The following is a 93,139-nucleotide window of genomic DNA, read 5'->3' as shown; positions in this document are numbered from 1 at the left end:
AGCTCGCCGCCTGGCAACACGCCACCAACGAAAACCAGCGGCAAGTCGACTGGCAGTTCACAACAGCCGACGCCCGCGTGAAACTCCGCCACCTATACCCATGCGTTTAGATGCGACGAGCTACTAGTGTCACTTGGGGGTGGGGACGGTAGGGCGGCGCGTCACGCGTCCTTCTGCAACTGCATCAGCAGTTGCGGAGCGCGACGATCGAGGATGCCTCCACCCAGCCGCACCCCGATCGCCAGACTGATCGGACCGAGCACGACGCCGGCCACGAGAGCGATCCACCCCCACAGCAGTTGCCCGGTCACCACGTCCACCACGAGCAGCACGATCTCCGGTGCCGTGACCACGGCGAGCACGCCCCAGGTGAGGAACGTGGACCCGAGCAGCGCCGTGTTCGCGCCGGGCCGCGTCTTGAAGGGGTTGTCCCCTGGGGCCGGCGCCGGATACACCAGCACCGCCGAGGTCACCGAGCACACGGCCAAGCCGCCGAGTAGCAGACCGAAGGCGAGTCCGAGCAGGCCGGGCACGAGCATCCACTCCTGGCTGATGCCTGCGGTGATGAGGGTCACGGCGACCGCGGCGGGAAGGCCGAAGGTGAGCACGGCGGATGCCCGCCCCCAGCGGTCCGCGCGCCCGGGCACCCCCTTGCTGACGTGCAGCACGAACGCGGTGGAGTCGTACGACACGTCCGCGATCAGGGTGACGCCGAGGAGGAACGCGACCATCGGCCCCGACCACAGCAGGAGCGCGTGGAAGTGGGTCAGCGACGAGTAGAACCAGAACAGGATCGGTATCACCGGGATGATCACGAGCTGGCGAACATAGCGCGGGTCCCGGAACCAGTAGTTGAGGCAACGCGCGGCGATCGCTCCGGCCGGCGTGGCCGGCAGCAGCCCGAAGAGGCCGAGCTTGCCCTGCGCGCGCACCCTCGATGCGGCGTGCACCGGCGTGACGAGCGAGCGGGAGAGCCCCCAACGCCACACCAGGAACACGACCGCGATCGTGGCCGCACCGATGAGGGCGCGCAGCACGGCGCCGAGCGGGTCGCCGAGCGCGACCTGCGACGGGATGGCCCAGATCGCCCCGAGCGGGGTCCACGACATGGCATCGCCGAGGCTCGGCAGGGCGTCGGCCGAGTGCCGCAGAGACGACGTGACGCCGACGATGATCGGCCCAAGCAGCACGAGCGGGATGAAGATGAGGATGCCCGCCGCCTCGCGGAACCTGCGGCCGGATGCCAGCCCCGCCGCCGCGGACGTGACGGCGCGGGACAGCATGACGCAGAGCAGCGCGCCGGCGATCCCGCAGAGCAGTGCGAGCACGGCGATTCCAGGCATCCGGAGCCACGATCCGAACGTGAAGACCGATGCGACCATCGTGATGGCGCCGGGGATGGCGACCACACCCGAGATGAGCAGGCCGGTCAGCAGCTTGTTCAGCGGGATCGGGTAGACGGCGAGGTGCGGAGGATCCAGAGTCTGTTCGACCGAGAAGAACAGGGGAAGGATCGCCCAGCCGAGCGTGAGCACGGAGCCGGCGAGCACGACGACGGTGCGCACGATCTCCACCGGCGCCAGGTTGAGCGCGAACAGTCCGACGATGACCATTCCGAGCACGAACAGGCCGTAGAGGCCGCCGATGATGACGGCGATGAGCTGACCGATGCTGCGCTTGAGACTGTTGCGCAGAACGAGCAGGCGAAGCCTTACGAGTGCTGCAACCACTCCGGCCCCTCCTGCACGCGACGGCCGCCGACGAGCTGAACGAAGCGGTCCTCGAGGTCGGCGCCGCCGCGCACCTCGTCGACCGTTCCGGATGCCACGACATGCCCGTTCGTGATGACGGCGACGTGGTCGCACATGCGTTGCACGAGGTCCATGACGTGCGAGGAGACGATGACGGTGCCGCCTCCGCGCACGAATCCGCCGAGGATGTCGCGGATGTTCGCCGCCGAGATCGGGTCTACCGACTCGAACGGCTCATCGAGCACGAGCAGCCGCGGGGCATGCACCATCGCGCACGCCAGCGCGATCTTCTTCGTCATGCCGGCCGAGTAGTCGACGACGAGCGTGCCCGCCGCGTCCTGCAGGTCGAGGAGCTGCAGCAGATCCTTCGTGCGCGAGACCGCGGTCGGACGGTCCATGCCGCTGAGCAGACCCGCGTACACCACGAGCTGCTCGCCGGTGAGGCGGTCGAACAGCCGGGCGCCATCGGAGAGCACGCCGATCTGCGCCTTCGCTTCCAGGGGCCGCGCCCACACGTCGATGCCGTGCACGGCGACGGCGCCGGCATCCGGCTTGAGCAGCCCGGTCGCCATGCTCAGTGTGGTGGTCTTGCCTGCACCGTTCGGTCCGACCAGGCCGTAGAAGCTGCCGATCGGCACGTCGAGACTGATTCCGTCGACCGCTCGTTTCTGGCCGAAGGACTTGTAGAGCCCGCGGATCGACAGCGCGGCCGCCGGGTCGGGTGCGGGCGGCGCGTACTGCGCCGGCGGGTTGACGGCATCGGTCATGGCAACCCAGCCTATTGCGGGCATCCGACCCTGTCGTCCCGCGATCGGATGACATCCGATGCGCCGATCACCAGCCGATCGCGCGCCACGCGGAGATGAAGCCGACCATCCAGCACGCCACGCACAGCACGAACGCCCCGAGCGTGATCCACCAGCTCGACGCGCGACGCAGCATGCGCACCAGCCCACCGACGAACCCGGCGAGCGCGACGACGACGGATGCCGCGCCCGCCGCGAACAGGCACGCCACCGCCGCTTCGGAGCTGCAGGATTGCGGAGGGCAGTAGTCGAGGAACGCGAGCCCGAAGATCGCCGCGAATGACGCGATGCTGATGAACGCCCCGGTGACCAGCCACACGACGACCGAGATGATGATGTCCCAGACGAGGTAGGGCGGCTTCACCTCCTGGACGGTCATGGTGCGAGTCTACGAACCGTGTATGGGCATCCGCCCGACGAGCTATGACCGCGCGATGAGAGCCGGGGCAGCGCGGACGGGTTCGGTCAGCGAGATGCTCGGCCCGGGCCCTGGCATGCCGAGCGGATGCAGTCAAGTCCTCGACAACGCTCGGGCAGAGCGGTGAATCTTGCAGACTCCGAGGAAATGAGGAATCGCATGCGCAAGTTCTTCACCGTGCTCACGATCGGCGTGGTCGCACTCATCGCGTACACCTATGGGGCGAAGGCCGGTCGCGGCAGATACCGCGAGATCCGCGCGGGCATCGACGCGATGTGGAACGACCCGCGCGTGAAGAAGGCCCGCAAGCGGGCCATGAAGCGCGCGGAGAAGGCTGCGAAATCGCTGTAGCCGCAAGCAGGACGAACAGGATCGGAACGTCAGGAGAAGAGACATGGCCGAGATGAACGAGGCACTGGGGGACGGCGTGGATGACGCCGCAGACAAGGCGAAGGGTGCGGTCGACGAGGCGGCCGGCGCGGTTTCGGAACGCATGAACGAGGCATCCGAAGCGGGGTCGCGAGGGGTCGACCGAGCCGTCGACACCGCACACGACGTCATCGACGACACCAAGAAGAAGGCGTCGCGCGGGATCGACCAGGCGGGCGGCTCGTTCGATGACATGCGCGACAGCGCACTGGACACCACCAGCGAGAACCCGCTCAAGGTCATTCTCGTGGTCGCGGCCATCGCCGCCGTGGTCGGCTTCGTCGTGGGGATGGCCTCCTCCAGGAGGTCTTAGCGCCGGATGCCGGGCCCGCGGACTCGAGCCCGGCATCCGCACGCCGCTCCTGCTGGGTGCGCCGATCCACTTTTGAACAGGTCTGTCTGATAGGATGCGCACATGGCAGCACGCGACAAGGGATCGTCGCCACGGGAGCGTCTGCTCGCCGCCGCCGACGAGCTGTTCTACGACGAGGGCATCCACACCGTCGGCATCGACCGCATCATCGAGAAGGCCGGCGTTGCCAAGGGCTCGCTCTACTACAACTTTGACGGCAAAGACGATCTGGTGCGCGAGTACCTGCTCGGCCGCCACGCCAGCATGGCCGCACGAATCGAGGGCGCTATCGGCGCTGTCGACGACCCGCGCGCGAAGCTGCTCGCGATCTTCGACGAGCTCGGGACCGTCATCCGCGATCCCGGCTACCGGGGATGCGCGTTCTCCCGTGCCCTGGCCGAGGCCCAGCCCGGCAGCGCCGAGGTCGAGGAGGCGGCCAGCTATCGCGGCTGGATGCACGGCCTGTTCGGCCGGCTCGCCAACGCGCTCGACGTGACGGATGCCCCCACACTCGCCGAGCGGCTGCTCGTGGTCTACGACGGCGCGCGCATGGGATTCCAGATGGACGGCGATCCGCGAGTGGCGGAGACGGCGCGCGCACTGGCCGAGCAGCTCATCGACGCTGCAGTGCCGGCATCCGCCGACCACTGATCGCCGGCTTCGCCCGCTGAGCGACCGGCCCGCAGCGCGACCACCGCCACACAGCCCGTTTATCACCGCACGATCGGCCGGAAATCGAACGAGGCTCCGTACACACAGCGCTCATTCATCCGGCCGATCTGACTATTTCCGCCCGACCGTTCGTGGGCACTGGAGGCTGGCTGCCGGTGCTGGTCGCGCAGGAGGGGCGGGTGGACGCCTCAGACGGTCGCCGTGCAGCCGGTGGTCGGGCATCCTGCCGCGCGCTCGGCCTTCGCGAGGGCGGTTGCCGCCCTGCGCTGCCGGGTGATGAGGCGCTGCTGGGCCAGGAGGCCGACGACCGCGGCGAGCGCGATCACGATGCCGTAGAGCACGACCGTCGAGGTCAGGCCGAGCGGCGCGATGAGCAGTCCCCCGGCGATGGCCGGCAGGCCGAAGGCCAGGTACGCGACGGTGTAGACCGCGGCGAAGACGCCTGCTCGCTCGTGCGGCTGGGCGATGCCCGTGAGCACACGAAGTGCTCCCGACAGCGAGGCGCCGAAGCCGGATCCGCCGATCACTCCGCCGACGATGAAGAGCGTCAGCGACCCGCCGTCGACGGATGCCACGATGAGGGCACCCCCGATGAACACCGCGACGACGGCGAAGAGCAACACGCGGCGCACCGCGATGCGACCGAGCACGAAGCCGACGACAGCAGCGGCCGCCGGCGCCGCGAACGCCGTGATGCCGTCCACGGCTCCGCTGTCGATGTGGAACACGCGCAGCACGATGGTCGGGCCCAGGCCGAGGAACAGGGCGCCGAGCGTCCAGGTCGCGATGATGCCCGGTACCGCGGCAACGAACTCGGCCCGGGCGGCACGGGGAACCGCGATGCGCGGAATCAGGCTTCGTGCGGCGCCGCTCCGCCGGGTCGAGGTCTCGGGGGCGAGTACCGCCACCAGCAGCCCGAGTACGGCAACGACGGCGAGCACCGCGAACACGACGGCTTCGGCCGACGTGGTGAACTGCGTCGCAAGGCCGGCGAACAGCGCGCCGAGCGCTAGGCCGGCGGGCGGCACCGCGCCGCCCATGATCGATCCGAGTCGCTTGAACCGCTCAGGTGCGAGCTCGACCATGGACGCCGTGAACGCACTGGTCGCCGCACCCGTCGCGATGCCCTGCAGCGTGCGAGCCGCTGTCACCCACCAGATGTCCGATGCCACGACGAAGCCGAGCATCGCCACCGCCTGCACCGCAAGCGCCACGATCAGCACGGGACGTCGCCCGATGTGGTCCGACAGCTTGCCGGTGACGAGCAGCGCGGCGATCAGGCCGAACGAATACGCCGCGAACGCCAGCGTGAGCGCCCACGACCGAAAGCCCCATTCCTGCTGGAGCAGCAGGAGGATCGGCGTCGGTGCACCGGATGCCAGGTACAGCCCGACCGCGGCGAGCGCGGTTCCGATGAACGCAGCTCCCTTCGGAAGGGTCAGGCGCCGTCGCACGGTCGCCAGGGACGCCGTCGTGTCCGCCGCGCGTGGCGATACCTGTGAAGTCATGCTGGCCTTCTCTCTTTGAACAGACTTGTTCAAACCGATCTGTCCAAGACATTAGACCGATCTGTTCAAGAAGGCAAACGCGGCGAGGCGTCGTCAGACGCTGTTGGGATCGAGATTCAGGGTCGTCCCCGAATAGAGGTACTGCTGGTCACCGAAGACCTGCAGGTTCGCGTTGAGCCAGATGAGATCCGTGACCGAGATGCCGAACCGAGCCGCCACCACCGAGGTGATGTCGCCGGGAGCGATCAGGTAGCTCTTCGGGGCACCGCTGGCCGTGGTCGCCGTGACGGTGCCCGTTGCATAGGTGCGCGCACCACCATCTGCCGGGTGCACGTTGGACTGCCGCACCGGAACGTTCCAGCTCACCGTGTTCACCGCCAGCACCTTGTTGGGCCCGAGTTCCACCGGCACGCCGTCGGCGGAGGCCACCGACGAGTAGGTGACCAGCGCGACGAGGTACGAAGGCTGATCCTCGGAGCCGAGCGACCCAGATGAGCTCTGCGGCGACGTCGTGGGGCCGCCGAACAGGTGGTCGCCGACCCCGTGCCAGGTGAGGCCGTCGCCCACCTTCGGCGGAATGTCGAGCAGCGTGACCGACACCGGGATCGGCACCGTCGACGTGAACCCGGAGTACTGCGCCGTGAACGTGTTGTCGCCGTTCGCGACCACTCTGTAGTGGTAGTGGATGCTTCCCTTCGGCGACGCGACATCCCCTTGCGCGACGACCGTGCCGGCCGGCACCGGGATGAGAGTGGGAGCCGGTTCCGACGCCTCGCTCGGGGCAGGCGTTGCCGGATGCGATATCGCCGGATCGGCGGCAGCGGCGGAAGCCGTCGGCGACGGCGTGCGCGTGTGCGGCGCTTTGCTGTGGGTGGCGTGCGTCTTGGCTGTCGCGGCGGCCACGCTGCATCCGCTGAGCGCCGCCGCGAGCACCATGGAGGCCCCGATCGCAGCGAGCCAGCGCGCCTTCGCGCGTCCGGTTCTCGCTCGGTTCTTGCCGTCGACCTCGTTGCCGCCCCTGATCATCCGCACAGCCGAATACTAACCGTGCGTCTATCACGGCTTCGCCGCTCAGAGACTCAATCGGCTCGCCGCCTGTCACCTCAATCGCCTCTAGGCGATGCGATGACTCGAGCCGAACCCGCCTCTGCTGCGACGCCTAGCGCTTGCTCTTGTGGTGCAAGGTCTTTTCGTCGACGGGAGCGTCTCCGGATGCCCTCAGCACGCGGTAATACTCTCTCGCCTCGTTCTGACGCTCGGCTTCGGCACCACTGGCGATCTTCGCGCGCAGGTGCTCCTGCTCGAAGCCGAAGGCATCCACCAGGGACTGCGCGTGCGGTCGCAGCCGCGCGACGAGCCGGTCGATGTACGCGGTCACAGCCTGCGCCCGCTGCGGGGAGAGCCGACCGTGGATGATGTGCCAGGCGACGTGCTTCTCGATGAGTCCGAGGCCGAACAGGTCGCGCAGCCAGGTGAGCACCTGCTTGGTGCCGGCATCGTTCACCGTGTCGAGCGCCTCAGTGAACGCCTCCCACTGCAGCAGCTCGCCGTGCGCGCGTGCGGCCTCGATGAGCTCGTTCTGCTGGGAGTTGAACAGCGCGGCGGCCTTGTCCTTGGGCAGCTTGTTCGCGTTCCGCAGGCGTGTGGCGACCTCGGCGATCATGGTCTCGACGCGATCGGTGAGCAGTTCGCGCTGGGTCTCCGGGTCGCGTAGCTGGCCGACCGAACGCGCAGTCGAGCCGAAGTCGGCGACCGTCTGCGCGAGCCGGCGCAAGCCGGAGCCATGGTACGCACGGTCGGCGGCCTGCGCTACGACGTAGCGGGCGAGGGCACCGGCATCCGCCTTCGCGAACTTCTTCGAGTAGTCCGTCAAGAGGCGCTTGGCCACCAGCTGCAGCAGCACGTTGTTGTCGCCCTCGAACGTGACGTAGACGTCGAGGTCGGCGCGCAGGCTGACGAGACGGTTCTCGGTGAGGAAGCCCGCTCCGCCGCACGCCTCGCGCGCCTCCTGGAGTGTGTCGAGCGCGTGCCAGGTGGAGAGCGGCTTCAGAGCGGCGGCGAGGGTCTCGAGGTCTTGACGGTCGTCATCCGTGTCGGCCTTGCCGCTGAACACCTCGTCGAACTTCAGCAGCAGCTTGTCGTGCGCGAAGTACTGCGCAAACGTCGTGGCGAGCCGCGGGATGAGACGCCGCTGGTGCCGCTGGTAGTCGAGCAGCACCTCCTCGTCGGTGTCGCTGCCCGCCGTGAACTGGCGGCGCTGATTGCCGTAGGTGACGGCGATGGTCAGGCCCATTGCGGCAGCGATGGTGGATGCGCCGTCGAGCGACACGCGGCCCTGCACGAGCGTGCCGAGCATGGTGAAGAAGCGGCGTCCCGGGCTCGAGATCGGGCTGGTGTACGTGCCGTCCTCTGCGACGTCGCCGTAGCGGTTCAGCAGGTTGTCGCGCGGGATGCGCACGTTCGTGAAGTGCAGGCGTCCGTTGTCGATGCCGTTGAGGCCCCCTTTGAGGCCGTCGTCCTCTCCGCCGATGCCGGGCAGGAACTCGCCGGTCGCGGCGTCGCGGATCGGCACGTAGAAGCAGTGCACGCCGTGGTTGACGCCGTTCGTGATGAGCTGCGCGAAGAGGGTGCAGGCCAGGCCGTCCTTCGCGGCGTTGCCGAGGTAGTCCTTCCACGCGCCGCGGAACGGCGTGTCGATCACGAACTCCTGCGTCTCGGGATCGTAGGTGGCGGTCGTGGCGATGGAGGCGACATCCGATCCGTGCCCGGTCTCGGTCATCGCGAACGCGCCGGGAACCTCGAGGCTCATGATGCCCGGCAGGTACTTCTCGTGGTGCTTCTGCGTGCCGAGGTGCAAGACCGCAGCACCGAAGAGCCCCCACTGCACACCGCCCTTGATCTGCAGCGAAGGGTCGGCCGTGACGAGCTCCTCGAACGCCGCGATGTTGCCGCCGTGGTCGTTGCCGCCGCCGACGGATGCCGGGAAAGCGCGGTGCACCTGCCCGTTCTCCACCAGCAGCTTCAGCTGCTCGAACACGCGCTTGCGGTGCTCGTCGAGACTCAGACCCTCGACCCGCTGCAGCGCGGGGTTCTTCGCGAACTCCAGGGATGCGAGGCGCACGTCGGCCCATGAGCCCAGCAGCTTGCGGCCCAGCTCGGCCACGCTCACCTCGGCGGGCGGGGCGTCCACGTCGACGGGACCGGTCTGCAGCGTGTAGGAGGACCGGTCCGGCCGTGTGATGTGCTCGGTGACGGGCTTCGAGGCGGTGTCGACCATCGCAAGACCTTTCTCAGGTGGGGATTCCTACCACGGTAGGCAGGCATCCTTTTAGCGGCCAGTTCGCCGTGCGGATGCCACAAACGGCCTTCGGACGCCGGCAGGGATGCCTGTGGCTTTGCGCAAGGCGCTCGCCGGAAGCGAACCGGGCTAGCTCGTCGTGGACCTTTCGGTACCTCGACGGGCTCAGCGCGGTGCTTGCTTCGCTCGCTCCGGCACCTCGTGGGACCAACGCGCCCAGGCAGCCACATAGACGGCCAGGCCGACGACGAGCCCGGCTACGACCCAGAGCACGACCGTGAAGTCGATCCAGGAGCCGATCGGGGGCGAGCCGGGCAGGAACGTGCGCAGCGGAATGGTCGCGAACAGCATGGCACCCATCCACCCCATGAAGGATGGTTCGAGTTTGCGTTTGCCTCGGAATGCGGTGATCGCCACGAACAGCACGAGACAGGGCATCACGACGAGCAGCGCCAGGAGCACGAACGCGAACGCCACGGTGCTGCCGGAGCGCGCGGAGGTCACGTCGATGTGCGGCCATACCGCGAGTGCTTCGTTGAGGGTGGCGGGGAGCTCCTTGGGAGCCTCGCCGATCTGCGTGACGTTCACACGCCATCCCGGCACATCGCCGCTGAACCAGACGTGCGTGGGGATCGGGCGGCTCACTCCGCCGCTCGTCACATAGGCGAGCACGACGAGCTCGTCAGCGCGGTAGCCGTCGAACGGCCAGTTGCCGATCTCCCCGTTGGCCAGCACGCGCACCGGCTTGGTGGCGATGGCCGAATCCGCCGGGAAGACGAGCGACTGATTGCCCTCCACGGGTGCCACGATCACGTGGATGTCTTCGGCGAGAGCGAGGCCGTTGCCGGTGAAGAGTGTCTCCGAAGGGTCGATGTGTACGCTCATGTCGATGCGCTGGTGGGCGGCATCCACTCCCTCTACGGTCAGAACGACCGTGACGCCGCCCTTCTCGGGCTCGGGCTGGGACTCTCCGAGCGAAGTGACGCTCCCGCTCACGGCATACAGCGTGACGACGAGGGCGTACACAAGGGCGAGCACGACGGCGACGGCGACGACGCGCACGACCGTGCGACGGTTCGGCGCGCGGCGTTCTTCCCCCACGGGCGAGAGCTTAGGGCGGCGACGGATGCCCGCTCGCGCGCCCCGCGGATGCCGTGCGAACCATCGCACCCGCACACCGCCGAATGCTCCACCGGAGATCGTGCCATCGGCCGGATAGAGCCCGCTCGTCTACGCGGTGCACGGCGTCATCTCCGGCGCATCGTGTGCTGGCGAGATCGTCGTGGTGTGTCGCCGGCTCCTGGCATGCTGGTCGGCATGACGCGGTACATCGCGCTGCTGCGCGGCATCAACGTAGGCGGACGCACCATCAAGTCGGCCGAACTCGCCGAGGCGTTCCGTTCGCTCGGATACGACAGCGTGAAGACGGTGCTCGCGAGCGGCAACGTGGTGTTCGAGGCGGAGGGCGAGGCATCCGCTCGGCGTGCTGAAGCTCTCAGATCGGACATCGAGATGGCGCTCAGCGACGCGTTCGGCTACGACGCGAAGGTGCACGTGCTCGATACGGATGCTCTCGCTGCGATCGTCGACGCGTACCCGTTCCCGGGGCGCGACGGCTGGCACCGTTACGTCGTCTTCCTCATCGGCGCCACCGGGGCGCCCGGCTCGACTGACCGTCCCGCCGACCTGGATGCCGTCGCCCGGCATGCCCTGGAGCTCGACGTCGACCCCGAGCTCGAGCAGCTCGCCGACGGCGGTCCGGTTCTCTTCTGGACGGTCGAGCGCGGGCACACCTTGGACAGCGTCGTCGGCAAGGGCATCGGGGCAGGTCGCGGCAAACTGCTCACCACGAACCGCAACCTCAACACGCTGCAGAAGCTGCTGCGATGAGCGTCGAACGACCGATCCTGCGGCTGCCCAACGCAGGCGCCTGGCGGGAGTGGCTCGAGCGGAATCACGCCGTGGATGACGGTGTGCAGCTCGCGCTCGCCAAGGGCGGTGCGCCCGGGGTCACCTACGCCGAGGCTCTCGACGAGGCGCTCTGCTTCGGCTGGATCGACGGACCCAAGCAGGGCCTCAGCGACACCGAATGGCTGCAGACCTCACCCGCAATTGAGGCGAGAGCAGTAGGAGCTCGCTCCTACTGCCGAGCCGATTGCAGCGGGTTGAGCGGCGAAGCCGCGAACACACCGAGGCGAGCGCGGAGCATCTGGTCGAAGCGGAACCGCGAGCACGTCGCGCGACTCGAGCGCGAGGGCCGCATGACCGACGCCGGGCGCGCCGAGGTCGCACGTGCGAAGTCGGATGGACGGTGGGATGCCGCCTACGCCGGATCCCGGGACATCGAAGTGCCCGACGATCTGGCGGAGGCGCTGGCGGCGAACTCGCAGGCATCCGCGATGTTCCAGGCGCTCACGAGCCAGAACCGGTTCGCCATCCTGTTCCGCATCGGCAACGTGAAACGGGCCGAGACGCGAGCACGCAAGATCGCGGAGTACGTCGCCATGCTCGAACGCGGCGAGACGATTCATGAGCAGAAACACCCTGACAAGGAGGCCCGAGCATGACCCTTTGGATCTGCGCGACGTGCGGTGTCGAGCACGCCGACTCGCCCGAACCGCCCGCCGAGTGCGCGATCTGCAGCGACGAGCGGCAGTGGGTTCCCCGCACCGGGCAGAAGTGGACGACGGCGGACGAGCTCCGAGCTGATGGCATTCGTGTCGAGCTGCACGAAGTGGAGCCGGGCATGATCGCCGTCACGAGCGACCCCGAGGTGGGCATCGGGCAGCAGTCGATGCTGGTGAAGACCCCGGGCGGCAACCTGTTGTTCGACCCCATCGGATACGTCGATGAGGATGCCGCCTCCCGCGTGCTCGAGCACGGACCCGTACTGGCGATCGTGGCCAGTCACCCGCACATGTACGGCGCACAGGTGTCGTGGTCGCGGCTGCTCGGCGGGGCGCCCGTGTACGTGAACGAGGCGGATGCGGAGTGGGTGCGACGGCAGGACGAGGCGATCCGGCTGTTCCGCGACACGGTCGAACTCGCTCCGGGCTTCGAACTGCACACGCTCGGCGGCCATTTTGCGGGGAGCACCGCTGCGCTCTGGGATGCCGGCGCGGACGGCAAGGGCGTGCTGCTGGCGGGCGACGCGATCTTCCCGAACCCGAACGGGACATCCGTGTCGTTCATGCGCAGCTACCCCAACCTGCTGCCACTGTCGGCCGCCGTCGTGGAGCGAGTCGCGAGGAAGGCGCTCGGCCTTCAGTTCGACCGTCTCTACAACAACTTCGGTCGCAGCGTGCCGCAGGATGCTCACGAGGTGATTCGTGCATCCGCCGACCGTTACATCGCGTGGGTGCGGGGAGACTACGACGACCTGACGTGAGGCGCGCATCGGAGTGGAAGATCGCGCCGTTGAGGTGCAGCTGCCGGTCGCGTCGACCGCTCAACCGCCGGTAGAGGCAGGCGAGGCCGCCACGACGGCGAGAAGATCCTCGCCGTAGGTCTCCAGCTTCTTGGCGCCGACACCGGAGATCTGCGCAAGCTCATCGAGCGTGCTCGGCCTACTCGAGGCGACCCCGCGCAGCGTGGCGTCGCCGAACACGATGTAAGCCGGAACGCCCTGCTCCCTCGCCTGCTCGGTGCGCCAGGCGCGAAGCGCCTCGAAGAGCGGATGCGCCGCCTCGGGCAGCGCCTGCACGCTCGCCTTGGTCGCGCGCGAGCGCGGGACCCGCTCCTCCTGGTGACATAGCAGCACCTTGCGCGACCCGTTCAGCACCTCCGCGCTGGCGGGCGTGATCGCCAGCGTGCCGTAGCCGTCGTCATTCACCGCGAGCAGCCCCAGCGCGAGGAGTTGTCGCACGACGCCGCGCCACTGCTGCTCGCCGAGATCGTCGCCGATACCCCACGTGCTGAGCGAGTCGTGGCCGTACTGGTCAACGCGCGGCGTGCGCTTGCCGCGCAGGATGTCGATGAGGTGCCCGGCACCGAACCGCTGGTTGCGCTCGCGCTTCAGCCGAACCACCGTGGACAAGAGCTTCTGCGCAGGTACCGTGCCGTCCCAGGTCTCCGGCGGGTTGAGGCACGTGTCGCAGTTGCCGCACTCTCCGGATGACTGCCCGAAGTACTGCAGCAGGTTCTGCCTTCGGCAGTGCACGGTCTCGCAGAGCGCGAGCATCGCGTCGAGGTGAGCGGACATCCGCCTGCGATGCGCGAGATCACCGGGTGACTCCTCGATCATGCGCCGCTGCTGCACCACGTCTTGCAGACCGTAGGCCAGCCACGCCACCGCCGGTTCGCCGTCGCGACCGGCACGGCCCGTCTCCTGGTAATACCCCTCGACGGACTTCGGCAGATCGATGTGCGCGACGAAGCGCACATCCGGTTTGTCGATGCCCATCCCGAACGCGATCGTGGCCACGATCACGACCCCGTCTTCGCGTAGGAACCGCGACTGGGCTCTGGCGCGCGTACCGGCGTCGAGCCCCGCGTGGTACGGCATGGCGTCGATGCCGTTCTGGCGAAGGTGCTCGGCCGTCTGCTCCACGGTCTTGCGGCTGAGCGCGTACACGATGCCGGAAGCCGGACCGTCGCCGGAGACCGGATCGCCGCCGAACTCGTTCTTGATGAACGAGACCAGCTGCCGCCGCACCTCGTTCTTCTCCACGATGCGGTACTGGATGTTCGGCCGGTCGAAGCTCGCGACGAAGTGCTCGGCGTTCTGCAAAGCCAGCCGCTCGGTGATCTCCCGATGCGTCGCGTCGGTCGCGGTCGCCGTGAGCGCGATGCGCGGCACTTCCGGCCAGCGCTGCGCCAGCTCGGAGAGCCCCAGGTAGTCCGGCCTGAAATCGTGACCCCACTGAGACACGCAGTGTGCCTCGTCGATGGCGAACAGGGCGATCTTTCCGCGCGACAGCAGCTGCTTCGTCTGTTCCGACGACAACCGCTCCGGGGCGACGTAGAGGAGGTCGAGCTCGCCGCGCAGGTAGGCGCGCTCCACGGATGCCCGCGCTCCGGCATCCTGCGTCGAATTCAGGTACGCCGCGCGTACGCCGACAGCGCTGAGGGCGTCGACCTGGTCGTGCATCAGAGCGATGAGCGGCGACACGACCACTCCGGTGCCCTCACGCACGATGGACGGCACCTGGTAGCAGAGACTCTTTCCACCGCCGGTGGGCATGAGAACAACGGCGTCGCCGCCGTCGACGAGCCGGTCGATGACCTTGGCCTGGTCGCCACGGAACGCGTCGTAGCCCCACACGGTCTGCAGAACGTCGAGCGGGTCGGCTCCGACCATGCGCCGAACGGATGCGCGCTCCAGCTCCTCCTCGTACCGATCGGCGCCACCGCTCGGCGCTGCTCCGCTGCCGTTCGACGGAAGAAGCTCCGGCCCGTAGTCGTCGTCGGGCGGGACGAACTCGTCGGGATCCCAGTCCGCGGGATCCCAGTCGGCAGGGACGGCAGGATCCGGCGGCGGTTCGAACGGTTCGGGCAAGCTCACCGGTCAAGGTTAACCGGGGCTCCCGACGGGCGGCCCCGGGCCGCAGGCTCCTGTGCGAAACCCGTTCTCCACAGCCCGGGCCGGGCCTGGCGTCCTCGCAATTGCGACGCGTTCCAGCGATCGCGCCGCAGGACCGGCGCAATCGCGTTGTTCAGGCCCGGCGGGGCCAAGCGGCGCGAAAGCTAGGCTGGACGCATCCGAACGCATCAGGAAACGGCATGACCTCACGCGGCATACGCACGCTCCGCGGCACCGCGGCTGCGTGCTTCGCCGTCTTCGTCGCGGCGCTGTTCCACGACGCGGCCGGTGGCGGTCTGCCCTCTCTGCTGGCGGTCTCGCTGTCGCTGGCGTTCGCCGTTCCGCTCTGCGTCGTGCTCGCGGGGCGACGGATCTCACTGTGGCGACAGGCGGCATCCGTCGGCATCAGCCAGCTGCTCCTGCACCTGCTCTTCGGCCTCGGGTCGGATGCCTCGGGCACCATCCTGCACGCTCCCGCCGGCCACCTGCACCTCGGCGAGCACATCGCCATGACGGCCGGGCGGGCGATGCCGATGCACGACCACAGCCCGCTCATGTACGTGGCTCACGGGCTCGCGGCCATCGTCACGTTGGCCGCTCTGCGCCACGGCGAACGAACACTGCACGCGCTCGCGAACTTCGCCGCGCTTCTGGTGACGTCGATAGCGCGCCTGGTTGTCGTGCCGTTCCGCACCCCTGCACGGATGCCCGTGCAGACGCGCCCGCTCACGCTCGCGTCCCCGACGCGCGTGCTCGGCTCGCTCCGCCACCGCGGCCCGCCTGTTCTCGTCTGAGGGGCGAGCCGCCCGGGCAGCCTGTCCCTCGTTCCTGCGTCAGTCATCCGTCATTCCCGTGTCACAGAAGGCGCGGATCCCGGCACCCTCTGGAAGCACCTGCTGAGACACCGCCGACCTACGTGTCTCACAAACGGCGCGCTCGGCCGCCGCGCACTCACGTTTTCTGAGACACGAGGCGTTGCCACGAGAGACGACCGGCCCGATCGACGCAGACATCCAAGACATCCATACGCACCGCGCGTATATATGCGCGAACAGGCATACGAGAGAGACCATGACCAAACACACCCTTGCGGCCGCAGTCGCGGCCGCGATCGCGGCCATCGCACTGGCGGTCGCCGCACCGCTGGCAGCAAGCGCGCACGTGCGCGTCGACCCCGATCAGGCAGCGCCTGGCGGCTACAGCGTGCTCACGTTCCGCGTCCCGACCGAGTCCGCGACGGCGGGCACCGTCGGGCTCGAGGTCGACTTCCCGACCGCGACTCCGTTCACGTCCGTTTCGTACCAGCCCGTTCCGGGTTGGTCCGCGACTGTCACGACCTCGAAGCTCGCCAAGCCGGTGAAGATCTCCGGTGCGACCGTCACCGAGGCGCCTACGAAGATCGTCTGGACCGCCGATCCGGGAGTGCAGATCAAGCCGGGACAGTTCCAGCAGTTCAGCATCTCGGCCGGCATCGTGCCAGACACCGGCAAGATCGAGATGCCGGCCATCCAGACGTACTCCGACGGGTCGGTCGTGAAGTGGGACCAGCCGACACCGGCATCCGGTGAGGAGCCGGAGCATCCGGCGCCAACGCTGTACATCAACGACGCTCCGCCGTCGTCGTCGAAGACGGCACCGACCGTCGTGACGAGCACGCCTGCCCCGGCGGCATCGAGCACCTCGGCGACCGATGCCGTTGCTCTCGGTCTCGGCATCGCCGGACTTGCCCTGGCCGCGATCGCTTTGGTCGTGGCGGTGCTCGGGCTCGTACGCCGGCCCCGGTCGGCAACGACCGCGGAGCATCCCGGCGCGGCGCCGCAATCGCCGACGCGCGAGGACGGCGTCTGATGCTTCTGCGCGCGGCAGGGCGTCCTGCAACACGACGCTCGGTGACACCGACTCCGATGCACGGTGGGGCTCACCCCCGCCGCCGATCGATCGGTCACGCTCTGCGCGCCGGGATCGCGGTCGCCGCCCTCGCGGCGGCCGCGGTCGTCGGCCCGCTCGCCGCCGCTCCGGCGAGCGCTCACGATTACCTGGTCGACAGCTCCCCGAAGGCGGGATCGACGCAGACGACACCCATCGACAGTGTGAAGCTCACGTTCGACGACGTGGTGCTCGATCTGTCGAAGACGGGGCCTGGGGCTCTGCTGCAGGTGACGGGCCCGAACGGTGCCGGCAAGCACTTCGAGACCGGATGCCCGACCATCAGCGATCGCAAGGTCACGGTTCCCGTCGCGCTGGGTGGTCCCGGCAAGTACCTGGTCACGTGGCAGATCGTCTCTGCCGACGGCCACGTCGTGTCGGATTCCATCCAGTTCACCTACGCGCCGCCGGCCGGGACGAAGGCGGCCGCCGGATCCTCGACCAGCGCCTGCAAGAGCGCCGGAGCCACCGCCGCCCCCAAGGCAGGAGCCGGTACCGCTCAGGGGACCGTGAACTCCGGCGCGATCGTGATCGTGATCGTGATCGCGGGGTCGATCGTGCTCCTCGCACTCATCGCTGTCGTGGTGATCGCGCTGACCAGGCGGCGGTCGCGCGAGGAGTGATCCTGGCGGGCGGCGCTCTTCTTCCGGCGCCCGCCACGCGGTCGACGATCCCGCGATACTGGACCCATGCCCACCCACCTCATCACCGGCGCGTCCTCCGGCATCGGCGCAGCCCTCGCGAAAGCACTTCACGAGCGCGGCGACGACCTCGTGCTGCTCGCGCGCAACGCCGAACGTGCCGAACAGCTCGTCGCGGGATTTCCTGGGGCGACCGCGCTGGTGGGCGACCTGGAGCATCCGGAGTCGTTGCAGGCATCCGTCGGCGAACGGATGCCTGCAACGCTCGACTCCCTGCTGCACGTCGCCGGGGTGGTCGACCTCGGTCCGGTGTCGGAGTTGCCTGCCCAGGTGTGGCGCCGCACGCTCGACGTGAACCTCGCGGCTCCTGCGGAGCTGACCCGGCTGGCGCTCCCGGCGCTGCGCGCCGCACACGGCCGAGCCGTATTCGTGAACTCGGGTGCCGGACTCAACGCCTCACCCGACTGGAGCGCCTACGCGGCTAGCAAGTTCGGCCTGCGCGCCCTCGCGGACGCCCTGCGCGCGGAGGAACGCGCCAACGGTGTACGGGTGACGAGCGTGTACCCGGGGCGCACGGCGACGCCCATGCAGCAGAAGGTGCACGAGCAAGAGGGCGCGGAGTACGACGACGCCGACTGGATCAGACCGGAGTCCGTGGTCACCGCCGTGCTCACCGCTCTTGACCTGCCGCGAGACGCCGACCTCACCGACGTCCGCGTGCGCCCTGGCCGGTGACCCGGCCTTCCCGGCGGAACCGGTGCCCTCAGTGACGCACGTGCAGGCCGTCGAGCAGTAGTCGCACCATCGGGTTCGGTGAGCCGTCCGGCGAAGGAGCTCGGTGGCTGAGATCGCCGATGGCTTGGAGCAGCTCGAACGGGTCGACATCCGAGCGGACCTCGCCGGCCTCGACGGCAGCGTCGACCAGCGACCGGATGGCGGGCCCCAGCTTGTCCTTCAGGTATGCGGGGAGGGAGCCGAACGCCGGTTCGTCGGAGCGCAGAGCCGCGGAGAGACCCTGCTTCGTCGCGACGAACCGCGTGAAACGCGTGATCCAGAGGTCGAGGGCTTCGCCTGGGTCGTGGTCGGCGAGCAGTTCGGATGCTGCGGCCGCGGTGGCGTCGATCTCGGTCGTGAAAACCGCAGTGACCAGCTCTGCCCTGGTCGGGAAGTGCCGGTAGAGCGTGCCGACCCCGACCCCCGCCTCGGCAGCGATCTCACGCGAGGGAGCGTCGACGCCCGACCTGGCGAACACCATTCGGGCCGCCGCCAGCAGACCGTCGAGGTTCTTCCGCGCGTCCGCACGGACTCGTCGTTCGGGGACCATGGACGAGGCCACGACAACACCTCCTTGCTATTCGGAACAACGTTCCATATAGTCGAGTCGATAGCGGAACGTTGTTCCGTATTCGATGCTACAGGAGGACCCCATGCAGTACCGCACCCTCGGCCGCACCGGCATCAAGGTGACCCCTTACGCGCTCGGCGCCATGATGCTCGGCTCGTTCGGCAATCCCGACCGACAAGAGGGCGTGCGGATCATCCGCAAGGCACTCGATGCCGGCATCAACTTCGTCGACACCGCCGATCGCTACGGCGACTCGGAGGAGGTGGTCGGCGAGGCGCTTGCCGGCCGTCGCGAGGAGGTCGTGCTCGCCACGAAGTTCTTCGGCCCGGTCGACGATGAAGTGAACCACCGCGGCGCGTCGCGCAGGTGGATCATGCAGGCCATCGAGCGCTCGCTCCGCAACCTCCGTACGGACTACATCGACCTGTACCAGCTGCACCGTCCCGACCCCGAGACCGACATCGACGAGACGCTCTCGGCACTGACCGATCTCGTCCGGCAGGGCAAGGTGCGTGCGATCGGCACATCGTCGATGCGCGGGTCCGAGATCGTGGAGGCGCAGTGGATGTCCGAGCGCCGCGGGTACGAGCGCTTCCGCACCGAGCAGCCCAACTATTCGATCCTCGACCGCGAGATCGAGCGCGAGATCCTGCCGGTTGCACAGCGTTACGGCATGGGAACGCTCGTCTACAGCCCGCTGGCCGGCGGCGCGCTGTCGGGCAAGTACCGGGCAGGCCAGGCGAACGAGAACTTCCGCGCCAGCACGGGCATGCAGCACTTCCGCGACGAGCGCCGACTCGCGGTCATCGAGCAGCTCATCGCGCTGTCGGAAGAGGTCGGCATCAAGCTCACGCACCTGGCGATGGCGTTCGCGATCGCACACCCCGGCGTCACCGCCGCCATAGCCGGACCGCGCACCATGGAGCAGCTCGAGGACACTCTGGCCGGCGCCGGTGTCGCACTGTCGGACGACATCCTCGACCGGATCGACGCCATCGTTCCGCCGGGAGAGAGCATCGGCGCTATGGACATGGTCTATCGGGGACCCGAGGTCGCGAACGCCGCCCTTCGCCGGCGCCCCGCGAATTCTCGTTCGGCACGGTAGCGGCCATCCGAGTGTTCGATGGTGGTCCAACTTTGCCGGAGCGCGACTATAGTTGTTTCACAGCAAGCAACTACTTTGGGCGCCCTGCGTGAGTCGCGCCCGTCGGACATTCTGGAGCTCTGTGACAGCCGCCACACCGCCGCCCTCCCGAACTCTCTTCACCAAGGAGCACCCGCACTACAAGTGGGTCACCCTGAGCAACACCACGCTCGGCATGCTCATGGCCACGATCAACTCCTCGATCGTGATCATCTCGCTGCCCGCCATCTTCAAGGGCATCCAGCTCAACCCGCTCGAGCCGGGCAATGTGAGCTATCTGCTCTGGATGCTCATGGGCTACATGCTCGTCACCGCCGTGCTGGTCGTGACGTTCGGGCGTCTGGGCGACATGTATGGCCGGGTGCGCATCTACAACCTCGGGTTCGTGGTGTTCACGGTGGGATCGATAGCACTGGCGTTCGACCCGTTCACGAACGGTGCGGGCGCGATGTGGCTGATCGTGTGGCGGTTCGTGCAGGGCATCGGCGGGGCCATGCTGTTCGCGAACTCCACCGCGATCCTCACGGATGCCTTCCCCGCCAACCGGCGCGGCATGGCGCTGGGCATCAACCAGGTCGCCGCGATCGCGGGGAGCTTCATCGGCCTCATCGTCGGTGGCCTGCTCGCCGTCATCGACTGGCGTGCCGTGTTCTTCGTCAGCGTTCCGATCGGCGTGATCGGCACCATCTGGTCGTACATCTCCCTGAAAGAAGTGGGCACCAAGAATCCCGGAAAGCTGGACTGGCCCGGGAACATCACGTTCGCGGTCGGACTCGCCGCACTTCTCACCGCGATCACGTACGGCATCCAGCCTTACGGCGACAGCTCCACCGGATGGGGCAACCCGTGGGTCATCGGCGGGATCGTCGCCGGGATCGTGCTGCTCGTCGTGTTCGCGTTCATCGAGTTGCGCTCCCGCGCACCGATGTTCAACATGCGGTTGTTCCGCATTCGCGCTTTCGCGATGGCGAACCTGGCCGGGCTGCTGGCATCCGTCGGCCGAGGCGGTCTGCAGTTCATGCTGATCATCTGGCTGCAGGGCATCTGGCTGCCGTTGCACGGCTTCAACTACGCTGACACACCGCTCTGGGCCGGCATCTACATGCTGCCGATCACGATCGGCTTCCTCATCGCCGGCCCGCTGTCCGGCGTGCTCTCCGACCGGTTCGGCGCCCGGATGTTCGCCACGGTCGGACTTCTCATCGTCGCGGCCACGTTCGTGCTGCTGCTCATCATCCCGGTGAACTTCGAGTACTGGCAGTTCGCGCTCATCACGGGTCTGTCGGGCATCGGATCGGGCATGTTCGGCGCACCGAACCGCACCGCGATCATGAACAGCGTTCCCGCGAATCAGCGAGGCGCGGCATCCGGCATGGCGGGCACGGTGCAGAACGCCGGAACATCGCTGTCGATCGGACTGTTCTTCTCGCTGCTCATCTCGGGTCTTGCGGCGTCGCTGCCCTCCGCCCTCTACAACGGACTCACGTCGCACGCCGTGCCGACGGCCGCCGCGCAGAAGATCTCCGAGCTGCCCCCGGTGGGCAGCGTCTTCGCCGCATTCCTCGGCTACAACCCGATCCAGAGCCTGCTCGGCCCGACCGGCGTGCTCGACAAGCTGCCGAAGACCGACGCCGCGGTACTCACCGGCAAGGAGTTCTTTCCGCAACTCATCCAAGGGTCGTTCCACAATGGGCTCGTGGTGGTGTTCATCGCCGCCGCGATCATGTCGCTGATCGGCGCCGTCGCCTCGTTGAGCCGCGGCAAGAAATACGTGCACGTCGACACGACGCCGACGACTCTTCCGCACAAGCCCGGCGAGGGCGGCGATGCTGCTTCCCGAGCAGCCGCTCCCGCTGCCGTGACGGCAGCCGACACCCCCGCGGCTGCCGTCACGGGATCCTCCCGCCGCGACACCGGCGGCCCCGGCGACTGACGACGGCCTAGGATCGACGGATGCCTGCCCCACTGGACCAGGAACGCCGCGACGCCACGCACGGCGCCGCATCCCCTGCCGGTGCCGACCGCGCGGAGACTGCGGCACGTCTCGCCGTCGTGGTGGGGCGCATCAACCGGCGCATCCGTGCGGTCGGCGAGGGTCTGACCCAGGCGCAGCTGTCTGCGCTGTCGAGCATCGTGCGCAAGGGACCGCTGCGCCCCGGCGACCTCGCCCGCATCGAGTCGGTCGCCGCGCCGAGTGCGACTCGCGTCGTCGCCGAACTGGAGTCGCGTGGACTCATCGCGCGAGAACCCGATCCGGCCGACGGGCGCTCATCGCTGGTCAGCGCGACGGATGCGGGGCAGGCGGCGGTGCTCGCCGCCCGCGCCGAGCGGGCCAAGCGCATCTCGGTGCTCCTGGCCGGACTCGACGACGATGAACTGGCCACCGTCGTGGCGGCACTCGACGCGCTCGAGATCGTCGCGGTGCACGTACCGCTGCCGCCGGGGGCCGAGGCCGATCGCGCCGAGTGAGGCTTACGGCTCCTCGTCGTCTTCGATGACCTCTTCACGGCTGTAGTCGACGCCCTCCTCGGCCGAGCCGGCGAAGGCATCCCCGAACGCCTTCGGGTCGCCGAGGCGTTCCGCTACGCGGTCCGGGTCGTCGGCGTCGCCCTCCAGATCGTCGAGGATCCCGTTCGTCTGGTCGAACGGGTGAGCGACGTCTTCCGCGAGAGCGCTGAGGTTCGTGTCAGAGGTGTTCGATCCTTCGCCGCGCACGAAGCGCTCCGAATCGTCGGCGCCTGAGCCGCCGCTCGAGTCACCGCTGCTGCCGCCGCTGGGGTCGCCGAGGCTTCCGGCCAGCCCCTCGGAGGTGCCCCGCGTGCCGTCCTGCCGCATGTCGGGCTGGTCGGGATGAGCCGACGACGAGCTGTTCGCCGGCATGTCGGCCGTTCCCGGCACGTTGAGCACCTCCGCTGCGTTGCTGTCGGCAATGGGACTGCCCAGCGACGAATCGCTCGAGGCGGAGGCCCCTGACCCGGCGCCACCGACATCGGGTACCCCTGGGTTCGGGGCATCCGGCGGTGCCGGCCTCGGCTCCGCCGGGCTCGGCACCGTCGGCTCGGCAGGTGTGGGGACGGTCGGCTCGGACGGCGACGGCGGGTTCGGCTCAGGTGTCGGATCGCCCGGACCACCGGGCTGGTTCGGCTGATCCGGCGCGATGTCCGGCTCCGTCGGCCCGCCCGGCCCCGTCGGCATATCGGGAGGAACAGGACCTCCGGGCTGCACCGGGTCGCCGGGATCGCGCCCAGTGGGGTCGCCGCCGCCCGGATCGACGTGCCCGGGCGGCGTGGGCAGGTCGCTGCCTTGTGGGTTCGATGTGTCAGTCATGGTGGCACCCTCGCGCGCCTCCGGAGCGGATACCAGGGGTTGACGAGGCGCCCGTGGCGCGGGTGAGCAGAACGCGCAAAACGGTGTGAAACGCGCTAATCGACGGCTATGGCGCACAAGCGAGACAAGCTCACCTGCGATCGCACAGCATGGTCCATCACCAGCTAGAAGACAGAGAGGTCTGGACTGATGAGTGAACGCACTCCTCGCCGCGACCGCGCTCCGATCGCACACGAAGACGCGGCACGCATCGAGATCCAGGGACTGACCAAACGGTTCCTCACCCCGAAGGGCGAACCCTTCACCGCCATCCGTGACGTCACGCTCACGGTCGAGCCGGGCGAGTTCTGCGCCATCGTGGGACCGACCGGATGCGGCAAGTCCACGACGCTGGCGCAGGTCTCGGGGCTCGAGAAGCCCAGCGGAGGCGAGGTTCGGGTCGGCGGCAAGCTGGTCGACGGCATCACGAACGGCGTCAGCTACATGTTCCAGGCCGACTCGCTCTTCCCCTGGAAGACCGTGCTCGGCAACGTGATGATCGGACCGACCCTGCTCGGCACACCGAAGGCCAAGGCCACGACGCTCGCCATGGACTGGCTGCGCCGCGTCGGGCTCGCCGGCTTCGAAGACCGCTACCCGCACCAGCTCTCCGGCGGCATGCGCAAGCGCGTCGCGATGGCCGCTGCGCTGATCAACAACCCGCGCATTCTGCTCATGGACGAACCGTTCGGAGCGCTCGACGTGCAGACGAAGGCGATCATGCAGACGGAGCTGCTGCAGCTGTGGGAGCAGCTGCGGCCATCCGTTCTCTTCATCACGCACGACCTCGACGAGGCCGTCGCGCTGGCCGACAAGGTCGTCATCATGACGAGCAGCCCCGGCACCGTCAAAGACGTCTTCGACGTCGATCTGCCGCGACCCCGCGGCGACGTGCAGGAGATCCGGCACGAGGAACGCTTTCTTCAGATCCAGGGGCGCATATGGCAGTCACTCAAAGAAGAGGTCACCAGGGCATACGAGCAGACGACGGGGGTGGCGGCATGAGCACCACAACGGCCAAGGTCGATGGATACTTCGTGATCCCGACGGACGAGGTCGACCTGCAGGCATCCGCGCGCCGTGCGCGCAGCAGGCGCACCATGTGGATCTGGATCGGCCGGGCCGCACTCCTCGTGTTCGTCATCGGCGGCTGGCAGTTGTTCACCTCCCTCGGCTGGGTCGACAAGTTCTTCTACGGCCAGCCTTCGGGAATCTGGAACAGCCTCGTCAAGCTCTTCACGCAGGGCACGGCGTTCGGCTCGATCTGGGAGAACCTCTGGATCACCGTTCAGGAGGCCTTCCTCGGGTTCCTGCTCGGCACGGTTGCCGGCGTGCTGTTCGGCATCCTGCTCGGCTCGAATCGCTACCTCGCCTCGGTCTTCGGGCCGTACATCAAGGTCGTGAACTCCATTCCCCGCATCCTGCTCGGTGCGATCTTCGTGGTCGCGTTCGGGCTCGGGATGTTCCCCAAGGTGCTGCTGGCGGCGGTGCTGGTGTTCTTCGTGGTCTTCTTCAACGCGTTCCAGGGTGTGCGCGAGGTCGACCCGAACCTCGTTGCGAACGTTCGGGTGCTCGGAGCCTCGCCGCTGCAGGTGGCACGGCACGTGACCATCCCGTCGGCCATGACCTGGATCATCGCCAGCCTGCACACCGCGTTCGGCTTCGCCATCATCGGCGCGCTCGTGGCCGAGGTGCTCGGTGCGCAGAAGGGCGTCGGGCTGATCATCACGCAGGCATCCGGCAACTTCGACCCCGACACCGTGTTCGCCTGCATGGCCATCATCGCCGTCGTCACGCTCGTGGCCGAATACCTCATCACGCTGCTCGAGCGCGTACTGCTGCGCTGGCGGCCCCCGAACCGTTCAGAGACCCAGCAAGCCATCTGAACTCCCCCGCACAAGCACCCACCCTCGCACCACATCGGCCGCACGCGGCCACGAAGAAAGGAAAGCACTCACATGCACGCACGCAAAGTGTTGGCAGTGGCAGCGGCCGGAGCATTGGCGCTCAGCCTGGCCGCCTGCAGCAGCAACGGATCCGGCGGATCAGGCGGGTCCACCCCGGCAGCCAAGTCCGTCCCCACCGTGAAGCTCATGGTCGGCGGCATCGACAAGCAGATCTACCTGCCGTACCAGCTGGCGCAGAACCTCGGCTACTACAAGAAGTACGGCGTGAACGTCGAGCTCTCCACGGAGCAGAACGGAGGCGTCGGCGCTGAGGATGCTATGGCATCCGGCCAGGTCGACATGGCAGGCGCCTGGTACATCCACACCGTCGACTTCCAGGCCAAGGGCAAGGACGTCATCAACCTCGTGCAGCTCTCCGGCGCCCCCGGCGAGCGCGAGATGTGCAGCCCGAAGAGCGGCGTGAAGTCGGCGGCCGACTTCAAGGGAAAGACGCTCGGCGTCACCGACCTCGGATCGGGAACGGATGAGCTGACCCAGTTCCTCGCGTCGCAGCACGGGATCTCCAAGACGGACTACCACACGCTCGCGGTGGGCGCCGGATCGACCGCGATCGCCGCGATTCAGCGCGGATCCGCGGACTGCGTCATGACGACCCAGCCGACCGTGGGTGCGCTCACGTCGAAGAACCTGGCGACCACCGCGGTCGACCTCGCCACTGTGTCCGGTGCGAAGAAGGCGCTCGGCGGGGCATGGCCGGCAGCCGGGCTGCTTGCACGTGCGGACTGGGTGAAGTCGCACGAGGATGCCGCGCAGAAGGTGGTCGACGCGCTCGTCGCCACGATGCACTGGATCAGCAGCCACTCGGCCGCCGACATCGCGAACAAGCTGCCGTCGGACTTCGTGCAAAACGCCACGATCAGCAAGCAGCAGTACATCGCTGGGCTGACCACCGACAAGGGTCAGTTCCTTCCGGACGGCATCATGCCTGCGGGCGGCCCGAAGGTGATCTTCAACATGGAGAAGACGCTCGGCGTCGACACCTCGAAGATCACCTACGCCGACACGTTCAGCAACAAGTACGCGGAGGCCGCCAACAAGCTGGAGGGCTTCAAGACCACGACAACCCCGGCCGGATCCAACGGCTGAGGTAGCTGGAGCGAAGCGGGCCGAGGGTGGGCACCTCTCGGCCCGCTTCGCTCACTCAGGACAGCACTCTCCCATCTGTGACAGACGAAGATGAGAGCTATGTCGACGACGACACGGATGCCATGGCGGTCTTGGCCGCTCGCCACCCAGATTCTGGTCTGGGTGCTGTGCATCCTCATCGTCACCAGCGCGATCGGCGCCATCGTGTACGCGCAGATCAGCAGCGCGACCGTAGACGAGCAGTACCAGCAGCGCTCGCTGGCCGTCGCATCCTCCGTGGCGCAGATGCCGCAGATCATCGACGACGTCGCGAAGGGCGACCCGCAGCACAGCATCCGCACGCTCGCCGAGCAGGTGCGCAAGGCGACCGGGGCCAGCTACGTGGTCGTGACCGACAGGAACGGCGTACGGTTCTCGCATCCGAATCCGGCGCTCATCGGGCAGAAGCTCGAAGAGCCGGTGGCCGTGCTCGACGGCCGCACGCACGTGGGCATCGACCCGGGGAGCCTGGGCCGCTCGGCAAACGGCAAGGCGCCGATCTTCAATGCGCAGCACAAGGTGATCGGGCAGGTGTCGGTCGGCATCCTCGAGACGGAGGAATCGGCCGACAACACCCGTGACATCGTCCTCATCGTCGGGTATTCCCTGCTCGCGCTCGCGGTCGGGGCCATCGGTTCGCTCATCCTCGCCCGCCGCATCAAGCGGGTGACGTTCGGTCTGGAGCCCGCGTCGATCGCGGCGCTCCTGCAGGAGCGGGAGGCCATGCTGCACGGCATCCGCGAGGGCATGATCGGGTTCGACGCGAGCAGCCGGGTCACCGTGCTGAACGGGGAGGCACGGCGGCTGCTGGGTCTGAAGGGCGAGGTGCTGGGGCGACGGCTGGACGACATCCTGCCGCCGGGGCGCCTGCGCGACCTGCTCAGCGGCGAGCTGCCGGCATCCGACAGCAATATCCTCACCGACGACGCGCTGCTGGTGGTGAACCGGATGCCCGTGGCGCTCGCCGGCCGCGACATCGGTGCGGTGGTCACGCTGCGGGACCGCACGGAGGCGGAGGCGTTGATTCGCGAGATCCGCGCGATCGACGGGCTGAGCCAGGCGCTGCGCGCTCAGGAGCACGAGTACGCGAACCGGTTGCACGTGATCGCCGGCCTCATCGAGCTCGGCGAGTACGACCAGGCGAACCACTACCTGGCGCAGATCTCACACACGCCCTCGTCGGTCGACGACGACCTGCGGTCGCGGATCGCGCCGGCGGAGCTCGTGGCACTGCTGACCGCCAAGTCGGCCGTCGCCGTCGAGCGGGGCATCACGTTGACGGTCACGCCCGATTCTCGGCTGGAAGATCCGTCGGTGGACGCCGAAGTGCTGCTCACCATCGTCGGCAACCTGGTCGACAACGCGTTCGACGCCGTAGACGAGCTGCCGGGCGAACGGTCTGTGACCGTGCGCATCGCGCAGCACGACGAACTTCTGATCGACGTCATCGACAGCGGCCCGGGCGTGCCGGCCGACCGCATCGACGAGGTGCTCCGCGACGGGTACTCCACGAAGCGGTCGAACGCCGGCCGGCGACGCGGTCTCGGTCTCGCGCTGATCAGCCGCATGGTGCGGCGGCTGGGAGGATCGATCACGGTGCATCCCGGTCCGGGCGGCCACTTCGAGGTGCACCTGCCCGTGCGGGCGACGGATGCTCCGAGCCCGGCCGAAAGCGAGGTGACGGCATGATCAGAACGCTGGTCGTCGACGACGACTTCCGGGTAGCGCACATCCACGCCGAGCGCGTCGCACGGGTTCCGGGTTTCGAGTGCGTGGGCGAGGCGTACACGGCCGCCCAGGCGAGGGAGGCGATCGAGCAGCTGGCGCCCGATCTGCTGCTGCTGGACGTGTACCTGCCCGACGAGAGCGGCATCTCGCTGCTGCGGTCGCTGCACAGCCTGGATGCGCCGCCGGACTGCATCCTGATCACCGCCGCCCGCGACCTCGAGACCGTCCGGTCCGCGATGCGAGGCGGCGCGTTCTACTACCTCGTGAAGCCGTTCGGCTTCGACCAGTTCGCCCGGGAACTGGAAGCGTACCGGGCATGGCGGGAACAGACGGCCGTCGAGGGCGCCGCCGATCAGGCATCCATCGATGAGCTGTTCGGTATGCAACGCACGTCGCGGCCGGATGTCTTGCGCGGCAAGCTGCCGCCCTCGATGCACAAGGTGCTCACGACCGTGCGCGACTCGACCGAGCCCATCGGCGCGGCGGCCGTCGCGGACGCGCTCGGGATGAGCCGACCGACCGCGCAGCGCTACCTCAGCGAGCTGGAGCGGCGCGGCCTGATCGAACTGCACCTCGAGTACGGCTCGACGGGCCGGCCGACGAACACGTACCGGCCCCGGCGGTGAGGGTGCCGCATCGGCCCACCCTGCGGATCGTGTGGTCACGGTGCCGTAGCAAGTGCTCGGCTCGATTCTGAGCATCAGCGGTCATCTTGCCCGGCTGAATCATCACTTGGCGAACCGAGCCGCGAGGAGTTGCTGAGCATCCGCGGGAACCAGCTCGACGGGCAGAAAGCACGGCCAGCGGGACGTCTTGCGGTGCAGGATCACGAGCCCATCGCGCACCGTCATGCGTCTGAAAACGCTGTACGCGGTCTGGCTCCTGCGCCCCGCGGTCTCCTCACGCATCTTCTCGGCGCCGAAGCAGGTGGCCCACTCCTCACCGATGGGGAGCTGATTGCGGATGCTCCGCACGGCGAACGCATAGAGGCACCCGTTGGAACCTGCTATGAGGACGGCGCCGGCGAGCACGTAACCAAGAAACGTGACGGGCGTGCCCGTGTTCGCTGCAGCGCCCATCCCGGCGAACAGAAAGCCCGCCTCCAGCATCACCGCCATGGCAACTCTCAACGGACGGAAGAGCACGTAACGGCCCACCGCACGTGAATATCGCGCCGCAACCTGCGGGGTGATCACGAGGCGGTGCTGGATGGGGACTGCCGTGTCTCTCATGGTGCCTCTTGCTCGGGTCAACAGGAACTGAGTCGAATTGCGTCACCCCGGATCCGCCCGGCGAACCACCCAATCGCGGATCCGTTTCCGCACGAAAAGGAGACTACTGTGCCGACAGCTCGAGGACTTGCACCAGCTCTAATCCCTCGGGTCGCGCGAACCAATATGGTGGCGAATGCTGGCAGCCCTCACGGCCAAGAATGATCCGAGCATCAAGACCGGGACTGAGATCGCAGCGAGCAGGAACGAGTTGGGGCGCGAGCCTTCCATTGTGTAGGCCAACGATCCGCCCACGAAGATGAGGAGGCTGATGATGACGCAGACTATCCCGATAGCACGCAATGACGCTCCGTCCTCTCTGGGCACCGGACTCGTATCCAGTGTGCACGGGGTGGTAGCGAATCGATAACCGAGGTTGCCCATACGTAAGCGGATCCGCGAACGGACAGTAAGGGTGACGTATGGTGCTGCGAAAACAGCGCTACTTATCGCTCCGCGGTCTATGACGTGGGAGTGGGCGCTTGGTCGACGACGGACATTGAAATGCTCTGGGCATCCGTCACCGTGGTGCCCGACAGGTCTCGGCTCTCGGTGGTGTATGAGCGGATGAATCCGGTGGCGGTGTCGACGACGATTGTCGCGACCCTGGCGTGGGTGGTGTCGGCACGCTGTAGGGTCACGACTGATCCGTTCTGCGCGACGACCTTGATGCCGGGGATCAGGGCGAGGGCGCGGAAGGTCGCCGCGCGCAGGTCGGGTGGCATCAGAGCGGTTGTGAGCGGGTCGCTGAACATGCTCATCACCCAGTCATACCCCTGGCTCGCTTCGCCTCGGGCACGGAACCAATTCAGCAGCGCCTTCGGATCGCGCGGCATCTCGGCGTAGTAGGGGCGCCACGGGTCGATGGAGTTGGTGAACTTGCCTCGGTCGCGCTGTTGCGGCGTCAGCGGCCCGTCCTCGCCGCTGGGCATCCGTTCGACCTTTTCCGGCCCTCGGGAGTCAGGCCCCAATTGAAGGAACCAGTCCTTTGTGCGGTCGGCTGGGATGTAGAGCACGAGCGTGGAGCTGCCGGGCGAAGTGCCGGTCCCGCCTCCGGCCTTCGGATCCGGGTCGCCCGAATAGGTAGTCGTATCCGCGATCCGCAGATATTGGCCGCTGGTCAATGTGGTGTCCACGGCATGGACCGTCACGTTCGCGGTCTGCCGGAGCACGGCAGCAGCGGCCGCCGCTTCGGGGTGGGGCGGGGCCAGGACGATGCCCGCAACAAGCGCCGCCGCCGCCAACCCCGCGATCACGACGGATCCTCCGATCAACCGTCGGCGAACCGGCTTTCGCACACTGGGACGCTGCTTCCGAGCGGTCTCGCGCAGCAACTTCTGCCGCGCCTCGTCGAGCTTCGGGTCCGTGATCGGAGGGACGTCCTGCCCGATCTCACGCACCTGTTCCAAGATGTCCATTGGTCTCCTCCTTCGCCATCCAGGCCAGCCGGGTCGCCGCATGTGACCCGGGCGGTGCGAGTTTTCTGCGCACCCGGTTCAGTCGAGAGCGCACCGTCCCGACCGGCACACCGAGGGCGAGCGCGACCTCCTCGTACGTGAGATCCCCCCAGGCATAAAGCAGCAGAGTCTCCCGGTCTCGGGCCGACAACGCCGCAATACGCGGCGCCAACGCCCGCACAGCGGCAGCGGCATCCGTCCGCGCGGATGCCGCCTCGATCTCCCCATCGCTGACGTGGTCGTCCCGTGCCACCGACGCCTGGAAAGACCGCCACTGCGCAGCCTCCAGCGCCCGGTGTCGCTTCACAATCCGGGAGGCGATGCCCAGAAGCCACGGCCGTGCCGACTCCCATGAGACATCGAACTCCGCCCGACGGCGGAACGCGACGAGCATCGTTTCACTCAGCACGTCCTGGGCAGCGTCCGCACCCACACGCCGCGCAGCAAACGCCGCCACCGCCCTGGCATGCAGATCAAACAACTCCGCAAACGCCACCGGCTCGCCGACCGAACGGCGAATGATGTCGGCATCTGTGCTCATACGGTCTATTGCACAGCCACGCGAAAATAGTTCACGAGAACATCATGTCGAGCCGCGAGAGGCGTGGGGCCCCTTCCGTTGGACTGCACGGACGGTTTCAAGGCGTATTGCGGCAGACCCGAAGTGCTCCTCGTCCCAGCCAGGCAGTCCTGTTCGGCGTGGATCTCCGTCAACGAGAGTCTCGCACGCCATTCGGACGGCCTGGCGCGGACTTAGAGTCCGGGCGCCTGGGACGCGACCCATGGACCGCTCGGGCTACAGCAGTCAACGACGGCTCCCTCGTCATCGTCCGCGGAATGCCGCGCTAAAGCATCCGTTAGCACACGGTGTCATGGGCGCCACACATGAGGCGGAAGAATCGTCGAGTGGACAGCGGCGAGTGGTGGGATGTGCTCGATGCCGACGGGATGCCGACGGGTGAGGCATACCTGCGCGGCGCTCCGGGCTGGCCGGCCGCACGGTTCCACTTGATCGTCGCGACCTGCGTGTTTCGAAACGACGGAATGGTTCTGCTGACCCAGCGCGCACCGGGCAAGGAATTCGGGCGCGGATGGGAGTTCCCAGAAGGCAGCGCTTTGGCCGGCGAGACTAGCTTTCCGGGGGCTTCGCTCCTCCGTGGGGGTGGAAAGCCTGCTTACTTTCGTACTAGCCGTGTCGCAGCCAGCAGAGAGCTGCGCGAAGAGACCGGCATCCCCGTTCCGCCGGAGGACCTGACCCTCGTGGGTCGATTCGTTGAGACGTCAGCCTTGCTCGACTTCTACATCGCGCAAGCGCCGTCGAACCTCGAGCTGCGCCTTCAAGCGAGCGAGGTAATGGCGGCCGAGTGGGTAACGCCAGAGGGAGTGGAGCGAAGACTCGACGACAGGACGATGGCGCTGCCATGGACCGCGCGCCTGGAAGCACTGTGGTCCGAAACGAAAACCAGGATTAGCACCGCCCGATAGTGAATCCGCCTGCGGGCGGGGCGTAGGGTCAATTCGTGACCGTATGGCGGGCGATCAGCCGATTCTTGGCTTGGGTCGCCGGAGTGGTGAGACAGGTCGCGGGCGGGCTGAACGGCGGTCGCACCTCGGACACGTATGCAACGAAGCTTTACGAGCAGCCACGAGACGGCTATCGACCCTGAAAGCTTCCCGCGTTCGACGACACTCGTCACCGCTGGATCGTTCATCAGCACAACTTGCGACACTTATCGAGCATAAGAGCGATGTCCGCCCACAACGGGGTCGCTCAGCAGGCGCCGACGCCCGGCCGAATGTCGTTTGTGCCGGCCCGCCAGTCCTAGAGGATGGCTGCATGACCGATGAAGCGACGGCGCCGTCTGGAGCACTCGCGAAGCCTGCCGATTACAACGCTGCGCGCGGCGCCGGCCTCCCGGATAGTCGGGGCCGTACTGGTCTGGATCAGATTGGTCGCGGCCTTGTCGGCAACGCAAATGTTGTTATCCGTGACGTCGAGGTCACCTCGGACGGGTGGCACGTGCTGCGCCGGACGACCTTCGACATGCGTGGACGCGATGGGGTGTGGTCGACTCAACAGCGCGAGACGTACGATCGAGGCAACGGCGCAACGATCCTGCTCTACGATCCGGAGCGCGGCACGGTCTTGCTGACGAGACAGTTCCGCTTTCCTGCCTATGTGAACGACCACCCCGACGGCATGCTTATCGAGACGGCAGCGGGTCTGCTGGATGCGGATGATCCGGAGACTGCGATCCGTCGAGAAGCGAGCGAAGAGCTCGGAGTTGAGGTCCGGGACTTGACGCACGTGTTCGACGCGTACATGAGTCCGGGTTCGGTCACCGAACGCGTGAACTTCTATGCCGGCGCGTACACACCCGCTGACCGCACCGGCGCTGGTGGCGGTGTCGCGGACGAGGGCGAGGAGATCGAGGTCCTGGAACTACAGTTCCAGGAGGCGCTCCGGATGATCACCGATGGTGCGATCGTGGACGGCAAGACCATCATGCTGCTGCAGTGGGCAGCGCTCCGCGGCATCATCCCCTGACCAAGAACGCAACGCCCACTGAACGATTCGCCTGCGGGCAGGATCGTCGGGGCAATCTAGCCACGCCACCGGGGGGGCACAGCGGGGCGTTCCTTGTCCGATTCGTCGTCTAATGGCCGATGTCGTCGAACTCACGCCGCAAATACTTTGGAGCCTGAACACGCCACGCCTCCGTCACGAGCTCGGCAAGATGGTCCTGGTCGATGCCGGCCATGCGGAACGCGACCTTCGGTTGTCCCCAGGGCGTTGTGGTGCGCAGAAACACCGTGGGCGCCATCTCGATAAGGGCGAGCGCGTCCAGGCTGTCGGCGACCTTCACGCCGACGACAAGTTCGGACGCGACGATCTCGCGCATGTCTACGGGGACGCTGGGCCAAGGATGGCACTCCCACGCATACAGCTTGCCGCGCACGAACCAAGCAGCGCCGCCTGTCGTCGCGCGCTCCTCACTACCAGGCAACCCAACAGCAGTGCGGCGCAGATCGTCGAGATCGGCCATCGTCCGAAGATATTCCGTGCCACCGACACCGAAACACGGCGCATCAGTCAGCGATCCTTGACCGGGCGGGCGTGGTTTCGCCCACGCTATCGAGTAATGCGAGTTCCGGCGATGCTGCCGCCGACCGTTAAGACAATCACGCTGAGGATGGGCGCGACGCTGGCAACAACGATGGCCGCGACCCCGAACTTCCGTCCTTGGTTCTTCGCCGTCGCGATAATTCCTGCTGCGGGCTGACGTTCTGATCGAGGCGATCTTTCAGAGCCAGGACTCGATAATCCGGATCGAGGGAGCCAACGCCTGCGACGAGCGGCTCAGCGACCAGCGACGCCAGCACGCACGCCCCGCTGTCGAGCGGGCCAGCAGCTGCCGGTGCGTGTCGCGCACGTATGTCCAGATCTTCACCGAATCCCTCCAACGCGGCTGACGACGGAAGAACTTTGAACGATGCTCTTACGTGCGATGAAGCGTCAACCTGGCGTGGTCCACGAACGAGTCCCGCTCAGGTATCGCGTGTCGATTCAGACGGGGCCGCAGCTGTCACACCGCCCGCTCTGGGGATGATCGACGCTGGTGGCGCGTGCTTGGCTCCGCGGGAGATGCGAAGTGGAAGCATCAATGGATGGATATCGCGGGCCCGATCGACACCCAGACCGAACCATTCCGCACCGGCGATAGTGTCGTGCTCCGCAGCGTGAACACCTTCGGCGCGCACGGTGAGGCTGTCGGTTTCGCCGTTGCGGGACGCGTTCTCATCGACGACGGTGAACTCGCCGTGGTGGCCACGGTGCCCGGATCCGAAGTGCGGCGACGAGCCGGCAACGGAAGCGGCCCGAACGGCAGGCTCGTTTTGCCTGAGAACTGGGATGGGTCGTACGTCGAGGCCGAGTGGTTCGGAGCGCCCGTTGTGCGCGTGCACCCGAAGGGCTCGCGATGGTCGGTCTGGCGATGGCACGACGGATCAGACTGGCTTCCAGACTGGTACGTGAACCTCGAACGTCCGTGGTCGCGGACTATTGTCGGCTTCGATACCCAGGACTGGACCCTCGATGTGGTGGCCTCGACCGGTGCGGACGGAGCCTGGTCCGTCCGGTACAAGGACGAGGATGAACTCGCCTTCTACGCTCAAACTGGACACTGGCCGCAGTGGATGCGTTCGATCATCGAGGGCGCTGGTAACGAGGCAACCAGGATTGCGCAGGCGCGCGGCTTCCCCTTCGACGCTGACTGGTCGCAGTGGATTCCTGATCCGACCTGGCCTGCAGCAACGATGCCAGCAGAATGGAACGTGCTCCGCTAAGAGATTCCTCGGGCGGGGCGTTCCGGCAGTTCGGACAACCTACTGCCGAGGCTCTTGGCGCACATGTTGGTGGACCGACTTGGAGGACCCGTGCATTCAAAAACCGCCAGGCCGGTCGACCGGGTTGTGGTCCTTGTCGTCGGGCGTCCAGCATCGGGAAAGAGCACCATAAGTGAGCTCGTCGCAGAGCGATGGGGCCTTCCCATCGTGGCTAAGGACGCAGTGAAGGAGCTCCTTTTCGACCTACTCGGCGTCGGAGACCAGGCGTGGTCGGAGCGGCTCGGCAGCGCCAGCTTCGCTCTGCTGGACTACATCATCGAATTGCAGCTTCGCACCGGCTCGTCATTCATCATCGACGCTGCGTACAACGCTGCGATTGAGAGCGCGAAGTTTCAAGCCTGGCAGGAGAAGTACGGGTTCACGGCGATCCAAGTGCACTGCACAGCCTCCGATGACGAACTAGTGCGCAGGTTCACTCAGCGCGAGCGAGACGGTCTTCGGCATCCTGGACATGCCGACAACGAGCGCATCGACGGCTTCCGCGCCAGCCTGGCAGATGGGCGCGCTGAGGTGCTCGACCTGCGAGGGTCGGTGATCAGCTGCGACACGCGAGCGGTCGAAGCTGTTGATGACGCGCTGGCGCAACTCGGACAGATCATCGTGTGACCCCTACGCCGCATGCATCATCAGCCTGGCACGCAAGCAGAGCGAGAGCCGATATAACCAGCGCCCTGCCGACCCAAATGCACCGCTCGTTCAAGGTTCACTTCGATGGCCGGACATGGATCGGCGACGGGAAATGGGGCACGAACTTCTCTCCGGCACGCCGGCCGCTCTGTGTGCCCACAAGCCGACCCCGCTGCGGGCAGGAGCCGCACGGTTGCAGGCGAGGACAGCGACAGATACATCAGCGAACACCTTCAATCGGGTATCGCGCCGACCGACTGAATCCCGCAGGGCCTAACTGCAACACGTTCAGCACGCGGTCGTGCGGGATCGCGGTTCGACGAACGAGCAGCAGCACTCACCGTTCGGCATCCACCCAATCCACAGGTCCGACGCGGGATCGACCCGCCTTGTCGGAGCCTTACCACTGGGCCCGCCGCATCGGCCGTACAGCGACGAACCCCACCCTCGACACACGAACCCTAGACCGGTACGTTCACTAATGGTGCGCCTCAGCCGCTCGGGCACCGCCGGCGCTCCGTGCTCGCTCCACGTCCCCGCACGTGGCGAAGGGGGTCTTCGATGTCCACCGGCATCCCGATCCAGATCGACGGCATCACCAAACGCTTCGGGAATGTCACCGCGGTCTCGAATCTGAGCTTCACGGTCGAGCCCGGCCGTGTCACCGGGTTCCTCGGCCCGAACGGCGCCGGCAAGACGACGACGCTGCGCATGTTGCTCGGGCTCGTCTCGCCGACGAGCGGCACGGCGACGTTCGACGGCGTCAGGTATCACGATCTCGCATCACCGCTCACGACGGTCGGGGCATCGCTCGAGGCGGCGAGCTTCCACCCCGGCCGCACAGCCCGCAACCACCTGTTGCTCTACGCGCAGGCGGCTCGCATCGACCGCGGTCGCGTAACCGAGGTGCTGAATCTGGTCGGGCTCACCGAGTACGCCGACCGCCGCGTCGGCGGCTACTCCATGGGGATGCGCCAACGCCTTGGCCTCGCATTCACGCTGCTCGGAAATCCAGGCGTGCTCGTGCTCGACGAGCCGATCAACGGGCTCGACCCCGAGGGCATCAAGTGGATCCGGCTGTTCCTGCGCGAACTCGCCGCCGAAGGCCGCACCGTTCTCGTCTCGTCGCACCTGCTCAGCGAGGTGCAGCAGAGCGTCGACGAGGTCGTGATCATCGCCAAGGGCGAGCTCGTGCACCGCGGCACGCTGGAGAGCCTCGAGGCGGGCGACCACATCTCGGTGCTCGTCGACTCCCCCGACCGCGACGCGCTCTCCCGGGCACTGGCATCCGCGGGTCTCGAGTTCGAGGTCGTGCGCAGCGGGCTCGTGGTGCACGGCACCGAGGCCGCACAAATCGGTCACATCGCCTTCGCCGCGGGCGTCGAACTGAGCGCGCTTCAACGGCAGAGATCGGGCTTGGAGGATGTCTTCCTCTCGCTGGTCGGAGAAGGGGACTCGCTGTGAACGGCTTCATCGCAGGCATCCGATCCGAGTTCACGAAGTTCCTCACCACACGCATGTGGTGGGTGCTGGCGATCGTGCTGTTCGGGTACGTCGCTCTGATCGCAGGCGGGCTGGGCACCCTGTTCGCGGCACTGTCGACAGGTCACCTGCACACCGCGAATGGCCAGACGCCGCACTTCGGTCACCTTGCGCCGCTCATCTACAGCTTCGCCACCTCGGTCGGCTACGTCTTCCCCGTGCTGCTCGGCGCCCTCGCCACCACGGGCGAGTTCCGCCACCAGACCCTGACGCCGACGTTCCTGGCCAACCCGCACCGCGGTCGGGTGCTCGGCGCCAAGTCGGTCAGCTCGCTCGTGATGGGCGGGATGTACGGGGTGATCGCACTGATCGCCTCCGTCGGCGGAGGTGCCATCGCCCTCTCCGCGACCGGCGTCGACACAATGCTCGGCGACAGCGACACGTGGGCGCTGTTCGGCCGGGCGCTCATCGCTATGGCGCTCTGGGCCGTGATCGGCGTCGGGCTCGGCGTGGTGGTGCCGAATCAGGCCGCAGTGATCGTCATCATCCTCGCGTTCACGCAGTTCCTGGAGCCGCTGCTGCGGCTGGCCGGCAGCTTCTCGGATGCCGCGGGATCCGTCACGAAGTTTCTCCCGGGCACCGCGAGCGACGGCCTGGTCGGAGCGAGCTTCTTCACGGTCTCCACCCCCGGCTCCGCCATCCTGGACTGGTGGCAGGGCGGTCTCGTGCTCGTCGGATACGCCGTGCTGTTCAGCGTGCTCGGCTGGTTGACCACCTGGCGCCGTGACGTGACCTGAGCCCGCGACGCCGGCGGATCTACTCCGCGGAGAGTACCGGCGATACTCCCGTCGCCTCATGACAGCGGGCACCGGCCGTGAACAGAATGGCGTTGCGAGCCGAACGGATCGGCCGAGAGGAGACGCCGATGTCAACGCAAACGCGGAGAAGCAGCGCGGAGAAGCTGACCCGCCGATCCCGGGAGGCGCTCTTCGCGCTGGGGCTGCAGTTCCTGCTCGGCATGGCCGCCAACCTCATCGGCAGTCCCGAAGAGAACTCCGGCGCCGGGACCGCCGTCGCCGGCATCGTCCTGGGACTGCACGCACTCGTGGGCATCGGCCTCATCGTCGTGTCGGTGCGGGTCTGGATGGCCGCCCGAGCGGAAGGAGCGGGCGTGCGTTCGGCACTGTGGGCGTTCATCGTGATCATCCTCACGTTCCTGGCTGGCGTGGGGACGATGATGACGGGCAACGGCTGGCTGTCCTTCCTCATGTCGGTCGGATTCGTCGTGGCGGCGGCCCTCTACGTCGCAATCGGCGCGGGCGCGCTGCTCCGGCAGCGAGCATCCACCGTCCACTGACGTCGCCCGGCCGGCGAGTCGAGGCCTCATGACCCTCGCGTTCATAACTCCTGCAAAACCGTGGGCCGGGGCTCGCCGGGCCTGAAGACGCGGGCCGGAGGGCGAACAGCCGACCACGGCTGCAGGAGTTATGAACCGATCAGCGAGGCGCGTCAGGCGACGGGTGCCTCGGTTGCCGCCACAACGACGTCGCTGATGCGCGAGTCGCCGGCCGCAACCTCTTCGAAGGCCGCCTCGATCTCCGCGCGACCCAGCAGTTCCGTCATGCGACGGCGGCGCTGACGCGGGATCAGCGTCACAACCGTGCCGGGCTTCCCGGCGCGACCCGTGCGGCCGGACCGGTGCAGATACGTCTTGTACTCGTCGGGGGCATCCGCCTGGATCACCAGATCGATGTCGTCGACGTGGATGCCGCGCGCCGCGACATCCGTCGCCACCAGCACCGAGACGCGACCGTTCGACAGCTTGTCGAGGTTGCGCTGGCGCCGGGACTGGCTCAGGTCTCCGTGCAGCGACACCGCGGGGATGCCTGCGTCGTCGAGCTGGTCGGCCAGCTGCTCGGCGAACGCGCGGGTGCGGGCGAAGATCAGCGTCTTGCCGTCGCGGTCGGCGAGCTGCTCGACGATCTGGCCCTTCTCCCGGTGCTCGATCACGAACACGCGGTGGTCGATGGTGCCGGACGCCTGGTCCTCACCCGCCACCTCGTGCACCGCGGGGTCGACGAGGAACTCGTCGACGAGCGAGGCGACGCCGCTGTCGAGCGTGGCCGAGAACAGCAGCTTCTGGCCACCATCCGAGGTGCGACGGATGATCCGCTGCACCGGCTCGAGAAAGCCCAGGTCGCACATGTGGTCGGCTTCGTCGAGCACGGTGATGACGACCTCGCTGAGGTCGAGGTGGCCCTGCTCGATGAGGTCCTCGATGCGGCCCGGGGTGCCGATCACGATGTCGACGCCGCGACGCAGCGCACCCACCTGGCGAGCCTGCGGGACGCCGCCGTAGATCTGCGTGGTGAAGAGGCCGACGCTGCGGGCGATCGGCTGCACCGTGCGGTCGATCTGCAGCGCGAGCTCGCGGGTGGGCGCCATGATGAGCGCTCGCGGAGAGCGACCCATGGTGCGCTTGCCGGTGCCCCGGCCGGATTCGGCCCAGAGTTGCATCAGCCTCTCGACAAGCGGGGCTGCGAACGCGATGGTCTTGCCGCTGCCAGTGCGGCCGCGGCCGAGCACGTCACGGCCGGCAAGCACCTCGGGGATCGTGGCCGCCTGGATCGGGAACGGGCTCGGCGCGCCGAGCTCGGCGAGAACGCGCACGATGTTTCCGCCGAGGCCGAGATCGCCGAACGTGACGCCCTCGACATCGGATGCCTCGATCGCCTCGGCCTGCAGCCTCTCGAGCACGACATCGTCGTTCGACGTGTGCGAGACACGCTCGTCGCGCTTCGGGTAGAAGTCGGAGTCGCGGCGCTCGCGAGGAGCGTCGTCGTGACGCGCGGGGCGGCGATCGGCGCGGTCGTCGAACGAGCGACGCGGACGGTCGTCATCGAAGGAACGGCGGGCGCGGTCACCGTCGAAGGAACGGCGGGGACGGTCGTCGTCGGAACGGCGGCGCGGTCGGTCGTCAGAGCGACGGTCACTGTCATTGAACGAGCGACGCGGGCGGTCGTCGCCGTAAGGACGCACCGGGCGATTGTCGTCGAAGCGGCGCGCGGGCCGGTCATCGTCGTATCGGCGAGCAGGGCGCTCGTCGTCGTGGAAACGGCGAGCGGGCCGCTCGTCGTGGAAGCGGCGGTCCCCGTCGGAGCGACGCGCGGGCCGGCCATCGTCATGACGGCGCGCTGCGCGGTCGTCGTCGAAGCGACGCGGACGGTCGAAGTCGCGGCGCGGGCGCTCATCGCCGCCGGAACGACGCTCGTCACGTGCTCCGCGGTCGTAGCGCGGGCGGTCATCCCGTGCGGGGCGGTCATCACGGCGATCGCGGTATCCGCTCGCGTTGCCGCGCGACGGACGCGAGTACTCGGCGTCGTCGCGACGGCGGTCGTCGCCAGCTCCACGTGGACGCTCGGCGGCGTGGCCGCGAGCGGCGCGCTCGTCGGCGGTCCAGCGACGCTTCTTCGGGGCATCCGCCTCATCCGGACGGTAGCCGCGGTGGCCGGCGCTGCGGCTGCCCGGCTTGGAGCCGGACTTTGCGCCGAACGACTTGTGGCCGCTCGACTTCTTGGCGTAGTCCGGGTCGTAGTTCGGTCGACCGGCAGGCTTCTTGTTCTTGGGCATCAAGGATTCTTCTGGGTTGTTCTCGAGTGTGCAGGGCAGAACCCGCGACAAGTCGTCGCGTCCTTGCAGAACCTCGGGCAGGCGGCGTAAATCGCCGCCTCGATGAGGACCGTTCCATACAGGGCCATCCGCCGCGGCGTGCATCGACGCGATAGGTGCTCTTCGCACCAGGCGGAACCGGCCCACAAGACTTACAAACCCATCCGCGCGAGTGCGCGGTGTCCAGAGCCGACTGCGACAGTCTACCGGATGCCCGACTGACATTCTGCTGGGCGCCGTGAGTCACATGCGGTCGCAGATCGTCAGGCCCGGGCGGGCCGGACCGTGGCCCACCGCTCGGCCACGAGCATCAGCACGACGATGACGACCACGACCACCAGCTGCACGATCACCGGTGCGACGTACCCGAGCACCGCAGAGGCGAGCACGACGGCGATGCGGCTGAGGCGCCCTGCCGCGCGCGAGGGGCCAGATGCGCGCGAGGGCTCTGGCGCGCGCGACGGCTCTGGCGTCATGAGCCCATTCTCGCCATCCGGCGACGCCGATCACGGAGAACGCCGCGCGCGGTGAACGTCGACCCGCGTCCATAACTCCTGCAGATGGCTGCGGGGTGCGCGGCCCTCTACCGGCCCGCCGCGGCAGCCGGCGTTCGTGTGTTACACGCTGCAGGAGTTACGAACAGTGGCGGCGGGCGAGCCACGGGCGCTGCCGCGGTCACACAGTGGGAGCGCCGTCACGGCCGGGCGGGTGCTGTCTCCTGGTGCGGCGCAGGCAGCTCGGCGGTCGCCGCCCAGCTCGCCAGCAGCACGATCGCATCGGCGGACGACGACCCGGGCTCGGCCGTGTACGTCGACATGGTGAGCCCCACATCGGCGGGCAACTCGAGCGCCTCGTACGTCAGCTCGAGGTCGCCGACGATCGGATGGTGCAGGCGCTTCACGCCCGTGCGGTGGTGGCGCACGTTGTGCGCACCCCAGAGCGTGTGGAACCGTTCCGACTGCGTCGACAACTCGCCCACGAGGTCGACGAGCACTCGCTGCATGCTCGGCCGCAGCGGGGCGGACGCACGGCGAGCGGATGATGGGCCGCGTCTGCTGGTGAGGAACTCGCGCACCTCGCTGCGGTTGTCCGTTCATCCGACGCTACCCGGCGTCCGGCGCGCGAGGGAGGACCCGTCACTACCCGGTTCCACGCCGCCACCCCGTCTTCAGGTCGCAGTTTCTGTCGCTTCCAGGGCGTCCGTACGACAAAAACTGCGACCTGAATGAGAAAGGATGCCACCCTTCGGTCGGCCGGTCGACAGAAATTGCGACGTGAAGAGCTAGTGCTGTCGCTACCGGGCGGGCTGCAGCTCGCTGGGCGGCTCCGGTGCGGCGTCGGGCGCGGCCGGCGGCTCGTGCCCATCGGCATCCGCTGCTCCGCGCTTCGCCGCCCGGCGGGCCCGGCGCCGTTCGCGGGCGCCCTCCACGAGGTTGTACAGCGTGGGCAGCACGACGAGCGTGAGCAGCGTGGACGAGACCAGCCCGCCGATCACGATGATCGCGAGCGGTTGCGAGATGAACCCGCCGTGACCGGTGACGCCGAGCGCCATCGGCAGCAGCGCGAAGATCGTCGCGAGCGCCGTCATCAGGATCGGCCGCAACCGGCGGGATGCCCCGTGCCGCACCGCTTCGGGAACCGAGAGACCCCTGTTGCGGTACTGGTTCACCAGGTCGATGAGCACGATGGCGTTCGTGACCACGATGCCGATCAGCATGAGCATGCCGATGAGGGATGCCACGCCCAGCGGCACACCGGAGAGCAGCTGCAGGCCGATGGCCCCGGTCGCGGCGAACGGGATCGAGACGAGCAACAGCAACGGCTGGCGCAGCGACTTGAACGTGGCGACCATGACGACGTAGACGATCAGGATGGCCGCCAGCATCGCGAGCCCCAGCTGTGAGAACGCGCTTCCCTGGTTCGCCGTGACGCCGCCGATGGTTGCGGATGCACCGCTCGGCAGGTCCGCCTTCTTCAGCGCCTGCGCCACCTGCGTGTTGGCGGTGGTGAGGTCGTCGCCGACCGGGTTCGCGGTGACGGTGGCGGTCTGCAGGCCCTTCTGCGTGGTGACGGTGGCAGGGCCCTTCGCGTCGTGCACGTCGGCCAGTGTCGACAGCGGCTGCGGCCCGCGCACCGTCTGGATCGGCAGAGCCTTCAGCTCGTCGACCGTCATCGGCTGATTCTTGTCGGCGATGTAGATGGTGAGCGAGGTGTCGTCGATCGAGACGGTGCCGGCCTGCGTGGGCTGCATGGCCTGCGACACCTGCGTACCCACCGCCACCTCGCTGAGACCGTACTCGGCCGCCGTCGTGCGGTTCACCGTCACGGCGATGTACGGCAGTGTGGAGGCGAGATTGCTCGTCACCTGGTTCACCGAACTCAGCTTGTCCAGCTGGCTCACGACCGAATCGGTGGCCGTGCGCAGATCCCCCTGATTCGACGCCGAGATGTCGACCTCGAGGTTGCTGGAACCGCCGAAGCCGGCACTCGCGGACACCTTCAGGTCTCCGGGCACATCGAGGTTCTTCAGCTGGTTCTGCACCGTCGTCTGCAGGGCGTCCTGGTCGGTGGTGATCGAGAACGTTGCGGTGTTGGCGCCCCCGCCGCCGAAGGCATCCGCCAGCGCACTCCCGGAGGTGCCGACGGACAGCTGAACGGTCTTGATGCCGTGGATGCTCCTCAGCTTCTTCTCCACGACGGTCGCGGCATCGTCCTCCGCCTGCAGGCTCGTTCCGGGCTCGAACCTCTGCGTGACGGAGAGCGTGTTCTGCCCGCTGGAGCCGAGGAAGTTGGTCTTCATCAGCGGCGCGAGCGCGAGCGTGCCGCCCAGCACAAGGACGGCGATGATGATCGTCACCGCGGAGTGCTTGAGCGTGAAGTTGATGATCGGCAGGTATCCGCGCTGCAGGCGGGACGGATGCTCGAGCTCGTCGTGTCCGCTCGCCACGGCTTCCGCGATCGACAGGTGAGCCGCCTCGTCATCTGCAGCGAACTCGGCCTGCTGCTCCGCCGTGAGCTCCGCATCCTTCTTCGCAGCCGTGCGCCGCGCCTTCGCCGCCTGCTTCTCGGCGCGCTTCTGCAGCTTCGCCGGGCTCGGCGGACGCACCCACCAGTACGCGAGCACGGGAACGATCGTGAGAGCGACGAGCAGCGAGGAGAGCAGGGCGATCGTCACCGTCACGGCGAAGGGCCGGAACAGCTCCCCCGTCACGTCGCCGACGAACGCGATCGGCAGGAACACGGCGACCGTCGTCAGGGTCGAGGCGGTCACGGCGCCGGCCACCTCGCGAACGGCGGCGATGATCGCCTTCGCCCGGTCGATGCCGGGCACAATGTGCCGCTTGATGTTCTCGATGACGACGATGGAGTCATCCACCACCCGTCCGATCGCGATGGTGAGGCCGCCGAGCGTGATGATGTTCAACGTGTAACCGCCGGCCCACATGCAGATGAACGTGATGAGCACCGAGGTGGGAATCGAGATGAACGTGACGATCGTCGACCTGAGCGAGAGCAGAAAGATCAGGATGATCACCACGGCGAACAGCAGACCGAGCGCGCCCTCTTCGGCGAGCGAGTTGATGGACTGCTGGATGAACGGCGCCTGATCGAACACCGACGTGAACTTCGCGTTGTGGCCGAGCGCGCTCTCGAAGGCCGACGTCTGCTTCTTGACCTCGCTCGACACCTGAACCGTGTTCGCCGTCGGAGTCTTCGTGACGGCGATCGTGAGAGCGGGCTTGCCGTTCACGCGCGAGATGGAGGAGGTGGGGTCGTCGGTGATGGCGACCGTCGCGACGTCGCCGATCGTGTGCACGACCGGCGTTTGGGCTGCCCGCGTTGCTGCCTGCTTCTGGGCCGCGGATGCACCACTTGTGGCCGAGCCCGGCGAGGATGCACCGGTGGCCGAGCCTGCCGCGGAGCCCGCCGCGGACGATTCCGCGGATGCCGACCCGGTCGACACGAGCGGCAGCGCGGCGATCTGGTCGACCGACGAGAGCGTCGACCCGGCCTGCACCGACAGGGTCTTGCCGTCTGCGGTGATGGATCCCGCGCCGATCAGCACACCACTCTGCTGCAGAGCGGTCTGAATGGACTGCACGCTCGCCCCCGCCGCCGCGAGCTTCGCGGGGTCGGGTGTGATGGTGACCCGCTGCCCGACGGCGCCGATCAGCTGGGCGGAGGCGACGCCATCCATCTTCGTGATCTCGGGCAGCACGAGCCGTTTGATGTCGGCGGCGAGCTGCTTCTCGTTCTCGTCGCTCGTGACCGCCATCTCGATGATGGGCAGATCGGAGATGCTCCCGGCGAACACCTGCGGTTTGACGTTCGACGGCAACCGAGACGAGATGTTGCCGATGGCCTGATTGATCTTCTGCTCGGCCGTGTCGAGGTCGGATCCGTAGGTGAACTTCGCCGTGATGAGCGACTGGTTCGTGCTGCTCACCGCCGACGTGCTGTCGAGGTTCGGCACGTTCTGAATGGCGGACTCGATCGGCGTGCTCACGTCGTTCTCGACGACCTGCGGGGATGCCCCCGGGTAGTTGGTCACGATGACCAATTCGGGGAAGTCGATCGACGGCGTCAGCTCCTGCTTGAGGTTCGACAGACCGATGAAACCGAACACGACGACCACGAGCGTTGCGAGCCCGATGAGAGCACGGTTCTTCATGCTCAGTACGGCGAGGGAGTGCACGTACGGATCCTTAGGTCTGATGTGAAGCAGGGCGAGTTGAGAATCTCGGCAGCGCCGCCGACCGGGCGATTATCGCACCCCACTCTGGACGGTTGACCGCCGTCAACTACCCCTCAGACGACGGCGGCGAGCACCCCCGGTTCGGGCAGCGGATGCCTGGATGCCGTCCGCCACGCCCGCTGCAGCGCCGAGACGGCGCGCTCGACCTGCGACTCGTCGTATGTCAGCGGTAGGCGCAGGAACCGCTCGAACGCGCCGTCCACTCCGAACCGTGGACCCGCGGTGATCAGCAGGCCCTCGCTGCGGGCGGCCAAGGCGAGCTGAGAGCTGACCGGTGCACCGATATTGACCCACGCCGCGAGGCCGCCGTGCACGTGCGGCACGTTCCACTCGCCGAACGCATCGGGCACGACCCGCTCGATCGCCGACCGTCCAGCGGCGAGCGCCAGGCGCCGCTCGGCCAGCACGATGTCGTAGCTCTCGAACAGGGCGGCGACGACGAGCTGCTCGAGAACGGGCGTGCCGAGGTCCATGTTGGCGCGCACGGCGTGCAGCCGCCGCACGGTCTGCCGGTCCGCGCGCACCCAGCCGATCCGCAGCCCGCCCCACATCGTCTTGCTGGCCGAGCCGATCGTGATCACACGCGCGCCATTCGCGGAGGCGGCCAGCGGCGGGTAGGTCCGCGGCCGGTCGATGTCGAGTTCCGCGGGCGTCTCATCCGCCACCACCACTGTGCCCTGCGCAGCGGCCGCATCGAGCACGCGGCGGCGAACGGATGCCGTCATCGAGCGCCCCGTCGGGTTCTGGAAGTCCGGCATCACGTACGCCACCGAAGGGCTCGTGCGCCGCAGCACGGACTCGAACGTCTCCACGTCCCAGCCGTCTCGCGACTCGACGGAGACCGGCGTTGTCACGATGCGTGCGCCCGCTGCACCGATCGCGTCGTACGCGTGTGGATACGTCGGCACCTCGATCAGCGCCCGGTCGCCGCGGCTGACCAGTGCGCGCGCGATCAGCGCGATCGCCTGCTGCGCGCCGACGGTGACGAGCACCTCGTCCGCGTCCGTCGGGAGCCCACGCTCGGTGTACCGTCGCGCGATCGCCTCGCGCAGCACGGGAAGCCCCACGGTGTCGTACCCGGTGTCGCCGAGCAGCGACGCGACCTGCTCGGATGCCCGGCGCACGGCATCCGGCATCATCGACGGTGCCGGCAGCGCGGCCTTGGTGAAGTCCAGGAGGCCCTGAGCCGGAGCGGTGGGCGAAGCCGCCCGGCCGGGAAGCGCCGTGCGGGTGCCCGAGCCTTGCCGGCTCGTGGCGAACCCCTGTTCCCGGAGCCGCTGGTACGCGGCCGTGACCGTGGTGCGGCTGATCGTCAACTGCGCGGCGAGCTCGCGCTCGGCCGGCAGGCGGATGCCGGAGAGCAGCCGGCCGTCGATGACCAGCAGACGGATGCGATCCGCCAGCGCCTCATAGGACGGTCCGTCTGCGCGCCACTCACCGAGTAGTTCCAGCAGGGACCGCGAGCCGATCGACGTCGATGCCATCAGGCCACTTTAGCCGGATTGGCTCTACAAAGACAGGTCGCTTCAGAGATTGGATTCTTTGTATGCAGCCAATTCTCGCGACGACCGGTGGCGTCTCGGCGATAAGGAGCCGGACGCGGCGATGGAGTCTGCGGCCCCTGAGCACTCGTCCCGCGACGCGTGCTCGCCGGTTCACGCAGCTGCTCGCCGGTCTCTTCCTGTACGGCATCGCCATCGCCGCGATGATGCAGGCCGCGATCGGCATCGAGCCCTGGGACGTGCTCTCGCAGGGCATCATGAAGCACACCGGAATCCCGTTCGGCCTTGTGACGAACCTCGTCGGAGCCGTCGTTCTTCTGTTCTGGATCCCGCTCCGCCAGCGCCCCGGCATCGGCACGGTGTTGAACGTGCTGCTTGTCGGGCCGTCGGCGCAGTTCGGACTCTGGGTCATTCCGCAGCCCGATCTGCTCTGGGTGCGCATCCTTCTGTTCGCGGGCGGCCTGCTGCTCATCGCCGTGGCATCCGGCCTCTATATCGGTGCACAGTTCGGTCCGGGTCCGCGCGATGGCCTGATGACCGGCCTGAACACCCGCACCGGTCGACCGATCTGGCTCGTGCGCAGCGGAATCGAGGCCGTGGTTCTGCTCGTCGGGTGGCTGCTGGGCGGCAACGTCGGCTGGGGCACGCTCGCGTATGCGCTGTGCATCGGCCCGCTTGTGCATGTCGCTATCCCGCTGTTCGCGCTGCGGCGCGCGGATGCCCGCGCCGCGGCCGGTGTGGCCGCCTCCGATGAAGCACCGTTGACGAGGGCGACCGTCGCGTTCGGCGCGCCCGCCGCGACCCCGGGGCGTGCGACGACCAGCACGCTCCCCACAGCCGTCGACGGCGAGCGGTGCGACCTGCACGACCGCCTGGTCGAACCGGACGCAGCCACTCGCCGCCGCGAGCCCGCGCACGAGCGCTGGGCCCTTGCCCCGCGCGACTAAGGTCGTGACACGCTCGCTCCGCTGTCACAAATTGTGGGTTGGCCCGCGGCGCACCCGCAATTTGCGACAGCGGAACGACGGCTTGCGACAGCGGAACGACGGCCGACCGTCGCGGCATGCAAGGACGGTGCTGACTACATCGTGTCGGCGTAGACCCGGAACGCGTCTCGCACGTACTCCGCACCCTCGGTGCCGCCGTAATTGGCGGCGAATCGGTCGTCGGCGACGTACATGTCGCCGTAGCCGAGCAGCGTCTGCGCCGTGATCGTGACGCCGGTCGCCGGTGCGGACAGGTTCAGCCAGTCCACGTGACGCCGCACGATCTGCTGCACCCGGTCATCCGCCGGGTCGACGCCGTCGGCACGCGCCGACGCGTAGTCCGCCGCGATGTCGAGGTGCTGCTGCTGGAATGCGCGCTTCTCCTCGTCGGTCTTCGAGCGCCACCACGCGTCGCTCTTCGCGTACGCGTCCTTGCCCCAGCGCTCCTCGACCTCCTGCTTGTACTGGGTGTGATCGAATCCATCGAAAGCCTTCTCGGCCATGACCGCCTCTCCTCTCTCTAGTGCGTCGATGGTGAACTTCACGGATGCCGCCTGCCGCGCCAGCCGCTCCTGCTCGCTTTTCAGCCAGCGCAGGTGGTGGCGCAGCGCGGTCGCCTCGTCGGTCTCCCGCTCGAGCACCGCGCCGATGTCGGGCAGCCTCAGCCCGAGCTCCCGCAGCAGCAGGATGCGCTGCAGCCGCACGAGCGAACGCTCGTCGTAGTAGCGGTATCCGTTGCTGCCGATGCTGCTGGGCTTGAGCAGGCCGATGTCGTCGTAGTGCCGCAGCGTGCGACTGGTCGTGCCGACCAAGCGCGCCAGCTGCTGGATCGAGAGCTCGGCGAACTCGGCGACCGCGCCTGCGGCATCCGTGTCGTTCCTCATGACACTGACGCTAGAGGTTGACGCAACGTCAATGTCAAGCGAGATCCCTGAAGTTCAAGTCGCGCAGATGGCCCTTATAAGCCCGCCATAAGGACCATCTGCGCGACTTGAACTCTCGGGGGGCGTCGCGTCAGGCGGGGAGCGCCGCTCCCGGGAAGCCCGCGGCCGGATGCACCTCGGCCACGAGGACTCCGGCCTGGACCGCCGGATCGCCGTCGATGATCCGCTGCGTCTCCTCCACGCTCCCGGTGAAGACGCCTACTCCGGCGAGCTCGGTATCGTCGCGGATCGGGAGCACCACGCACAGGATGCCCGCATCGCGCAGCTGCATGTTGCGGCGCCCGTGCTCCCAGATGATGTCGCGCGCACCGGGCTCGGTGTAGCGCGGCCCGGTGTGCAGCAGCACGACGGTGTACGACCTGGTCAGCGACAGGTTGTGCCGCATCTCGTCATCGTCGATGGGCCGCAGGTTCAGGTACTCGTCCACGTCACGCCTCCTCGCCTGGGTCGATGCCGCGCACGGCCGTGGAGGGCGTCGCACTCGCATTCTCAGCATCGCCTTCCGCCGCCTCGACGAACCGCGCGAGGATGATCCGCCAGCCCCGCTGGAACGATCCGCCACGGTACCCGCCGGGCAGTGCGCAGTCCTCCCGCAGCTGCTCCTCGCTGAGCATCTCCCAACCGCGGTGCTCGAGATCGACGCGGGTGCGATCGGATGCCTCCTCCGTGAACCGCAGCTCCACCTCCGTCGGCACGCCAGTCACGTTCCACGTCATCACGAAGCGCTCCGGCGGCGCCCAGTGCAGCAGGATGCCCCACTCCCGCTCGGTCCCGTCGTGCCACGTCTCGTAGACCCGGCCTCCCACGCGACGCTCGAACGTCACCGAGGCGACGGCATCCTCGCCCATGGAGAACGGACGCAACGGCCACCAACGGTCGATGGTGCGCACGAAGGTGTCGAAGACGGCCGGCCGGTCGCGCCGCACGACGACGCTGGTGCGAATCGGTGGACGCTCGAACGCGACGACGACTCCCGTGCCGTCGCGGACATCCTCTTCGATGCTCATCGCGCCTCCTGCTGTCATTTCCGTGGCGCTTCCTCCGGCTCAGCCTCCGCGATGCGTGCGGCGTTTGCAAGAGCCGCACCCCACAGCTCGTCGAGGAACCGGCGCAGGCCGGCCAGCCCCTCCGCGCGGGTGCGGTACAGCCTTCGCGTGCCGTCCCTGCGCTCGGCCAGCAGTCCGGCATCCTTCAGCACCGTCAAGTGCTGGCTGACCGCCGGACGCGAGACGTCGAACGTGCGCGCGATCTCGCCCGCGCTCAGCTCCTCGGATGCCACGAGCCGCAGGATCGCGCGTCGTCGCGGCTCCGCGACGGCCCGGAGCACGGCGGATTCCTGATCGTCAGCTGGCGAGGCGGCGGCCGCTGCCGCTACGCCCACAGGCCCACCGGGGTGCCCTCCGGGTCGGCGAGGATCGCGAACCACCCATAGTCGGCCGGCAGCTGTGTGGGCGGAACGAGCACGCTTCCGCCGAGCTCGACGGCCTTGTCGAGGCTGGCCTGCAGGTCGTCGACCCGCACGTACACGGTCGTGCGCGGCACGTCGCCGTGCTCCGGCTGTCCGATGCCGCCCGGAATAGCGCCCTCGCCGCCGCCCGTGTCGACCAGGGCATACCCACCGCCCTCGGCCGGCTGCGTCGTCCAGCCGAACAACTCGCTGTAGAACTTCACCGCTGCCTCGCTGTCGCGGGCGGTGATCTCGAACATCGCCACCGGCTGTCCCATGATCCTCTCCATTCGTTAGCGTTAGCTAACGTTAGTGCACGCCTACTAATGCCGTCAATACCCGAGCTTGCGCGACGGTGAAACGCGATATATCGTGTTCTCAAGCATTCGCGATATATCGCGACTTGAGAAAGGTACTGGACATGGCACAGGAACGCTGGATCGTGAATCCGGGAGAGAGCAAGACGATCGACTTCGAGATCGTGCGCACACTGAAGGTGAGCCTGATCGGCGGGCGCGTCGACGTCATAGGCCACGACGAGCCCACCGCTCGCGTCGAGGTGAACGGCGTCAGCGGCAAGGAACTGCTGATCTCGATCGACGGCGACACGCTCGAGGTCGACCACCCGCAGTGGCGATGGGACAACTTCATCGACGTGTTCCGCTCCTGGCGGGGCAAGGCGACCGCCGACGTCACGGTGCTCGTACCGCGCGACGTGGTGCTCAAGCTCGGCGTGATCTCGGCCGTCGCGCTCGTCAGCGGGCTCGTCACCGACCCGAAGCTCAACACGGTCAGCGGCGAGATCACGGCAGACGGCATCGTCGGCGACCTCGACCTCAACACCGTCAGCGGCGAGCTCACCGCCCGCGGCCACCGCGGCGAAGTCACCGCGCACACAGTCTCGGGCGACCTCACGGTGTCAGGAAGCGTCACCAAGTTCTCCGCCGACAGCGTGAGTGGCAACATCTACCTCGACCTCTTCGACGTTCCCTTCGAGGTGAAGACGAACTCCGTGTCCGGCGACCTCACGATGCGTCTCGACGAGAACGTCGGTGTCCGTTATCGCATCAACACCGTGAGCGGCATCGCGCACCTCGACGGCACCACCGTGATCAAGGGCTCGATGGGCAAGACCTACACGAGTCAGTCCGGCAATCTCGAGGGCAAGTGGCTGGACGTCTCGGCCAGCTCCGTCTCGGGCAACATCTCCGTGGTCCGCAGGCGTGCCGACGACTCGGCGCGGAGCACGACGGATGCCGCCGGCGGCGCCGCATGACGCCCGCGGTGTTCTCCCACGGCAGCCTGCGCCTGTACCTGCTCAGCCTGCTCGACGAGTCCCCGAAGCACGGCTACGAGCTGATCCAGGCGCTCAGCGACCGGTTCGGGGGCACGTACAGCCCCAGCGCCGGCACGATCTATCCGCGGCTGGCGAAGCTGGAAGAAGAAGGACTGGTCACCAAGACCTCGGTCGGACGCAAGACGGTGTACGCGATCACCGACGCGGGCCGCGAGGAGCTGCGCACACGGGCATCCGAGCTCGACGACATCGAGAACGAGGTGACCGACTCGCTGCGCCGCATGGCCGACGAGGTACGCGCGGGCGTCAACCAGGCGATGAAGAGCCTGCGCGCCGACCTCGCGGCCGCGGCACGCGAGGCGAAGGCCGACGCGAGGCAGTTCGCCCGTGAGGCGCGCCCGGAGGATGCCGTGCCCGACGCACGCGCGGAGTCGCGGCTCGCGCTCCGCGAGGCGGAGATCGTGCTCAACGAGTTCCGCCAGCAGGTGCGCGCGGATCTGCGACAGGCATCCATGCGCGACGGCATCCCCGCCGCGGCGATCGCCGCGCTGCGCGATAACCTGTCGCGCGTGCGTACGGAACTGCTCGGCCACCTCGGGCGCTGACGCGCGCCCCGACGCGCCCGCGGCCCTGATGCCTCGGGCGTGTCACTCGGTCGGCGTCGCGCTCACGCGCGGTCGGACTCGCGGATGCTCACGCCACCCGCCCGGTTTCTGTCACGGTTCCGTTGGGGCAGTGCAGATACACGTGCCCTTCCTCCTTCTCCGAGACGTGACGGGCGAGAGCCTCCCCGCAGAGCGGGCAGGCTGTGCTGAGCGGCGGCTGGGCGTCGTAGGGGCCGAGCGGGGCGGATCCCAGCACCGGGACCAGCTTGCCGTCCAGCCACTCGACCGCCTGTGTCAGACCGTGCCTGTGGATCGTTGCGCCACCTCTGTTTCGTGGCATGCCATCAGCGTAGGTCCGGTGCCCCGGCATGCACCCCACCGCAGCGAACATGCGGAATCCGAGGCCTTCCCGATATAACGCTGGGCATTGGCTTCGCGGGATGACGCACCGACTTGACAGGCATTAGGCAGGTAGTAGTGTCGTCCCTCGTGACAAATGAGGGGAAGGTCCCCGGGCTCGACGGTCGCTCTGCAAAACGGTGGCTGATCGGGGAACCTCTACCCAGCGAGAAGCTCGAGGGGCAGCTCCTCCCCAAGCATCTGGCTCTGCCGATCTTCGCGAGCGACGCACTCTCGTCCGTGGCGTACGCGCCGCAGGAGCTCATGATGGTGCTCCTCGTCGGCGGTGTCGCGTTCCTCGCCTACTCTCCGTGGATCGCCGTGGCGGTCATCGTGCTCATGCTCACGGTGGTCGCCTCATACCGGCAGCTCGTGAAGGCGTACCCGTCCGGCGGTGGCGACTACGAGGTCGCGCACAAGAACCTGGGCGAGAAGGCCGGACTGGTCGTCGCCTCCGCTCTGCTCGTCGACTACGTGATGACCGTCGCGGTGTCGGTGGCCAGCGGTGTCGACAACATCATCTCCGCCCTGCCGTGGTTGAGCGGGTTCCGCGTCGAACTCGCTGTGGCGTTCGTCGTGCTCATCGCCGGCATGAACCTGCGCGGCGTACGCGAGGCGAGCAAGGCGTTCTCGATCCCGACCTATGTCTTCATCGGTTCGATCGGCGTGATGATCGCGACCGCGCTCATCCGCACCGCACTCGGGGTGGCACCGATCGCCGAGTCGGCGCAGTACGCGGTTCGCTCTGAGGGCCTGGCACAGGCGGCGATCGTGCTGCTCCTGCTTCGCGCCTTCTCGAGCGGATGTTCCGCCCTCACGGGTGTCGAGGCGGTCGCCAACGGGGTGCAGGCGTTCCGCACGCCGAAGATCCGCAACGCGCGCACCACGCTGCTCATGATGGGCGGCATCGCCATCTTCCTGTTCGCCGGCCTGATGGCGATCTCGCTCATCAGCGGGGTGCACTACGCGGAGAATCCGTGCGACCTGATCGGCTGGAAGCAGTGCGCGACCGAGCCGCAGCGCTCCCTGATCGCGCAGCTGGCATCCGCCACCTTCGGCAACAACTCCGTTCCGTTCTTCATCGTGCAGGCGGCGACCGCGGTCGTGCTGCTGCTGGCGGCCAACACGGCGTTCAACGGATTCCCGCTGCTGGGTTCCGTGCTCGCCCGCGACTCCTACGCTCCCAAGGCGCTCTCCACCCGCGGCGACCGCCTGGTGTTCTCGAACGGCGTGATCGCGCTGGCGCTGGCGGCGATCATCCTGCTGGTCATCTACCAGGCGAACCTCACCAACCTGATCCAGCTGTACATCATCGGCGTGTTCGTCTCGTTCACACTCGGCCAGTCCGGAATGGTCAAGCACTGGATCACCCTGCTGCGCGACAGAGAAGCGCGACGGCAGGCGAGGGACCGGCCCACGATCATCCGCAGCATGTCGATCAACGCGTTCGGCGCCATCCTCACCTTCAGCGTGCTCGTGGTCGTGACGATCACGAAGTTCACGCACGGCGCCTGGCTCGTGTTCATCATGATGCCGGTGCTGTTCCTGCTCATGCTCGGCGTGAACCGGTACTACCGCGACGTGGCGAAGGAGGTCGAGGTCGACCCGACCACCACGTTCGGCTCCCGCGGCGACCACGCCATAGTGCTCGTCGGCAAGATGCAGAAGCCGGTGCTGAAGGCGCTCGACTACGCCATTGCGGCGCGGCATCAATCGATCGAGGCGATCCACATCTCGGTCGACGAGGAGTCCACCGAACTGCTGCAGCAGCAATGGCACGACATGAACATCCATGTGCCGCTCACCGTCATCGAGTCGCCGTACCGTGACTTCGGCATCCCGCTGATGAAGTACATCAAGCATCGCCGCGAGGAGCACGGGTCCGAGGTGACCACCGTTTACCTGCCGCAGTACATCGTGGGCCACTGGTGGGAGGGGCTGCTGCACAACCACCGCGCCCGCCGCATCTCGAAACAGCTCATGATGATCCACGGGGTCACGATCGCGCTCGTACCGTGGCTGCTCGACTCGTCCGAGCTGATCTACGGCCGCCGGTCGCGGCCGCTTCCCGGGCAGGACCGCCGCGGAGAGCCGATCCGGGCCATCCCGCGTCGCCCGCTCGCGCCCGCTGCGCCGACGGCGGCGGGACGTGGCAGGCGGGATGCCTCGACGCGGTCGTCCGGGGCGGGTCCCGTCGACGGCGCGTCGGTCCCGAACGGCGAGAAGCCCGGCGGCGGATCGGGCGACCAGCGCAAGCAGACGCACGTGGGTCGTCGCTGAGCGCTCCGAGCGGGCGCGCGGCGTCCGGCGAAGGAGGAACCGTGTCGTTCACGGACCCTGACGAACCTGTACCTGTCGAGTTGCGTACCGAGGAGTTCATGCTGCGCCCCATCACGGCCGATGACGCAGAGAACGACTACCGAGCCGTCATGGAGACGCGGGAATACCTGCGGCTGTGGGAGCAGTCATCCTGGCCGGCGGGCGACTTCACCGTGGAAGCCAACCGGCAAGACCTCGCGGGCCTTGAAGAACGCCATGCTGCGCATCGTGCGTTCACGTTCACCGTGCTCGACCCCACCGGCACCGAGTGCCTGGGTTGCGTGTACGTCTTTCCGACGAGCGCCAAGTTCCTCGCGAATTCCGCCGTCACCGCCGTCACCGCCGATAGCTGGTCGGAGGTGGATGCCGTCATCTACTTCTGGGCGCGTCTCGCCCGCATGCAGACCCGCATGGACGCACGCCTCTTGGCCGCGCTCCGCCGGTGGTTCGCCACCGAGTGGGCGTTCCGAACGCCCGTGTACGTCACCAACGAAGAGTTCCGGCAACAGGTCGAACTCCTCGAGAGCACGGATCTTGCGCTGAAGTTCGAACTCGTCGAGCCCGGCAAGCCGGGCAAGTACCTGGTCTACGGCTGAGCGGCGTTTCGGCCTTCGCGTCCTCGAGTGCGACCGGCGTCATCCGCAAGTGACACGGATGTCGTTCCGCCGTCGCACCGGCTCACACCGTCGGCCGACGCGGAGGGCTCCGTCCGCTCGCCAAAGTGAAGGCATGCAGAAATCCCACCGGAAACTCACCGCCACCGGCGCCGTCTCGCTCGCCCTTCTGATCACCACCTCGCTCGCAGGCTGCAGCGCTTGGGCCGGCTCCCGCCAGGGCTATCTCGTGTTCGACGACAAGGGCGAGGCGGTCAGCGAGGGCGGCAAGGATGTTCCTGCTTGGCTCCCCGACGACGCCACCGGCATCACTCTCGACTACCCGGCGACCGGGTCCGGATATCTGATGAAGTTCGCGTCGGCCGCCGGAGTGCCAGTCTCTGCGTCCTGTGCCGTCGGACCCGAGAACGAGCCCCTGAAGCCCACGATCTCGGCGGACTGGTGGCCGAAGCAGCCGCTGACCACCGACCGCCGTGTGTGCGGCGCAACGCAGGTCGCGCGACTCGGCAACGAGTGGTACGCGTGGGCGAACGGCAGTTAGCCTGGCCAGATGAGCCCGTCGTCGAAGTCGGAGACGTTCCTCGAGATCGATGGGCTTCAGGTGCGCATCTCGCATCCCGACAAGGTCGTGTTCCGCGACCCGGGGCTGACCAAGCTCGACCTCGCGCAGTACTACATCGCGGTCGCGGAGGGAGCGCTGCGCGGTGCAGGCGGTCGCCCCATGGTGCTCAAGCGGTACGTCAAGGGGCTGTCTCAGGAACCGTTCTTCCAGAAGCGGGTGCCTCCCGAGCATCCGTCGTTCATCGACACCGCGACGCTGCACTACGCGAGCGGCACGTCCGCTGAGGAGACGGTCGTGCGGGATGCCGCGGGGCTGGCATGGGTGTCGAACCTCGGCTGTCTCGACCTCAACCCGCACGCGGTGCGCGCCGAGGATCTCGAGCATCCGGACGAGCTGCGGGTCGACCTCGACCCCATGCCCGGCGTGGACTGGTCGCAGATCATCGACGTGGCCTTCGTCGCCAGGGAGGTGCTCGACGACCACGGACTCGTCGGCTGGCCGAAGACGAGCGGATCACGCGGGCTGCACATTCTCGTGCGGATCGCGCCGGAGTGGGACTTCGCAGCTGTGCGCCTGGCAGCCGAAACGCTCGCGCGGGAGGTCGAGAACCGGGCGCCCGGCCTTGCGAGCGCGCACTGGTGGAAGGAGGAGCGCGGCGAGAGCGTCTTCGTCGACTTCAACCAGAACGCGAAGGACCGCACCGTGGCATCCGCGTACTCGGTGCGCGCGCTGCCGGATGCCCGTGTGTCGACGCCGCTGGACTGGGACGAGGTGCGCTCCCGCCGGCCCGACGAGTTCACCGTGCCCACCGTGCTGCGCAGGTTCGCCGAGCGCGGCGACGCGCACGCCGGCACCGACGAGGCGGTCGGCTCCCTGGACGGCCTGCTCGCGCTCGCCGAGCGGCTCGGCCCTGCGGAGAAGCCGCCGCGGTCCGGCGACGGCGGCGGCCGACGGGTCTCGGCGATGCCGCTGATCGAGATCGCCCGCACGAAGACGAAGCCGGAGGCGATGGCAGCGCTCGAGCGGTGGAAGGCCGAGCATGCGGATGCCGCGGCTCGCCTGCATCCGGCAGACGAGCTCGTCGACGGCATGCGCGGGTCGAGTTCGCTGTGGTACCGGGTGCGGATCAACCTGCAGCACGTGCCCGAGGCGGAGCGGCCCGAGCAGGGGCCGTTGCTGGCGGATTACGATCCGTGGGCCGGACGGGAATGGCCGGGGCGCTAGACAGCGCCCTGGGCGCGTGGGAGACCTTGTGATTTCGCTGCCGCTCGCCGCGAGACTAGGTGATCGCGCCGAGTCCAGGGCTCTGTGCACCTAGTGTCGTGCGCATGGCCAGTCTCGCGCAGGGGCCCGCGTCGCGCTCGCGGATGCTCAGCCGGCGTCGGGGACTACCGGCGGATGCGAGGCACGCACGACGAGTTCGGGCGTGCCGATGAGGGCGGAAGCGTGAAGGTAACGCCGAGCCTCAGAGCAGTGCCATGATCTGGCGGGCGATCACCCGGCCTGATCGGTTCGCGCCGATCGTGGAAGCGTACGGGCCATAGCCGGCGAGGAAGATGCGGGCATCCGTCCATACCTGCCCCGACTCGACCTGGTAGCCGCCTTCCTTCTCGCGCAGCTTGAGCGGAGCGAGATGGCGCAATTCCGGGCGGAACCCGGTGGCCCAGATGATCGCGTGCGCCTGAGTGAAGGATCCGTCGGACCAGCGCACCCCCTCGGGCTCGAGCGAGACGAACATCGGGCGTTCCTTGAGCAGTCCGCGCGAGATGCCGGCCGCCACCTTGCGGGTGAGCGGCACGCCGGTGGAGCTCACCACGCTGGGCAGGGCGCGACCGGCGCGGGCGGCGGCATCCGCGTCCCTTACCGCGGCGACGCCGCCCTCGATGGTGCGCACATGGTCGGTGCTGAAGTCGATCGGGCGGCGGGATGCCCATGACACGCTCGCGGCGACATCCTCGAGCTCAAGAAGGAACCCGACGGCGCTCGTGCCGCCGCCCACCACGACGACATCCTGCCCGCGGAACTCTTCCGCAGAGACGTAGCCGTTCGTGTGTACATGCCGCCCGCGGAATGTACCAGCTCCGGGGTAGTACGGCACGAAGGGCGCCCCCCACGTGCCGGTCGCGTTGACCAGCACATGCGTTGCGGTCTCGCCCGCGTTGTGCTGCACGACGAGGTCGGCTCCCCGATTGACGACCGACGTCACCGCGACCGGACGATGGACCTTCAGCCCGAAGTGATCCTCGTACCGCCGGTAGTATCCGGCGACGATGTCTTTGGCCGGCAACGTGCGGTCGGCGGTCTCGAAGCTGATGCCCAGTTCGGACATGCCGGGCAGATCGTTCACCTTGTGTGCGCTGCCCAGACGCAGGGCGTCCCAGCGAAACTGCCATGCCCCACCTGTGCCCGGTCCGCGATCGAGCACGACGAAGTCCAAGTCGGGCTCGAGCTGGAACCGTCGCAGGTAATACGCCACCGCGAGGCCTGCCTGACCAGCTCCGATGATCGTCACCTGAGTGCGGGCGGGGACTGGGTACACGGTATATATCATCACGGACGACTGGGAACGTGGCGCCGGGCTGATCAGGGGTCCCATGCTAAACTTGCCGCTAGTTTTCGTTTCCCGTCCAAAGTCCCGAGAGTGCGTGAATCGCCCCGGGCCTGTCATCGTGAGGGGGTCTCGCATGGGGCGCGGCCGTCAGAAGGCAAAGCACACCAAGATCGCTCGCGAGCTCAAGTCGTACAGCCCCGCCGTCGACTACAACCAGCTCGAGCGCGAACTCACCGGGCACTCCCACGACGAGGAGCGCTACGCCGCGTGGGCAGACTACGAGCCGAGCGGTGAGCGCGACGACGACTACGAGCACCAGGAGCGCTCGGCCGGCTGAGCCGTACACACATCGCAAACGCGCATCCCCGAGGGGGTGCGCGTTTTGCGTATGCCGTCGGCGCACGTTCATAACTCCTGCAGATCGGCGGGATCGAGACGTAGCTGGGCGGCATCTCCCGGATGCGCGCCGACCGCGGGTGATTCTGCAGGAGTTACGAACGGCTGGCGGCGGCCGCCGGGAGCGTCAGAGCCAGCCGTTGGCGGATGCCTGCGCCGCGGCATCCGCCCGGTTGCGTGCGCCGGTCTTGCCGATGGCAGCCGAGAGGTGATTGCGCACGGTGCCCTCTGAGAGGTGAAGTGCTCGCGCGATCTCGTTCACCGTTCCACCGCGCGCCGCCACCCGCAGCACCTCCGTCTCGCGCTGCGTCAGCGGCGAGACACCGGATGCCAGCGACTCGGCCGCCAGCGCCGGATCCACGACCCGCAGACCCTGGGCCACGCGCCGCACAGCGTCGGCCAGCTGCGCGGCCGGCGTGTCCTTCACGACGAAGCCGCTCGCGCCGGCCTCCATCGCGCGGCGCAGATATCCGGGGCGTCCGAACGTCGTCACGATCAGCGATCGGCACGCCGGAAGCCGCCGATGCAGCAGTTCGGCCACCGCGAGGCCATCGAGGCCGGGCATCTCCACGTCGAGCAGCGCGACCTGCGCGTCCGAGTCGCGGGCGGCATCCAGCACCTCGTCGCCGCGACCCACCTGGGCCACGACCTCGAGGTCGGACTCGAGGTCGAGCAGGGCCGCGAGTGCTCCACGCACGAGCGCCTGATCGTCGGCCAACAGCAAACGGATCGATTCGGTCACGCCGCCCCTCCCGCGCCCCGCGCCCGCACGGCGACGACGGTGCCGCCGTCCTCGCCCGGCTCGATCGTGACCGTCGCGCCCACCTTCGCGGCTCGCTCCCGCATGCCCTCAAGACCGTGACCGTCCCGCCCCGGCGACGACGTTCCGCCGGGCCCCGTCACCGCCATTCCGCGCCCGTCGTCTCCGATGATGATCGCTCTCTTCTCGAACGCCACCCAGCAGTTCTTCGCGCGCGCATGACGCACCACGTTGGTGATCGACTCCCGAAGCACCCACGCGAACGTCTCGCGCAGTTCGGGCGAGACCACATCGGCGGATGTCGGCAGGTGCGGTGCGACATCCGCCGCGACGAGTGCCGCGTGCGCCGCCGAGAGCTCGGTCGCCAGGGTCATCGCCCGGTATCCCGCGACGGATGCCCGCAGGTCGGCCAGCGCTGCCCGCGTGAGTCGCTCGATATCGGCCAGTTCCGACTTGGCGCGCTCCGGATCCCTCATCACCAGCTTGCGCGCCAGCTCGCTCTTCACCGTGACCACGGTGAGGGAATGCCCGAGCACGTCGTGCATGTCGCGGGCGAAGCGCTCCCGCTCGTCGACGACGGCGAGTCTCGCGATCTCGCCCTGGGCATCCCGCAGCTTCTGCATCGCCTGCAGCTGCTGACCGAAGGCGAACATCATGATCCCGATGGATGCCGTCAGGGCCGCGGCGTACCAGTACACGCCGAACGACCCCGTGAATCCCATGACGGCCAGCTGGGCGACGCCGATTCCGACGATGGTCGCGATCATGAACCAGCGCGGCTGCCAGCTCATGGCGGCCATGACGGGGACGTAGATCCAGAACCAGATGATGTCTTCGCCGATGAACGGGATGCCAAGGCACGTGACCCCGATGAACACCAGGTAGCCGATGCCGGAGGCGTACCAGGGGCGTCCCCACATCAGCGGCGGCATGACGAGGTAGAGCGCGGCGATCAGCACGATCAGCACCGTCAGCAGCACGGATCCCGCGACATCGCTCTTGCCGGACCAGATCAGGACCAGCGGGATGACCAGGTAGACGAGGCCCCACACGGAGCTGCGGTACCAGCGCTTCGCACCAGGGTGGCGCAGCCTTGCGACGCTCTGCGCCAACGGACCCTGGGTGGGCATCCGTGACTCGATCGACGCGTTCACACTCTTCAGCGTAGGTGCGGCCGTCACTGGCGCGCCGCGTCGCGGCGGTAGCGCCAGACGATGAAGGCGCCGAGCACGAGCGTCCAGCCGAGCAGCACCAGCACGGGCTCCAGCACGTTGCCGGAGAGGTCTGCACCCATCTGACCGAGACGGTTCAGCCAGTACGAGGGCACGACCTGCGCGATGTTCGTCATCCAGCTCGGCAGCACCGAGAGGGGCACCCAGAGGCCGCCGAGGATGGCCATTCCGAAGAAGATCACCATGAACAGCGGCTGCGCGTACTGGGGCCTCGCGAACTGGCCGATCAGCACCGAGATGAACGCGAACGGGATGACGCCGAGCCAGAGCCCGAGCGCCGCCATCGTCCAGCCGCCGAAGCTCAGCGACGAGTGGAAGACGATCACGGAGACGATGATGAGCGCGACGATGCTGACCAGTGCGACCGAGAGCGCCGCCACGACCTTCGACACGAGGTAGCCGACGCCGGAGAGCGGGGTGATGCGGAGCTGTCGGTTCCACCCGACGGAGCGCTCGGTCACGATGGTGAACGCCTGGCCGAGCGCGGCCATCATGCCGCCGTACCCGGCCATCTGCACCGTCGTGACGACGATCCATGGCAGTCCGGTGACCTTGTCGACGGCGCCGTTCGCCCCGTAGATGCCGCCGAACAGCAGCAGCATGACGAGCGGCACGGCGAACGTGAAGACCGTGTTCCGAACGTTCTTCAGCTGACGCAGGGACTCCAGTCCCAGGTAGGCGATGCTCATGAGCGGTCTCCGATCAAAGTGGATTCGTGCACGGTCTCGACGTGCTCGGCCTCTGGTGCCGGCAAGGTCCCCGAGGTCTCCGCAGCCTGTGTCAGGGCGAGGAACGCATCATCCATGGAGTGAGCGGTCACCTCGATGTCGTGCACGTCGCGATGGTTGGAAAGCAGCGTGCGCAGGGCGGCATCCGAGTCGTCGCTCACCAGCGACAGCACGTCGCCGCGGTGCTCGACACTGCGAACGCCAGGCAGCTCGTACAGCTCGGCTTCCACCGTCGGCGTCCAGACGAAGTCGAAGGATGCCCTGATGCGCCGGCCCGACACCACCGCCTTCACCTCGCCGGGGGTGCCGTCGGCGACCACGCGGCCGCCCGCCATCATCACGATGCGGTCGGCGTAGGCATCCGCCTCGTCGAGGTAGTGGGTGGCGAAGACGACCGTGCGGCCGGCATCCGTGAACTCGCGCATCGACTGCCAGAACGTGCGGCGCGCCTCGACGTCCATAGCCGCGGTGGGCTCGTCGAGGAACATGAGGTCAGGATTGGAGACGATCGCGACGGCGAACCGAGCCCGCTGCATCTGGCCGCCGGAGAGCTTGCTCACCTTCTGCCTGGCGATCTCGGTGCACTTGGCGCGCTCGAGGGCCTCGGCGACCGAGAGCGGATGCCTGTGCGCGGCCGCGATCAGCGCGACGGCCTGGCGAACCGTGAGGTCGGGCAGCAGCGCGCCGCCCTGCAGCATGGCGCCGACGCGCCCGGTCTCGATGGCAGCGCGAGGGGAATCGCCGAACAACTCCGCGGTGCCCGCCGTCGGTGTTGCGAGTCCGAGTGCGAGGTCGATGGTCGTCGACTTTCCGGCGCCGTTCGGGCCGAGCAGCGCGACGACCTCGCCCGAGCGGATCGTGAGGTCGAGGCCGTCGACGGCGGTGATAGCGCCGAAGGTCTTGCGCAGGCCCTGCAGCCGGATGGCCGGGGTCTCTGTGGCTGGTGTCGTGTTCACGCTTCCATCGAAGCTGCCGATGGATGCCCGTGCCTCGGCCGTGCATCACGTCGCGCCCGTGACATTTGTCACGCCGCGACGCTCCGCGGCGGTCCTCCGGCCGCGAGCCACCCGCCCCAACAACCGAGACTAGGTGTATGCGCTGACGCTGGCCGCACAGCACCTAGCGTCAGCGCATACACCTAGTCTCACCGGGAGGGCGGCGTCTCACCGGGGGCGTCTCACCGGGAGAGGCGACGTCTCACCGGGAGGGCGACGTCTCACCGGGGGCGTCTCACCGGGAGGGGACAGTCTCACCGGGAGGGGCGGCGCGCCTCCAGCAGGATGCGGCTGCTGTGGCACACGAACGCGCCGTCGCGCCGGATGATCTCGTGGATGTCGCGCAGCCGGTCCCGGTACTTCTCCACCGTGAAGCCGGGCACCGTCCAGATCACCTTGCGAAGGAAGTGCACGACGGCGGCGACGTCGTAGAACTCGATACGGGTGCGCTCCTCGCGCAACTCGACGACCTCGAGTCCCGCGTCGACCGTCTGCGCACGAAGCTTCTCGATGCTGGGCACCGGGTCCGCCGGTTGCGGTCCGAGGAGGAACTCATACAGCTCGACGTTCGACCGCTCGCCGATCTGCTGCGAGAAGTACGTGCCGCCTGGCTCGAGCACGCGGCGCACCTCGGCGAGGTTCTCCCGGCCGGGCACCGGATGCCTGCTCAGCACGAGCGCGAAGCTCGCGTCGTCGAACGGCAGCGGAGCATCCTCGTCCGACTGGGTCACCGTGCCGCCGAAGCGAGCCAGCGCGTTCCGCGCGAGCGGAACGTTGGGCGGCCATCCCTCGGTCGCCGCAACGCGTGCCGGCGTCGGGTCGGCTCCGCGGAGGATCTCGGCAAAGACCTCGCCTCCGCCGGTCTGCACGTCGAGCGCACTCGGCGCGGCGCCGGCGCGAACGGATGCCTGCCTCGCGTAGCCCCAGCTCGGCCGCTCCTCGGTGGCCCGGCCGTCGAACCACGAGAAGTCCCATCCCTCGGTGGGCACCGCCGCGCCCTCCGCGACGAGGGCGTCGAATGTCGCATCCACGAGACAGGAGTCTGCCAGCCCCCCCTGAGACCCCCAGAAGAGGCACGCGCGGGTGTATGCTCCCGTCTTGCGTGTGAAACGATTCATTTGCACCACGGAACGGCAAGGGAGCAGTTCATGGAGTTGGGGAAGCAGGGGTTGTCCCGCCGTTCGGCGCTGGGGCTCTTCGGTGCGGTGACTGCAGGCGCGGTTGTCGCCAATGCGGGCGCTGCAGTTGCGGCGCCCGCCGCCGAAACGCCGAGCACGCCGGGCGATGTCAGTGTGACGATCGGCGGTCGCCCCGCCGCTGTGGGGAGCTACGCGTTCCCCGACCAAGTGCCGTCGCTCGTTCTCGACAACGGCCTGGTGACGTTCACGTTCGGCCGTGACGACGCGGCCGGCGGCGTCGTCACGGGGTGGACGGACACCTCGATCACGGCCACGTCCGTCGTCGTGGACGGCGCCGAGCTCGCGCACAATCTCAACGGCGTCGACCCTCGTGACCCGGATCGCCAGCATTCGTTCTACATAGACGCGAGCGGCGGCAAGACCCGGCTGGTCTGCACCGAGGTGCGCGTGCTTCGCGTCTCTCGCGATCTCGTCGAGGTCGCCTTCCTCGACACGACGAGTACGCCCTTGCAGCACGAGCACCACCTGATCATGCGTCGCGGCAAGCGCGGCCTGTACGGGTACGACATCCTCACGGCCGCGGTGGGCACCTCGATCAACGAGGTGCGCATGAACGCTCGTTGGGATCGCGCGATCCTCGACAACGCCTACAACTGGGAACGCGGCAGCGGCAAGCAGCCGACGTATGCCTACCTCGCCACTCAGGAGAAGGTGCAAGACGAGACCTGGCGAGTGGACGGCATCAACAACCCGAACCTGCCGTCGCCTGAGGACAACTCGGGCAACCTTCCGGCCGGTTACGTCTACACGAAATACAACTGGAGCCTCTACCACCACGAGAACCCGATGTTCGGCCACTACGGTCACGGATTCGGCGCCTGGCTCACCCCGCTCGGCGGTGTCACCGAAGACACCCTGTGCGCGTTCTACGGTGTCGGTCCCAACCATCAAGACCTCGCCATCCACCAGGACGCGCTCATCCTGAACTACTTCGGCGCGAATCACTACGGCCTGCCGAGCTACCAGCTCGGCCAGGGCTATCGGCGTCTCTATGGGCCGTGGTACACCCACATCTCCACGGGCGCCACGGATGCCGAGGTGATCGCCAATGCGGCCGCCGCGGCTCAGACGGAGATCGCCGAGAACCGCGCGGGCGCGTCGTGGATCGTCGACGACCTCTACCCGGACCCCGGCGCTCGATCGCGCGTCACCGGCACGCTCCGACTCGCTGACGGTCGACCGGCGGACGGCTTCTACGTGCTCCTGTCGACGCAGACCGTCGCGGATGTCTACACGATCCACGAGCCGACGTACTGGGTGAAGACGGCGGCCGATGGCACCTTCGCACTGCCGGGCATCCCGCCGGCCTGGGCTCCCGGAACCAAGACGCCCGGCACGTACACCCTGTACGCGTTCGCATCCAAGGGTTCGGTGGTGGACCAGTATCAGCAGACCGGGATCACGGTCGCCGGTAAGACGACCGACCTGGGCACGATCACCTGGGCGCCGACCAACAGGTCGACGTTCCTGTGGCAGATCGGCCGCTCGGACCGCAGCACCCAGGAGTTCGCCCTGGCGACGAAGTCTCCGGTGCACTCTGAGCCACGCGCCTACGAGAAGCCGAGCGAGGTGCCCGGCACGTTGGCGTTCATCGTCGGCGAGAGCTGGGAACCCACCGATTGGTACTACGCCCAGACACAGGGCGGCACGTGGACGATGTCGTTCCCGCTCGATCGGGAGCTCACCGGCACGGCATACCTCACGGTCGCGACGGCGATGCAGCAGGGCGCTCGGCCGACTGTCGCCGTGAACGGCGACTCCTCGGCGATCACCGGATCGCTGCCGAACAACAACGACTCGACGATCGCGCGCCAGGCCGACCGCAGCGGCTATCCACGCACGGCCGTGCTGACGTTCCCGGCCAGCGCACTGGTGGTGGGCACGAACACGATCACGTTCACGCGGGGAAGCGGGACTCCGGCCGGTAACGGCTTGGGATGGGACACCATCCTGCTCGAGGTCGACGAGAGTCGTGCGCTGGAGAACGCGGAACTGACGGCCACAGCCGAGCTGATCAGCAAGGCGGGCAACAGCAAGGGAACGTGGAAGGTCACGGTGAACAACACCGGCGCCGGTGCAGCTCGCGACGTGCGGTTCGACTCCGTTCAGTGGCGTGCCGGCGGCAGGGTGCAGGTGCAGGGCCTGCCCACTGTCACGGGGCGCGATCCGAACAAGTTCCCGGTTCCGGTTGCCGCGAGCATTCCTCCCGGCGGTTCCGCGACGGCAGAGATCGCCGTGGACGCCAGCGGCGTACTCGGCGGGATCGGAGCGGGTGTCGAGATCGGCGTAAGCGCTAACGGCGGTCGCGCGAGCACCATCGTGACCGGCAAGAACGGCCCAGGTGCCTGAGTCACCTGACGGAGGTGGTACGTACCCTCACGGGGCAGCGCTGCCTTAGCGGAACATGTTGGCCGCGGACGAACGACCTGTTCCGCACGTCTACATTCGCCCTTTATTGCGCGAACTCGCCGACGAGGCGAACGGCGCCTCCGTCGACACCCTTCGCGCCCTGCTCGTAGCCGCTGAGCTCGTGCTCGGCGGTGGAGACCGTTCCGACCTGCCAAGCGGGAATGCCGTCTACCGCGAGGGTCGAGATGACGGTGGACGCGGCATCCGCTTCGACGACCGCGAAGAAGCCGATGCCCAGGTTCCAGGTGCCCTCCGCGCTCTGCAAGGTGGTGCCGGCAAGATCGCTCAGCACGCGGAACACCGGAGAAGGCGACCACGTCGAACGGTCGACGTCGACCCAGGCGCCGCGGGGCAGCACCCGCGCGAGGTTCGCCGCGATCCCGCCGCCGGTGACGTGCGATAGCGCATGAACGGATGCCCCGCTCGGCGAGGCGAGCACGCGCAGCAGCGGTGCGGTGTACAGCCTGGTCGGCTCGAGCAGGGTCTCTCCGACGACTCCGCCGAACTCGTCGAGCCGATCGGCGAATCCGATGTTCCGCTTCGCGAGGATGTGCCGCACCAGCGAGTAGCCGTTGGAGTGAAGTCCCGAGCTGCCCAGGGCGAGCACGACGTCGCCGTTCCGCACCTTCTCGGGGCCGAGTACGGCATGCGCCTCCACGACGCCGGTCGCGGCGCCCGCCACGTCGTAGTCATCCGGCCCGAGCAGGCCGGGATGCTCGGCGGTCTCGCCGCCAACGAGCGCTGTGCGGGTCTCGGAGCACGCGGCGGCGATGCCGCGAACGATGTCGGCGATGCGTTCGGGAACGACTTTGCCGCACGCGATGTAGTCCGTCATGAACAGCGGCCTTGCGCCGACCACGACGATGTCGTCGACCACCATGCCCACCAGGTCTTGCCCGATGGTGTCGTGTTTGTCGAGCGCCTGGGCGATGGCCACCTTGGTGCCCACGCCGTCGGTGGAGGTGGCCAGCAGGGGCCGCCTGTACCCGCGCAGCACGGATGCGTCGAACAAGCCCGCGAACCCGCCGACGCCGCCCAGCACCTCGGGCCCGTGGGTCTTCGCGACCGCGGACTTCATGAGCTCGACGGCGAGGTCGCCCGCAGCGGTGTCGACACCGGCCTCGCGGTAGGTGCTGGTGGAGTTCTCGGTCACGTTCCAAGGGTATGCGAGGCCGAAGCGAGGGTGCGTCTTCGTCGAACAGGCGCTTCCGCTGTCGCGGATTGCGGTTGTGTTCGCGGAACACCCGCAATCTGGGACAGCGGAATCACGAACGGGAGCCGGCGGCGACGATTGCGGCGAGCGCGGCATGCACGGTCTGCTCGAACATGTGAGGTGGCGGAGCGCCGAAGCCGACGACCATGGTCGCCGGTCTGGCTGCGCCGTCTTCCGCGTGCACTGGTTCACTTGCGGGCACGCGATACGTCTGAAGGCCGGCGAGCGCGAGCCCGAGGTGGTCCGCCTGCCGTGCCACGTCGGCCTCCTGGATGCCGTCGGGCAACTCGAGCAGGCAGTGCAGACCGGCTGGCATGCCGGTGATGCGGGCCGCAGGCATCCGTTCGGCGACGGCCCGCTCGAGGTACCGCCTGCGTTCCCGATAGCGTGCTCGGGCACCGCGAACGGCCCGGTCGTACTCGCCGCGATCGAGGAACTCGGCGAGCGCGAGTTGCGCGAGCGCTCCGGGCTTGGTGCCGTCGAGGCGACGCTCCTCAGCGACACCGTCGATCAGCGCGGGCGGAAGCACGCACCAGCCGAGGCCGATGCCCGGGCCGAGCGCCTTGCTCGCCGTGCCGACGTAGACGACTCGATCGGGAGCGAGCGACTGCAGCGCCCCGACCGCGCGCCGATCGAAGCGGAACTCACCGTCGTAGTCGTCCTCGATCACGAACCCCCCGGTTCGCTCGGCCCACTGCACCGCGGATGCGCGACGACCGGGGCTCAGCGCGACGCCGGTCGGGAACTGGTGCGCGGGGGTGAGCAGCACGGCATCCACTCGCAACTCGTCGAGCCGCTCGACCACGGCTCCGGCGTCGTCGACGGGCAGCGGCACGGTCTGCAGCCCGAGCGCGGCGAGGATGTCCCGGTGCGGCTGGTGCCCGTACTCCTCCACGGCGATGCGGCGCGCTCCGGATGCCACGAGGGCGCGTCCGACGAGTTGCACGGCGTGCCCGGCCCCGTGTGTGACGTGCACGGCCGCCGCGGCGACGGAGACACCGCGGGCGCGCCCGAGGTAGGTCGCGAGCGCATGCCGGAGCGGCTCGACGCCCGCGGGGTCGCCGTAGCCGAAGGCGGAGACCGGCGCCGCCGAGACGGCACGGCGCATCGCCGAGGCCCACGCAGCTCGCGGAAAGCCCGAGGCGTCGGGGATGCCTGCACGCAGGTCCAACCGGATGCTTGCGCCCGCCGCGCTCCCTCCGGCACTCACATCGGCGGCAGCCGCGCCGACTCGACCGGCATTTCCGGGCGGGATAGCACCGGCCCTTGCGCCGTCGGATGCCGTCCCGCCAGCCGCCACCCACGTCCCCGCGCCGGTGCGCGCCTCGAGCCACCCCTCGCCCACCAACCGGCTGTACGCCTCGGCGACACTGTTGCGGGCGATTCCGAGGTCCCGGGCGAGACTGCGGGTGGCAGGCATCCGGGTACCGGGAGCAAGCCGCCCATCACGGATCATGTCCCGCATCGCGGCCTCCAACGAGTCCGTCTTACGACGTGGGTCGATCGCCAGATGCAGGTCGATGCCTACCGCCGAGGGGATGCCGGCGGAATCGTCGGCGGTCGTGTCCGAGAGCGGATTGGCCCAGGCATCCGTCATGAGAATGGACTGTAGCAGCGCGCCACTTGCGTCGTACGGTGAAGACATGACCGACACCATCGCCCCCGCGACCGACGAGGTCGTTCTCCCGCCCATCCGCTTCGATTTCGACGAACTGGCCCCCGCATTCTCGCGCGCGCTGGCGCATCTCGACCATGCGGCCGTCGTGGAGCTCGATGCCGCGGGCATCCCGATGGGCCTCCGTCACCTGGTGAAGCTACGCGCGTCGCAACTGAACGGATGCTCGTACTGCGTCGACATGCACTCTCGCGACGCCCGCGACGCGGGCGAGTCGTTCCAGCGGATCGCCGCGGTCTCCGTGTGGGAGGAGGCGCACTTCTTCACGGCGCGGGAGCGGGCAGCCTTCGAGCTGACGGATGTCGTCACCCGCGTCTCCGAGACCCACGTGCCCGACGAGGTGGTAGCCCACGCCCTGACGGTGTTCTCGGAGAAGGAGGTGTCCGCGCTGCTGGCTCTCATCGTGTCCATCAACGCGTGGAACGAGATCGGCGTGACGGCGCGCTGCTGGCGGGCGTCCATCGAAGCGTAGTAATCGACGGGCCGTCAGATGCGCTGAAGGTGGGGACGTGGCCCCTCGAGTCGGGCCACCGCGATCTTCACCTCGACGAGCTCATCCTTCACGCCGGCGACCTCTCGCCTGACGTCGGCGATCTCCGCTTCGACCTTCTCGAAGCGCGCATCGACCCGATCGAACCGGGCATCGACCTTCTCGAAGCGCGCGTCGACCCGGGCGAACTGCGTGTCCAGGCGCTTGGTCTGATGCGCAAGCATTCCTCCGACACCGCCCAGTACCGACACCGCGAAGGCGAACAAGGCGATGATCATTCCGATCACGTCGGCGGACACGAACACCCTCCCATTCTGCCTGCTGAGGCGCGAGCACACCACCGACGGTATGGCCGGTCGAAGGCGCACCGTACTCTGGCCGGCCGAACTGGGGAGCGGCTGCCACGAACGACGCTGTGGACGGGGAGAACCGAATGATGGGCTCAGGCCGCGGCCGGCTCGAGCGCGTGCAGGTACTCCTCCCACGTGGCCGTTCCGCGCTCCTGACCCTTCGACACGATCGCGCCGTGCAGCACGGCCTTCGCCGCCTTCCCGGGAAGGCCCACTGAGACGATCCAGCGTCGCCGACCGACCGACCTCAGGTAAGCGCGGATCAACTCGTGCGTGTTGTACACGCGCGGGCCGCCGAACTCCGGCACGTAACCGGCCGGCTCCCCTTCGGCGAGCGCTACCAGCCGGTCCGCGACCTCTTCTGCAGCGACCGGTTGCACGTGCATCCGCTTCGGCAAAGGCACGATCGGAAGCTTCGCCACCGACTGCGCGACCGGGTACACGAGTGTGAAGAACTGCGTCGCGCGCAGCGTCGTGAACGGGATGCCCGAGCGCTCGATCACGAGCTCGCCCTGGCGCTTCTGCGCGAAGTACTCGAACATCGCGTGATCGGTCCTCGAGTGCACGGGTACACTGTCGGCGCCCGCGACGGAGATGTACACGAGGTGGCGGATGCCTGCCTGCTTCGCCGCTGCGACGAGCCGCCGTGCCTTCTCGCCGTCTCCTTTCTGCGACCCGGCGCAGTGCACCACGACGTCGACGCCGGCGACGGCATCCGCCACGCCTTCGCCTGTCTCGAGGTCGCCCGCGACGTACTCCACGTCGTCGCGCGGCCCCGACCCGCGCCGGCTGACGACACGCACGGAACGGCCGCGCTCCCGGAGGCGGTCGACGACCAGAGAGCCGAGCGTTCCGGCGCCTCCCGTGACGAGTACGAGTCCGCGCGTGCTGCCGTTGCCTGAGGTTGATGATGCCATGAGCTGCCTTTCGTCGTGCGGCATCCGCCTGCCGCTGTTCGATGCGTTCACCCCTTCGATGCGACAAGTCGACAAAATGTGACAGGTGACCACAACGACGTCGCTCGAGGAGGCCTTCACTGCGCTGCGACCCAGGCTGCGCTCGCTGGCCTACCGCATGCTCGGCTCGTTCAGCGACGCCGATGACGCGGTGCAGGAGACCTGGCTGAGCGCCTCCCGCGCGGACGTCTCCCGCATACGCAACCTGGACGCCTGGCTCACGACCGTCGCCGGCCGCGTGTGTCTGATGATGCTGCGCTCGCGGCGGACTCATGACACCACGTCGCTGGATGCCTCGCTCGGCACATCCGGCGAACTCGGAGTGCCGGATGCCGCGATCGTCTCCGACTCCTCGATCCGGACTGCTCCGGATGCCGCGGCGATGGCATCCGAGTCCGTGGGACTCGCGATGCTGATCGTGCTGCAGACGCTGAAGCCCGATGAGCGCCTCTCGTTCGTGCTGCACGACACGTTCGCCGTACCCTTCGACGACATCGCCGAGATCCTGGAGACCACTCCGACCTCGGCCCGTCAGCTGGCCAGCCGTGCGAGAGCGAAGGTGCGCACCGCTCCCACGCCCGACCCGGACCGTCGACGTCAGCGGGCCGCCGTCGACGCGTTCTTCGCCGCAGCCCGCGATGGCGACTTCGATGCGCTGCTGAAGGTGTTGCATCCGCTGGTGGTGCTGCGGTCCGACGGAGGCGAGTTGCGGGCATCCGCGACCACGATCATCCGTGGCCCGCGCGCCATCGCGAACCAGGCGATGATGTTCACCTCGTTCTCGCCGTACCGCAAGGATGCCTGGATCAACGGCGCCGCGGGCGTCGCGATCGTCGGCCCGCACGGGCCGATCTCGGTGATGGCGTTCACCGTGGTCGACGGTGTCATCGTCGAGATCGAGGTGATCGCGGATCCAGAACGGCTGGCCGGATTGCTGCCGGCCGACCTGCTGTCTACGGCCCACTGAGTAGCGGCGGCGGTGAGCTGCGGCCAGCAGATGCCCAGCCGCTCAAATGAGAGACTGGTCGAGCCCGAGTTCACGGGCGCGACCCCACCCTCAGGAGCACACTTCCAGCATGTGCGGCATCGTCGGCATCGTCTCCACCGAGCCGGTCAACCAACTGGTCTACGACAGCCTTCTCCTGCTGCAGCACCGCGGCCAGGACTCCACCGGAATCGCCACCGCCGAAGGCAGCACTTTTCACATCCACAAGGCACGCGGGCAGGTGCGGGAGGCGTTCCGCACCCGCGACATGCGCTCACTGCTCGGCACGATGGGCCTCGGCCACGCGCGCTACACCACCAAGGGCGATGCGGCCAACGAGCAGGAGGCGCAGCCGTTCTACGTGAACGCGCCGTACGGCATCATCCTGGTGCACAACGGCAACCTCACGAACACCCGCGAGCTGGCGAACGACCTGTTCCACATCGACCGACGGCACGTGAACTCCACGAGCGACACCGAGCTGCTGCTGAACGTGCTCGCCACCGAGCTGCAGGGCCAGATCAGCGGCCTCGAGTTCGACCCTGACCAGGTGTTCAACGCCGTGGAGCAGGTGCACGAGCGGGTCGAGGGCGCCTACGCCGCGATCGCGATGATCGCGGGACAGGGGCTGCTCGCGTTCCGCGACCCGTTCGGCATCCGCCCGCTCATCCTCGGGCGCAAGCCGGCCGGGCTGGTGGGTGACGAGTGGATCGTCGCCTCCGAGTCCGTGGTTCTCGAGGCGCTCGGCTACGAGGTAGTGAGGGATGTCGCACCCGGCGAGGCCGTGTTCATCACGCTCTCGGGTGAGCTGTATTCGCGCCAGTGCGCGAAGAATCCGGTGCTGATCCCGTGCTCGTTCGAATACGTGTACCTGGCCCGGCCCGACTCGGTGATGAACGGCATCTCGGTGTACGAGGCACGGCTGCGGCTGGGCAACCGGCTGGCCGACACGATCGCGCGCTACGCGCCGCTCGGCGACATCGACGTCGTGATGCCGATTCCGGATTCCTCGCGTCCCGCGGCATCACAGGTGGCGCAGAAGCTCGGCATCGAGTACCGCGAGGGCTTCTACAAGAACCGGTACGTCGGTCGCACGTTCATCATGCCCGGACAGGCGCAGCGCAAGAAGAGCGTTCGGCAGAAGCTGAACGCCATGTCGAGCGAGTTCAAGGGCAAGAACGTGCTCATCGTCGACGACTCGATCGTGCGCGGCACGACCTCGAAGGAGATCGTCGACATGGCCCGTGCCGCCGGCGCGAACCAGGTGACGTTCACGTCGGCGGCGCCGCCGGTGCGGTACCCGCACGTCTACGGCATCAACATGCCGAGCCGCGAAGAGCTCATCGCGGCAGGGCGCAAGATCCCCGAGATCGCGCTCGAACTCGGCGCCGACAGCCTCATCTACCAAGAGGTGGGCGACATGAAGGATGCCATCCTCGAGGGTCAGGACATCGTCACCGACCTGGAGATGAGCTGCTTCACCGGCGACTACATCACCGGAACGGTCACGCCGGAGTATCTCGAGTGGGTGGAGCGCACGCAGCTCAGCTAAGCGCTCTCACGGACCGGCATCGAGGCCGAACGGTGCGCTGAGGTCAGGCGCCGTCGTCCCGACGTTCCCGCGACACGGGATGCTCTTCGACGTCGGCCGAACGCTCGTCGGGCTCCGCTTCGGCCGGAAGCTCGCCCAGATCGTGCAGGTCCTCCTCGTCGGGCGCAGCCGTGGTGCGCACGTCGATGCGGTCGGCGACCACGGTTCGCTCGGTGTGCTTCGTCGCGGCCGACGCGATGATCGCGGCTATGGCGCCGAGCCCCACTCCGATGGCGACGGCGCCCAGCAGCACGAACCCGAACACGGTATTGCGGTCGTAGCCCTGGCCCTGCGGCAACGAGTAGGTCGCGATGAACGCGGCGACCGCGAAGACGGCACCGCCGAGCACCATGAAGCGGCCGTATCGCGGGGTGCGGCGCACACGCACCTCGTGCTCGGACGCCACGATGGCCTCCTCGCGGATCGGCTCGTTGCCAGAGACTTCGCCGACCGGGCGTTCGCCTGCCGCCGCTGTCTCAGCGGGCGTCGCGTCGTGCATCGATCCGTCACTCGCCGAAGCGTTCACGCCGCCAGAGGCGGGAGCGTCGTCGTCGGAGGGATTGCGGGGGTCGCGGGGCACTCATCCATTCTCACGCATGCCGGCTGTGCCCTTGCTTGGCCGCTCAACGCAGGCGATACACCGGCAGGTACGGCTCCAACGTGGCGCGGGTGCCGGAGGCGTGCACTGCCCCGGATGCCTGCGCCTGGGCCCACGAGGAACCCCCGGTGGCCAGGGCGAGCCAGGTGGCGGCATCCATCTCGACCACATTGGGCGGAGTTCCACGGGTGTGGCGGGGCCCTTCCACGCACTGCACGGCGCCGAACGGCGGCACCCGCACCTCGACAGAGTTGCCCGGAACCTTGTCGGCCAGTGCCTGCAGCAGGTAGCGCACGGCTGTGGCCGTGGCTTCGCGGGAGGCGGATGCCTGCAGCGCCTCCGCCACCGCCGTCATGCCGTCGGCTTCGCCGATGCGTGCCCTCGCCAACGGATGCCTACGCGCCGTGTTCGCGGAACCAGCCGACGAGCGCGTTGGCGTGCCCGTGCCCGATGCCGAACTCGTTCTTGAGATACGCGACCTGCTCCATGTGCTTGCGGTCCGCGACCTTCTCGAGCTCGTGCATCCAGTGGTCGATGGGCTGCCCGTACTTCTTCTCGATCGAGGGGAAGTACGACGCGGGTCCGGTGACTTTCTCGTCGGCCATCCATCCATATTGCCGCGAGCACCAGAAAGGCGCCACAGCCGCGCGTCCGGCTGTTGGCATCGGCCTCCGTCGTCGCCCGGCGTAAGAATCCAGCCAGCCCCTAGCATGGGCAGGGTGAGGATTCTCGTACTGGGCTCCGGCGCGCGCGAGCACGCCATCATCCGCGCGTTGCTGGCGGAGGATGCCGACCACGACATCACCGCGGCCCCCGGCAACGCGGGCATCGCCGAAGACGTGCGCACCATCGGCATCGACCCGAACGACTCGGCCGCGGTCGCCGGATACGCGGAGGCGCACGGCGTCGAGCTCGTCGTGGTGGGGCCGGAGGCACCGCTCGTCGCGGGCGTGAGCGACGCTGTTCGGGAACGCGGCATCCCGGTGTTCGGCCCCAGCAAGGCCGCAGCCAAGCTCGAGGGCTCCAAAGCGTTCGCGAAGCGCATCATGGAGTCCGCCGGCGTGCCGACGGGCAGAGCCGAGGTCGCGGGCACGATCGACGAGGTGCGCAAGACGATCGACCGCTTCGGCGCACCGTACGTCGTGAAGGCGAATGGCCTCGCCGCAGGAAAGGGCGTTCTCGTCACCGAGGACCGCGATGCCGCGCTCGAACACGCCAGGCAGTGGCTGGAGCACGGAACCGTGCTGGTCGAGGAGTTCCTCGCCGGCCGCGAGGTATCGCTCTTCCTGCTCAGCGACGGCGAGCACGTGCTCCCGCTCTCACCGGCGCAGGACTACAAGCGGCTCCTCGACGGCGACGAAGGCCCGAACACAGGCGGCATGGGTGCCTACTCGCCGGTGCCCTGGCTCGAGGAGAGCTTCGTCGACGAGGTGATCGAGACGATCGCCCTGCCGACGGTGCGCGCGATGGCCGAGGAGCAGACTCCGTTCATCGGGCTCCTCTACTGCGGCCTCATCGTGACGGAAGCCGGGCCTCGCGTCATCGAGTTCAACGCACGCTTCGGAGACCCCGAGACGCAGGTGGTGCTGCCGCGGCTCCTCACACCGCTCTCCGGCCTGCTGTACGCGGCGGCCACGGGCGAGCTCGGCGGCGTTCCGCGGCCCGAGTTCGCCCTGGATGTCGCGGTCGGCGTGGTGCTCGCCAGCGAAGGGTACCCGGAGGCGCCGGTGACGGGGCGCGCCATCCTCGGGATGGATGCGGCATCCGCAGTTCCCGAAGTACAGCTCCTGCACGCGGCGACCGACATCGCAGCGATCGCGACGGATGCCACGTCGAGCTGGTCGACCGAGACGCTCGTGACATCCGGTGGTCGGGTGCTCACGGTCGTGGCACTCGGCTCCACCTTCGACGAGGCCCGCGAACGCGCGTACGAGGCGATCGGAAAGCTCACCATCGAAGGCGGCCAGTACCGAACGGACATCGCGGCGGCGGTGGCGCCGTCCGCGCACTGACGTCGCAGTAGCGGCGCATCACGGCCGCTATGCGCCCTGGGGCGGGTCCACCAGCAGGGCGACTCGTTCGGCGAGGTATGCGTCGAAGCCAGTGAGCGCGTCCGGGTTCGACGGGACCCAGCGCACGAAGGCGTCGCCGTCGCGCACGGTGAGCGGGCCGGGTGCTCCCACCAGGCTCGAATCGAGCGGTATGGGCGCCGCGTCGAAGTTCACGCTCGTTCCCGGCGGGTAGTGACCGCGGAACGCAGCGACGCGCAGCTGGCGGCGTCGCTCGGCGGATGCCGCGATGAACGTTGTGCGGCCCGGTTCATGGGCGCGCGTGAGGGATCCGGTCGCGAAGAGGGCGGGCAGACGCATTGGTGCCTCGCCGGCCGTGGGCGTGGAACTGTGCGAGTCATCCGCCCCTTCGGCCATGAGCAGCAGCACTCCCAGTCGCCACGCGCTGCCCAGTGGGCGCAACCGCTCGGGACGCGGCACGAGCAGCACGCGTGACGGCGGCACGTACTCGGCGAGCGCTTCGGTGCGTGCCCCGGCGGCAGCGAGACGTGCGGCAGCATCCGTGAGCGCAGCGCATACCCGCGCGACGGCCGCCTCATCCGCCGCCGACACTGCGTTCCGCTCCTGCCCGGTCACCCGCTCCTCCACGTCATACGCCCCGAATCGCCGTCGTCGGCTCGCGCCGGCACGGTCGGCCAGCTACCACGCTACGGACGAACGAGCACGCCACGCACGATCGTGCACGCAATAGACGTCGTTTCCGTGGTGCCTCGTGCGTTGCGTGCTCGCTCGTCGTTTCCGTGCCGCCTCAGCCCAGGAGGCGGTCGAGGTAGGCGTTGCGGAAGACGCGGTGCGGGTCGTACTTCGCCACGAGGGCGCGGAAGTCCTCGAACCGCGGATACAGCGACGGGATAACGCCGTGCGTGTCAAGGAACAGCTTGCCCCAGTGCGGCCGGGCGCCCAGCGGGAACAGGGCATCCTCGATCGCGGGGAGCACAGCCTCGACGCCTGCCTGGTCGCGCTTCCAGGTGAAGTGGATGCCCAGCACGTCGCGCTCGTATGCGGAGCTCAGCCACAGATCGTCGGCGGCGACCGTGCGCAGTTCGGTCACCTGCAGCATGGGCGCGATCTGCTCGGCGAGCGAGAGCACCGCCCGAAGTGCGTCGACGGCACGCTCGCGCGGCACGAGGTATTCGCTCTGGATCTCCTCGCCGTTCGACGGGGTGAACGCGAGCTTGAAGTGCGGAAGGCGGTCGTACCACGGCCCTGGCACGCCGAACTGGTCGGTGCACGCCGTCGCGTCGACTCCCGGAAGCGGATGCCTCTTCTCGGTCGCGCGCGCGCTTCCGAAGAACGTCTCGGGAGCTGGGGTTGAGTCATCCGTCACGGCCCGCTTGAGCCACACCTGCTGCACGCCGCCCACCCAGCCGGTGAACATGCTCACGCTGTACGAAGCGGAAGTGATGGCGTCGAAGTTCTCCAGAACGGTCGGCCAGTCCAGCCCGTCGTAAACGGTCTGGGCGACGTCGAACGTCGGCACGACGTCGAGAGTGACGGCGGTCACGAGGCCGAGCGCGCCGATGCCGACCACGGCGCCCGCGAAGTCCTCGTCTCCGCGGTGCAGAGTGCGCAGCTCGCCCGTGCCGTCGACGAACTCGATGCCGCGAACCATCGCGGCGAGGTTCTGGTTGCGATCCCCTGACCCGTGCGTCGCGGTGGCGATCGCTCCTGCCACGGAGATGTGCGGCAGGGACGCGAGGTTCGGCAGGGCCCAGCCACTGGCATCCAGCTGCTCGGCGACGTCGCCGTAACGGGTGCCGCCGGACACCGTCACGGTGCGCTCTGCCTCGTCGAGCTCGTAGCGCGGCGGCAGCGCCGTCATCGCGATCAGGTCGCCCGTGGTGTCGGCGATGTCGTTGAAGCAGTGCCGGGTGCCGAGCGCGCGAACGCGTCCGCCAGCAGCGACAGCATCGCGCACGGCCTTCTGCACCGCCTCGACGGATGCTGGATGCACCACCTCGCTCGCCCGGTACGCGTAGTTGCCCGCCCAGTTGGTGCCTGCCGATTCGGCCACGTCGCCTCTCCTCATCGCAATCGATACGCATTTGTTGTTAGCAAGAACAATTGTGCCCTACGTCGGCGCTCGACTGCGACCGCCGACGGTCACATCCACGAATAGTGGACCGGAATTGTCGCTTCACGCGGCTGGAGCGACATCAGGAGTCCATATTTCCATCCGACCTGGGCTGAGCACGAAGCGCTTCTCGATCGCCCTATCGCGGCGGTGCCACTCACGGGCTCAATCGGTTCGGCCCCGCGAGCAAGCTCGCGGCGCTCTCACCTCAATCGCCCATATCGCAGCGGTGCCACTCACGGGCTCAATCGGTTCGGCCCCGCGAGCAAGCTCGCGGCGCTCTCACCTCAATCGCCCATATCGCGGCGGTGCCACTCACGGGCTCAATCGGTTCGGCCCCGCGAGCAAGCTCGCGGCGCTCTCACCTCAATCGCCCATACGATTGAGAAGTGACGACGACATCGAGCACGGCGGCGCTTCCCGGCTGGACTCACGCGTACTCGGGCAAAGTCCGCGACCTTTACATTCCGCAGGCGGCGGCATCCATCGAGGCCGCGGATGCCCTTCTGGTCGTCGCGAGCGACCGGGTGAGCGCCTTCGACTTCGTGCTCGAGCCCGGCATTCCGAGCAAGGGCGAGCTGCTGACGACGCTGTCCTTGTGGTGGTTCGACCGCCTCGCCGATGTGCCGAACCACCTCGTCGCCGACCGCACGCTCGATGGAGTCGAGCGCATCCCGGCCGAGGTCGCCAGCCGCGCCATGCTCGTGAAACCGCTCACGATGTACCCCATCGAGTGCGTCGTGCGCGGCTACCTCACCGGCAGCGGATGGGCCGAATACCAGCAATCGCAGAGCGTCTGCGGGGTGTCGCTGCCCGCCGGGCTGCAGAACGGCGATCGCCTTCCGGAGCCCATCTACACGCCCGCGTTCAAGGCTCCGCAGGGGGAGCACGACGAGAACATCAGCTTCGAACGCACGGCCGAACTGGTCGGGGCGGATGCCGCGGCGCAGCTTCGCGACGCATCCTTCGAGGTGTACCGGCGGGCATCCGCCATCGCGGAGGAGCGCGGGCTGATCCTCGCAGACACCAAGTTCGAGTTCGGTGCAGACAGGCACACCGGCGAGCTGACCATCGCCGACGAGGTGCTCACCAGCGACTCCAGCCGGTACTGGGATGCCGGAGCATGGCGCACCGGCGCCACTCCTGCCGAGCGCATGGCGAGCTTCGACAAGCAGATCGTGCGCGACTGGCTGAGCGCGCATTGGGACAAAACGGGCAACCCGCCCGTGCTGCCCGACGACGTGGTGCAGCGCACCGCCGCCCGCTACCGCGAGCTGCTGGAGCGCATCACAGGCGATTGAGGCGTGGTTGCGAAAGCTCGCTTTCGCAACCACGCCGATTGAGTCTGTTGAGCGGCGAAGCCGCGATCACAGGCTGAGCGCGCGACATCGCGGAATACATGCATACGCATGAGCGTTTCAGTGCGCATGACCGACGACCGCAACTTGGACCGCCTCGCCGATGACACGGCGATGGGTGCCGTGACGCTGCTCGTCGGCGATCTGGACGCGATGACGGCCTACTACCGCGATGCCGTCACCCTCCGCGTGCTGTCGGCCGATGGCGAGCAGGTGGTGCTCGGCCGTGGGACGACTCCGGTGATCGTGCTCCAGTACAGCCCGGAACTGCACCGAGCCGCTCCCCGATCTGCCGGGCTGTTCCACACGGCGATCCTGTTCGAGTCACGCGCGGCGCTCGCCGCCGCGGTCTACTCCGTCGCCGCGCACGCTCCCGGCACGTTCACCGGGAGCTCCGACCACCTGGTGAGTCAGGCCTTCTACTTCGACGACCCCGAGGGCAACGGGGTCGAGCTGTACTGGGACCGCGACCGCACCGAGTGGAGCTGGACGCACGGCCGCATCGAGATGGACACCCTGTTCCTCGACCCGAACCTGTTCCTGCAGCAGAACCTCACCGAGGAGGCCATGGCGGAACCGGTGATCGGCGGCGCGACCGTCGGCCATGTGCATCTCTCGGTCGGCGACGTCGCGTCCGCTCGCGAGTTCTATGTGAATCGCCTCGGCTTCGCGACCACGGCGGAACTCGGCGGATCCGCGCTGTTCGTCAGCGCCGGCGGCTACCACCACCACATGGCGATGAACACCTGGCGCAGCGCCGGCGCGAGCCGCCGGGCGCCGGCATTGGGCCTCGGTCGCGTCGACATCGTGCTGCCCTCGACGGATGAACTCGGCTCGGTGGCCGAGCGGATGTCGCACCACGGCATCCAGGTGCGCGACGACGGGCAGTCGGTCGCGTTTGAGGATCCGTGGGCGAACGCCATCCGTCTGACGACGGCGACTGCGGGCTGAGGCCGACCCAGCCCGCAGTCGCGGAACTCAGCGGTCGACGGGCTCCGGCGCCCGGTTCACCACCGGCGTGCCCTGCGTGGCCGACCACTGGCCGTTGTCCTTCGGACGAACAAAGAACAGTACGACGATGGCGCCGAGCAGAGCGACCGCCGCCGGGAGCAGGATCGACTGGGCCATCGCATCCGTGAACGGCTGCTGTACGAACGCGGGCAGCTTGGAGCCGCTGAACTGTGCGCCGGATGACGTGGAGTGCAGGCCATTCGCGGTCAGCCTGCTCTCGATGAGCGCTGCGATCGCCGCACTTCCGAGCACGCCGCCGATCTGGCGGGTGGTGTTGTAGACGCCGGCGCCGGCTCCGGCCTGACGCGGCGAGAGATTGTGCGTAGCAGTGGCCGAGAGCGGCGACCAGATGAATGCATTCGCGAGGCCGAGAAGCGCGCTCGGAAGGAGGAGGCGTGGCCACAGGTTGACGTCCGGGTCCATCCAGGTCGCGTACCAGGCCAGCCCGAGCGCCATCATGAAGAGACCGGCGAAGGCCAGGTATCGCGGATGCACGCGGTCGACCAGGCGGCCGACGAAGGGCGCCAGCACACCGGACAACACGGCCATCGGAACCATCAGCAGCGCGGACTGCGTCGGGGTGAAGCCGTACACAAGCTGCGCGAAGAAGATCAGCGGCAGGGCCATGCTCGTCACCGTGAACCCGACCGAGCTGATCGCGAGGTTCGCGAGCGAGAAGTTGCGGTCTCGGAAGAGGCCGAGCGGCAGCAGGGGTTCGCCCTTGTTGAGTGCCTGCCAGGCGACGAAACCTGCCAGCACGACGATGCCCGCAATGATCATCCCCCACACGGTGATGGGTCCCGTGATGGTGCCCCAGTCGTACTTCTCTCCCTCCTGGATGCCGAAGACCACGAGGAACATACCGATGGCGCTGAGTACGACGCCGAGGATGTCGAACCGATGCGGATGCGTCGGCAGCTTCGGCACCAGGATCACGGCCATGACGAAGGCGATGACGCCGACGGGCACGTTGATGAAGAAGATCCACTCCCAGCCGAACCCATCGACGAGGAGGCCGCCGACGATGGGTCCGACCAGCGTGGCGACACCGGCGGTCGCGCCCCACAGGCCCATGGCCGCGCCGCGGCGGTTCGGCGGGAACGTGCGGGTGATGACGGCCATCGTCTGCGGCGTCATGAGCGCGGCGCCAAGGCCCTGCACGACGCGGGCCGTGATGAGCAGCTCGATCGAGCCGGAGAGGCCGCACCAGAGCGACGCGCCGGTAAACAGCACGAGGCCGATCAGGTAGATGTTCTTCGGGCCGAACCTGTCGCCCAGTCGGCCGGTGACGAGCAGCGGCACGGCGTACGCGAGCAGGTACGCACTGGTGACCCAGATGACCGAGTTGATGTCAGTCTTCAGGCCTTCCATGATCTTCGGGTTGGCCACTGACACGATGGTCGTGTCGACCAGGATCATGAAGAATCCGATGACCAGCGCCCAGAGCGCGGGCCAGGGACTTCTCTGCTTTTCCATGAGGGGTCCGTTCTAATCGATGCCACCGTCATTTCGACGCGTGAGGCATCCGTGAATCGACTGCTACCAGTCGATGGTTTCGTTCTTGAGTTCTGTGATGAGGCCCTCGACCCAGACGGTTTCGGCCTCGAACAGCGCCCTGAGGTACGACGCCTCGAGCCAGAACTTGCGCTCGAGGTTCTTGCCCTCGACCTGGTCGACCGCCCGGCCGACGACCTCGAGCTGACCGTGAAGGGCGAGCACGCGTTTCTGCAGCAGCCGGATGACCGTGTCGCGCGGCAGGTTGTGCGCCTCGGCGAGCGCGAGTGGGAACTCGGGGTACTCGTTCTTCCACGTGGACAGCATCTCGGTGATGCGCTCGAGCATGCGGTCGTGGCCGGCGTCGGTGATCTCGTAGGTCGTGCGCTCTGGCCGGTTGCCCTCGCGCTCGGTGCCCGTCGACCTGATGAGACTGTCCCGCTCGAGCCGTTCGACCGTGTGGTACAGCGAGCCGGGCCGCACCTTCACGATGTGGTCCTCCGAGCGGGCGACGAAGGTCTGGAACATCTCGTACGGATGCATGGGCCGCTCGAGCAGCAGACCGAGGATCGCGATCCCCAGGGGCGTCAGTGACGACATCCGCGATCCTCCTTCCGTTCTCGCGCAGCTCGGGATTGCCCCGTGGTGATTATTCCGTGTGGAATATTACGCGCGGAATAGGTCACGACGCAAGCCCGTTCTCGGTGGGCGCCCTGGCGCCCGTCACTCACGGTGCGAGTCAGTGGTGGAATGCGACGCGTTTGCGGTGCGGCAGCGGAGCATCCAGCCGCTCGAGGTCGCGCACGTGCGTCTTGATGTCTTCGAGGAGTCCGGCGGCGAGGTCTCGCGACAGTCCGTTGCGCACGACCACGCGCGCCACGGTGAGCGAGGTGAGCGACTCCGGCATGGGATACGCCGGCACGAGCCACCCGTTCGTGCGTAGCGACTCCGTCAGGTCATAGAGCGTCCACTTGTCGGTGTAGCCGTCTTTCAGCTGCCAGGCCATGACCGGGATGTCGGAGCCGTCGGTCCACAACTCGAACGGCGCGAGCTTGGCGATCTGCTCGGAGAGGTACAGAGCGACGTCGCGCGACGACCGCTGCACCCGGCGGTACCCCTCGTATCCGAGCCGCAGGAAGTTGTAGTACTGCAGCAGCACCTGGGCGCCCGGGCGGGAGAAGTTGAGAGCGAACGTGGGCATCTCGCCGCCTAGGTACGACACCTTGAACACGAGGTCGTCCGGCAGCAGCGACTCCTCGCGCCAGACGATCCAGCCGAGCCCCGGATACACGAGCCCGTACTTGTGGCCCGACGTGTTGATCGAAGCGACCCGCTTCACCCTGAAGTCCCACTCGAGGTCGGGCTGCAGGAACGGCGCGATCATGGCTCCGGATGCGCCGTCCACGTGGATCGGGATGTCCAGCCCGGTCTTCGCCTGGATGGCATCCAGCGCGTCGGAGATCTGCTTCACCGGCTCGTACATGCCTGTGTAGGTGACGCCCATGATCGCGACCACGCCGATCGTGTTCTCGTCGACGTACGTCTCGAGGTCGTGGCCGTCCATGGTCTTGTGGTCGAGCGAGATCGGAACGAAGCGCGGCTCGACGTCCCAGTAGTTGCAGAACTTCTCCCAGCACACCTGCACGGCGGAACTCAGTACGAGATTCGGCTTGTCCGCGGGTTTCCCTGCGGCCTTTCTCGCGTGCTGCCAGCGTCGCTTGAGCGCCAGCCCGCCGAGCATGCATGCCTCCGACGAGCCGATCGTCGAGGTGCCGATCGCGCGCGACGGTTCGGGCGCATTCCACAGGTCGGCCAGCATCCGCCAGCAGCGTTGTTCGATCGCGGCGGTCTGCGGGTACTCGTCCTTGTCGATCATGTTCTTGTCTGCCGACTCGAGGTAGAGGCGAGACGCATGATCGTCCATCCAGGTGCCGACGAAGGTCGCCAGGTTGAGCCGCGCGTTGCCGTCGAGCATGGCCTCGTCGTGCACGACCTGGTAGGCCGTCTCGGGCAAGGTCTCCGACCTCGGGATGCGATTGCGCGGGAACTCCGTCGCCTCACCGGCCCTGCTGAACAGCGGATTCAACTCGACTGTGTCCAGTTCTTCCGACTTGTGTCCCTGCTCGAACTTCTTCATCGCACACCTTTCGGATGCCTGCATCGCGGATGCGCCGGCATCCTCGACCCACGGTATGCGCGCGCTGCACGTCAGCGCAGAAGGTTGAACGGGTCTTCAGCGGCAACGATGACGTGCTCGAGCTCAGTGGCCCCGGCGGACAGCGGATGCCGTCAGGTGCGCCCGCATGGACGCCGCCGCCGCGAGCGGGTCGCCGAGCCTTACCGCGGCGGCGATCGCGCGGTGTTCGGCGAGCACCGCGGCGGCATCCGCCTCGTTGCGCGGGGCGCTGGCGATGCGGGCGGGCGGCAGGACGAGCGCACGAGGGCCGAGCCTTTCAAGCGCCGCAAGAAGGTAGCGGTTCCCGGATGCCGCCGCGACGCCCCTGTGGAACGCGAAGTCGGCGTCGACGGTCTCGGCGGGAAGAGTCGCGCCTTCCAGCGCAGCCAGGGCGGCGTCGATCGTCGCGAGATCGCCGTCGGTGGCGTACCTGGCCGAGAGCGCCGACGCCTCCGACTCGATCGCGATACGGAATGCATGCAGCTCGTCGCGCTCTGTCTCGTCGCGCGCAGCGAGCCAGTCGTCCCCGGCGACCGGCGCCGGCGGCGTGAGCGCGTAGCTGCCCGAGCCGACCCTGGTGCGGACCAGGCCGCGGGACTGCAGGCGCTGGAGCGCCTCACGCACGACCGTGCGGCTGGCAGCGAACTCCTCGACGAGCCCGCCCTCGCTCGGCAGCCGCTCCCCGGGAGCGATGTCGCCCGCGACGATGCGGTCGCCGATCGCCCTGGCGATCTGCTCCGCGCGCGAGGTGCTCATCGCTCCCCGGCGGCGTCGATCGTCACGGACTCGGTGGTCCAGGCGCGGGCCTGCCCGGTGAACGTGATGCCGAGTCCCGGGCGCTCGGGCACGAGCATCCGCCCGTCGCGCGTGTCGAGCCGCTCCTCGAACAACGGGTCGAGCCAGTCGAAGTGCTCCACCCAGGTCTCGCGCGGGTAGCAGGCCGCGAGGTGCAGGTGGATCTCCATCGCGAAGTGCGGTGCGACATCCAACCCGGCCTGGTCGGCGAGGGTCATGAGCCGGAGGTACTGCGTGATGCCGCCGATGCGCGGGGCATCCGGCTGCAGGATGTCGCAGGCTCGCGCCGCGATCAGCCGCTCATGCTCGGCCACTGAGGCGAGCATCTCGCCCGTCGCGATCGGGGTGTCGAGCGCGCGTGCCAGGTCGGCGTGACCCTCGGCGTCGTAGGCATCCAGAGGCTCCTCGATCCAGGTGAGATCGAACTCCTCGAGCCGGCGACCCATGCGCAGGGCTGTCGCGCGGTCCCACTGCTGGTTGGCGTCGACCATGAGCGGGATGTCTTCGCCGAGATGCTCGCGGACGGCCCGGACCCGGCCGAGATCCTCCTCGCCGTCGGGCAGGCCGACCTTGATCTTCACGCCGCCGATGCCTTCCTCGATCGACCGCGACGCGCGTTCGAGCACGTCCTGGATCGACGCGTTGAGGAAGCCGCCGGACGTGTTGTAGGTGCGAACGGAATCGCGGTGGGCGCCGAGCAGCTTCGCGAGCGGGAGCCCGGCACGCCTGGCCTTCAGGTCGTACAGCGCGATGTCAATCGCGGCGAGCGCCTGCGTTGCGACGCCCGAGCGACCGACGGATGCTCCCGCCCACAGGAGCTTCGTGTAGAGCTTGGCGATGTCGTTGGGATCCTCGCCGATGGCCGTGCCCGCCACCTCGCGGGCGTGCGCGTACTGCGCAGGACCACCTGCGCGTTTCGAGTAGCTGAAGCCATGCCCGGAGAAGCCCTGCTCCGTCTCGATCTCGGCGATCAGGAACACGACCTCTGTCATCGGCTTCTGCCTGCCGGTGAACACCTTGGCGTCCGAGATCGGAGTCGGCAGCGGCAGCCGCAACGTGGAGAGCCTGATGGTGCGGATGGCGTCGGGCACGTAGGACATGAGCGCAATCTATCAGACAGATCCAGTTCATGTCTTACAGCTTGTGCAACTCGCATCCGTTCCGTTGTCGAGATTGCGAACCCGCCCGGTTCCCGGGTTCGGTTCGCGCGCGGGGCCGGCTCCATCGGCTCGGCAGAACGAGCGAGCTCGCTATGCCTCGCATCAGTCGCCGGTAGAATCGAGGCATCCACCGCTGAAGAATGCAGGGAGTACGCCGTGCCCACCATCGTTGTCGACGTCATGCCGAAGGCAGAGTTGCTCGACCCGCAGGGGAAGGCCATCGCGGCAGCCCTGGCCCGCACCGGCCGCGGCGCGTTCGACGTGCGGCAAGGCAAGCGCTTCGAACTCACGACGGAGACGCAAGTCACCGACGAGTTGCTGGCATCCGTTCGCGAGATCGCCGAGGAGGTGCTCTCCAACGGCGTGATCGAAGACGTCGTCGGCGTGCACGTGGTCGAAGACTCGCCGGTCGGGATCGTCGAGGTCGCCTGATGCGGATCGGCGTGATCACGTTCCCCGGGTCGCTCGACGACCGGGACGCCCAGCGGGCCGTGCGGGCGGCGGGCGCCGAGGCCGTCGCCCTGTGGCACGGCGAGCACGACCTGAGCGGTGTGGACGCGCTCGTGCTTCCCGGCGGGTTCAGCTACGGCGACTACCTGCGCTGCGGAGCGATCGCCAGCCTCTCGCCGATCATGAGCGAGGTCGTCGACGCCGCGAACAAGGGGATGCCCGTGCTCGGCATCTGCAACGGCTTCCAGATGCTCGCCGAGGCGCGGCTGCTGCCTGGCGGGCTCATCCGCAACGACCACGGCGCGTTCATTCGCCGCGATCAGAAGCTGCGCGTCGAGAATACCGACACCGCCTGGACGAACGGCTTCGCGCAGGGTCAGGAAATCGTCATCCCGCTGAAGAACGGCGAGGGCGAGTACGTCGCCTCCGCCGAGACCATCGAGCGGCTCGAGGGCGAGGGCCTCGTGGCGTTCCGCTACCTCGAGGTCAACCCGAACGGGTCGCTGAACGACATCGCGGGCGTCCGCAACGAGCGCGGCAACGTCGTGGGACTCATGCCGCACCCGGAGCACGCGACGGAGCCCGGTTTCGGTCCGGACACACGGGCCGCAATGCGCTCAGGGGTCGACGGCCTCACGTTCTTCACCTCGGCGATCGCGGCACTGGCCGCTGCCGCATGACGTGCTGAAGCGGATGCTCGCCCGCTTCGAACCGCTGTTCCGTCGCGTCGATCGCGTGGCAGGTGGTCGTCAGGCCGACGTGCGCATCGACGCCGAGCTTCTGACGCATCCGCGAACGCGTCGCGCGTTCGTGGCGATCACCTGGCTGCTCGTGCTCGAGTTCGCGATCGGAATCGCGGCGGTCGTCGTGGCACTCGTGCTGGCGGCGGACGGCATCCCGGTCGAATGGTCGGTGTGGATGCGCACCGTCGTCGTGCTCGGCATGACCGCGACCTTGTTCTACTTTGCGTGGCGGGCGTCCCTCGGCTACTACTGGGGCTACTCGAGGCTTCGCCTGTTCAGCAAGATCTTTCCCGTGATCACGCTCGTGCTCGCCGCGATTCCCGGGCTGTACCCGTTGTGGATGGTCACGGAGCAGATCGTCTTCAGCCTGATCCTGATCGGTGTGGCGGACTACCTCGACTCCGACCACATGCGCTCGGTGTTCCCGCGGCCGCGCCGGGCCTGACCACTCGTCGTCGCCATGGCACCGAGCCTGACGGCATTCACACGCTCTACGACGTGGTTCCGCCGCTCGCGTCATCGTCCTTGTGCACTGTCGGGATCGAGTCGGTGAACTGCGATGCGCGCTTGTCGCCATCGGAACTGCCGCTGAACAGGGTGTCGCCGGAGACCGCACGGGAGCGTTGCGAGGCATCCATTCCGCCCGCCTCGACCAGCTCCACGCGTTGGCGGGGCAGTCCGGCGGTGCCGTCGCGCTGGATCCACGCGACGAGGTTCTCGCGCACGTAACAGCGCAGATCGAAGAGTGTCGGGGCATCCTTCGCCGTCACGAGCACCCGCACGTGCACGTACCCGCCGACCGCATCCGTCACCTGCAGCACGGACGTGCGGTGATCCCAGAGTTCGGTCTTCCGCAGGATGCGGTCCAGCTCCTTGCGCATCCCACTCGGCGATACCCGCCAGTCGAGGTCGAACTCGACGGCGCCCAGTAGCTCGCTGTTGCGTCTCGTCCAGTTCTCGAAAGGCTGCGTGGTGAAGAAGGTGGAGGGCAGGACCATGCGCCGGTCGTCCCACAGGTGCACGACCACGTAGGTGAGCGTGATCTCCTCGATGCGACCCCACTGGTTGTTGACCACCACGACGTCGTCGATGCGGATCGCACCACTGAATGCGAGCTGCATGCCAGCGAAAAGGTTGCCCAGCGAGGACTGCGCCGCGATGCCGGCGACCACACCGATCAGCCCGGCGGACGCGAGGATGCTCGCGCCCGCCGCCCGCGCGCCGGGGAACGTGAGGAGGATGGCACCGAGAGCGATGACGACGGCCGCCACGATCGTGAGCCGCCGGATGATCATCACCTGTGTGCGCACTCGCCGTGCGTACCGGTTGTCGGGCACATCGAGGCGGTAGCGAGCGAGTCCGAGGTCTTCGAAGAAGATCACGAGAGCCGCCGCGAACCACGCGCCGAGCGCGATGGTCACGATGAGGAAGACGTGGTGCACGGTCTGCACCGTGGGCAGTGGCACCTGACGCGGTATCGTCGCCGCCACGGCGATCCAGGCCAGGATGTCGAGCAGCAGCAGCCGGAACGGGACGCGCAGATGCGAGGCGAGCATCCGTGCCCATTCCCGATGCTTGGCGAGCGCACGCACGATCGCTCCGATGACGGCCGTGACGACGACCGCGGAGACGAGTGCGATGAGACAGGCGACGGCGAACGGGAGCCACCCGTGCAGATCGGCCATGCGTTCCAGGGTCGTCAGCCTCGTTCGAGGCCGCAAGGCGAGCGGCGGGGCTTGACAGGTCCCTTGCCGACCTCTGTTCCTCCCCAATTCGCCTGATTGTCGGGTATTCATCAAACGCTTGCCCCGACGCTTTTCAGCGGGTCGCGTTGATGGACCATCGATCACATCAGGCGGAGAATGGAGGTGTGGTTGTGACCGAGGCTCAGACCTGGACGATGATCGGCGTTTTCAGTGCCGGCTTCCTCGGCATGCTCACCATCGTGTCGACACTCTTCGTGCATGTCGTTCGTTCCGAAGTGCGGCGGCTCGACATGAGATTCGACCAGTTCGGTCAGAGACTGGACGACGTGGATCGCGACATCCAGGCGTTGATGCGACACATTTTCGGCATCGATCGCGGAGAGTGACTGCACCGCGGGCCAGTGATACCGATCGCGCCGAAGATAACAGCGCCGACCACTGGGTGAGACGGCATCACCTGCGGCGACCTGCCCGGAGTGCCGGTCGCGGACATGGTCCGCACCTCGGAACTGGCAGGGCCCGCCGCCACCCTCGCCGGTGCGAATCGGGCGCAATGCTAGTTCGCCGCTCACCGGCCGGTGGCAGGGGGACGAGGAGCATACGTCTCGTTCCGGGTGCCGGAGCGGCCGGAGCTTGTTCAGCTGATCCATCGGGCTGCGGATCGCGCAGCCGAGCTGTGGGCGGCTCACGGGACGCTGTAGCGGTCCCGGATGTCGCGGCTCCGCGCTCACCGACTCCATCGTCGCCGGTATCGCGCCTGCAACGCTCACCGACTCCATCGGGTCGCCGGTATCGCGCTGCAACGCTCACCGACTCCATCGGCTCGGCTGAGAACGCGAGCGTTCTCAGCTCTCACCTTCCCCGTCGCTCCCCCACCCGCCGCTACGCGGCGCGCGGGGCCCCGCGCTCCGTGGGCCCAGTCGCCGGTATCGTGCCTGCGGCGCTCACCGACTCCATCGGCTCGGCTGAGAACGCGAGCGTTCTCAGCTCTCACCTCAGTCGCCGGTAGACTGGAGGGCGTTCTGCGCCGCCCGTCTGCGCACGCTCAAACACAGGGAGTCAGCCGCTTGTCCGAGCCCCCGGCATCCGCATCCATCAGCCAGCTCGACACGGTCGAGAACGCCGCGGCGACACCGGAGAAGGAGCAGCCATACGCGGCGCTCGGCCTGAAGGACGACGAGTACGCGCGCATCCGCGAGATCCTCGGCCGCCGGCCCACCAGTGGCGAGCTCGCCATGTACTCGGTGATGTGGAGCGAGCACTGCTCGTACAAGAGTTCCAAGAAGTACCTGCGGCAGTTCGGGCAGAAGGTCACGCCCGAGATGAAGAAGAACCTCATGGTGGGCATCGGCGAGAACGCCGGAGTCGTGGATGTCGGCGAGGGCTGGGCGGTCACGTTCAAGGTCGAGTCGCATAACCACCCGAGCTACATCGAACCGTTCCAGGGCGCCGCGACCGGAGTCGGCGGCATCGTACGCGACATCATCTCCATGGGCGCTCGTCCGGTCGCCGTCATGGACCAGCTGCGGTTCGGCAAGATCGACGAGGCCGACACCGCGCGCGTGGTGCACGGCGTGGTCGGCGGCATCTCGTTCTACGGCAACTGCCTCGGCCTGCCGAACATCGGCGGCGAGACATACTTCGACCCGGTGTACCAGGGCAATCCGCTCGTCAACGCACTCTCGGTGGGCGTGCTGCGGCACGAAGACCTGCACCTGGCGAACGCGTCGGGGGTGGGCAACAAGGTGGTGCTCTTCGGGGCGCGAACGGGCGGCGACGGCATCGGCGGGGCATCCATTCTCGCGTCCGACACCTTCGCGTCGGGCGGCCCGACGAAGCGGCCAGCCGTGCAGGTGGGCGACCCGTTCGCCGAGAAGGTGCTCATCGAGTGCTGCCTCGAGCTGTTCCAGAAGAAGCTCGTCGAGGGCATCCAAGACCTCGGCGCCGCGGGCATCTCGTGCGCGACCAGCGAGCTCGCCTCCAACGGCGACGGCGGCATGTACATCTCGCTCGATGCCGTGCTGCTGCGCGATCCCACGCTCACGGCCGAGGAGATCCTCATGTCGGAGTCGCAGGAGCGCATGATGGCGGTCGTCACACCCGAGAAGCTCGACGCGTTCCTCGCCGTGACCGGCAAGTGGGATGTCGAGACCAGCGTGCTCGGTGAGGTCACCGACACGGGGCGGCTCATCATCGACTGGCACGGCGAGCGCATTGTCGACGTCGACCCGCGCACGGTGGCCGTCGACGGGCCGGTGTACGATCGGCCGGTCGCGTATCCGAGCTGGATCGACGCGCTGCAGGCGGACTCGGCGAGCACGCTCGCCCGGCCCGAGGCATCCACCGTGGAGGGGCGCGAGCAGCTGCGCGACCAGTTCCTCGCGTTGGTCGGCTCGCCGAACCTCGCCGACAAGAGCTGGATCACCAACCAGTACGACTACTACGTGGGCGGCAACACGGCGCTGTCGTTCCCCGACGACGGCGGGATGATCCGCGTCGACGAGAAGAGCGGCCTCGGCTTCGCGATCGCGACCGACGCCAATGGACGATACGGCCAGCTCGACCCTCGCCAAGCCGCTCGCCTGGCCCTCGCGGAGGCGCACCGCAACGTCGCCGTCACCGGTGCCGTCCCGGCGGCCGTCACCGACTGCCTCAACTTCGGCTCCCCGGAGAACCCCGAGGTGATGTGGCAATTCTCGCAGGCGGTCGAGGGGCTCTCGGATGCCTGCCTCGAGCTGGGCATCCCCGTCACCGGCGGCAACGTGTCGTTCTACAACCAGACCGGGTCTACCCCGATCTTCCCGACCACGGTCGCGGGCGTGCTCGGCGTGATCGACGACGTGGCGCGGCGCGTCCCGTCCGGGTGGCAGGATGCCGGCGACAACATCTACCTGCTCGGAGTCACCCGTGAAGAACTCGACGGGTCCGCGTGGGCGGGCACCGTGCACGGGCACCTCGGCGGGCGTCCGCCGTCGGTCGACCTTGACGCGGAGAAGCGGCTCGCTGAGCTGCTGCACGCGGCCTCCATGGAGAGCCTTCTCGCTTCGGCGCACGACCTCTCAGACGGCGGGCTGGCGCAGGCGATGGCCGAGAGCGTGCTGCGCTTCGGCGTGGGTGCGAGGGTGTGGCTGACCGAGATCATGGACCGCGACGCAGTGGATGCCGCGACGGCCCTGTTCTCCGAGTCCACCGGCCGCGTCATCGTGTCCGTTCCGCGCGAGGACGACGTGAAGTTCCGCGGCCTATGCGAGGGCCGCGACTACCCGGTTCTGCGCATCGGCGTGACCGATGCGGTGGTCGGCGAGCAGCCGGTTCTCGAGGTGCAGGATGTCTTCACCGTCGGGCTCGAGGAGCTGCGGGCATCCCACCAGGCGACGCTGGCGGAGCACTTCGGCCCCGTCGTCGGCCAGTCGGCCTCGCAGGAGTACTACACGCCGGGGGCATAGCGTCCGCAGGACGGCCGACGGCGGGGCCGTCCTGCGGTGACACTAGGTGTATGCGCCGACACTAGTGTCCTGATCCGTTAATTCGTTTCAGGTATCGGGCGATGGAGTCGAGGATGTCTTCGGCGGTTTTGGTCCAGATGAACGGTTTCGGGTTCTCGTTCCAGGCGGTGACCCAGTCGCGGAGGTCT

General features: G+C 67.9%; 92 protein-coding genes and 1 pseudogene. 44 read left to right on the top strand and 49 right to left on the bottom strand.

The window, feature by feature from the left end; translation table 11 throughout:
* Window positions 1–161: 161 nt before the first annotated feature.
* The 3 genes from ACYVII_RS16545 to ACYVII_RS16535 all read right to left on the bottom strand — a co-directional run bounded on the left by ACYVII_RS16545 (window position 162) and on the right by ACYVII_RS16535 (window position 2,936).
* Window positions 162–1,730 carry a transporter gene (locus ACYVII_RS16545; protein WP_460537125.1) on the bottom strand — a complete coding sequence of 523 codons (1,569 nt, stop codon included), beginning with the start codon at window positions 1,728–1,730 and terminating at the stop codon, window positions 162–164.
* On the bottom strand, window positions 1,712–2,518 hold the full coding sequence (locus tag ACYVII_RS16540) for an ABC transporter ATP-binding protein (protein ID WP_460537122.1): 807 nt from the start codon (window positions 2,516–2,518) through the stop codon (window positions 1,712–1,714). Before ACYVII_RS16540 ends, ACYVII_RS16545 begins: the two co-directional genes overlap by 19 nt.
* A 67-nt stretch (window positions 2,519–2,585) precedes the next feature.
* On the bottom strand, window positions 2,586–2,936 hold the full coding sequence (locus ACYVII_RS16535; protein WP_460537120.1) for a hypothetical protein: 351 nt from the start codon (window positions 2,934–2,936) through the stop codon (window positions 2,586–2,588).
* 198 nt (window positions 2,937–3,134) lie between these two features.
* On the opposite strand from ACYVII_RS16535, the gene ACYVII_RS16530 reads away from it, so the two are divergent.
* From ACYVII_RS16530 to ACYVII_RS16520, 3 genes are all read left to right on the top strand, one after another.
* Window positions 3,135–3,326 carry a hypothetical protein gene (locus tag ACYVII_RS16530; RefSeq protein WP_460537118.1) on the top strand — a complete coding sequence of 64 codons (192 nt, stop codon included), beginning with the start codon at window positions 3,135–3,137 and terminating at the stop codon, window positions 3,324–3,326.
* Window positions 3,327–3,369: 43 nt separating this feature from the next.
* A complete protein-coding gene (locus ACYVII_RS16525) occupies window positions 3,370–3,717 on the top strand; it encodes a hypothetical protein (RefSeq protein ID WP_460537116.1) in 348 nt (115 codons plus the stop codon).
* A gap of 102 nt (window positions 3,718–3,819) precedes the next feature.
* Window positions 3,820–4,407, top strand: a complete 588-nt coding sequence (locus ACYVII_RS16520; protein WP_460537114.1) for a TetR/AcrR family transcriptional regulator — start codon at window positions 3,820–3,822, stop codon at window positions 4,405–4,407.
* Window positions 4,408–4,616: 209 nt separating this feature from the next.
* Here the strand turns inward: ACYVII_RS16520 and ACYVII_RS16515 are convergent, their stop codons facing one another.
* The 4 genes from ACYVII_RS16515 to ACYVII_RS16500 all read right to left on the bottom strand — a co-directional run bounded on the left by ACYVII_RS16515 (window position 4,617) and on the right by ACYVII_RS16500 (window position 10,335).
* Window positions 4,617–5,936: an MFS transporter gene (locus ACYVII_RS16515; RefSeq protein ID WP_460537112.1), complete on the bottom strand. Its 1,320-nt coding sequence runs from the start codon at window positions 5,934–5,936 to the stop codon at window positions 4,617–4,619.
* A 93-nt stretch (window positions 5,937–6,029) separates the two neighbouring features.
* Entirely contained in the window at window positions 6,030–6,962 is a 933-nt protein-coding gene (locus tag ACYVII_RS16510) for a LysM domain-containing protein (protein ID WP_460537128.1), read from the bottom strand.
* A 133-nt stretch (window positions 6,963–7,095) separates the two neighbouring features.
* Complete coding sequence (locus tag ACYVII_RS16505; protein WP_460537110.1) at window positions 7,096–9,213, bottom strand: acyl-CoA dehydrogenase family protein; 2,118 nt, start codon at window positions 9,211–9,213, stop codon at window positions 7,096–7,098.
* Between the two features lie 186 nt (window positions 9,214–9,399).
* Entirely contained in the window at window positions 9,400–10,335 is a 936-nt protein-coding gene (locus tag ACYVII_RS16500) for a DUF4436 domain-containing protein (protein WP_460537107.1), read from the bottom strand.
* Between the two features lie 216 nt (window positions 10,336–10,551).
* On the opposite strand from ACYVII_RS16500, the gene ACYVII_RS16495 reads away from it, so the two are divergent.
* From ACYVII_RS16495 to ACYVII_RS16485, 3 genes are read left to right on the top strand one after another with little or no spacing between them, the layout of a single operon-like run.
* Window positions 10,552–11,124 (top strand): DUF1697 domain-containing protein, encoded by a 573-nt coding sequence (locus ACYVII_RS16495; RefSeq protein ID WP_460537105.1) that lies wholly within the window; start codon window positions 10,552–10,554, stop codon window positions 11,122–11,124.
* A complete protein-coding gene (locus ACYVII_RS16490; protein ID WP_460537103.1) occupies window positions 11,121–11,801 on the top strand; it encodes a YdeI/OmpD-associated family protein in 681 nt (226 codons plus the stop codon). Before ACYVII_RS16495 ends, ACYVII_RS16490 begins: the two co-directional genes overlap by 4 nt.
* Complete coding sequence (locus ACYVII_RS16485; protein WP_460537102.1) at window positions 11,798–12,622, top strand: MBL fold metallo-hydrolase; 825 nt, start codon at window positions 11,798–11,800, stop codon at window positions 12,620–12,622. The genes ACYVII_RS16490 and ACYVII_RS16485 overlap by 4 nt, the downstream gene beginning before the upstream one ends.
* A gap of 60 nt (window positions 12,623–12,682) precedes the next feature.
* Here the strand turns inward: ACYVII_RS16485 and recQ are convergent, their stop codons facing one another.
* A complete protein-coding gene (gene recQ / locus ACYVII_RS16480) occupies window positions 12,683–14,533 on the bottom strand; it encodes a DNA helicase RecQ (protein WP_460537127.1) in 1,851 nt (616 codons plus the stop codon).
* A 422-nt stretch (window positions 14,534–14,955) separates the two neighbouring features.
* On the opposite strand from recQ, the gene ACYVII_RS16475 reads away from it, so the two are divergent.
* The 4 genes from ACYVII_RS16475 to ACYVII_RS16460 all read left to right on the top strand — a co-directional run bounded on the left by ACYVII_RS16475 (window position 14,956) and on the right by ACYVII_RS16460 (window position 18,057).
* Window positions 14,956–15,549 (top strand): hypothetical protein, encoded by a 594-nt coding sequence (locus ACYVII_RS16475; protein WP_460537101.1) that lies wholly within the window; start codon window positions 14,956–14,958, stop codon window positions 15,547–15,549.
* Window positions 15,550–15,826: 277 nt separating this feature from the next.
* Window positions 15,827–16,603: a YcnI family copper-binding membrane protein gene (locus ACYVII_RS16470; protein WP_460537099.1), complete on the top strand. Its 777-nt coding sequence runs from the start codon at window positions 15,827–15,829 to the stop codon at window positions 16,601–16,603.
* On the top strand, window positions 16,603–17,304 hold the full coding sequence (locus ACYVII_RS16465; protein WP_460537097.1) for a copper resistance CopC family protein: 702 nt from the start codon (window positions 16,603–16,605) through the stop codon (window positions 17,302–17,304). The genes ACYVII_RS16470 and ACYVII_RS16465 overlap by 1 nt, the downstream gene beginning before the upstream one ends.
* A gap of 66 nt (window positions 17,305–17,370) precedes the next feature.
* Window positions 17,371–18,057 carry an SDR family oxidoreductase gene (locus tag ACYVII_RS16460; RefSeq protein WP_460537095.1) on the top strand — a complete coding sequence of 229 codons (687 nt, stop codon included), beginning with the start codon at window positions 17,371–17,373 and terminating at the stop codon, window positions 18,055–18,057.
* 28 nt (window positions 18,058–18,085) lie between these two features.
* Here the strand turns inward: ACYVII_RS16460 and ACYVII_RS16455 are convergent, their stop codons facing one another.
* Window positions 18,086–18,658 (bottom strand): TetR/AcrR family transcriptional regulator, encoded by a 573-nt coding sequence (locus ACYVII_RS16455; protein ID WP_460537093.1) that lies wholly within the window; start codon window positions 18,656–18,658, stop codon window positions 18,086–18,088.
* Between the two features lie 91 nt (window positions 18,659–18,749).
* On the opposite strand from ACYVII_RS16455, the gene ACYVII_RS16450 reads away from it, so the two are divergent.
* The 3 genes from ACYVII_RS16450 to ACYVII_RS16440 all read left to right on the top strand — a co-directional run bounded on the left by ACYVII_RS16450 (window position 18,750) and on the right by ACYVII_RS16440 (window position 22,280).
* Entirely contained in the window at window positions 18,750–19,772 is a 1,023-nt protein-coding gene (locus ACYVII_RS16450) for an aldo-keto reductase family protein (protein WP_460537091.1), read from the top strand.
* A 121-nt stretch (window positions 19,773–19,893) separates the two neighbouring features.
* Window positions 19,894–21,744, top strand: coding sequence for an MFS transporter (locus tag ACYVII_RS16445; RefSeq protein ID WP_460537089.1), 1,851 nt, complete (start codon window positions 19,894–19,896; stop codon window positions 21,742–21,744).
* A gap of 20 nt (window positions 21,745–21,764) precedes the next feature.
* Entirely contained in the window at window positions 21,765–22,280 is a 516-nt protein-coding gene (locus tag ACYVII_RS16440) for a MarR family winged helix-turn-helix transcriptional regulator (RefSeq protein ID WP_460537087.1), read from the top strand.
* A 3-nt stretch (window positions 22,281–22,283) separates the two neighbouring features.
* Here the strand turns inward: ACYVII_RS16440 and ACYVII_RS16435 are convergent, their stop codons facing one another.
* Entirely contained in the window at window positions 22,284–23,138 is an 855-nt protein-coding gene (locus ACYVII_RS16435; protein ID WP_460537085.1) for a hypothetical protein, read from the bottom strand.
* 189 nt (window positions 23,139–23,327) lie between these two features.
* Here ACYVII_RS16435 and ACYVII_RS16430 point away from each other — a divergent pair, with 189 nt between their 5' ends.
* The 5 genes from ACYVII_RS16430 to ACYVII_RS16410 all read left to right on the top strand — a co-directional run bounded on the left by ACYVII_RS16430 (window position 23,328) and on the right by ACYVII_RS16410 (window position 28,623).
* Window positions 23,328–24,182: an ABC transporter ATP-binding protein gene (locus ACYVII_RS16430; RefSeq protein ID WP_460537083.1), complete on the top strand. Its 855-nt coding sequence runs from the start codon at window positions 23,328–23,330 to the stop codon at window positions 24,180–24,182.
* Window positions 24,179–25,063, top strand: a complete 885-nt coding sequence (locus ACYVII_RS16425; protein ID WP_460537080.1) for an ABC transporter permease — start codon at window positions 24,179–24,181, stop codon at window positions 25,061–25,063. The genes ACYVII_RS16430 and ACYVII_RS16425 overlap by 4 nt, the downstream gene beginning before the upstream one ends.
* A gap of 72 nt (window positions 25,064–25,135) precedes the next feature.
* Window positions 25,136–26,230 carry an ABC transporter substrate-binding protein gene (locus ACYVII_RS16420; protein WP_460537078.1) on the top strand — a complete coding sequence of 365 codons (1,095 nt, stop codon included), beginning with the start codon at window positions 25,136–25,138 and terminating at the stop codon, window positions 26,228–26,230.
* A 99-nt stretch (window positions 26,231–26,329) separates the two neighbouring features.
* Entirely contained in the window at window positions 26,330–27,958 is a 1,629-nt protein-coding gene (locus ACYVII_RS16415) for an ATP-binding protein (protein ID WP_460537076.1), read from the top strand.
* Window positions 27,955–28,623 carry a response regulator gene (locus ACYVII_RS16410; protein ID WP_460537073.1) on the top strand — a complete coding sequence of 223 codons (669 nt, stop codon included), beginning with the start codon at window positions 27,955–27,957 and terminating at the stop codon, window positions 28,621–28,623. Before ACYVII_RS16415 ends, ACYVII_RS16410 begins: the two co-directional genes overlap by 4 nt.
* A gap of 102 nt (window positions 28,624–28,725) precedes the next feature.
* Here the strand turns inward: ACYVII_RS16410 and ACYVII_RS16405 are convergent, their stop codons facing one another.
* From ACYVII_RS16405 to ACYVII_RS16395, 3 genes are all read right to left on the bottom strand, one after another.
* Window positions 28,726–29,229: a hypothetical protein gene (locus ACYVII_RS16405; protein WP_460537071.1), complete on the bottom strand. Its 504-nt coding sequence runs from the start codon at window positions 29,227–29,229 to the stop codon at window positions 28,726–28,728.
* Between the two features lie 500 nt (window positions 29,230–29,729).
* A complete protein-coding gene (locus ACYVII_RS16400) occupies window positions 29,730–30,686 on the bottom strand; it encodes a hypothetical protein (RefSeq protein WP_460537069.1) in 957 nt (318 codons plus the stop codon).
* Entirely contained in the window at window positions 30,661–31,266 is a 606-nt protein-coding gene (locus ACYVII_RS16395; RefSeq protein ID WP_460537068.1) for an RNA polymerase sigma factor, read from the bottom strand. Before ACYVII_RS16395 ends, ACYVII_RS16400 begins: the two co-directional genes overlap by 26 nt.
* A gap of 365 nt (window positions 31,267–31,631) precedes the next feature.
* Between ACYVII_RS16395 and ACYVII_RS16390 the strand changes: the two genes are divergently transcribed.
* Together ACYVII_RS16390 and ACYVII_RS16385 are read left to right on the top strand one after the other, a co-directional pair.
* On the top strand, window positions 31,632–32,210 hold the full coding sequence (locus ACYVII_RS16390) for an NUDIX hydrolase (protein ID WP_460537066.1): 579 nt from the start codon (window positions 31,632–31,634) through the stop codon (window positions 32,208–32,210).
* 352 nt (window positions 32,211–32,562) lie between these two features.
* Window positions 32,563–33,273 carry an NUDIX hydrolase gene (locus ACYVII_RS16385; RefSeq protein WP_460537064.1) on the top strand — a complete coding sequence of 237 codons (711 nt, stop codon included), beginning with the start codon at window positions 32,563–32,565 and terminating at the stop codon, window positions 33,271–33,273.
* A 109-nt stretch (window positions 33,274–33,382) separates the two neighbouring features.
* On the opposite strand, the gene ACYVII_RS16380 is transcribed toward ACYVII_RS16385, so the two are convergent.
* Both ACYVII_RS16380 and ACYVII_RS16375 read right to left on the bottom strand, forming a co-directional pair.
* Window positions 33,383–33,772 carry an MmcQ/YjbR family DNA-binding protein gene (locus ACYVII_RS16380; protein ID WP_460537062.1) on the bottom strand — a complete coding sequence of 130 codons (390 nt, stop codon included), beginning with the start codon at window positions 33,770–33,772 and terminating at the stop codon, window positions 33,383–33,385.
* A 258-nt stretch (window positions 33,773–34,030) separates the two neighbouring features.
* On the bottom strand, window positions 34,031–34,177 hold the full coding sequence (locus tag ACYVII_RS16375; RefSeq protein WP_460537060.1) for a hypothetical protein: 147 nt from the start codon (window positions 34,175–34,177) through the stop codon (window positions 34,031–34,033).
* Between the two features lie 217 nt (window positions 34,178–34,394).
* Here ACYVII_RS16375 and ACYVII_RS16370 point away from each other — a divergent pair, with 217 nt between their 5' ends.
* The 5 genes from ACYVII_RS16370 (at window position 34,395) to ACYVII_RS16350 (ending at window position 38,598) form a co-directional block, all read left to right on the top strand.
* The gene (locus tag ACYVII_RS16370; RefSeq protein WP_460537058.1) at window positions 34,395–35,072 is read left to right on the top strand and encodes a ribonuclease FAU-1 family protein; all 678 of its coding nucleotides are present in this window, start codon (window positions 34,395–34,397) and stop codon (window positions 35,070–35,072) included.
* Window positions 35,073–35,135: 63 nt separating this feature from the next.
* Entirely contained in the window at window positions 35,136–35,738 is a 603-nt protein-coding gene (locus tag ACYVII_RS16365) for an AAA family ATPase (protein WP_460537056.1), read from the top strand.
* A 582-nt stretch (window positions 35,739–36,320) separates the two neighbouring features.
* On the top strand, window positions 36,321–37,223 hold the full coding sequence (locus ACYVII_RS16360) for an ABC transporter ATP-binding protein (RefSeq protein WP_460537053.1): 903 nt from the start codon (window positions 36,321–36,323) through the stop codon (window positions 37,221–37,223).
* A complete protein-coding gene (locus tag ACYVII_RS16355; protein ID WP_460537051.1) occupies window positions 37,220–38,038 on the top strand; it encodes an ABC transporter permease in 819 nt (272 codons plus the stop codon). Before ACYVII_RS16360 ends, ACYVII_RS16355 begins: the two co-directional genes overlap by 4 nt.
* Before the next feature lie 128 nt (window positions 38,039–38,166).
* Window positions 38,167–38,598, top strand: a complete 432-nt coding sequence (locus ACYVII_RS16350) for a hypothetical protein (protein WP_460537048.1) — start codon at window positions 38,167–38,169, stop codon at window positions 38,596–38,598.
* Between the two features lie 152 nt (window positions 38,599–38,750).
* On the opposite strand, the gene ACYVII_RS16345 is transcribed toward ACYVII_RS16350, so the two are convergent.
* From ACYVII_RS16345 to yczR, 5 genes are all read right to left on the bottom strand, one after another.
* Window positions 38,751–40,871 carry a DEAD/DEAH box helicase gene (locus ACYVII_RS16345; protein WP_460537046.1) on the bottom strand — a complete coding sequence of 707 codons (2,121 nt, stop codon included), beginning with the start codon at window positions 40,869–40,871 and terminating at the stop codon, window positions 38,751–38,753.
* Between the two features lie 302 nt (window positions 40,872–41,173).
* Complete coding sequence (locus tag ACYVII_RS16340) at window positions 41,174–41,386, bottom strand: hypothetical protein (RefSeq protein WP_460537043.1); 213 nt, start codon at window positions 41,384–41,386, stop codon at window positions 41,174–41,176.
* A gap of 218 nt (window positions 41,387–41,604) precedes the next feature.
* Window positions 41,605–41,985, bottom strand: coding sequence for an MmyB family transcriptional regulator (locus ACYVII_RS16335; RefSeq protein ID WP_460537041.1), 381 nt, complete (start codon window positions 41,983–41,985; stop codon window positions 41,605–41,607).
* Between the two features lie 219 nt (window positions 41,986–42,204).
* The gene (locus ACYVII_RS16330; RefSeq protein WP_460537039.1) at window positions 42,205–45,606 is read right to left on the bottom strand and encodes an efflux RND transporter permease subunit; all 3,402 of its coding nucleotides are present in this window, start codon (window positions 45,604–45,606) and stop codon (window positions 42,205–42,207) included.
* A 113-nt stretch (window positions 45,607–45,719) separates the two neighbouring features.
* The gene (yczR, locus tag ACYVII_RS16325; RefSeq protein WP_460537036.1) at window positions 45,720–47,150 is read right to left on the bottom strand and encodes an aminotransferase-like domain-containing protein; all 1,431 of its coding nucleotides are present in this window, start codon (window positions 47,148–47,150) and stop codon (window positions 45,720–45,722) included.
* A 62-nt stretch (window positions 47,151–47,212) separates the two neighbouring features.
* Here yczR and yczE point away from each other — a divergent pair, with 62 nt between their 5' ends.
* Window positions 47,213–48,115, top strand: coding sequence for a YczE/YyaS/YitT family protein (gene yczE, locus ACYVII_RS16320; protein WP_460537034.1), 903 nt, complete (start codon window positions 47,213–47,215; stop codon window positions 48,113–48,115).
* Window positions 48,116–48,249: 134 nt separating this feature from the next.
* Here yczE and ACYVII_RS16315 read toward each other — a convergent pair whose 3' ends face one another.
* From ACYVII_RS16315 to ACYVII_RS16295, 5 genes are all read right to left on the bottom strand, one after another.
* A complete protein-coding gene (locus ACYVII_RS16315; protein WP_460537032.1) occupies window positions 48,250–49,038 on the bottom strand; it encodes a MerR family transcriptional regulator in 789 nt (262 codons plus the stop codon).
* A gap of 130 nt (window positions 49,039–49,168) precedes the next feature.
* Complete coding sequence (locus ACYVII_RS16310; RefSeq protein WP_460537030.1) at window positions 49,169–49,525, bottom strand: hypothetical protein; 357 nt, start codon at window positions 49,523–49,525, stop codon at window positions 49,169–49,171.
* Between the two features lies 1 nt (window position 49,526).
* Window positions 49,527–50,105 (bottom strand): SRPBCC family protein, encoded by a 579-nt coding sequence (locus ACYVII_RS16305; RefSeq protein WP_460537028.1) that lies wholly within the window; start codon window positions 50,103–50,105, stop codon window positions 49,527–49,529.
* A gap of 14 nt (window positions 50,106–50,119) precedes the next feature.
* Window positions 50,120–50,425 carry an ArsR/SmtB family transcription factor gene (locus ACYVII_RS16300; protein ID WP_460537026.1) on the bottom strand — a complete coding sequence of 102 codons (306 nt, stop codon included), beginning with the start codon at window positions 50,423–50,425 and terminating at the stop codon, window positions 50,120–50,122.
* Window positions 50,426–50,469: 44 nt separating this feature from the next.
* Complete coding sequence (locus ACYVII_RS16295; RefSeq protein WP_460537024.1) at window positions 50,470–50,823, bottom strand: VOC family protein; 354 nt, start codon at window positions 50,821–50,823, stop codon at window positions 50,470–50,472.
* A 143-nt stretch (window positions 50,824–50,966) separates the two neighbouring features.
* Between ACYVII_RS16295 and ACYVII_RS16290 the strand changes: the two genes are divergently transcribed.
* Together ACYVII_RS16290 and ACYVII_RS16285 are read left to right on the top strand one after the other, a co-directional pair.
* Complete coding sequence (locus ACYVII_RS16290) at window positions 50,967–51,821, top strand: DUF4097 family beta strand repeat-containing protein (RefSeq protein WP_460537021.1); 855 nt, start codon at window positions 50,967–50,969, stop codon at window positions 51,819–51,821.
* Window positions 51,818–52,447, top strand: a complete 630-nt coding sequence (locus ACYVII_RS16285; RefSeq protein ID WP_460537019.1) for a PadR family transcriptional regulator — start codon at window positions 51,818–51,820, stop codon at window positions 52,445–52,447. The genes ACYVII_RS16290 and ACYVII_RS16285 overlap by 4 nt, the downstream gene beginning before the upstream one ends.
* An 88-nt stretch (window positions 52,448–52,535) precedes the next feature.
* Here ACYVII_RS16285 and ACYVII_RS16280 read toward each other — a convergent pair whose 3' ends face one another.
* A complete protein-coding gene (locus tag ACYVII_RS16280; protein WP_460537017.1) occupies window positions 52,536–52,787 on the bottom strand; it encodes a hypothetical protein in 252 nt (83 codons plus the stop codon).
* Window positions 52,788–52,936: 149 nt separating this feature from the next.
* Here ACYVII_RS16280 and ACYVII_RS16275 point away from each other — a divergent pair, with 149 nt between their 5' ends.
* From ACYVII_RS16275 to ACYVII_RS16260, 4 genes are all read left to right on the top strand, one after another.
* Entirely contained in the window at window positions 52,937–55,126 is a 2,190-nt protein-coding gene (locus tag ACYVII_RS16275) for an APC family permease (protein WP_460537015.1), read from the top strand.
* A 41-nt stretch (window positions 55,127–55,167) separates the two neighbouring features.
* Window positions 55,168–55,761, top strand: a complete 594-nt coding sequence (locus ACYVII_RS16270; protein ID WP_460537013.1) for a GNAT family N-acetyltransferase — start codon at window positions 55,168–55,170, stop codon at window positions 55,759–55,761.
* A gap of 133 nt (window positions 55,762–55,894) precedes the next feature.
* Window positions 55,895–56,320, top strand: a complete 426-nt coding sequence (locus ACYVII_RS16265; protein WP_460537011.1) for a hypothetical protein — start codon at window positions 55,895–55,897, stop codon at window positions 56,318–56,320.
* A gap of 9 nt (window positions 56,321–56,329) precedes the next feature.
* Window positions 56,330–57,565, top strand: a complete 1,236-nt coding sequence (locus ACYVII_RS16260) for a DNA polymerase domain-containing protein (RefSeq protein WP_460537008.1) — start codon at window positions 56,330–56,332, stop codon at window positions 57,563–57,565.
* Between the two features lie 241 nt (window positions 57,566–57,806).
* On the opposite strand, the gene ACYVII_RS16255 is transcribed toward ACYVII_RS16260, so the two are convergent.
* Window positions 57,807–58,880 (bottom strand): NAD(P)-binding domain-containing protein, encoded by a 1,074-nt coding sequence (locus ACYVII_RS16255; RefSeq protein WP_460537006.1) that lies wholly within the window; start codon window positions 58,878–58,880, stop codon window positions 57,807–57,809.
* A 145-nt stretch (window positions 58,881–59,025) separates the two neighbouring features.
* On the opposite strand from ACYVII_RS16255, the gene ACYVII_RS16250 reads away from it, so the two are divergent.
* The gene (locus ACYVII_RS16250) at window positions 59,026–59,229 is read left to right on the top strand and encodes a DUF3073 domain-containing protein (RefSeq protein ID WP_460537004.1); all 204 of its coding nucleotides are present in this window, start codon (window positions 59,026–59,028) and stop codon (window positions 59,227–59,229) included.
* Between the two features lie 186 nt (window positions 59,230–59,415).
* On the opposite strand, the gene ACYVII_RS16245 is transcribed toward ACYVII_RS16250, so the two are convergent.
* The 5 genes from ACYVII_RS16245 to ACYVII_RS16225 all read right to left on the bottom strand — a co-directional run bounded on the left by ACYVII_RS16245 (window position 59,416) and on the right by ACYVII_RS16225 (window position 64,034).
* Window positions 59,416–60,030 carry a response regulator transcription factor gene (locus ACYVII_RS16245; protein WP_460537003.1) on the bottom strand — a complete coding sequence of 205 codons (615 nt, stop codon included), beginning with the start codon at window positions 60,028–60,030 and terminating at the stop codon, window positions 59,416–59,418.
* Window positions 60,027–61,202 carry a sensor histidine kinase gene (locus ACYVII_RS16240; RefSeq protein ID WP_460537001.1) on the bottom strand — a complete coding sequence of 392 codons (1,176 nt, stop codon included), beginning with the start codon at window positions 61,200–61,202 and terminating at the stop codon, window positions 60,027–60,029. The genes ACYVII_RS16245 and ACYVII_RS16240 overlap by 4 nt, the downstream gene beginning before the upstream one ends.
* 23 nt (window positions 61,203–61,225) lie before the next feature.
* Window positions 61,226–61,969 carry an ABC transporter permease gene (locus tag ACYVII_RS16235; RefSeq protein WP_460536999.1) on the bottom strand — a complete coding sequence of 248 codons (744 nt, stop codon included), beginning with the start codon at window positions 61,967–61,969 and terminating at the stop codon, window positions 61,226–61,228.
* Window positions 61,966–62,964 (bottom strand): ABC transporter ATP-binding protein, encoded by a 999-nt coding sequence (locus ACYVII_RS16230; protein ID WP_460536996.1) that lies wholly within the window; start codon window positions 62,962–62,964, stop codon window positions 61,966–61,968. Before ACYVII_RS16230 ends, ACYVII_RS16235 begins: the two co-directional genes overlap by 4 nt.
* Window positions 62,965–63,257: 293 nt before the next feature.
* The gene (locus ACYVII_RS16225; RefSeq protein ID WP_460536994.1) at window positions 63,258–64,034 is read right to left on the bottom strand and encodes a methyltransferase domain-containing protein; all 777 of its coding nucleotides are present in this window, start codon (window positions 64,032–64,034) and stop codon (window positions 63,258–63,260) included.
* Window positions 64,035–64,151: 117 nt separating this feature from the next.
* On the opposite strand from ACYVII_RS16225, the gene ACYVII_RS16220 reads away from it, so the two are divergent.
* Window positions 64,152–66,551 carry a polysaccharide lyase family 4 protein gene (locus ACYVII_RS16220; protein ID WP_460536992.1) on the top strand — a complete coding sequence of 800 codons (2,400 nt, stop codon included), beginning with the start codon at window positions 64,152–64,154 and terminating at the stop codon, window positions 66,549–66,551.
* A gap of 103 nt (window positions 66,552–66,654) precedes the next feature.
* On the opposite strand, the gene purM is transcribed toward ACYVII_RS16220, so the two are convergent.
* On the bottom strand, window positions 66,655–67,764 hold the full coding sequence (gene purM, locus ACYVII_RS16215) for a phosphoribosylformylglycinamidine cyclo-ligase (protein WP_460536989.1): 1,110 nt from the start codon (window positions 67,762–67,764) through the stop codon (window positions 66,655–66,657).
* 112 nt (window positions 67,765–67,876) lie between these two features.
* A complete protein-coding gene (gene pdxR, locus ACYVII_RS16210; RefSeq protein WP_460536986.1) occupies window positions 67,877–69,469 on the bottom strand; it encodes a MocR-like pyridoxine biosynthesis transcription factor PdxR in 1,593 nt (530 codons plus the stop codon).
* Between pdxR and ACYVII_RS16205 the strand changes: the two genes are divergently transcribed.
* Window positions 69,468–69,971 (top strand): carboxymuconolactone decarboxylase family protein, encoded by a 504-nt coding sequence (locus ACYVII_RS16205; protein ID WP_460536984.1) that lies wholly within the window; start codon window positions 69,468–69,470, stop codon window positions 69,969–69,971. The two genes, pdxR and ACYVII_RS16205, sit on opposite strands and share 2 nt — an antisense overlap.
* A gap of 14 nt (window positions 69,972–69,985) precedes the next feature.
* Here the strand turns inward: ACYVII_RS16205 and ACYVII_RS16200 are convergent, their stop codons facing one another.
* Window positions 69,986–70,294, bottom strand: a complete 309-nt coding sequence (locus ACYVII_RS16200; protein ID WP_460536982.1) for a response regulator — start codon at window positions 70,292–70,294, stop codon at window positions 69,986–69,988.
* Between the two features lie 137 nt (window positions 70,295–70,431).
* Window positions 70,432–71,307 (bottom strand): SDR family oxidoreductase, encoded by an 876-nt coding sequence (locus tag ACYVII_RS16195; protein ID WP_460536980.1) that lies wholly within the window; start codon window positions 71,305–71,307, stop codon window positions 70,432–70,434.
* Between the two features lie 34 nt (window positions 71,308–71,341).
* Between ACYVII_RS16195 and ACYVII_RS16190 the strand changes: the two genes are divergently transcribed.
* Both ACYVII_RS16190 and purF read left to right on the top strand, forming a co-directional pair.
* Window positions 71,342–72,262, top strand: a complete 921-nt coding sequence (locus tag ACYVII_RS16190; RefSeq protein WP_460536978.1) for a sigma-70 family RNA polymerase sigma factor family protein — start codon at window positions 71,342–71,344, stop codon at window positions 72,260–72,262.
* A gap of 109 nt (window positions 72,263–72,371) precedes the next feature.
* Window positions 72,372–73,832 carry an amidophosphoribosyltransferase gene (gene purF / locus ACYVII_RS16185; protein WP_460536976.1) on the top strand — a complete coding sequence of 487 codons (1,461 nt, stop codon included), beginning with the start codon at window positions 72,372–72,374 and terminating at the stop codon, window positions 73,830–73,832.
* A gap of 43 nt (window positions 73,833–73,875) precedes the next feature.
* Here the strand turns inward: purF and ACYVII_RS16180 are convergent, their stop codons facing one another.
* The 3 genes from ACYVII_RS16180 to ACYVII_RS16170 are packed head-to-tail and all read right to left on the bottom strand — an operon-like array spanning window position 73,876 to window position 75,074.
* Window positions 73,876–74,451: a hypothetical protein gene (locus ACYVII_RS16180; protein ID WP_460536974.1), complete on the bottom strand. Its 576-nt coding sequence runs from the start codon at window positions 74,449–74,451 to the stop codon at window positions 73,876–73,878.
* Window positions 74,452–74,494: 43 nt separating this feature from the next.
* Complete coding sequence (locus tag ACYVII_RS16175; protein ID WP_460536972.1) at window positions 74,495–74,824, bottom strand: sterol carrier family protein; 330 nt, start codon at window positions 74,822–74,824, stop codon at window positions 74,495–74,497.
* 40 nt (window positions 74,825–74,864) lie between these two features.
* Window positions 74,865–75,074: a DUF4287 domain-containing protein gene (locus ACYVII_RS16170; protein WP_460536970.1), complete on the bottom strand. Its 210-nt coding sequence runs from the start codon at window positions 75,072–75,074 to the stop codon at window positions 74,865–74,867.
* Window positions 75,075–75,188: 114 nt separating this feature from the next.
* On the opposite strand from ACYVII_RS16170, the gene purD reads away from it, so the two are divergent.
* Complete coding sequence (gene purD, locus ACYVII_RS16165) at window positions 75,189–76,481, top strand: phosphoribosylamine--glycine ligase (RefSeq protein ID WP_460536967.1); 1,293 nt, start codon at window positions 75,189–75,191, stop codon at window positions 76,479–76,481.
* Between the two features lie 27 nt (window positions 76,482–76,508).
* Here purD and ACYVII_RS16160 read toward each other — a convergent pair whose 3' ends face one another.
* Window positions 76,509–77,114, bottom strand: coding sequence for a hypothetical protein (locus ACYVII_RS16160; RefSeq protein ID WP_460536964.1), 606 nt, complete (start codon window positions 77,112–77,114; stop codon window positions 76,509–76,511).
* Window positions 77,115–77,286: 172 nt separating this feature from the next.
* Window positions 77,287–78,552, bottom strand: a complete 1,266-nt coding sequence (locus ACYVII_RS16155) for an FAD-binding oxidoreductase (RefSeq protein ID WP_460536961.1) — start codon at window positions 78,550–78,552, stop codon at window positions 77,287–77,289.
* Window positions 78,553–79,001: 449 nt separating this feature from the next.
* On the opposite strand from ACYVII_RS16155, the gene ACYVII_RS16150 reads away from it, so the two are divergent.
* Window positions 79,002–79,913, top strand: coding sequence for a phosphoribosylaminoimidazolesuccinocarboxamide synthase (locus ACYVII_RS16150; RefSeq protein WP_460536959.1), 912 nt, complete (start codon window positions 79,002–79,004; stop codon window positions 79,911–79,913).
* A gap of 108 nt (window positions 79,914–80,021) precedes the next feature.
* Complete coding sequence (locus tag ACYVII_RS16145) at window positions 80,022–80,921, top strand: VOC family protein (RefSeq protein WP_460536957.1); 900 nt, start codon at window positions 80,022–80,024, stop codon at window positions 80,919–80,921.
* A gap of 27 nt (window positions 80,922–80,948) precedes the next feature.
* Here the strand turns inward: ACYVII_RS16145 and ACYVII_RS16140 are convergent, their stop codons facing one another.
* The 5 genes from ACYVII_RS16140 to ACYVII_RS16120 form a co-directional block, all read right to left on the bottom strand.
* Window positions 80,949–82,457 carry an efflux MFS transporter permease gene (locus ACYVII_RS16140; RefSeq protein ID WP_460536955.1) on the bottom strand — a complete coding sequence of 503 codons (1,509 nt, stop codon included), beginning with the start codon at window positions 82,455–82,457 and terminating at the stop codon, window positions 80,949–80,951.
* A 63-nt stretch (window positions 82,458–82,520) separates the two neighbouring features.
* A complete protein-coding gene (locus ACYVII_RS16135; RefSeq protein ID WP_460536953.1) occupies window positions 82,521–83,075 on the bottom strand; it encodes a PadR family transcriptional regulator in 555 nt (184 codons plus the stop codon).
* A gap of 139 nt (window positions 83,076–83,214) precedes the next feature.
* Window positions 83,215–84,612, bottom strand: a complete 1,398-nt coding sequence (locus ACYVII_RS16130) for a PLP-dependent aminotransferase family protein (protein ID WP_460536951.1) — start codon at window positions 84,610–84,612, stop codon at window positions 83,215–83,217.
* Between the two features lie 123 nt (window positions 84,613–84,735).
* On the bottom strand, window positions 84,736–85,407 hold the full coding sequence (locus ACYVII_RS16125; RefSeq protein WP_460536950.1) for a FadR/GntR family transcriptional regulator: 672 nt from the start codon (window positions 85,405–85,407) through the stop codon (window positions 84,736–84,738).
* Window positions 85,404–86,546 carry a mandelate racemase/muconate lactonizing enzyme family protein gene (locus ACYVII_RS16120; protein ID WP_460536948.1) on the bottom strand — a complete coding sequence of 381 codons (1,143 nt, stop codon included), beginning with the start codon at window positions 86,544–86,546 and terminating at the stop codon, window positions 85,404–85,406. Before ACYVII_RS16120 ends, ACYVII_RS16125 begins: the two co-directional genes overlap by 4 nt.
* A 216-nt stretch (window positions 86,547–86,762) precedes the next feature.
* Here ACYVII_RS16120 and ACYVII_RS16115 point away from each other — a divergent pair, with 216 nt between their 5' ends.
* From ACYVII_RS16115 to ACYVII_RS16105, 3 genes are read left to right on the top strand one after another with little or no spacing between them, the layout of a single operon-like run.
* On the top strand, window positions 86,763–87,038 hold the full coding sequence (locus tag ACYVII_RS16115) for a phosphoribosylformylglycinamidine synthase subunit PurS (protein ID WP_460536946.1): 276 nt from the start codon (window positions 86,763–86,765) through the stop codon (window positions 87,036–87,038).
* Entirely contained in the window at window positions 87,038–87,736 is a 699-nt protein-coding gene (gene purQ / locus ACYVII_RS16110) for a phosphoribosylformylglycinamidine synthase subunit PurQ (protein ID WP_460536944.1), read from the top strand. Before ACYVII_RS16115 ends, purQ begins: the two co-directional genes overlap by 1 nt.
* Before the next feature lie 13 nt (window positions 87,737–87,749).
* Window positions 87,750–88,244 (top strand): hypothetical protein, encoded by a 495-nt coding sequence (locus tag ACYVII_RS16105; RefSeq protein ID WP_460536942.1) that lies wholly within the window; start codon window positions 87,750–87,752, stop codon window positions 88,242–88,244.
* Between the two features lie 46 nt (window positions 88,245–88,290).
* Here the strand turns inward: ACYVII_RS16105 and ACYVII_RS16100 are convergent, their stop codons facing one another.
* Window positions 88,291–89,484 carry a mechanosensitive ion channel family protein gene (locus ACYVII_RS16100; protein ID WP_460536940.1) on the bottom strand — a complete coding sequence of 398 codons (1,194 nt, stop codon included), beginning with the start codon at window positions 89,482–89,484 and terminating at the stop codon, window positions 88,291–88,293.
* A gap of 161 nt (window positions 89,485–89,645) precedes the next feature.
* Entirely contained in the window at window positions 89,646–89,897 is a 252-nt protein-coding gene (locus tag ACYVII_RS16095; protein WP_460536937.1) for a hypothetical protein, read from the bottom strand.
* Between the two features lie 675 nt (window positions 89,898–90,572).
* Between ACYVII_RS16095 and purL the strand changes: the two genes are divergently transcribed.
* Window positions 90,573–92,951, top strand: coding sequence for a phosphoribosylformylglycinamidine synthase subunit PurL (gene purL, locus ACYVII_RS16090; protein WP_460536935.1), 2,379 nt, complete (start codon window positions 90,573–90,575; stop codon window positions 92,949–92,951).
* Between the two features lie 61 nt (window positions 92,952–93,012).
* On the opposite strand, the pseudogene ACYVII_RS16085 reads toward purL, so the two are convergent.
* Window positions 93,013–93,139, bottom strand: a pseudogene (locus tag ACYVII_RS16085) (IS630 family transposase); the annotation flags it as partial.

This window comes from Humibacter ginsengiterrae (assembly GCF_054780115.1).
The sequence above is the reverse complement of the archived record's forward strand: the minus strand, read 5'-3'. Positions and strand labels throughout refer to the sequence as shown.

Coding starts and splice junctions, on each gene's coding strand:
- purQ (WP_460536944.1), top strand. CDS start 87,038: ATGCGGATCGGCGTGATCACGTTCCCCGGGTCGCTCGACGACCGGGAC.
- ACYVII_RS16515 (WP_460537112.1), bottom strand. CDS start 5,936: ATGACTTCACAGGTATCGCCACGCGCGGCGGACACGACGGCGTCCCTG.
- ACYVII_RS16440 (WP_460537087.1), top strand. CDS start 21,765: ATGCCTGCCCCACTGGACCAGGAACGCCGCGACGCCACGCACGGCGCC.
- ACYVII_RS16125 (WP_460536950.1), bottom strand. CDS start 85,407: ATGAGCACCTCGCGCGCGGAGCAGATCGCCAGGGCGATCGGCGACCGC.
- ACYVII_RS16295 (WP_460537024.1), bottom strand. CDS start 50,823: ATGGGACAGCCGGTGGCGATGTTCGAGATCACCGCCCGCGACAGCGAG.
- ACYVII_RS16130 (WP_460536951.1), bottom strand. CDS start 84,612: ATGAAGAAGTTCGAGCAGGGACACAAGTCGGAAGAACTGGACACAGTC.
- ACYVII_RS16540 (WP_460537122.1), bottom strand. CDS start 2,518: ATGACCGATGCCGTCAACCCGCCGGCGCAGTACGCGCCGCCCGCACCC.
- ACYVII_RS16235 (WP_460536999.1), bottom strand. CDS start 61,969: ATGAGCATCGCCTACCTGGGACTGGAGTCCCTGCGTCAGCTGAAGAAC.
- ACYVII_RS16280 (WP_460537017.1), bottom strand. CDS start 52,787: ATGCCACGAAACAGAGGTGGCGCAACGATCCACAGGCACGGTCTGACA.
- ACYVII_RS16395 (WP_460537068.1), bottom strand. CDS start 31,266: ATGAGCACAGATGCCGACATCATTCGCCGTTCGGTCGGCGAGCCGGTG.
- ACYVII_RS16205 (WP_460536984.1), top strand. CDS start 69,468: ATGACCGACACCATCGCCCCCGCGACCGACGAGGTCGTTCTCCCGCCC.
- ACYVII_RS16530 (WP_460537118.1), top strand. CDS start 3,135: ATGCGCAAGTTCTTCACCGTGCTCACGATCGGCGTGGTCGCACTCATC.
- ACYVII_RS16290 (WP_460537021.1), top strand. CDS start 50,967: ATGGCACAGGAACGCTGGATCGTGAATCCGGGAGAGAGCAAGACGATC.
- ACYVII_RS16485 (WP_460537102.1), top strand. CDS start 11,798: ATGACCCTTTGGATCTGCGCGACGTGCGGTGTCGAGCACGCCGACTCG.
- ACYVII_RS16410 (WP_460537073.1), top strand. CDS start 27,955: ATGATCAGAACGCTGGTCGTCGACGACGACTTCCGGGTAGCGCACATC.
- pdxR (WP_460536986.1), bottom strand. CDS start 69,469: ATGTCTTCACCGTACGACGCAAGTGGCGCGCTGCTACAGTCCATTCTC.
- ACYVII_RS16360 (WP_460537053.1), top strand. CDS start 36,321: ATGTCCACCGGCATCCCGATCCAGATCGACGGCATCACCAAACGCTTC.
- ACYVII_RS16120 (WP_460536948.1), bottom strand. CDS start 86,546: ATGTCCTACGTGCCCGACGCCATCCGCACCATCAGGCTCTCCACGTTG.
- ACYVII_RS16465 (WP_460537097.1), top strand. CDS start 16,603: ATGCTTCTGCGCGCGGCAGGGCGTCCTGCAACACGACGCTCGGTGACA.
- ACYVII_RS16170 (WP_460536970.1), bottom strand. CDS start 75,074: ATGGCCGACGAGAAAGTCACCGGACCCGCGTCGTACTTCCCCTCGATC.
- ACYVII_RS16450 (WP_460537091.1), top strand. CDS start 18,750: ATGCAGTACCGCACCCTCGGCCGCACCGGCATCAAGGTGACCCCTTAC.
- ACYVII_RS16475 (WP_460537101.1), top strand. CDS start 14,956: ATGACCTCACGCGGCATACGCACGCTCCGCGGCACCGCGGCTGCGTGC.
- ACYVII_RS16350 (WP_460537048.1), top strand. CDS start 38,167: ATGTCAACGCAAACGCGGAGAAGCAGCGCGGAGAAGCTGACCCGCCGA.
- ACYVII_RS16520 (WP_460537114.1), top strand. CDS start 3,820: ATGGCAGCACGCGACAAGGGATCGTCGCCACGGGAGCGTCTGCTCGCC.
- ACYVII_RS16265 (WP_460537011.1), top strand. CDS start 55,895: ATGCAGAAATCCCACCGGAAACTCACCGCCACCGGCGCCGTCTCGCTC.
- ACYVII_RS16285 (WP_460537019.1), top strand. CDS start 51,818: ATGACGCCCGCGGTGTTCTCCCACGGCAGCCTGCGCCTGTACCTGCTC.
- ACYVII_RS16100 (WP_460536940.1), bottom strand. CDS start 89,484: ATGGCCGATCTGCACGGGTGGCTCCCGTTCGCCGTCGCCTGTCTCATC.
- ACYVII_RS16525 (WP_460537116.1), top strand. CDS start 3,370: ATGGCCGAGATGAACGAGGCACTGGGGGACGGCGTGGATGACGCCGCA.
- purF (WP_460536976.1), top strand. CDS start 72,372: ATGTGCGGCATCGTCGGCATCGTCTCCACCGAGCCGGTCAACCAACTG.
- ACYVII_RS16380 (WP_460537062.1), bottom strand. CDS start 33,772: ATGGCCGATCTCGACGATCTGCGCCGCACTGCTGTTGGGTTGCCTGGT.
- ACYVII_RS16430 (WP_460537083.1), top strand. CDS start 23,328: ATGAGTGAACGCACTCCTCGCCGCGACCGCGCTCCGATCGCACACGAA.
- ACYVII_RS16140 (WP_460536955.1), bottom strand. CDS start 82,457: ATGGAAAAGCAGAGAAGTCCCTGGCCCGCGCTCTGGGCGCTGGTCATC.
- ACYVII_RS16260 (WP_460537008.1), top strand. CDS start 56,330: ATGAGCCCGTCGTCGAAGTCGGAGACGTTCCTCGAGATCGATGGGCTT.
- ACYVII_RS16490 (WP_460537103.1), top strand. CDS start 11,121: ATGAGCGTCGAACGACCGATCCTGCGGCTGCCCAACGCAGGCGCCTGG.
- ACYVII_RS16345 (WP_460537046.1), bottom strand. CDS start 40,871: ATGCCCAAGAACAAGAAGCCTGCCGGTCGACCGAACTACGACCCGGAC.
- ACYVII_RS16250 (WP_460537004.1), top strand. CDS start 59,026: ATGGGGCGCGGCCGTCAGAAGGCAAAGCACACCAAGATCGCTCGCGAG.
- yczE (WP_460537034.1), top strand. CDS start 47,213: ATGCAGCCAATTCTCGCGACGACCGGTGGCGTCTCGGCGATAAGGAGC.
- ACYVII_RS16370 (WP_460537058.1), top strand. CDS start 34,395: ATGGATATCGCGGGCCCGATCGACACCCAGACCGAACCATTCCGCACC.
- ACYVII_RS16495 (WP_460537105.1), top strand. CDS start 10,552: ATGACGCGGTACATCGCGCTGCTGCGCGGCATCAACGTAGGCGGACGC.
- ACYVII_RS16405 (WP_460537071.1), bottom strand. CDS start 29,229: ATGAGAGACACGGCAGTCCCCATCCAGCACCGCCTCGTGATCACCCCG.
- ACYVII_RS16415 (WP_460537076.1), top strand. CDS start 26,330: ATGTCGACGACGACACGGATGCCATGGCGGTCTTGGCCGCTCGCCACC.
- ACYVII_RS16305 (WP_460537028.1), bottom strand. CDS start 50,105: ATGAGCATCGAAGAGGATGTCCGCGACGGCACGGGAGTCGTCGTCGCG.
- ACYVII_RS16435 (WP_460537085.1), bottom strand. CDS start 23,138: ATGACTGACACATCGAACCCACAAGGCAGCGACCTGCCCACGCCGCCC.
- ACYVII_RS16385 (WP_460537064.1), top strand. CDS start 32,563: ATGACCGATGAAGCGACGGCGCCGTCTGGAGCACTCGCGAAGCCTGCC.
- recQ (WP_460537127.1), bottom strand. CDS start 14,533: ATGGTCGGAGCCGACCCGCTCGACGTTCTGCAGACCGTGTGGGGCTAC.
- ACYVII_RS16460 (WP_460537095.1), top strand. CDS start 17,371: ATGCCCACCCACCTCATCACCGGCGCGTCCTCCGGCATCGGCGCAGCC.
- ACYVII_RS16145 (WP_460536957.1), top strand. CDS start 80,022: ATGAGCGTTTCAGTGCGCATGACCGACGACCGCAACTTGGACCGCCTC.
- ACYVII_RS16420 (WP_460537078.1), top strand. CDS start 25,136: ATGCACGCACGCAAAGTGTTGGCAGTGGCAGCGGCCGGAGCATTGGCG.
- ACYVII_RS16470 (WP_460537099.1), top strand. CDS start 15,827: ATGACCAAACACACCCTTGCGGCCGCAGTCGCGGCCGCGATCGCGGCC.
- ACYVII_RS16340 (WP_460537043.1), bottom strand. CDS start 41,386: ATGACGCCAGAGCCGTCGCGCGCGCCAGAGCCCTCGCGCGCATCTGGC.
- ACYVII_RS16535 (WP_460537120.1), bottom strand. CDS start 2,936: ATGACCGTCCAGGAGGTGAAGCCGCCCTACCTCGTCTGGGACATCATC.
- ACYVII_RS16425 (WP_460537080.1), top strand. CDS start 24,179: ATGAGCACCACAACGGCCAAGGTCGATGGATACTTCGTGATCCCGACG.
- ACYVII_RS16365 (WP_460537056.1), top strand. CDS start 35,136: ATGTTGGTGGACCGACTTGGAGGACCCGTGCATTCAAAAACCGCCAGG.
- ACYVII_RS16105 (WP_460536942.1), top strand. CDS start 87,750: ATGCTCGCCCGCTTCGAACCGCTGTTCCGTCGCGTCGATCGCGTGGCA.
- ACYVII_RS16510 (WP_460537128.1), bottom strand. CDS start 6,962: ATGATCAGGGGCGGCAACGAGGTCGACGGCAAGAACCGAGCGAGAACC.
- ACYVII_RS16135 (WP_460536953.1), bottom strand. CDS start 83,075: ATGTCGTCACTGACGCCCCTGGGGATCGCGATCCTCGGTCTGCTGCTC.
- ACYVII_RS16175 (WP_460536972.1), bottom strand. CDS start 74,824: ATGACGGCGGTGGCGGAGGCGCTGCAGGCATCCGCCTCCCGCGAAGCC.
- ACYVII_RS16505 (WP_460537110.1), bottom strand. CDS start 9,213: ATGGTCGACACCGCCTCGAAGCCCGTCACCGAGCACATCACACGGCCG.
- ACYVII_RS16220 (WP_460536992.1), top strand. CDS start 64,152: ATGGAGTTGGGGAAGCAGGGGTTGTCCCGCCGTTCGGCGCTGGGGCTC.
- ACYVII_RS16315 (WP_460537032.1), bottom strand. CDS start 49,038: ATGAGGAACGACACGGATGCCGCAGGCGCGGTCGCCGAGTTCGCCGAG.
- yczR (WP_460537036.1), bottom strand. CDS start 47,150: ATGGCATCGACGTCGATCGGCTCGCGGTCCCTGCTGGAACTACTCGGT.
- ACYVII_RS16400 (WP_460537069.1), bottom strand. CDS start 30,686: ATGGACATCTTGGAACAGGTGCGTGAGATCGGGCAGGACGTCCCTCCG.